This window comes from Pseudomonas sp. TE3552 (genome assembly GCF_056278945.1).
In genome coordinates this window covers 3,041,108-3,153,915 of record NZ_JBWBQJ010000001.1, presented here as the reverse complement: position 1 = coordinate 3,153,915, position 112,808 = coordinate 3,041,108, and the positions used below count along the sequence as shown (strand labels likewise).

The 112,808-nt window shown below is 56.8% G+C and carries 108 protein-coding genes, 1 tRNA gene and 6 pseudogenes (2 of these 115 running past the window's edge); 69 read left to right on the top strand and 46 right to left on the bottom strand.

The window, feature by feature from the left end:
* Window positions 1-349, top strand: the 3' portion of a protein-coding gene (locus ACZ9BB_RS14045) for a hypothetical protein (RefSeq protein WP_476214299.1). Its footprint begins 233 nt before the window's first position; only the last 349 of its 582 coding nucleotides appear in the window; its start codon lies beyond the left edge, outside the window; it ends in the stop codon at window positions 347-349.
* A gap of 135 nt (window positions 350-484) precedes the next feature.
* The gene (locus tag ACZ9BB_RS14040) at window positions 485-940 is read left to right on the top strand and encodes a DUF2214 family protein (RefSeq protein WP_476214298.1); all 456 of its coding nucleotides are present in this window, start codon (window positions 485-487) and stop codon (window positions 938-940) included.
* A 187-nt stretch (window positions 941-1,127) separates the two neighbouring features.
* Here ACZ9BB_RS14040 and csrA read toward each other — a convergent pair whose 3' ends face one another.
* Window positions 1,128-1,322, bottom strand: coding sequence for a carbon storage regulator CsrA (gene csrA / locus ACZ9BB_RS14035; protein WP_007905913.1), 195 nt, complete (start codon window positions 1,320-1,322; stop codon window positions 1,128-1,130).
* 250 nt (window positions 1,323-1,572) lie between these two features.
* Between csrA and ACZ9BB_RS14030 the strand changes: the two genes are divergently transcribed.
* Window positions 1,573-1,938 (top strand): SPOR domain-containing protein, encoded by a 366-nt coding sequence (locus tag ACZ9BB_RS14030; protein ID WP_476214297.1) that lies wholly within the window; start codon window positions 1,573-1,575, stop codon window positions 1,936-1,938.
* Window positions 1,939-2,052: 114 nt separating this feature from the next.
* Here the strand turns inward: ACZ9BB_RS14030 and ACZ9BB_RS14025 are convergent, their stop codons facing one another.
* The 3 genes from ACZ9BB_RS14025 to ACZ9BB_RS14015 all read right to left on the bottom strand — a co-directional run bounded on the left by ACZ9BB_RS14025 (window position 2,053) and on the right by ACZ9BB_RS14015 (window position 4,289).
* Entirely contained in the window at window positions 2,053-2,742 is a 690-nt protein-coding gene (locus ACZ9BB_RS14025; RefSeq protein ID WP_476214296.1) for an endonuclease, read from the bottom strand.
* A gap of 4 nt (window positions 2,743-2,746) precedes the next feature.
* Window positions 2,747-3,037 (bottom strand): DUF1654 domain-containing protein, encoded by a 291-nt coding sequence (locus tag ACZ9BB_RS14020; RefSeq protein ID WP_476214295.1) that lies wholly within the window; start codon window positions 3,035-3,037, stop codon window positions 2,747-2,749.
* Window positions 3,038-3,200: 163 nt separating this feature from the next.
* Window positions 3,201-4,289, bottom strand: a complete 1,089-nt coding sequence (locus tag ACZ9BB_RS14015; RefSeq protein ID WP_476214294.1) for an asparaginase — start codon at window positions 4,287-4,289, stop codon at window positions 3,201-3,203.
* Window positions 4,290-4,625: 336 nt separating this feature from the next.
* Between ACZ9BB_RS14015 and ACZ9BB_RS14010 the strand changes: the two genes are divergently transcribed.
* The 8 genes from ACZ9BB_RS14010 (at window position 4,626) to ACZ9BB_RS13975 (ending at window position 12,248) form a co-directional block, all read left to right on the top strand.
* Window positions 4,626-5,081, top strand: coding sequence for a hypothetical protein (locus ACZ9BB_RS14010; protein ID WP_476214293.1), 456 nt, complete (start codon window positions 4,626-4,628; stop codon window positions 5,079-5,081).
* 180 nt (window positions 5,082-5,261) lie between these two features.
* Window positions 5,262-6,218 (top strand): substrate-binding domain-containing protein, encoded by a 957-nt coding sequence (locus ACZ9BB_RS14005; RefSeq protein WP_476214292.1) that lies wholly within the window; start codon window positions 5,262-5,264, stop codon window positions 6,216-6,218.
* 56 nt (window positions 6,219-6,274) lie between these two features.
* Window positions 6,275-7,828 (top strand): sugar ABC transporter ATP-binding protein, encoded by a 1,554-nt coding sequence (locus tag ACZ9BB_RS14000; RefSeq protein WP_476214291.1) that lies wholly within the window; start codon window positions 6,275-6,277, stop codon window positions 7,826-7,828.
* Window positions 7,825-8,802 carry an ABC transporter permease gene (locus ACZ9BB_RS13995; RefSeq protein ID WP_007905898.1) on the top strand — a complete coding sequence of 326 codons (978 nt, stop codon included), beginning with the start codon at window positions 7,825-7,827 and terminating at the stop codon, window positions 8,800-8,802. The genes ACZ9BB_RS14000 and ACZ9BB_RS13995 overlap by 4 nt, the downstream gene beginning before the upstream one ends.
* Window positions 8,803-8,805: 3 nt before the next feature.
* Window positions 8,806-9,825, top strand: coding sequence for a LacI family DNA-binding transcriptional regulator (locus ACZ9BB_RS13990; RefSeq protein ID WP_476214290.1), 1,020 nt, complete (start codon window positions 8,806-8,808; stop codon window positions 9,823-9,825).
* 42 nt (window positions 9,826-9,867) lie between these two features.
* Window positions 9,868-10,785, top strand: coding sequence for a ribokinase (gene rbsK / locus ACZ9BB_RS13985; protein ID WP_476214289.1), 918 nt, complete (start codon window positions 9,868-9,870; stop codon window positions 10,783-10,785).
* Window positions 10,782-11,186: a D-ribose pyranase gene (gene rbsD / locus ACZ9BB_RS13980; RefSeq protein WP_476214288.1), complete on the top strand. Its 405-nt coding sequence runs from the start codon at window positions 10,782-10,784 to the stop codon at window positions 11,184-11,186. Before rbsK ends, rbsD begins: the two co-directional genes overlap by 4 nt.
* Window positions 11,187-11,219: 33 nt before the next feature.
* Window positions 11,220-12,248 (top strand): nucleoside hydrolase, encoded by a 1,029-nt coding sequence (locus ACZ9BB_RS13975; protein ID WP_476214287.1) that lies wholly within the window; start codon window positions 11,220-11,222, stop codon window positions 12,246-12,248.
* Between the two features lie 38 nt (window positions 12,249-12,286).
* Here the strand turns inward: ACZ9BB_RS13975 and ACZ9BB_RS13970 are convergent, their stop codons facing one another.
* Window positions 12,287-12,499 (bottom strand): hypothetical protein, encoded by a 213-nt coding sequence (locus ACZ9BB_RS13970; protein WP_305409703.1) that lies wholly within the window; start codon window positions 12,497-12,499, stop codon window positions 12,287-12,289.
* Window positions 12,500-12,631: 132 nt separating this feature from the next.
* On the opposite strand from ACZ9BB_RS13970, the gene ACZ9BB_RS13965 reads away from it, so the two are divergent.
* Together ACZ9BB_RS13965 and ACZ9BB_RS13960 are read left to right on the top strand one after the other, a co-directional pair.
* Window positions 12,632-12,937, top strand: coding sequence for a hypothetical protein (locus ACZ9BB_RS13965; protein ID WP_476214286.1), 306 nt, complete (start codon window positions 12,632-12,634; stop codon window positions 12,935-12,937).
* A 166-nt stretch (window positions 12,938-13,103) separates the two neighbouring features.
* Complete coding sequence (locus tag ACZ9BB_RS13960) at window positions 13,104-13,421, top strand: I78 family peptidase inhibitor (RefSeq protein ID WP_476214285.1); 318 nt, start codon at window positions 13,104-13,106, stop codon at window positions 13,419-13,421.
* A 72-nt stretch (window positions 13,422-13,493) separates the two neighbouring features.
* Here ACZ9BB_RS13960 and ACZ9BB_RS13955 read toward each other — a convergent pair whose 3' ends face one another.
* Both ACZ9BB_RS13955 and ACZ9BB_RS13950 read right to left on the bottom strand, forming a co-directional pair.
* The gene (locus ACZ9BB_RS13955) at window positions 13,494-13,706 is read right to left on the bottom strand and encodes a cold-shock protein (RefSeq protein ID WP_003179963.1); all 213 of its coding nucleotides are present in this window, start codon (window positions 13,704-13,706) and stop codon (window positions 13,494-13,496) included.
* A gap of 292 nt (window positions 13,707-13,998) precedes the next feature.
* Window positions 13,999-14,301: a hypothetical protein gene (locus tag ACZ9BB_RS13950; protein WP_476214284.1), complete on the bottom strand. Its 303-nt coding sequence runs from the start codon at window positions 14,299-14,301 to the stop codon at window positions 13,999-14,001.
* 373 nt (window positions 14,302-14,674) lie between these two features.
* Here ACZ9BB_RS13950 and thrS point away from each other — a divergent pair, with 373 nt between their 5' ends.
* The 9 genes from thrS to ACZ9BB_RS13905 all read left to right on the top strand — a co-directional run bounded on the left by thrS (window position 14,675) and on the right by ACZ9BB_RS13905 (window position 22,128).
* Window positions 14,675-16,597 (top strand): threonine--tRNA ligase, encoded by a 1,923-nt coding sequence (gene thrS, locus ACZ9BB_RS13945; RefSeq protein WP_476214283.1) that lies wholly within the window; start codon window positions 14,675-14,677, stop codon window positions 16,595-16,597.
* Entirely contained in the window at window positions 16,597-17,148 is a 552-nt protein-coding gene (infC, locus tag ACZ9BB_RS13940; RefSeq protein ID WP_172435341.1) for a translation initiation factor IF-3, read from the top strand. The genes thrS and infC overlap by 1 nt, the downstream gene beginning before the upstream one ends.
* A gap of 60 nt (window positions 17,149-17,208) precedes the next feature.
* Window positions 17,209-17,403 carry a 50S ribosomal protein L35 gene (gene rpmI / locus ACZ9BB_RS13935; RefSeq protein WP_002553160.1) on the top strand — a complete coding sequence of 65 codons (195 nt, stop codon included), beginning with the start codon at window positions 17,209-17,211 and terminating at the stop codon, window positions 17,401-17,403.
* A gap of 28 nt (window positions 17,404-17,431) precedes the next feature.
* Window positions 17,432-17,788, top strand: coding sequence for a 50S ribosomal protein L20 (rplT, locus tag ACZ9BB_RS13930; RefSeq protein ID WP_007905879.1), 357 nt, complete (start codon window positions 17,432-17,434; stop codon window positions 17,786-17,788).
* Between the two features lie 109 nt (window positions 17,789-17,897).
* A complete protein-coding gene (pheS, locus tag ACZ9BB_RS13925; protein WP_007905876.1) occupies window positions 17,898-18,914 on the top strand; it encodes a phenylalanine--tRNA ligase subunit alpha in 1,017 nt (338 codons plus the stop codon).
* A gap of 26 nt (window positions 18,915-18,940) precedes the next feature.
* Entirely contained in the window at window positions 18,941-21,319 is a 2,379-nt protein-coding gene (gene pheT, locus ACZ9BB_RS13920; protein ID WP_476214282.1) for a phenylalanine--tRNA ligase subunit beta, read from the top strand.
* Window positions 21,320-21,322: 3 nt separating this feature from the next.
* Complete coding sequence (gene ihfA / locus ACZ9BB_RS13915; protein ID WP_002553164.1) at window positions 21,323-21,625, top strand: integration host factor subunit alpha; 303 nt, start codon at window positions 21,323-21,325, stop codon at window positions 21,623-21,625.
* Entirely contained in the window at window positions 21,606-21,962 is a 357-nt protein-coding gene (locus ACZ9BB_RS13910; RefSeq protein WP_003179985.1) for a MerR family transcriptional regulator, read from the top strand. The genes ihfA and ACZ9BB_RS13910 overlap by 20 nt, the downstream gene beginning before the upstream one ends.
* Before the next feature lie 89 nt (window positions 21,963-22,051).
* A tRNA-Pro gene (locus tag ACZ9BB_RS13905) sits at window positions 22,052-22,128 on the top strand.
* 349 nt (window positions 22,129-22,477) lie between these two features.
* Here the strand turns inward: ACZ9BB_RS13905 and ACZ9BB_RS13900 are convergent.
* The gene (locus ACZ9BB_RS13900; RefSeq protein WP_476214281.1) at window positions 22,478-23,014 is read right to left on the bottom strand and encodes a hypothetical protein; all 537 of its coding nucleotides are present in this window, start codon (window positions 23,012-23,014) and stop codon (window positions 22,478-22,480) included.
* Between the two features lie 688 nt (window positions 23,015-23,702).
* Here ACZ9BB_RS13900 and ACZ9BB_RS13895 point away from each other — a divergent pair.
* Entirely contained in the window at window positions 23,703-24,278 is a 576-nt protein-coding gene (locus tag ACZ9BB_RS13895; RefSeq protein WP_476214280.1) for a hypothetical protein, read from the top strand.
* A 96-nt stretch (window positions 24,279-24,374) separates the two neighbouring features.
* On the opposite strand, the gene ACZ9BB_RS13890 is transcribed toward ACZ9BB_RS13895, so the two are convergent.
* The 4 genes from ACZ9BB_RS13890 to pdxR form a co-directional block, all read right to left on the bottom strand.
* Complete coding sequence (locus ACZ9BB_RS13890) at window positions 24,375-24,557, bottom strand: hypothetical protein (protein WP_007897082.1); 183 nt, start codon at window positions 24,555-24,557, stop codon at window positions 24,375-24,377.
* Window positions 24,558-24,672: 115 nt separating this feature from the next.
* Window positions 24,673-25,938 carry an MFS transporter gene (locus tag ACZ9BB_RS13885; RefSeq protein ID WP_476214279.1) on the bottom strand — a complete coding sequence of 422 codons (1,266 nt, stop codon included), beginning with the start codon at window positions 25,936-25,938 and terminating at the stop codon, window positions 24,673-24,675.
* Between the two features lie 38 nt (window positions 25,939-25,976).
* Window positions 25,977-27,047 carry a sugar phosphate isomerase/epimerase family protein gene (locus ACZ9BB_RS13880; protein ID WP_476214278.1) on the bottom strand — a complete coding sequence of 357 codons (1,071 nt, stop codon included), beginning with the start codon at window positions 27,045-27,047 and terminating at the stop codon, window positions 25,977-25,979.
* A 110-nt stretch (window positions 27,048-27,157) separates the two neighbouring features.
* Window positions 27,158-28,663 (bottom strand): MocR-like pyridoxine biosynthesis transcription factor PdxR, encoded by a 1,506-nt coding sequence (gene pdxR / locus ACZ9BB_RS13875; protein ID WP_476214277.1) that lies wholly within the window; start codon window positions 28,661-28,663, stop codon window positions 27,158-27,160.
* A 230-nt stretch (window positions 28,664-28,893) separates the two neighbouring features.
* On the opposite strand from pdxR, the gene ACZ9BB_RS13870 reads away from it, so the two are divergent.
* The 8 genes from ACZ9BB_RS13870 to ACZ9BB_RS13835 all read left to right on the top strand — a co-directional run bounded on the left by ACZ9BB_RS13870 (window position 28,894) and on the right by ACZ9BB_RS13835 (window position 36,223).
* Window positions 28,894-29,874, top strand: coding sequence for a quinone oxidoreductase family protein (locus ACZ9BB_RS13870; protein ID WP_476214276.1), 981 nt, complete (start codon window positions 28,894-28,896; stop codon window positions 29,872-29,874).
* A gap of 14 nt (window positions 29,875-29,888) precedes the next feature.
* Entirely contained in the window at window positions 29,889-30,737 is an 849-nt protein-coding gene (locus ACZ9BB_RS13865) for a TauD/TfdA dioxygenase family protein (RefSeq protein ID WP_476214275.1), read from the top strand.
* Between the two features lie 87 nt (window positions 30,738-30,824).
* A complete protein-coding gene (locus tag ACZ9BB_RS13860; RefSeq protein WP_476214274.1) occupies window positions 30,825-31,877 on the top strand; it encodes a beta-keto acid cleavage family enzyme in 1,053 nt (350 codons plus the stop codon).
* A gap of 91 nt (window positions 31,878-31,968) precedes the next feature.
* Window positions 31,969-33,300, top strand: a complete 1,332-nt coding sequence (locus ACZ9BB_RS13855) for an MFS transporter (protein ID WP_476214273.1) — start codon at window positions 31,969-31,971, stop codon at window positions 33,298-33,300.
* Window positions 33,297-33,959, top strand: coding sequence for a DsbA family oxidoreductase (locus ACZ9BB_RS13850; RefSeq protein WP_476214272.1), 663 nt, complete (start codon window positions 33,297-33,299; stop codon window positions 33,957-33,959). The genes ACZ9BB_RS13855 and ACZ9BB_RS13850 overlap by 4 nt, the downstream gene beginning before the upstream one ends.
* Window positions 33,956-34,282, top strand: a complete 327-nt coding sequence (locus tag ACZ9BB_RS13845; protein ID WP_476214271.1) for a Rieske (2Fe-2S) protein — start codon at window positions 33,956-33,958, stop codon at window positions 34,280-34,282. Before ACZ9BB_RS13850 ends, ACZ9BB_RS13845 begins: the two co-directional genes overlap by 4 nt.
* Window positions 34,279-35,289: a YeiH family protein gene (locus ACZ9BB_RS13840; protein ID WP_476214270.1), complete on the top strand. Its 1,011-nt coding sequence runs from the start codon at window positions 34,279-34,281 to the stop codon at window positions 35,287-35,289. The genes ACZ9BB_RS13845 and ACZ9BB_RS13840 overlap by 4 nt, the downstream gene beginning before the upstream one ends.
* A gap of 370 nt (window positions 35,290-35,659) precedes the next feature.
* Window positions 35,660-36,223: a hypothetical protein gene (locus tag ACZ9BB_RS13835; RefSeq protein WP_476214269.1), complete on the top strand. Its 564-nt coding sequence runs from the start codon at window positions 35,660-35,662 to the stop codon at window positions 36,221-36,223.
* 167 nt (window positions 36,224-36,390) lie between these two features.
* Here ACZ9BB_RS13835 and ACZ9BB_RS13830 read toward each other — a convergent pair whose 3' ends face one another.
* A complete protein-coding gene (locus ACZ9BB_RS13830; protein WP_476214268.1) occupies window positions 36,391-37,410 on the bottom strand; it encodes an AraC family transcriptional regulator in 1,020 nt (339 codons plus the stop codon).
* Between the two features lie 356 nt (window positions 37,411-37,766).
* On the opposite strand from ACZ9BB_RS13830, the gene ACZ9BB_RS13825 reads away from it, so the two are divergent.
* The 6 genes and pseudogenes from ACZ9BB_RS13825 (at window position 37,767) to ACZ9BB_RS13800 (ending at window position 47,433) form a co-directional block, all read left to right on the top strand.
* Entirely contained in the window at window positions 37,767-38,333 is a 567-nt protein-coding gene (locus ACZ9BB_RS13825; protein WP_476214267.1) for an RBBP9/YdeN family alpha/beta hydrolase, read from the top strand.
* A 127-nt stretch (window positions 38,334-38,460) separates the two neighbouring features.
* Window positions 38,461-40,474: pseudogene (locus ACZ9BB_RS13820) on the top strand (DUF1302 domain-containing protein).
* A 42-nt stretch (window positions 40,475-40,516) separates the two neighbouring features.
* Window positions 40,517-41,875, top strand: coding sequence for a DUF1329 domain-containing protein (locus ACZ9BB_RS13815; protein WP_476214266.1), 1,359 nt, complete (start codon window positions 40,517-40,519; stop codon window positions 41,873-41,875).
* Between the two features lie 150 nt (window positions 41,876-42,025).
* On the top strand, window positions 42,026-43,099 hold the full coding sequence (locus ACZ9BB_RS13810; protein WP_476214265.1) for a WD40/YVTN/BNR-like repeat-containing protein: 1,074 nt from the start codon (window positions 42,026-42,028) through the stop codon (window positions 43,097-43,099).
* 31 nt (window positions 43,100-43,130) lie between these two features.
* The gene (locus tag ACZ9BB_RS13805) at window positions 43,131-45,647 is read left to right on the top strand and encodes an efflux RND transporter permease subunit (protein ID WP_476214264.1); all 2,517 of its coding nucleotides are present in this window, start codon (window positions 43,131-43,133) and stop codon (window positions 45,645-45,647) included.
* A 7-nt stretch (window positions 45,648-45,654) separates the two neighbouring features.
* Complete coding sequence (locus ACZ9BB_RS13800; protein WP_476214263.1) at window positions 45,655-47,433, top strand: acyl-CoA dehydrogenase C-terminal domain-containing protein; 1,779 nt, start codon at window positions 45,655-45,657, stop codon at window positions 47,431-47,433.
* A gap of 95 nt (window positions 47,434-47,528) precedes the next feature.
* Here ACZ9BB_RS13800 and ACZ9BB_RS13795 read toward each other — a convergent pair whose 3' ends face one another.
* Genes ACZ9BB_RS13795 through ACZ9BB_RS13780 form a run of 4 tightly spaced genes read right to left on the bottom strand, consistent with a single transcriptional unit; the run spans window position 47,529 to window position 52,676 of the window.
* The gene (locus ACZ9BB_RS13795; RefSeq protein WP_063342580.1) at window positions 47,529-47,750 is read right to left on the bottom strand and encodes a formate dehydrogenase subunit delta; all 222 of its coding nucleotides are present in this window, start codon (window positions 47,748-47,750) and stop codon (window positions 47,529-47,531) included.
* Complete coding sequence (fdhF, locus tag ACZ9BB_RS13790; protein ID WP_476214262.1) at window positions 47,747-50,644, bottom strand: formate dehydrogenase subunit alpha; 2,898 nt, start codon at window positions 50,642-50,644, stop codon at window positions 47,747-47,749. The genes ACZ9BB_RS13795 and fdhF overlap by 4 nt, the downstream gene beginning before the upstream one ends.
* A complete protein-coding gene (locus ACZ9BB_RS13785; protein ID WP_476214261.1) occupies window positions 50,641-52,203 on the bottom strand; it encodes a formate dehydrogenase beta subunit in 1,563 nt (520 codons plus the stop codon). Before ACZ9BB_RS13785 ends, fdhF begins: the two co-directional genes overlap by 4 nt.
* Entirely contained in the window at window positions 52,200-52,676 is a 477-nt protein-coding gene (locus ACZ9BB_RS13780; protein ID WP_419113793.1) for a formate dehydrogenase subunit gamma, read from the bottom strand. The genes ACZ9BB_RS13785 and ACZ9BB_RS13780 overlap by 4 nt, the downstream gene beginning before the upstream one ends.
* Window positions 52,677-53,094: 418 nt before the next feature.
* Here ACZ9BB_RS13780 and ACZ9BB_RS13775 point away from each other — a divergent pair, with 418 nt between their 5' ends.
* Together ACZ9BB_RS13775 and ACZ9BB_RS13770 are read left to right on the top strand one after the other, a co-directional pair.
* Window positions 53,095-53,307, top strand: a complete 213-nt coding sequence (locus tag ACZ9BB_RS13775) for a hypothetical protein (RefSeq protein ID WP_476214260.1) — start codon at window positions 53,095-53,097, stop codon at window positions 53,305-53,307.
* A gap of 165 nt (window positions 53,308-53,472) precedes the next feature.
* The gene (locus ACZ9BB_RS13770; protein WP_476214259.1) at window positions 53,473-54,480 is read left to right on the top strand and encodes an Ldh family oxidoreductase; all 1,008 of its coding nucleotides are present in this window, start codon (window positions 53,473-53,475) and stop codon (window positions 54,478-54,480) included.
* A gap of 201 nt (window positions 54,481-54,681) precedes the next feature.
* On the opposite strand, the gene ACZ9BB_RS13765 is transcribed toward ACZ9BB_RS13770, so the two are convergent.
* From ACZ9BB_RS13765 to ACZ9BB_RS13690, 16 genes are all read right to left on the bottom strand, one after another.
* On the bottom strand, window positions 54,682-56,262 hold the full coding sequence (locus ACZ9BB_RS13765) for an aldehyde dehydrogenase (NADP(+)) (protein ID WP_476214258.1): 1,581 nt from the start codon (window positions 56,260-56,262) through the stop codon (window positions 54,682-54,684).
* Window positions 56,263-56,473: 211 nt separating this feature from the next.
* Window positions 56,474-57,871, bottom strand: coding sequence for a fosfomycin efflux MFS transporter AbaF (gene abaF, locus ACZ9BB_RS13760; RefSeq protein WP_476214257.1), 1,398 nt, complete (start codon window positions 57,869-57,871; stop codon window positions 56,474-56,476).
* 71 nt (window positions 57,872-57,942) lie between these two features.
* Entirely contained in the window at window positions 57,943-58,860 is a 918-nt protein-coding gene (locus tag ACZ9BB_RS13755; protein ID WP_476214256.1) for a dihydrodipicolinate synthase family protein, read from the bottom strand.
* A gap of 332 nt (window positions 58,861-59,192) precedes the next feature.
* Complete coding sequence (locus ACZ9BB_RS13750; protein WP_476214255.1) at window positions 59,193-60,221, bottom strand: trans-3-hydroxy-L-proline dehydratase; 1,029 nt, start codon at window positions 60,219-60,221, stop codon at window positions 59,193-59,195.
* 41 nt (window positions 60,222-60,262) lie between these two features.
* Window positions 60,263-60,985, bottom strand: coding sequence for an amino acid ABC transporter ATP-binding protein (locus tag ACZ9BB_RS13745; protein WP_476214254.1), 723 nt, complete (start codon window positions 60,983-60,985; stop codon window positions 60,263-60,265).
* Window positions 60,978-61,628 carry an amino acid ABC transporter permease gene (locus ACZ9BB_RS13740; protein ID WP_476214253.1) on the bottom strand — a complete coding sequence of 217 codons (651 nt, stop codon included), beginning with the start codon at window positions 61,626-61,628 and terminating at the stop codon, window positions 60,978-60,980. Before ACZ9BB_RS13740 ends, ACZ9BB_RS13745 begins: the two co-directional genes overlap by 8 nt.
* Window positions 61,629-61,638: 10 nt before the next feature.
* A complete protein-coding gene (locus tag ACZ9BB_RS13735) occupies window positions 61,639-62,304 on the bottom strand; it encodes an amino acid ABC transporter permease (protein ID WP_476214252.1) in 666 nt (221 codons plus the stop codon).
* A complete protein-coding gene (lhpI, locus tag ACZ9BB_RS13730) occupies window positions 62,297-64,075 on the bottom strand; it encodes a cis-3-hydroxy-L-proline dehydratase (RefSeq protein ID WP_476214251.1) in 1,779 nt (592 codons plus the stop codon). The genes ACZ9BB_RS13735 and lhpI overlap by 8 nt, the downstream gene beginning before the upstream one ends.
* 10 nt (window positions 64,076-64,085) lie before the next feature.
* On the bottom strand, window positions 64,086-64,904 hold the full coding sequence (locus ACZ9BB_RS13725) for an ABC transporter substrate-binding protein (RefSeq protein ID WP_476214250.1): 819 nt from the start codon (window positions 64,902-64,904) through the stop codon (window positions 64,086-64,088).
* Between the two features lie 1,381 nt (window positions 64,905-66,285).
* Complete coding sequence (locus ACZ9BB_RS13720) at window positions 66,286-66,645, bottom strand: DUF6124 family protein (protein WP_476214249.1); 360 nt, start codon at window positions 66,643-66,645, stop codon at window positions 66,286-66,288.
* A gap of 469 nt (window positions 66,646-67,114) precedes the next feature.
* Window positions 67,115-67,864, bottom strand: a complete 750-nt coding sequence (locus tag ACZ9BB_RS13715; protein ID WP_476214248.1) for an AraC family transcriptional regulator — start codon at window positions 67,862-67,864, stop codon at window positions 67,115-67,117.
* 71 nt (window positions 67,865-67,935) lie between these two features.
* Window positions 67,936-69,192, bottom strand: a complete 1,257-nt coding sequence (locus ACZ9BB_RS13710) for an FAD-dependent oxidoreductase (protein ID WP_476218310.1) — start codon at window positions 69,190-69,192, stop codon at window positions 67,936-67,938.
* Window positions 69,189-69,425 (bottom strand): (2Fe-2S)-binding protein, encoded by a 237-nt coding sequence (locus ACZ9BB_RS13705; RefSeq protein WP_476214247.1) that lies wholly within the window; start codon window positions 69,423-69,425, stop codon window positions 69,189-69,191. Before ACZ9BB_RS13705 ends, ACZ9BB_RS13710 begins: the two co-directional genes overlap by 4 nt.
* A complete protein-coding gene (locus ACZ9BB_RS13700) occupies window positions 69,418-70,533 on the bottom strand; it encodes an NAD(P)/FAD-dependent oxidoreductase (protein ID WP_476214246.1) in 1,116 nt (371 codons plus the stop codon). Before ACZ9BB_RS13700 ends, ACZ9BB_RS13705 begins: the two co-directional genes overlap by 8 nt.
* Window positions 70,530-71,462, bottom strand: a complete 933-nt coding sequence (locus tag ACZ9BB_RS13695; RefSeq protein WP_476214245.1) for a 4-hydroxyproline epimerase — start codon at window positions 71,460-71,462, stop codon at window positions 70,530-70,532. Before ACZ9BB_RS13695 ends, ACZ9BB_RS13700 begins: the two co-directional genes overlap by 4 nt.
* Window positions 71,463-71,567: 105 nt before the next feature.
* Window positions 71,568-72,239 (bottom strand): GntR family transcriptional regulator, encoded by a 672-nt coding sequence (locus ACZ9BB_RS13690; protein ID WP_476214244.1) that lies wholly within the window; start codon window positions 72,237-72,239, stop codon window positions 71,568-71,570.
* A gap of 189 nt (window positions 72,240-72,428) precedes the next feature.
* Between ACZ9BB_RS13690 and ACZ9BB_RS13685 the strand changes: the two genes are divergently transcribed.
* Together ACZ9BB_RS13685 and ACZ9BB_RS13680 are read left to right on the top strand one after the other, a co-directional pair.
* Window positions 72,429-72,872, top strand: a complete 444-nt coding sequence (locus tag ACZ9BB_RS13685) for a CopD family copper resistance protein (RefSeq protein WP_476214243.1) — start codon at window positions 72,429-72,431, stop codon at window positions 72,870-72,872.
* A pseudogene (locus ACZ9BB_RS13680) lies at window positions 72,871-73,026 on the top strand (DUF3079 domain-containing protein); the annotation flags it as partial. The gene ACZ9BB_RS13685 and the pseudogene ACZ9BB_RS13680, both read left to right, overlap by 2 nt.
* Before the next feature lie 262 nt (window positions 73,027-73,288).
* Here the strand turns inward: ACZ9BB_RS13680 and ACZ9BB_RS13675 are convergent.
* Together ACZ9BB_RS13675 and ACZ9BB_RS13670 are read right to left on the bottom strand one after the other, a co-directional pair.
* Window positions 73,289-73,498 carry a hypothetical protein gene (locus ACZ9BB_RS13675; protein ID WP_476214242.1) on the bottom strand — a complete coding sequence of 70 codons (210 nt, stop codon included), beginning with the start codon at window positions 73,496-73,498 and terminating at the stop codon, window positions 73,289-73,291.
* A 132-nt stretch (window positions 73,499-73,630) separates the two neighbouring features.
* The gene (locus ACZ9BB_RS13670) at window positions 73,631-73,867 is read right to left on the bottom strand and encodes a hypothetical protein (protein ID WP_476218454.1); all 237 of its coding nucleotides are present in this window, start codon (window positions 73,865-73,867) and stop codon (window positions 73,631-73,633) included.
* A 26-nt stretch (window positions 73,868-73,893) separates the two neighbouring features.
* Here ACZ9BB_RS13670 and ACZ9BB_RS13665 point away from each other — a divergent pair, with 26 nt between their 5' ends.
* The 5 genes from ACZ9BB_RS13665 to ACZ9BB_RS13645 all read left to right on the top strand — a co-directional run bounded on the left by ACZ9BB_RS13665 (window position 73,894) and on the right by ACZ9BB_RS13645 (window position 78,538).
* The gene (locus ACZ9BB_RS13665; RefSeq protein ID WP_476214241.1) at window positions 73,894-74,259 is read left to right on the top strand and encodes a metalloregulator ArsR/SmtB family transcription factor; all 366 of its coding nucleotides are present in this window, start codon (window positions 73,894-73,896) and stop codon (window positions 74,257-74,259) included.
* A 44-nt stretch (window positions 74,260-74,303) separates the two neighbouring features.
* The gene (locus tag ACZ9BB_RS13660; RefSeq protein ID WP_476214240.1) at window positions 74,304-75,308 is read left to right on the top strand and encodes an ArsJ-associated glyceraldehyde-3-phosphate dehydrogenase; all 1,005 of its coding nucleotides are present in this window, start codon (window positions 74,304-74,306) and stop codon (window positions 75,306-75,308) included.
* Between the two features lie 9 nt (window positions 75,309-75,317).
* Complete coding sequence (arsJ, locus tag ACZ9BB_RS13655; protein ID WP_476214239.1) at window positions 75,318-76,538, top strand: organoarsenical effux MFS transporter ArsJ; 1,221 nt, start codon at window positions 75,318-75,320, stop codon at window positions 76,536-76,538.
* Window positions 76,539-76,873: 335 nt separating this feature from the next.
* Complete coding sequence (locus ACZ9BB_RS13650) at window positions 76,874-77,473, top strand: trypsin-like peptidase domain-containing protein (protein ID WP_476218308.1); 600 nt, start codon at window positions 76,874-76,876, stop codon at window positions 77,471-77,473.
* A 165-nt stretch (window positions 77,474-77,638) separates the two neighbouring features.
* Window positions 77,639-78,538: a universal stress protein gene (locus tag ACZ9BB_RS13645; protein WP_476214238.1), complete on the top strand. Its 900-nt coding sequence runs from the start codon at window positions 77,639-77,641 to the stop codon at window positions 78,536-78,538.
* Here ACZ9BB_RS13645 and ACZ9BB_RS13640 read toward each other — a convergent pair.
* From ACZ9BB_RS13640 to ACZ9BB_RS13630, 3 genes and pseudogenes are all read right to left on the bottom strand, one after another.
* A complete protein-coding gene (locus tag ACZ9BB_RS13640; protein ID WP_476214237.1) occupies window positions 78,532-78,948 on the bottom strand; it encodes a hypothetical protein in 417 nt (138 codons plus the stop codon). The genes ACZ9BB_RS13645 and ACZ9BB_RS13640 overlap by 7 nt on opposite strands.
* 323 nt (window positions 78,949-79,271) lie before the next feature.
* Window positions 79,272-79,470, bottom strand: a pseudogene (locus ACZ9BB_RS13635) (IS30 family transposase); the annotation flags it as partial.
* A gap of 435 nt (window positions 79,471-79,905) precedes the next feature.
* Window positions 79,906-80,940, bottom strand: a complete 1,035-nt coding sequence (locus tag ACZ9BB_RS13630; protein ID WP_476214236.1) for an acyltransferase family protein — start codon at window positions 80,938-80,940, stop codon at window positions 79,906-79,908.
* A gap of 753 nt (window positions 80,941-81,693) precedes the next feature.
* On the opposite strand from ACZ9BB_RS13630, the pseudogene ACZ9BB_RS13625 reads away from it, so the two are divergent.
* The 3 genes and pseudogenes from ACZ9BB_RS13625 to ACZ9BB_RS13615 form a co-directional block, all read left to right on the top strand.
* Window positions 81,694-81,862 (top strand): annotated as a pseudogene (locus ACZ9BB_RS13625) (cell wall hydrolase); the annotation flags it as partial.
* Between the two features lie 42 nt (window positions 81,863-81,904).
* A pseudogene (locus ACZ9BB_RS13620) lies at window positions 81,905-82,300 on the top strand (transposase); the annotation flags it as partial.
* 291 nt (window positions 82,301-82,591) lie between these two features.
* A complete protein-coding gene (locus ACZ9BB_RS13615) occupies window positions 82,592-83,428 on the top strand; it encodes an undecaprenyl-diphosphate phosphatase (RefSeq protein WP_476214235.1) in 837 nt (278 codons plus the stop codon).
* A gap of 158 nt (window positions 83,429-83,586) precedes the next feature.
* Here ACZ9BB_RS13615 and rfaH read toward each other — a convergent pair whose 3' ends face one another.
* From rfaH to galU, 3 genes are all read right to left on the bottom strand, one after another.
* Window positions 83,587-84,093, bottom strand: a complete 507-nt coding sequence (rfaH, locus tag ACZ9BB_RS13610; RefSeq protein ID WP_476214234.1) for a transcription/translation regulatory transformer protein RfaH — start codon at window positions 84,091-84,093, stop codon at window positions 83,587-83,589.
* Window positions 84,090-84,521, bottom strand: coding sequence for a phosphomannomutase (locus ACZ9BB_RS13605; RefSeq protein ID WP_476214233.1), 432 nt, complete (start codon window positions 84,519-84,521; stop codon window positions 84,090-84,092). Before ACZ9BB_RS13605 ends, rfaH begins: the two co-directional genes overlap by 4 nt.
* 76 nt (window positions 84,522-84,597) lie before the next feature.
* Entirely contained in the window at window positions 84,598-85,431 is an 834-nt protein-coding gene (gene galU, locus ACZ9BB_RS13600) for a UTP--glucose-1-phosphate uridylyltransferase GalU (protein ID WP_476214232.1), read from the bottom strand.
* A 604-nt stretch (window positions 85,432-86,035) separates the two neighbouring features.
* On the opposite strand from galU, the gene ACZ9BB_RS13595 reads away from it, so the two are divergent.
* The 19 genes from ACZ9BB_RS13595 (at window position 86,036) to ACZ9BB_RS13505 (ending at window position 106,964) form a co-directional block, all read left to right on the top strand.
* Entirely contained in the window at window positions 86,036-86,530 is a 495-nt protein-coding gene (locus tag ACZ9BB_RS13595; protein ID WP_476214231.1) for a low molecular weight protein-tyrosine-phosphatase, read from the top strand.
* Between the two features lie 45 nt (window positions 86,531-86,575).
* Entirely contained in the window at window positions 86,576-88,801 is a 2,226-nt protein-coding gene (locus ACZ9BB_RS13590; RefSeq protein WP_476214230.1) for a polysaccharide biosynthesis tyrosine autokinase, read from the top strand.
* A 247-nt stretch (window positions 88,802-89,048) separates the two neighbouring features.
* Window positions 89,049-90,257, top strand: a complete 1,209-nt coding sequence (locus ACZ9BB_RS13585) for a lipopolysaccharide biosynthesis protein (RefSeq protein ID WP_476214229.1) — start codon at window positions 89,049-89,051, stop codon at window positions 90,255-90,257.
* Window positions 90,258-90,353: 96 nt separating this feature from the next.
* Window positions 90,354-91,520, top strand: a complete 1,167-nt coding sequence (locus tag ACZ9BB_RS13580; RefSeq protein WP_476214228.1) for a polysaccharide pyruvyl transferase family protein — start codon at window positions 90,354-90,356, stop codon at window positions 91,518-91,520.
* Window positions 91,514-92,734 carry a Coenzyme F420 hydrogenase/dehydrogenase, beta subunit C-terminal domain gene (locus ACZ9BB_RS13575; protein ID WP_476214227.1) on the top strand — a complete coding sequence of 407 codons (1,221 nt, stop codon included), beginning with the start codon at window positions 91,514-91,516 and terminating at the stop codon, window positions 92,732-92,734. Before ACZ9BB_RS13580 ends, ACZ9BB_RS13575 begins: the two co-directional genes overlap by 7 nt.
* 5 nt (window positions 92,735-92,739) lie before the next feature.
* Window positions 92,740-94,092, top strand: coding sequence for an O-antigen ligase family protein (locus ACZ9BB_RS13570; protein ID WP_476214226.1), 1,353 nt, complete (start codon window positions 92,740-92,742; stop codon window positions 94,090-94,092).
* Window positions 94,093-94,094: 2 nt separating this feature from the next.
* Window positions 94,095-95,042 carry a glycosyltransferase family 2 protein gene (locus ACZ9BB_RS13565; RefSeq protein ID WP_476214225.1) on the top strand — a complete coding sequence of 316 codons (948 nt, stop codon included), beginning with the start codon at window positions 94,095-94,097 and terminating at the stop codon, window positions 95,040-95,042.
* A gap of 5 nt (window positions 95,043-95,047) precedes the next feature.
* The gene (locus ACZ9BB_RS13560; RefSeq protein WP_476214224.1) at window positions 95,048-95,806 is read left to right on the top strand and encodes a WecB/TagA/CpsF family glycosyltransferase; all 759 of its coding nucleotides are present in this window, start codon (window positions 95,048-95,050) and stop codon (window positions 95,804-95,806) included.
* Window positions 95,806-97,128 carry a cellulase family glycosylhydrolase gene (locus tag ACZ9BB_RS13555; RefSeq protein WP_476214223.1) on the top strand — a complete coding sequence of 441 codons (1,323 nt, stop codon included), beginning with the start codon at window positions 95,806-95,808 and terminating at the stop codon, window positions 97,126-97,128. The genes ACZ9BB_RS13560 and ACZ9BB_RS13555 overlap by 1 nt, the downstream gene beginning before the upstream one ends.
* 24 nt (window positions 97,129-97,152) lie before the next feature.
* A complete protein-coding gene (locus ACZ9BB_RS13550; protein WP_476214222.1) occupies window positions 97,153-98,562 on the top strand; it encodes a mannose-1-phosphate guanylyltransferase/mannose-6-phosphate isomerase in 1,410 nt (469 codons plus the stop codon).
* 69 nt (window positions 98,563-98,631) lie between these two features.
* The gene (rfbB, locus tag ACZ9BB_RS13545) at window positions 98,632-99,702 is read left to right on the top strand and encodes a dTDP-glucose 4,6-dehydratase (protein ID WP_476214221.1); all 1,071 of its coding nucleotides are present in this window, start codon (window positions 98,632-98,634) and stop codon (window positions 99,700-99,702) included.
* A 45-nt stretch (window positions 99,703-99,747) separates the two neighbouring features.
* Complete coding sequence (gene rfbA, locus ACZ9BB_RS13540; protein ID WP_476214220.1) at window positions 99,748-100,626, top strand: glucose-1-phosphate thymidylyltransferase RfbA; 879 nt, start codon at window positions 99,748-99,750, stop codon at window positions 100,624-100,626.
* A complete protein-coding gene (gene rfbC, locus ACZ9BB_RS13535) occupies window positions 100,623-101,162 on the top strand; it encodes a dTDP-4-dehydrorhamnose 3,5-epimerase (RefSeq protein WP_476214219.1) in 540 nt (179 codons plus the stop codon). The genes rfbA and rfbC overlap by 4 nt, the downstream gene beginning before the upstream one ends.
* 430 nt (window positions 101,163-101,592) lie before the next feature.
* Window positions 101,593-101,871, top strand: coding sequence for a hypothetical protein (locus tag ACZ9BB_RS13530; RefSeq protein WP_476214218.1), 279 nt, complete (start codon window positions 101,593-101,595; stop codon window positions 101,869-101,871).
* A gap of 87 nt (window positions 101,872-101,958) precedes the next feature.
* On the top strand, window positions 101,959-103,071 hold the full coding sequence (locus tag ACZ9BB_RS13525) for a polysaccharide biosynthesis/export family protein (protein WP_476214217.1): 1,113 nt from the start codon (window positions 101,959-101,961) through the stop codon (window positions 103,069-103,071).
* Between the two features lie 14 nt (window positions 103,072-103,085).
* Window positions 103,086-103,745: a YjbF family lipoprotein gene (locus ACZ9BB_RS13520; RefSeq protein ID WP_476214216.1), complete on the top strand. Its 660-nt coding sequence runs from the start codon at window positions 103,086-103,088 to the stop codon at window positions 103,743-103,745.
* Window positions 103,742-104,509, top strand: a complete 768-nt coding sequence (locus tag ACZ9BB_RS13515; RefSeq protein ID WP_476214215.1) for a capsule biosynthesis GfcC family protein — start codon at window positions 103,742-103,744, stop codon at window positions 104,507-104,509. The genes ACZ9BB_RS13520 and ACZ9BB_RS13515 overlap by 4 nt, the downstream gene beginning before the upstream one ends.
* Window positions 104,510-104,517: 8 nt before the next feature.
* Entirely contained in the window at window positions 104,518-106,608 is a 2,091-nt protein-coding gene (locus ACZ9BB_RS13510) for a YjbH domain-containing protein (RefSeq protein ID WP_476218306.1), read from the top strand.
* Window positions 106,605-106,964, top strand: coding sequence for a VanZ family protein (locus tag ACZ9BB_RS13505; RefSeq protein ID WP_476214214.1), 360 nt, complete (start codon window positions 106,605-106,607; stop codon window positions 106,962-106,964). The genes ACZ9BB_RS13510 and ACZ9BB_RS13505 overlap by 4 nt, the downstream gene beginning before the upstream one ends.
* 411 nt (window positions 106,965-107,375) lie before the next feature.
* Here ACZ9BB_RS13505 and ACZ9BB_RS13500 read toward each other — a convergent pair whose 3' ends face one another.
* From ACZ9BB_RS13500 to ACZ9BB_RS13480, 5 genes are all read right to left on the bottom strand, one after another.
* Window positions 107,376-108,770, bottom strand: coding sequence for an undecaprenyl-phosphate glucose phosphotransferase (locus tag ACZ9BB_RS13500; RefSeq protein ID WP_476214213.1), 1,395 nt, complete (start codon window positions 108,768-108,770; stop codon window positions 107,376-107,378).
* Between the two features lie 502 nt (window positions 108,771-109,272).
* Window positions 109,273-109,941: a winged helix-turn-helix domain-containing protein gene (locus ACZ9BB_RS13495; protein WP_476214212.1), complete on the bottom strand. Its 669-nt coding sequence runs from the start codon at window positions 109,939-109,941 to the stop codon at window positions 109,273-109,275.
* Between the two features lie 38 nt (window positions 109,942-109,979).
* Complete coding sequence (locus ACZ9BB_RS13490; RefSeq protein ID WP_476218304.1) at window positions 109,980-110,735, bottom strand: EAL domain-containing protein; 756 nt, start codon at window positions 110,733-110,735, stop codon at window positions 109,980-109,982.
* A gap of 12 nt (window positions 110,736-110,747) precedes the next feature.
* Entirely contained in the window at window positions 110,748-111,476 is a 729-nt protein-coding gene (locus ACZ9BB_RS13485; protein ID WP_476214211.1) for a winged helix-turn-helix domain-containing protein, read from the bottom strand.
* 608 nt (window positions 111,477-112,084) lie between these two features.
* Window positions 112,085-112,498, bottom strand: coding sequence for a VOC family protein (locus tag ACZ9BB_RS13480; RefSeq protein WP_476214210.1), 414 nt, complete (start codon window positions 112,496-112,498; stop codon window positions 112,085-112,087).
* 225 nt (window positions 112,499-112,723) lie between these two features.
* Here ACZ9BB_RS13480 and ACZ9BB_RS13475 point away from each other — a divergent pair.
* Window positions 112,724-112,808, top strand: a pseudogene (locus ACZ9BB_RS13475) (ABC transporter ATP-binding protein); it runs 1,728 nt beyond the window's last position.

Here is a 112,808-nt window from a genome sequence, read left to right as displayed (position 1 = left end):
CTCCGGTCATTCCGGTGGCATCAGCAATGGCCGCGGCGAAGGCTTGAGCAGCGATCATGCAGGCAAAGCCGTTCGAGATCATGGCGTCAGTGGCAACCACTACGGTAGCGAACGCAACAGTGACCGTGGCAACCGCTATGGTAGCGAGCGTAACAGTGATCGTGGCAACCGCTACGGTAGCGAACATACCAGTGATCGTGGCCATGGTTCAGTCACTTCGGGCATTGCGCACTCCCGGGACACGCGCGGGGTGACGAAGGCTTCTGCTATCTCGGCTTCTACACCTGGCGATCACAACACAAAAGGGTTGAGCAACGCTCGCACTTCGATTTCCAAAAGAATAGATTAAGCCCAAGACTGTCAAAGCCGGGTGATCCATCAGGACCCCGGCTTTTTTGTGCCCGCTATTTTTCGATTGAGCAAATCCCGCACGATGGACTACTACTGTAGGGCTGATTCAACTTCGTCTGTAAGGAGTATGTCGATGCTGGCTCAATGGTTTCTGGCGGCGATTCATCTCTTGGCCTTTGCGCTGGGCTTCTGGGCCGTACTGACCCGCGGCACGGCGTTACGTCGTCTGATTGCCGGAGTAGGGAGCGCGCGCAGTGTTTTGGTTGCGGATAACCTGTGGGGGATTTCTGCGGTCATTCTGTTGATTACAGGTGGGATGCGAGCCTTTGGCGGGTACGAAAAAGGCACTGATTACTATCTTCACCAACCGCTGTTTCACTTCAAAATGACACTCTTCGTCTTCATTCTGTTGCTTGAAATTGCGCCGATGGTGGCGCTGATCAAATGGCGAGTCGCGTTGGGGCGTGGGGTAGCTGTCGATACCGGGCGCGCAACGCTGTTTGCTCGCATCAGTCATATCGAAGCACTGCTGCTGTTGCTGATGGTCGTGGCTGCCACAGGCATGGCGCGTGGGGTAACGTTTGGTTAGTCAGGAAGGACGCTCTTCCTCACAGCAAATCCGAAACGTCTGACAGTCATGACATAAGGCGGGGCGGTAGTATCGGCTCCACGTTACGACTGCATCGCAAGAGAGACTGGGCGGGGAAAGGCGCGCTCGAATCTTTAGCCAGCCGTTACTCGAGGCTGAATGGGCTGGCTACTGACTGCTGCAGGATTCAGGGAGTTTGCGGCTTGTCCGGGGCGGTCAGGCCAGCCTGAATGCGTTGATAAATCTCTTCGCGATGCACCGCAACGTCTTTCGGAGCGTTGATGCCAATCCTGACTTGCTGGCCGCTAACGCCCAGAATGGTGATCGTAATGTTGTCACCGATGTTTATGCTTTCACCGACTTTGCGGGTGAGTATCAGCATGGTTTTCTCCTTGATTGCTTGGTAGGGCACCTGGTTCGGACAGTGCAGAGGTCGGTATTAGGTATAGATTAGTGCGAAGTCTCGCAGTTTGGGTGCCTCTTTCTGACGTGCAGATGCTGCATTAATTCCCAAGGCGTAACTATACAGAGGCCGCCCTCATCATTCTCGTTGTTTTCAGCCCATTTTGCGGCACTCGAGAAGGATCCATGAATGTTAAAATCGCCGCTTTCAGCATTCAGAGGGAAACGTTGTGCGCAAAATGGCCTTGGTAATCGCAGTACTGACGTTGGCTGGGTGTGGTGAGGGTAAAGGGGTTGACGCTCAAAAGCCGCAACCGGCAGTCGCTTCTGCACCCGCGGCGATCACCGGCCCGCAATGGGACGTCGAGGTGCGCGGCGAAACACCTCAGGCGGTCAGCGACCTGAGTGGCTGGTTGATTGAGCACAGCTTCGTTGCCAACGTCGTCAAGGAGAACGGAAAGGTTCGTATTCTGCTCGGGCCGTTCAATTCGAAAGCCGAGGCAGAGGCCAGGCAAGCTGAAGTGATGGCGGCGATCACCCGGGCGAAAAAAATGAACATCGAGGCGCTGATCGTCGAACACCCGATAGCTCAGTAACCGATTGGGAATCGCTCAATTTGAGGGGCTACTGGCGCTATAAGAAAAGCGGCGGTTAGAAGCGAACAAAGGCCTCGGGCATTACACCTGAGGCCTTTGTATTTTCAGCGGCAGTCAACCGCAGGTTTTCATGTTTACCGGGCCGACAAACTCGTTGCCGCGGCCCATCACGCACGCCACGCTTTGGTTGCGCTGACGTTCCCAGGCCTGTACCGGATAGGTCTTGTTCCAGGCTTCATACAGTTGCCGATCCTGTTTAGAAAGGCGCAAGCCATACTGCTTGCTCATGTAGAAGTAAGTCCGGGCGATCATGCCGCGAATGGACGGGCGGGGCATGACCTTCTTCGCCTTGAAGTCGACCTGTGTCAGGCACGAGCCATACTGACCCGATTGCACGGGCAGCCAGCCGAAACTGAAGTTGCTGCGATCGCCATTCACCTCACCGATGCTTGGCACCAGATTGTGCAAGTCGGCCTCGGCTTTTTGATAGATCGGGTCATACCGCGTGCAATTCTTGCGACCGCCTTGTTGCCAGCACTCGCGCTGATGGCCGATCTGCCAGGCCGGAACAATGTGTTCCCACTCGATGCGGGATGCGCGCTTGGCATTTTTGCGTGGCACATAACCGCAGGCGGCCAGGTCCACACGGTTGCCGGTGTATTTGCAGCCGCAATAGAACTCGGTGGATTGCGGAGCGTACAACTTCCACGCGACTTTCTTGGCTTCGTTGAAGGTGCGCGGGGCGCCAGCCTGGGCGCCGAGGGTGATGAACAGAAACAGTAAGGCAAGCCAGCGAACACTCATTGACTCAATCTTCCTTCGGCACAACCCAGAAAATCTGCACGCCGCCATCGTCGCGATGGGCGAGGGTGACGTTGTCGTTCTCGTCGATTTCTTCGAGCAAGCGTTCCCACTCATCCACGGGTTCGTCCGGAAGACGGAAGATCAGTGCTGCTTTGGCTTTCTGCGCGGTGGGGGAGTTGATGATTTTCTGAACGCGCATACCCAGGCGTTCATAGGCGTCAGGAGAGACAGAGGTTGTGGCCACGGAATTATCCTTATTAAGCTGTACGTGCATACAGTATTTAACTGTAAGCATTTTCGCAACTGCTTAAAACTCAGGAAAATCCTCTGACAGTGGTTTTTTCCGTTTGATGTAGGACGTGGGGAAGTTTTTTTATCGGAAGAAGTCGTGAACCACTCGCCAAAACTGGCGAGTGGTGACAGCGGTGCCCGATCGGAGCCGGTCGGGCGAGGGCGATTCAATATTCCCAGAACATCCGTTGCAGCTCTTTGCTGTCGTTGGTCTTGGTCAATGCGACCATGGCCAGGATGCGGGCTTTTTGCGGGTTCAGGTCATGAGCCACAACCCAGTCGTACTTGTCGTCAGGCTGTTCGGCGTTGCGCAGTACGAAGCCACCGGCGTTGACGTGGGAAGAACGAATGATTTGTACGCCGTCCTTGCGTAAGGCTTGCAAGGCAGGAACCACGCGGGATGAGACCGAGCCATTGCCGGTGCCGGCATGGATGATGGCTTTGGCGCCCGATTGAGCCAGGGCTTTGTAGGCGGTGTCGCTGACGTTGCCATAGGAATAGGCAATTTCGACGTCTGGCAGGCTCTTGATGGTTTTGATGTCAAATTCCGAGTCCATGGTGTGGCGCTTGGCTGGCAGGCGGAACCAGTAGGATTTGCCTTCGACCACCATGCCTAGCGGGCCCCAGGCACTTTTGAACGCCTCGGTCTTGATGTTGATCATTTTGCTGACGTCGCGACCCGACTGGATCTCATCGTTCATGGTCACCAGTACGCCTTTGCCGCGTGCGTCTTTGCTGCTGGCCACGGCGACGGCGTTGTACAGATTCAGCATGCCGTCCGCGGACATGGCAGTGCCGGGGCGCATGGAGCCAACGACGATGATAGGTTTGTCGGTTTTTTCCACCAGGTTCAGGAAGTAAGCGGTTTCTTCCAGCGTGTCGGTGCCGTGGGTGATGACAATGCCATCGACGTCTTTACTATCGGCCAGTTCAGCCACGCGACGGCCCAGTTGCAGCAGGTTGTCGTTGGTGATGCTTTCGGAGGCGATTTGCATGACCTGTTCGCCACGCACATTAGCCAATTGGCTCAGTTCCGGAACGCCTGCGATCAATTGTTCGATGCCGACTTTCGCCGCTTGATAGGTGGCGCTGTTAGCCGCGCTGGCGCCTGCGCCGGCAATGGTGCCGCCGGTGGCCAGGATCACCACGTTTGCCAGTTTCTGTTGGGTTTCGACTTCTTTCGCCTGGAGGGCGGCAGGCAGAAGCATGAGCAGGGCCAAAGCGCCCGGAATAAAAGTGTTGAACGCAGATTTCATTATTGTTTTCTCTTGTAGTGAGACGGTGCGGATGCAGGTCATCTAGAAGCGCCCCAGGCAGATCTGAACGCCGGGGGTGGAGAAGAAAGAGCAGGATCTGTACCAGTCGGACGCAGGAGGTGGTGATCTTTTAACCTGATGATTTTTATCAATATTGTCGCCGTGGTTGACGATACTTTCGCGCCCGGTCGTCCGGGTTTCCGAATATGTGCCGCTTTTACGTTCGGCTCTCCGACTTCCATCGAGGAGGTCACCTTGCAAAATCGAAAATCGGTGCTAAAGAAACCCGCATGCAGGTCGATGCTCCTTTAAGGATCTTTTTTTTCAGGAGTTCACATGTCGTTTACCGTCGGTTTTCCAAACGCAGGCGCAATCACTATCGCGGGCAAGTCCCCGGCCACCATCAACGCCTTGAGTGAAGCGACGTCAGACGCCTCGGCGCAATCGCTGGGTGAAGAGGAAGGTAGCGACAACCAGGTCAGAACCGGTGGTGGCACGGCGGGTGCGCAGAGCGAAAACCAATCCAAGAAAACCAGCAGTCAAAGTATTGCGGTGCAGATACTGCTCAAGCGCATGCAGGAGTTGCAGCAGCAACTGCGCGAACAGCAGCAGCAACTGGCGGCCGCTCAGGCAGCGGATTATCCGACCCCGGAAGCCAAGGCCACCGCTGTCATGTCGATCCAGGGACAAATCGCCGATACCACGGGTGCGCTTGCGCAAGTGACAGGCAATCTGGTGAAGGAGCTGGCCAAGGATTCCAGCACTGGCGGTTTGGTCAGCACCACGGCGTGATCTAAAAGACCAGCCAAGACACTGAGCGGGTCGTTGACAAATCTCGACAGGGTTCGCATAGTTCGGTCTACGCAAACGTTTGCGCGGTCGCCTTCGATGGCTTGATCCGGTGAGGGTCAGGGTCCAGGCGTGCTCCAGCGCAAGCGTTGCTTAGAATAATCATAAGATCGGAGTGAACCCATGAAGCTGCCATTCGCTGGACGTCTTCTCGCTGTCGCTATGCTGGCTGCCGCATCCGCCGCGTTGCCTGTCTCTTCGGCTTTCGCCGAAACCCCTGAAAAACCTAAAGTCGCATTGGTCATGAAATCCCTGGCCAACGAATTCTTCCTGACCATGGAAGACGGCGCCAAGGCCTACCAGAAAGACCACTCCGGCGACTTCGAACTGATCTCCAACGGCATCAAGGACGAAACGGATACGGCCGGCCAGACGCGCATCGTCGAGCAAATGATTCTGGCCAAGGTCAATGCGCTGGTCATCGCGCCGGCCGACTCAAAGGCCATGGTCCCGGTCATCAAGAAAGCAGTCGATGCCGGCATCACCGTGATCAACATCGATAACCAGCTGGACCCGGCCGTGGTCAAAAGCAAAAACATCACCGTTCCGTTCGTAGGCCCGGATAACCGCAAAGGCGCGCGTCTGGTGGGCGAGTACCTGGCCAAACAACTGAAGGCCGGTGACGAAGTCGGCATCATCGAAGGCGTTTCCACCACCACCAACGCCCAGCAGCGCACTGCGGGCTTCAAGGATGCGATGGAAGCGGCGCAAATCAAGGTCGTATCCTTGCAGTCCGGTGATTGGGAAATCGACAAGGGCGGCAAGGTTGCCTCGTCGATGCTCAGCGAATACCCGAACATCAAGGCCTTGCTGGCTGGCAACGACAGCATGGCGGTCGGCGCGGTATCTGCCGTGCGTGCCGCGGGCAAGGCCGGCAAGGTGCAAGTGGTCGGTTACGACAACATCAACGCCATCAAGCCGATGCTCAAGGATGGCCGCGTCCTGGCCACCGCCGACCAGTTTGCTGCCCGCCAAGCGGTGTTCGGCATCGAGACTGCGCTGAAAATCATCAAGGGCGAGACAGTCGATAGCGGCGCCAACGGCGTCATCGAAACTCCGGTAGAGCTGGTTACCAAGTAGTCTTTCTGGCGACACAACGGTGCTCGCCTCTTGGGGCGAGCACATGGAGAGTTTTTATGTCAGTTTGCGCCCCGAACGCTGTCCTCTCGGTCAGCGGTATCGGTAAAACCTACGCTCAACCCGTCCTCGCCGGCATCGATCTGACGCTGATGCGTGGTGAGGTGTTGGCGCTTACCGGCGAAAACGGTGCCGGTAAAAGTACGCTGTCGAAAATCATTGGTGGACTGGTCGCGCCGACCACCGGCCAGATGCGATTCCAGGGGCGGGATTACCGTCCAGGCAGCCGGAGCCAGGCAGAAGAGCTGGGCATCCGCATGGTCATGCAAGAGCTCAATCTGTTACCGACATTGTCGGTGGCGGAAAACCTGTTTCTCGACAACCTGCCCAGCCACGGTGGCTGGATCAGCCGCAAGCAACTGCGCAGGGCGGCGATCGAGGCCATGGCCCAGGTCGGCCTCGACGCCATCGATCCAGATACCCTGGTCGGCGAACTGGGGATCGGCCATCAACAAATGGTGGAAATCGCCCGCAACCTGATCGGCGATTGCCACGTGCTGATCCTCGACGAGCCGACGGCAATGCTGACGGCCCGTGAAGTCGAAATGCTGTTCGAGCAGATCACTCGCCTGCAAGCGCGTGGCGTGTCGATCATCTACATCTCCCACCGCCTTGAAGAGTTGGCGCGGGTGGCCCAGCGCATCGCGGTATTGCGCGACGGCAACCTGGTCTGCGTCGAGCCGATGGCCAATTACAACAGCGAGCAGTTGGTCACGCTGATGGTCGGACGTGAATTGGGCGAGCACATCGACATGGGCCCGCGCAAGATTGGCGCGCCGGCTTTGACGGTCAAAGGGCTGACCCGTTCCGACAAAGTCCGTGACGTGTCCTTCGAAGTGCGCGCCGGCGAGATTTTCGGGATTTCCGGTTTGATCGGCGCAGGGCGTACCGAGTTGTTGCGCCTGATCTTCGGCGCCGACCCGGCAGACAGCGGCACCGTCGCACTAGGGTCGCCGGCCCGAGTGGTGAGCATTCGTTCGCCAGCCGATGCAGTCGGTCACGGCATCGCCCTGATCACCGAAGATCGCAAGGGTGAAGGCCTGCTGCTGACGCAGTCGATCAGCGCCAACATTGCCTTGGGCAATATGCCGGTGATTTCCAGCGGCGGCTTCGTCAACAACGGTGACGAGAAGGCACTGGCCCAGCGTCAGATCGACGCCATGCGCATTCGCAGTTCCAGTGCGACGCAATTGGTTTCGGAGCTGTCCGGCGGCAATCAGCAGAAAGTCGTGATCGGCCGTTGGCTAGAGCGCGACTGCACAGTGATGCTGTTCGACGAGCCAACCCGTGGCATCGACGTCGGCGCCAAATTTGACATCTATACATTGCTCGGTGAGCTGACCCGTCAGGGCAAAGCGCTGGTGGTGGTGTCCAGCGACCTGCGCGAACTGATGCTGATCTGCGATCGCATTGGTGTGCTGTCGGCAGGGCGTCTGATCGACACCTTCGAGCGTGACAGCTGGACCCAGGATGATTTGCTTGCCGCCGCTTTCGCCGGCTACCAAAAACGTGATGCGTTGCTCAACGAGGCAGCGCCTAGGGATCTTCCATGAATACTGCATCTTTGGCCGGCAAACGTAGTGGCAATTTTTACGGCCTCGGCACTTATCTGGGCCTAGCTGGTGCCTTGCTGGCGATGGTCGCGCTGTTCTCGGTCCTGAGCAGCCATTTCCTGTCCTACGACACTTTCAGCACCCTGGCCAACCAGATCCCCGACTTGATGGTGCTGGCGGTCGGCATGACCTTCGTTTTGATCATCGGCGGTATCGATTTGTCGGTAGGGTCAGTGCTGGCGCTCGCGGCCTCGGCGGTCAGCGTGGCAATTCTCGGTTGGGGCTGGAGCGTTTTGCCCGCGGCCTTGCTCGGCATGGCGGTTGCGGCATTGGCCGGGACCATCACTGGTTCGATCACCGTGGCCTGGCGGATTCCGTCGTTCATCGTGTCCCTCGGGGTGCTGGAAATGGCGCGGGGCCTGGCGTATCAGATGACCGGTTCGCGCACCGCCTACATCGGTGATGCCTTCGCCTGGCTGTCCAATCCGATCGCATTCGGCATCTCGCCGTCGTTCATCATTGCCCTGCTGATTATCTTCATCGCCCAGGCCGTGCTGACGCGTACGGTGTTCGGTCGTTACCTGATCGGCATCGGCACCAACGAAGAGGCGGTGCGTCTGGCGGGGATCAATCCAAAGCCCTACAAGATCCTGGTCTTCAGTCTGATGGGGCTGCTGGCCGGTATCGCTGCGTTGTTTCAGATTTCTCGCCTGGAAGCGGCGGATCCAAATGCCGGCTCCGGTCTGGAGCTGCAGGTGATCGCCGCGGTCGTGATCGGCGGCACCAGCCTGATGGGCGGGCGCGGTTCGGTCATCAGCACGTTCTTTGGCGTCCTGATCATCTCCGTATTGGCAGCCGGTCTGGCGCAGATCGGCGCGACCGAGCCAACCAAACGCATCATCACCGGTGCGGTTATCGTGGTGGCGGTGGTGCTCGATACTTATCGCAGTCAGCGCGCAAGCCGGCGGACCTGAGTCATGGCAACAATCAAGGATGTAGCGGCACTCGCGGGCATTTCCTACACCACGGTTTCCCACGTGGTGAACAAAACGCGGCCGGTCAGTGAAGAAGTGCGGATCAAGGTCGAGGCGGCGATCAAAAGCCTCGACTACGTGCCCAGCGCCGTGGCCCGTTCGTTGAAAGCGAAAACCACCGCGACCATCGGCCTGCTCGTGCCCAACAGCCTCAACCCGTACTTCGCCGAGCTGGCCCGTGGCATCGAGGATTACTGCGAACGCAACGGCTATTGCGTCATTCTCTGCAACTCCGATGACAACCCGGACAAGCAGCGCAGCTACCTTCGCGTGTTGCTGGAAAAGCGCATCGACGGCTTGATCGTTGCGTCTGCCGGGGGTGACAGCGGCCTGGCTGAAGGCCTGACGGGCGTGCGTACGCCGATGGTGATCGTCGACCGTGATCTGGAGGGTGTCGATGCGGACCTGGTGCGTATCGATCACGAATACGGCGCCTATCTGGCGACCCGGCACTTACTGGAGTTGGGGCATCGGGACATCGCCACGATTGGTGGGCCGGCGAGTACCAGCGTGGCGCAGATGCGTCTGGCCGGTTATTGCCGGGCGTTGAAAGAGGCGGGCGTCGAGGTGCCTCGCGAGCGCATGCTGGAAAGTGACTTCACCAGCACCGGCGGTTACAACGCCGCCGCGATCCTGCTGGAAAAGAATCCGCCCAGCGCGATATTCGCCGGCAACGACATGATCGGTATCGGTGTGTTGCGCGCCGCCGCCGAGCGCAATATTCGTGTGCCCACCGAGCTGTCGGTGATCGGCTTCGACGATATCCAGATGAGCCGTTACGTTTATCCGGCGTTGACCACTGTGGGCCAATCGATCCTGCAGCTTGGCGAGATGGCGGCCGAGGTGTTGTTGCGCAGGATTGCCACGCCGGACCTGACGACTGATCAGCGAATCGTGACGCCCAGTATTGTCCTGCGAGAATCGACTGCGCCGCTGGCCGGTGTGTTCTCCCAATACCGCTGAAACCAAAAGCACCGCAGAAACAGAATTGACGAGTAGTGATGTATGCCAGCAAAAGTAGTGGTAATAGGCAGCCTGAACATGGACCTGGTAACCCGGGCGCCGCGGCTGCCCCGTGGTGGTGAAACGCTGATCGGCGAATCGTTTGCCACGGTTTCGGGCGGCAAGGGCGCGAACCAGGCCGTGGCCGCGGCGCGGCTGGGGGCGCCGGTGTCGATGGTTGGATGTGTGGGCAGCGACGCCTATGGCGAAACACTGCGCGGAGCGTTGTTGGCCGAGCAGATCGATTGCCAGGCAGTCAGTACTGTTGAAGGTTCCAGCGGTGTGGCGTTGATCGTGGTCGATGACAACAGTCAGAACGCGATCGTGATTGTTGCCGGCGCCAACGGTGCATTGACGTCCGAGGTGATCGATCGTTTCGACAGCGTATTGCAGGCGGCGGATGTCATCATCTGTCAGCTGGAAGTGCCGGATGCCACGGTCGGCCATGCTCTGAAGCGTGGTCGTGAGCTGGGTAAAACCGTGATCCTCAACCCGGCACCGGCCAGTTGCCCGTTGCCGGCGGATTGGTATGCGGCCATCGATTACCTGATCCCCAACGAAAGCGAAGCCTCGGCGTTGAGCGGTTTGCCGGTGGATTCCCTGAGCAGCGCCGAAACCGCCGCAACCCGTTTGATCGCCATGGGCGCCGGCAAAGTGATCATCACCCTCGGGGCCCAAGGTTCGCTATTGGCCAATGGCGCGCGCTTTGAGCATTTCCCTGCACCGAAAGTGAAGGCGGTCGATACCACTGCGGCCGGTGACACGTTCGTCGGTGGTTTTGCCGCGGCGCTGGCGGCCGGCAAAAGCGAGGTCGATGCAATCCGTTTCGGCCAGGTCGCCGCTGCGCTGTCCGTTACCCGTGCCGGCGCGCAACCTTCGATTCCCACCTTGTCCGACGTACAGGCCTTTAACGCACCATGAAAAAGACACCTTTGCTCAACGTCGCGCTGTCGCGGCTGATCGCGTCCCTGGGCCATGGCGACACGGTCGTGATCGGCGATGCCGGCCTGCCGGTTCCGCCCGGCGTCGAATTGATCGACTTGGCCTTGACCCACGGCATTCCGGATTTCATCAGTACCTTGAAGGTCGTGCTCAGCGAAATGCAGGTCGAAAGCCATGTGCTGGCCCATGAGATTCTGGACAAGAAACCGTCAGCCTTGAGCACGCTGGATGAACTGAATGCCGAAGGTGCTCTGGGCCGGCGTGAACTGCTCAGTCATGACCAATTCAAAGTACTCAGCCGACAGGCGCGGGCGATTGTTCGTACAGGCGAATGTCAACCGTACTGCAACATCGTTTTGGTGGCTGGAGTAACGTTTTAACGTTCCGTTCTTCCCACGCACAAGGAGTGCGCTATGCACCGCTATGCTCAGAAACTGCATCATCTGCTTCGGAGTCTGCTGCTTTTGTCCCTGATTACCGCAACAAGCGCCCAAGCGGCGGAAAAGATCGACTTGATCATCGATACCGATCCGGGTGCCGATGACGTCGTTGCCTTGCTGTTTGCCCTGGCATCGCCGGAAGAACTGAACATTCGCGCGCTGACTACCGTCGCTGGCAACGTGCGCCTGGACAAGACCTCGCGCAATGCACGTCTGGCTCGCGAATGGGCAGGGCGTGAGGAAGTGCCTGTTTACGCGGGTGCACCGAAACCGCTGATGCGCACGCCGATCTATGCCGAGAACATTCATGGCAAGGAAGGCCTGTCGGGTGTCACCGTGCACGAGCCGAAGAAAGGCCTGGCCGAAGGCAATGCGGTCAATTATCTGATCGAAACCCTGAAGGCCGCCAAACCCCACAGCATCACCATCGCCATGCTCGGTCCACAGACTAACCTGGCGCTGGCGCTGATCCAGGAACCTGAAATCGTTCAGGGCATCAAGGAAGTGGTGATCATGGGCGGTGCGCACTTCAACGGCGGCAATATCACCCCGGTGGCCGAATTCAACCTGTACGCTGATCCCCAGGCCGCGGAAGTGGTGCTCAAGAGTGGCGTCAAGCTGACCTACCTGCCACTGGACGTGACCCACAAGATTCTGACCAGTGAAGCGCGCCTGAAGCAGATCGCTGCCTTGAACAACAATGCCAGCAAACTGGTGGGCGATATTCTCAACGAGTACGTCAAAGGCGACATGGAGCACTACGGCATTCCGGGTGGCCCGGTGCATGACGCCACGGTCATCGCTTACCTGCTCAAGCCGGAGTTGTTCACCGGGCGTTCGGTCAATGTGGTGGTTGATAGTCGCGAAGGGCCGACCTTCGGTCAGACCATTGTCGACTGGTATGACGGCCTGAAGGCACCGAAAAACGCCTTCTGGGTTGAAAATGGCGACGCTCAGGGCTTCTTCGATCTGCTGACCCAGCGCCTGGCTCGTTTGAAGTAAGCCATAGACCCGCAGGTGCCAGCCTGCGGGGTTTTCCGCTACTCGGTATCCGTTGCGCTCATGCCCTTATAGTCGACGGAGTACTTCTCGAGAACCTGGGTTATGAAGGTCTGGGCGGCCTGCGTCCCCAATTCCTTGACCAGCAAATCGATACCAATGATTGCCAGCTCTTCCGGACTGCCCGGGCTGTAAGAGCTGTGACCCTGTGGCCACTTGATTGTGATATTGGCGTCGATGCTTACGGTGGTCATGATGGCGCTCGTGAAGTCGGGAAAGTCTGAGTGTCGAGTTAACCATTTTGCAGGACGTTTGGCACTCCGACTTAGGCATCAGGGAAGGGCTATGCGACACTTGGTCTTTGACGAATTTTCAAGGATTGTGCTGTGCAGATCGATTTGAACACTCCCGATGGCTTGACCCTCGAAGCGGTGCGTCAGCTGCTGGCTTCTGCCAGCGACGATGAACACACTCAGTTGCGGGTCACCAAGGGCGGCATCGCCTACATTTCGTCGGGTGTCGTGGGCGGTACTGAGATCGACGGCCTGCTGTTTCGCCTGGAAACGTGGGCCAAGGGTTCCGGTTATGTCGGATTGGTCGCGGCCAGCGACGAGGTCTGGGTGATGCAGATCTTCAATGCGCTGAAAGAGAACTGGCCGAAACCGCCTTTCGACTACATCGACGTTTATTGAGCGCTGTTCATATTCAGTCACGATTGAGTGATGAACGGCAGGGTGATGCTCAGGCACACTCGCTACTGTCAGGGTCGAGGGCAGGGCGTTGGCATTTGTCTTGAAACCAAACGCCAAAATGGCGGTCGCACGATCTCAGCTTAACTATCGTAAAAAAGGAGGCTTCATGCCTTGGAAGCTCGCGTCATTGGGTACTTTGTTGGTCGCCACGCTGCTGGCCGGTTGCAGCAGTACGTCCACCGAGTCGGCAAAGGACCCTGTGGCGACCGACACCGGTCACAGCCGTTGTGAAGCAAAGGCTGCCGAATTCACCATTGGCAAAAAGGCTTCGCCCGAACTGCTCGAGCAGGCACGTACCCGCGCAGGTGCGCAGAATGCCCGGTTCCTCAAGCCCAACGACATGGTGACCCTGGAGTATCGTTCCGATCGCCTGAACCTGAACACCGACAACAATCTGGTGGTCACCCGCGTCAACTGCGGCTGATTGCTTCAGGCTTTTGTTTCGCTCATAAAAAACCCCGTCACATGGACGGGGTTTTTTTAGTGCGCCAGAAAATTACTCTGGGCGGACTTGTGCAGCTTGCATACCCTTTTGGCCTTTCTCAGCCACGAAGGAAACGGTCTGGCCTTCTTTCAGGCTTTTGAAACCGTCGCTTTCGATAGCTTTGAAGTGTACGAACAGGTCGTCACCGCCACCTTGAGGAGTGATGAAGCCGAAGCCTTTTTCATCGTTGAACCATTTAACGGTGCCGGTTTGGCGATTAGACATGGTGTATCTCCAAGAAACATATATTTTCAGTAGTACTGTGCTGCTCAGGCCAACTGGGCACACGGGAGTATCATAGTCGAAATGTTCGCTTTGGGAGCCCCCCGGACGTGCTGTTTGCCCTGCAGTCGCGTTCTCTTTGTTGCTTTGTGTGGCTGAAAGCCCCGTTTTAAAAGGCTTTCAGCCGAAAGTAAAGACAATAAAAAAAGCTGAAAAACCTGAATAATTTGTACGAAAAAGCGGTTTTCAGGCTCCTTTCATCGGCTCTGAAGGCCTTGAAGGCGCTCAGCCGAGCTTATTTTTTTGCCTTGTTATCGACCTTGCAGGCGGCGATCTGGCCCAGTGCCTTCTGCTGCAGTTCCTGGCTGGCCTTGTTATCCATCAGGGCCTGAATGTCGCTGGCAGGGTACGATTTGATCGCGTCGGCCCCACACGCGCAGTGTGACTTGGCTGCCGCGGCGCCGATCTGTGGAGTGGCCGCCTGAGTGCATTGAGCCATGTATTTCTCGCGCTCACCCTTTGGCCAATCTGCATGTGCGGCCAGTGGCAGCAACAGAACGATGGGTGCGACTACAGCGAATAAACGATTCAGACGCATGCTGAGATGCTCCTTTCGGGTCAATGTCTTTTATCTGATGGGTGACACGGGGTTCAAGTTCAGCACTCTGGCACAAAAAAGCCTGATTTGCCCCCGGAGAAAACCTCTGTGCATCGACGACCGTTCATCTGTGCTAGCATGCCTGGCTCGGGCATTTGCAGGCTCCGGATGACCTTTCGTCCCGGCAGCGGCAAATGCGCGAATAACCCTGATTTGAATCCCAGTCACTCTGGTTCGGTTTTCCGGTTGGCCGCAAGGCTCCTGCCGCTGTAAGGCAGGCGTTCGTTATTGAATGGCCTGGACCGGATCTTGTACTGGCTCATCCCAACCCACGTGACCTTTGGTAGGGGTCACCACTAGGAGAGGAGGCGCCATGCCAACTATTACTCTTCCCGACGGCAGTCAACGTTCATTCGATCACCCGGTTTCCGTAGCCGAGGTCGCCGCATCCATCGGTGCCGGTCTGGCCAAGGCCACCGTGGCCGGCAAGGTCAATGGCAAACTGGTCGACGCCAGCGACATCATCGACAGCGATTCCTCGCTGCAAATCATTACGCCAAAGGATGAAGAGGGGCTGGAGATCATTCGCCACTCTTGCGCCCACCTGGTTGGCCACGCGGTCAAGCAGCTGTACCCGACGGCCAAGATGGTCATCGGCCCGGTCATCGATGAAGGTTTCTATTACGACATCGCCTTCGAGCGTCCTTTCACGCCGGACGACCTGGCTGCCATCGAACAGCGCATGCAGCAGCTGATCGAGAAAGATTACGACGTGATCAAGAAAGTCACTCCGCGCGCCGAAGTGATCGAAGTGTTCAAGGCCCGCGGCGAAGACTACAAGCTGCGCCTGGTCGAGGACATGCCGAACGAGCAGGCCATGGGCCTGTACTATCACGAAGAATACGTCGACATGTGCCGCGGTCCGCACGTGCCGAACACGCGCTTCCTGAAATCCTTCAAGCTGACCAAGCTGTCCGGTGCCTACTGGCGTGGCGATGCCAAGAACGAGCAATTGCAGCGCGTCTACGGCACCGCATGGGCGGACAAGAAGCAATTGGCGGCTTACATCCAGCGCATCGAAGAAGCCGAGAAGCGCGATCACCGCAAGATCGGCAAGCGTCTGGGCCTGTTCCACACCCAGGAAGAGTCGCCGGGCATGGTGTTCTGGCACCCGAACGGCTGGACTCTGTACCAGGTGCTCGAGCAGTACATGCGCAAGGTTCAGCGCGACAACGGTTACCTGGAAATCAAGACGCCTCAAGTCGTTGACCGCAGTCTGTGGGAGAAATCCGGGCACTGGGCCAACTACGCCGACAACATGTTTACCACCCAGTCGGAAAATCGCGACTACGCCATCAAGCCGATGAACTGCCCTTGCCACGTGCAGGTGTTCAACCAAGGCCTGAAAAGCTACCGCGAGCTGCCGATGCGTCTGGCCGAGTTCGGTGCCTGCCACCGTAACGAGCCATCGGGTGCGCTGCACGGCATCATGCGCGTTCGTGCCTTCACTCAGGACGATGCTCACATCTTCTGCACCGAAGAGCAGATGCAGGCCGAATCCGCAGCGTTCATCAAGCTGACCATGGACGTCTATGCCGACTTCGGCTTTAAAGACGTCGAGATGAAGCTGTCCACTCGTCCGGAAAAACGCGTTGGTTCTGACGAGTTGTGGGATCGCGCCGAAGCGGCATTGGCTGCAGCCCTTGATAATGCGGGCCTGCCATATGAGTTGCAGCCGGGCGAGGGTGCGTTCTACGGTCCGAAGATCGAGTTCTCGCTGAAAGATTGCCTCGGCCGCGTCTGGCAGTGTGGTACCCTTCAGCTCGATTTTAACCTGCCTGTCCGTCTGGGAGCCGAATACGTCTCCGAAGACAACAGTCGCAAGCACCCGGTGATGTTGCACCGGGCGATCTTGGGCTCCTTCGAACGTTTCGTCGGGATCCTGATCGAGCACTACGAGGGTGCATTCCCCGCGTGGCTGGCTCCGACCCAGGCAGTGATTATGAATATCACTGATAAACAAGCCGATTTTGCCGCCGAGGTTGAAAAAACCCTCAACGAAAGCGGATTTCGTGCCAAGTCTGACTTGAGAAATGAAAAGATCGGCTTTAAAATCCGCGAGCATACTTTGCTCAAGGTTCCCTATCTCTTGGTTATCGGAGATCGGGAAGTCGAGATGCAGACTGTCGCTGTGCGTACTCGTGAAGGTGCTGACCTGGGCTCGATGCCCGTCGCCCAGTTCGCTGAGTTTCTCGCGCAAGCGGTTTCCCGGCGTGGTCGCCCAGATTCGGAGTAATTATTATTAAGCGTGAAATGAGACAAGATAAACGAGCTGCACCGAAAGCCCCGATCAACGAGAATATCTCGGCACGCGAGGTTCGGTTAATTGGGGCTGAAGGCGAGCAGCTTGGGATTGTGTCAATTGAAGACGCGCTTCTTAAGGCTGAAGAAGCCAAGCTCGATTTGGTGGAAATTTCCGCCGATGCAGTACCTCCTGTTTGCAAGCTGATGGACTACGGCAAATCGATCTTCGAGAAGAAGAAGCAGATTGCCGCGGCCAAGAAAAACCAGAAGCAGATTCAGGTTAAAGAAATCAAGTTTCGTCCAGGGACGGAGGAAGGGGATTACCAGGTAAAACTGCGCAACCTGGTACGTTTCCTGAGTGACGGGGACAGGGCCAAGGTATCCTTGCGATTCCGCGGCCGTGAGATGGCCCACCAGGAGCTGGGGATGGAACTCCTCAAGCGAGTTGAAGGTGACTTGCTCGAGTACGGTTCGGTCGAACAGCATCCTAAGATGGAAGGACGCCAGCTGATCATGGTCATCGCCCCGAAAAAGAAGAAGTAATCAACAGGGCACGGCAGGCCTTCTGATTATGTTTATCAACTGAATGCGGAGTATCCGAACATGCCAAAGATGAAAACGAAAAGTGGTGCTGCTAAGCGGTTTTTGAAAACTGCTAACGGTATCAAGCACAAGCACGCTTTCAAGAGCCACATCCTGACTAAAATGTCGACCAAGCGTAAGCGTCAACTGCGCGGTAGCAGCTTGCTGCATCCGTCTGACGTGGCAAAAGTCGAGCGCATGCTGCGCCTTCGTTAATTTTAGTCAAGAATAGAGGAAGTAACTCATGGCTCGTGTAAAGCGTGGCGTCATTGCCCGTAAACGTCACAAAAAAATTCTGAAACTTGCTAAAGGCTACTACGGCGCTCGCTCGCGCGTATTCCGTGTTGCCAAGCAAGCGGTAATCAAGGCAGGCCAATACGCCTACCGTGACCGTCGTCAGAAAAAACGTCAGTTCCGCGCTCTGTGGATCGCTCGTATCAACGCTGGTGCACGTATCAACGGTCTGTCCTACAGCCGTTTCATCGCCGGCCTGAAAAAAGCGTCCATCGAGATCGACCGTAAGGTTCTGGCTGATCTGGCAGTGAACGAAAAAGCGGCGTTTGCTGCGATTGTCGAGAAAGCTAAAGCCACCTTGGCTTAAGTACCCCCGACAGTCACCCGGCCTCACCTCTGTGGGGTCAGGTGTTAAACGTCATAAATAGGGGAAGAGCCTTCAAGCTCTTCCCCTATTTTGTATCTGGAGTCTGTACATGGAAAACCTGGATGCGCTCGTCTCTCAAGCACTAGAGGCTGTGCAAAGCGCTGAAGATATCAATGCCCTGGAGCAAATCCGGGTTCACTACCTTGGCAAAAAGGGCGAATTGACTCAGGTGATGAAGACCCTGGGGAATTTGCCGGCAGAAGAGCGTCCGCAAGTCGGCGCGCTGATCAACGTTGCCAAGGAGCGTGTCACAGAGGTTCTCAATGCGCGCAAGGCACTGTTTGAAGAGGCCGACCTGGCCGCCAAACTGTCCGCCGAGTCCATTGACGTGACCCTGCCTGGCCGTGGCCAGACCTCGGGTGGTCTGCATCCGGTTACTCGCACTCTGGAACGTATCGAGCAGTTCTTCACCCACATCGGCTACGGCATCGCCGAAGGCCCTGAGGTCGAAGACGACTACCACAACTTCGAAGCGCTCAACATCCCAGGCCATCACCCGGCCCGGTCGATGCATGACACCTTCTATTTCAATGCCAACATGTTGCTGCGCACCCATACCTCCCCGGTACAGGTCCGCACCATGGAATCGAAACAGCCGCCGATCCGCATCGTCTGCCCAGGCCGTGTGTACCGCAGCGACTCCGATATCACTCACTCCCCGATGTTCCACCAGGTCGAAGGCCTGCTGGTCGACCGCGATATCAACTTCGCCGACTTGAAAGGGACCATCGAAGAGTTCCTGCGCGTGTTCTTCGAAAAAGAACTGGCGGTGCGTTTCCGCCCTTCGTACTTCCCGTTCACCGAGCCATCCGCCGAAGTCGACATGGAATGCGTGATGTGCAGCGGTAAAGGCTGCCGTGTCTGCAAGCAGACTGGCTGGCTGGAAGTGATGGGCTGCGGCATGGTTCACCCGAACGTGCTGCGCATGTCCGGGATCGACCCGGAAGAGTTTTCGGGCTTTGCCTTCGGCATGGGCGTTGAGCGTCTGGCCATGCTGCGTTACGGCGTGAACGACTTGCGTCTGTTCTTCGACAACGACTTGCGGTTCCTCGCGCAATTTCGCTAGTCGTAACGAATTCTTAGGAGAGCAGGATGAAATTCAGTGAACAATGGCTGCGTGGCTGGGTAAGCCCGCAGGTAAGTCGCGACGAGCTGGTTGCCCGTCTGTCGATGGCCGGTCTTGAGGTCGATAGCGTTACGCCGGCCGCCGGCGTATTCAGTGGCGTGATCGTGGGCGAGGTGCTGAGCACCGAGCAACACCCGGACGCCGACAAGCTGCGTGTTTGCCAGGTCAGCAATGGCTCGGAAACTTTCCAGGTCGTGTGCGGTGCGCCAAACGTGCGCCCGGGCCTGAAGATCCCGTTCGCCATGATCGGTGCCGAACTGCCAGGCGACTTCAAGATCAAGAAGGCCAAGCTACGTGGCGTTGAATCCAACGGCATGCTGTGTTCCCAGGCTGAGCTGCAGATTGGCGAAGGCAACGATGGCCTGATGGAATTGCCGGCCGATGCGCCGGTCGGTCAGGACATTCGTGAGTACCTGAGCCTGGACGACGCCAGCATCGAGGTCGACCTGACCCCGAACCGCGGCGACTGCCTGTCCCTGGCCGGTCTGGCTCGCGAAGTCGGCGCGCTTTACGCTGCCAACGTCGTACGCCCGACGATTGCCAGCGTTCCAGCGGTGCACGATGAAGTGCGTTCGATTGAAGTGCTGGCGCCGGCCGCGTGCCCGCGCTACCTGGGTCGCGTGATCCGTAACGTCGACCTGTCCAAGCCTACACCGCTGTGGATGGTCGAGCGCCTGCGTCGTGCCGACGTGCGCAGCATCGACGCAGCCGTCGACATCACCAACTACGTGATGCTGGAACTGGGTCAGCCGCTGCACGCCTTCGATCTCGCCGAAATCAATGGCGGCATCCGCGTGCGCATGGCCGAAGAAGGCGAGAAGCTGGTGCTGCTCGACGGTCAGGAAGTCAGCCTGCGTAGCGATACGTTGGTGATCGCTGACCACGCTCGCGCGCTGGCCATCGCTGGCGTCATGGGTGGCGAGCACAGCGGTGTGTCCGCGACCACTCGCGATGTATTCCTCGAAAGCGCATTCTTCGACCAGATTGCCGTCGCTGGCAAGGCTCGTTCCTACGGCCTGCACACCGACGCCTCGCACCGCTACGAGCGTGGCGTGGACTGGAAGCTGGCCCGTGAAGCCATGGAGCGCGCCACTGGCCTGCTGCTGGAAATCACCGGTGGCGAAGCCGGCCCGATCGTCGAAACCGTCAGCGAGCAACACCTGCCGTCGATCGCGCCGATCACCCTGCGTGCCCAGCGCATCACCCAGATGCTGGGCATGGAAATGGATTCGGCCGAAGTCGAGCGTCTGCTCAGCGCCTTGGGCCTGACCATTACTGCCGATGGGGCAGGGCAGTGGCGCGTTGAAGTGCCAAGCTTCCGTTTTGATATCAGCCTGGAAGTCGACTTGATCGAAGAACTGGCCCGTCTGTACGGTTACAACCGTCTGCCGGTGCGCTACCCGCAAGCCCGTCTGGCGCCGCAAGCCAAGGCTGAAGCGCGTAGCGATCTGCCTGAGTTGCGTCGTCTGCTGGTGGCCCGTGGTTACCAGGAAGCGATTACTTACAGCTTCATCGATCCGAAACAATTCGAGTTGTTTAATCCTGGTGTCGAGCCGCTGCTGTTGGCCAACCCGATTTCCAACGACATGGCTGCCATGCGTTCGTCCCTGTGGCCCGGTCTGGTCAAGGCGCTTCAGCACAACCTGAATCGCCAACAGGATCGCGTCCGCCTGTTCGAAAGCGGCCTGCGTTTCGTCGGTCAGCTGGAAGGCCTGAAGCAAGAGCCAATGTTGGCCGGTGTGGTATGCGGTAGCCGCCTGCCGGAAGGCTGGGCACAAGGTCGCGATGTCGTGGACTTCTTCGACGTCAAAGCCGATGTGGAAGCGGTACTGGGCTTCGCCGGTGCACTGGATTCGTTCACTTTCGTGCCGGGCAAACACCCAGCATTGCACCCGGGTCAAACCGCGCGCATCGAACGTGAAGGCCGTTTGGTAGGTTTCGTTGGCGCGATCCACCCTGAATTGTCGAAAACTCTCGGTCTCGACCGTCCGGTCTTCGTATTCGAGCTGGTTCTGGCCGAAGTGGCTGCGGGTAAAATGCCGAAATTCCAGGAGTTATCGCGCTTTCCTGAAGTGCGTCGTGACCTTGCGCTGCTGGCGGACAAAGACGTCGCGGCCAGTGCCGTACTGGACGTAATCCGTGAAAATGCAGGCGAATGGCTGACGGACCTCAGGCTATTTGACGTGTATCAGGGTAAAGGCATTGATCCGCATAGAAAAAGCCTTGCAGTTGGCTTGACCTGGCAGCATCCATCGCGCACTCTTAATGACGATGAGGTGAATACCACGACGCAAAACATCCTCACCTCGCTCGAACAAAGGTTGAACGCCACGTTAAGGAAGTGACGTATGGGGGCTTTGACGAAAGCTGAGATGGCGGAACGTCTGTACGAAGAGCTGGGCCTGAACAAGCGGGAGGCCAAGGAATTGGTCGAACTGTTTTTTGAAGAAATCAGGCACGCTCTTGAAGACAACGAACAAGTCAAATTGTCCGGTTTCGGCAATTTCGACCTTCGGGACAAACGCCAGCGGCCTGGCCGCAATCCGAAAACGGGAGAAGAAATCCCGATCACGGCTCGCCGTGTGGTCACCTTTCGTCCAGGGCAGAAGTTGAAGGCCCGAGTTGAGGCTTATGCTGGAACCAAGTCATAACGACGAGCTACCCGTCATCCCGGGCAAACGCTACTTCACCATTGGTGAAGTCAGCGAGCTGTGTGCGGTAAAACCGCACGTGCTGCGCTACTGGGAGCAGGAGTTTCCTCAACTCAACCCCGTCAAACGCCGCGGAAACCGCCGGTATTATCAGCGCCAGGACGTGCTGATGATCCGGCAGATCCGCGCACTTCTTTACGATCAGGGGTTCACCATCGGCGGCGCACGCTTGCGTTTGTCCGGCGATGAAGCCAAAGACGACACCACCCAATACAAACAAATGATCCGCCAGATGATCGCCGAGCTGGAAGATGTTCTGGTGGTTCTCAAGAAATAAATTCCTGCTTTTAAATACTTCCAGTTTTCAAAAGCTTGCGATATATTCTTGAGCGTTCCTCGAGATGAGGGGCAGATTCAACGCCTAGTCGGGGCGTAGCGCAGTCCGGTAGCGCACTAGCATGGGGTGCTAGGGGTCGAGTGTTCGAATCACTCCGTCCCGACCATATAATTCAAGGGGTTGCGAGATTTTATCTCGCGACCCTTTTTTATTTTCAAGCGTTTTTACCCCTACAAAACGACTGGCTCTGGGTGGAATCTTCGGCTGTGATACCAAGGTCGGAAATTGTCCCGTGGGCTTTAGCCTCCGCTTGATAAGTGAGTTGACGACGGTTATTAGGTCCATCCCTGTCACACGTTACCGGCACTCTGCCATGTGGATCTCCTAGTGAAAGGTCCGCCTGGCGTCAGTCGCGAGGCTCTGCAAAGCATCAAAGCTCGCCCGAGGCCCTATGCAAAAAGCCTCATTCTATAACTTATAGAATGAGGCTTTTTTGCATGCTGAGCGTGACGAGTTCAGATAGGTTGCAGCAGCATTGCAACCCGGGAGCCTGATTGCGTCGTGCTTTCGTAACGCTGGCCGGCCTTCACCGTTGCGTTTATATGCTCAGATTTATTTATGCTGCGACTAGGGTCGCGCATGTCATAGAGGATATCGACTTTTGCGGTCCCATCAGCCTTCAGATCTCTGACAACACAACTGATCATATAGCCTGAAACAAGATTGCCGCCGGAATGCCTTCCGTTTGAGTCGAAGACGACGTGACCTTCTGTAGAATTGCAGCCCCAAGAGAACCCATCGATATTGATTTGTAGGGCAATCGTTTTAGAGAAAGGATCGGCCAAGTCAACATCGGCCTCATAGATGACTTTGCCATTATGAGTCATGGTTTCATGGCTCATCACTGGAATGTGTGGAAAGGAGTCGGTAGCAGTTGGCTGCGCAGCGGACGCGCGGTTGTCGTCAGAAAGACCAAGGTGAAGAGTTTGTTTGCAACGCGAGAACGCATACTGAAAATCCTTGTAGTGGAGCTTTTGTATCGTCCCAGGCAAGGTACTCTTTAGTTCATGCGTGATCGCCAGCAGCCCAGCAGTAGCGATACCGATAAGGGAGTGGCGAAGTCACAAAAAAGCCCGAATCCTTATCGAATTCCGGATTTTCCAGCTGATCACGGATTAGTCAACAATCCTTAAGTGACCAGCATTGCGGCCGCCCGCTAGGTTTTTTCGTTTCTGGCGGGCAACAAAAAGCCCGGACTTTGCCGGGCTTCATTGGAAAGTCACTCAACGCGATTAGAGCTTCCTCACTTGCTCCGTGCGCTTGAGAGAGGATCTACTCTTTCGCCTTTGAACCAAACTCCAGAAGGCGTGTACGGGATGGAGAAGGGCCGCAAGCACGCAAAGCAGCATGATGATGAAGAGTGAAATCAGCGGGATGCTTTCGTGCGAGAACATGGTGGGTTACTCCTGTAGTCACTATGTCGGAACCCGCAGACTAGACGCATAGAACAATGTTTTCGATGAACGTATGTTCATCCTCGGGTGCGTCAATTGTGCTATGGCGAGATTCGCCAAACTGGTCGATTTCACATCAGGGTCGAGGCGGCGAGGCCGGCTAAGTAGACGCTGTTAGCCCAGGATGATTGTGTAACTTGTTGATACAAATATGAATCTGTATCATTTAGTTTCATATCAAGGGTGCGAGGGAGTGCATTGCCCACATAAAAATAAGGTCAAGGTAATGCTCAAAATGCTACTCGTGTATGGTCATCTGATTGCCACCTGTATTGCTCTGGGGAGGGTGTTACAGGCGGATCAAAAGCTATGGAGCTGGCGCAAGGATGTGTTGAGTGAGATGCAACGTGAGTATCTCGACGAGACCCAAAAAATCGTCACGCTCGCGCTATTGGCTCTTTGGGGAAGTGGCTTGCTGTTGGTGTTACAGGGTTACCTCTATGAGGGGAGCGCGTATCTGCTCAATCAAAAGCTCTGGGCCAAGGTGAGTATTGTCGCGCTGCTTAGCCTCAATGGCGCTTTGCTGCATCGGATCGGGTTCCCGCTGCTGCAGAAGGCCCCCTTTGTCTTGTTACGCAACTCCGGCCGCACTCGCCTCGCTCTCTTGGGGGCTCTCTCTATGAGCGGCTGGTTATTTGCCGCTTTCCTGGGGGTAGCTCGAGCGTGGAATCACGTACTGCCTTACTTGCATGTGATGGGGGCTTTTGCCGTGTTCTCGTTGGTTGCCTGTGTAGTGGCGCTGATAGTCGCCAATGCAGCGGGCGCCAGGGGAGATGAGTGGTCACGTACAGGCAGCAAGTGAAGCCTGGTGCTGCCCTTGCGGTCTTGCGAGGTGATGCGAGTTCAAACTGCTCTGAATAAGTGAACAATGTGCCGCCGCTAAGGCGGCACAGGTGGATCAAGAGGTTGAATACTCGATATACAGCCTTTCGAGCGCCTCTTGGTACTTATCTCCCTTTAACGTTTTTTTCAGCACTGCCAGGGCTTCGAGCGCTGAAGCCGCAGCCAGCGCCTCGTTTTCTCCCCGGTAGGCGGCGCGCAGCCTGGCTGCTGCAATTATCGATTCTTCAGTCGTTGGCATGTTATTGCCCTCGAAGGATTGAACCTCACTGATAGTCGCAACCCTCAACGATTTCAAGTCCAGGGTGAGAGCTTCACCGAAAGGCCTTGGCCTGTTCAATGAAGGCGACTCTCGATCAGCTTTGCACCGCACCCACCCCACCCATTGCCACCGATTTATTCCGCACGCTCTTATACAACACGCTGGACACCATGAATCCAAGAATGGCCAACAGGCTCATCAAGCTGAAGACATAGTTGTAGCCTTGCTGACCAGGGACATGGTCGAGGATTGCGCCGTAGATGACGTAAGCGAACATGCCCGGTGCGTAGCCGATCAGGCAGCCGATACCGAAGGCTGAACCGGTGATGTGTTGAGGGATGCCGACTTCGCCCATGGGCGCCCAGAATACGCCGCGCATGGAAAACACGATCAACGCGAAGGACAGCGTGGCGGCCATGCCTGCGTAGATAAAGCTCGGGCTTTTCGGGATCAGCAGGATGACGCCCATCAGCGGCAGCAAGGCCAGGAATGCCCATTTCAAATAGCGGCTGGTGCTCTTGAACTGCTTGTCGGCAATGAAGCCACCGGCGGGGCCACCGAGGATTTTGAGGAAGTACTGATTGATGATGCCGTAGGCGCCCACCAGTGCCACGGGCAGCCCGTACATTTCCTTGAGATAGGGAATGAAATAGGTCAGGCCGCAGTAGACGATGTAGACCATGAACACGTTGAGGCTGACCAGCCAGATACCCGGTACCTTGATGGCTTCGAGCAGGTTCGCCAAACCGTTCTTCGGCTTGGCAATCGACTGTGCGCTGCCGCCCTTGAGCAGGAACCAGGTCAGGGTTCCGGCCAGAATGTCGATGACCGAGTAGAAGAGGATGGCCGATTTCAGACCGGTTTCACCGGAGCCCATGGCGACGAAAACGCCCAGTGCCGAAAAAGCCACAAGCGTGTCAATGACGCCACGTCCACCTTCCAGCAGTCCGAACAACCGACCCTGTTCCTGATCGTCACCCAGGTTGCGGATGGCTTTGAGCAGCGAGGGCCAGAAGATGCAATCGGCGCAGACAGCCAGCAGGCTGAACACGATCAGCAGATTGCTGAAGGGCGGAAAGGTCGCCAGATACAACCCCAGGCCACCGGTACCGATCAGGCCGATGGGGATCAGTTTGCGCGTGTCGTACCGATCGGCGAGCAAGCCGCCGACGACAAACAGTGCGGTGGCGATGATGGCGTTGGCGCTCAGCAGCAGGCCGATTTCAGTGTGGCTCAAACCCATGAATTCTTGCATGGGCACATAGAAGGCGTCCTTGAGGTTCGCCAGTTTGTAGATGGTTCCGCCACCGAGGATGAGAATCAGGAATCTGAGCCATTTGGCCTTGTCACGAGTTGTCATTATTGTTCTCCAGGCGTAATCGAGTAGTAACGTCAGGTTCAGGCGTTTTCGCGGTTGTCGAGGGTCAACTCGGCCAGGGTTCGGAACTCGGCCAGCAGGCTTCGTACATAGGCGACCTGGTTGTTTGCCCAACGGTGTTCGTCGGCGAGCATTCGTTCGAGCGAGTAGCCGTCCGGGAGTGGTGTGTCACTCATTTCCCGGTACGCAATGAATGGATCGGCAGCTTCAAAGGTCTGGCGGAACGCCGGGGCGACGTAGTGATTTTCCTGCTCAAGAATGAACGCGATCACTTGCGGGGTTGAGTCGCCGAGCATCAACAGTTCGAACAGCATGCGGGCGCTTGGCAGGTCGTCATCGTCGCTACCCTGCAGCACGCCGTAATGGCCGAAGCCGTTTTGTTCGGGGACGATGCGCACACCCTTGAGGTGGGTCTGGCGTATGTGCGGCGCCAGGGTGCGCAGCGCGGGTAACGGCTGCTCGCAGGCATTGATCATGTTGCCGAAGTCGAACAAGGCATGTAGCCGTGGGTGGTTCAGCCGGTTCAGGAGTTGCGCGATCTCGGCGCTCTTGAGTTCCTCATGCTGCTCGAAGTCGAAGAACAGATCGTGTTCATCTGCCTGCTGCGCGAGGTAATGCAGGTCTGACTCGATCACGTCCATGACTCGGGACAGCGTCCCCTCGTAGCGTGAGTAAACGCGGATGTTGCGAACCCCAAGCGCCTTGGCGATAGCGATCACCTGATCGACGTCTTTTTTCAGCGTGCTGCTGATTTCCAGATGCACATCCAGCCCGAGCGCATTGGCCTTGTCGGCAAACGCTTGCAACTGCGCGGGCGTCATTTGGCTCAGGCTGTTTTCCTCGCCGTCGAGCAAGTGCAGGCTCAAGCCCTGCAGCTCGTGGCGATAGGCGAAATCCAGCAGATCAGCAGGCGTGACACGGCCATGGGTGAGGTTGGTCAGCAAGGGATAGGCGTGGGCAAACAAGCGCATCTGCCCAAGCCGGTCGAGCAGTCGGCGGGCCAGCGCTTCAGTCAGTAGGGGAGGTGTTCCGTCCTGGGCAGCCTTGTGGCTGAGCAAGGCATTGAATCGCTCTTGGATCTTATTGTTCATTCGAGTCGTTCCTGGTCAGACGCCGGGTCTACCGGCGCAGCCTTTATCGCGCCAGTCAGGAACTCTCGATAGATCCATTATCAGTTAAATCATAAGACCACTTGCCTTGCTCAAGTGGCCTGCAGGTACCCCATTTTGCTCAAGGCCCGGGCCAGTGCTTCGACGCGCTCCTGCGCCTGGCTCTCAGGTGTACCGGCGAAACCGATGAGCAGCGCAGGTGGCAGGACGTGCTCGAGGCAGTAATCGCTCAGGGCATAGGTGTGGATGTTGTGCCGGGCCAGTTCCCTGGCGATGGCATCGTCATCAAGCGTGGGTGGCAGCCAGGCGATCAGGTGCATGCCGGCTTCCACCGGGGTGATGTTGAAGAAGCCGCCCAGCTGTTGCTGAAGCTGCTCGACCAATGCTTGCTGGCGAGCCTGGTACAGCACCCGCATGCGGCGAATATGGCCGAGGAAGTGGCCTTCGCGCATGAAGTCCGCCGTCGTCGCCTGGAGCAGCGTGGGCGGGCTGCGATCCATGACCGCGCGCAGGGTGCAGAAGGGTTCGACCAGGGCTTGCGGCAGTATTGCGTAGCCCAGTCTTAGCGAAGGGAAGAGGACTTTGCTGAAAGTGCCGACGTAGATCACTCGAGCCATCCGGTCCATGGCGTAGAGCGCGGGGAGGAGGCGGCCGCTGTAGCGAAATTCACTGTCGCAATCGTCCTCGATGATCCAGCTCTGTTGGCGCGCAGCCCAGTCGATGAGGGCCTGGCGCCGCGCATAACTCATGGTGACGCCCAAGGGATGCTGGCGAGAAGGGGTGGTAAACACCAGGCGGGCGTCAGGGCACTCGGCCAGGCCCTGCAGAATATCGATCCCTTGTTCATCGATCCGCAACGGCACCACTTTGGCCCCCTGTGCCTGCAACGCGATACGCGCCGCGATGTGTCCCGGGTCTTCCATCCATGCGCTGTCCTGCGGATTGAGCAGCAACATACCCAGCAGGTTAAAGGCTTGCTGCGCCCCTGAAACGATGACCACCTGCTCGGCACTGCAATCGATGCCACGGGCATCAAACACATAGTCGGCAATCGCCGTGCGCAAGGCCTGTAACCCTTGCAGTTCGCCATAGCCAAGCATGGCCTTGGTCGGCTTGAGCAGGTGGCGGTTCATCAAGCGCCGCCATACCGCCAGCGGGAACGCGTCGTAGGTACTGTGGCTGGGCAGGAATGAGGTGGGGGTCGCAGGGTCCCAATCGGTATAGGAAACCCCGCGAAAGTGACTGCTGCGCAACGACAGCATGGACTGGCTCAGGTCGGACAGGCGAGGCGGCTGGCGCTGCTGCTCTTCGTCGGCAATCCCGCGACTCTCCCACTCATCGCCGACATAGGTGCCCGCACCGGTGCGCGAGGCCAGGAAGCCTTCGGCAATCAGCTGATCGAATGCATTGAGAATGGTGATCCGCGACAGCGCCAGTTCTTTGCTCAGGGTTCGCGTCGACGGCAGGCGCACGCCTCCTTGCATTTTTCCGCTGAGAATCTGTTTGCGAATCTGCAAATAGAGTTGGCGGTACAGGGGGATGGCGCTGGCGCGGTCCAGCTCGATAGCCGACAGCAGCAAACCTGCAGGGGATTTCATTACATGCTCGTCTGGAGGGAGGTGGTTTGACCTGGAACACCATCAGGTACCGGCAGGGTATCGAGAGGTACTGGATAAGTCATCCACCGCAGGCGTTGATGCAGCGCACTCTGTCATGAAATGAAAAGCCATTGTCGTCTGATGAGAAGCGACTCGCCAGACGGCGTCCTACAGTCCAATCAGCGCAATTCGACGCAGCACGCCCAACTGAGACTGGAGAATAAGAAAAAATGGCCAAAGCCGTACGCTTCTACGAAACCGGTGGTCCCGAAGTCCTTCGTTATGAAGAGGTCGAAGTCGGCGATCCCGGTCCAGGCCAGGTTCGTCTTCGTCATGTGGCGGTGGGCCTTAACTATGCCGACACCTACTTTCGCAATGGCACTTACCCGATCCCGATGCCCAACGGCATGGGGGTTGAAGCGTCCGGTGTGGTCCAGGCCATCGGCGAAGGGGTGACCAACGTACAAGTCGGCGATCGCGTCACCTACACCGGTTTTCTCAATACCCTGGGTGCCTACAGCACCGAGCGTCTGATCCCGGCCGCGCCGCTGATCAAGCTGCCGGAGACCATCAGTTTCGAGACCGCCGCGGCCATGACCATGCGCGGCCTGACATCGTCTTACCTGATGCGACGCATTTATGATTTCAAGGCCGGCGACAGCATTCTGTTGCACGCCGCTGCCGGTGGCGTAGGCCTGATCGTTTCGCAGTGGGCCAAGCTGCTTGGCCTGACCGTCATTGGCACCGTGTCCACCGAGGTCAAGGGCGAAATCGCTCGTGCCCATGGCTGCGACCATGTCATCAACTACAGCCATGAGGATGTTGCCCTGCGTGTTCGCGAGCTGACGGATGGCGTGGGGGTCAACGTGGTGTTCGACAGTGTCGGCAAGAACACTTTCATGGGCTCTCTGGATTCGCTCAAGCGCCGCGGCCTGATGGTGTGTGTCGGCACGGCCTCCGGTCCGATCCCGGCTTTCGATCCGGTACTGCTGGCGATGAAAGGCTCACTGTTCTTGACCCGTCCGGCCCTGGCCGATTACATCGCCGACCCGGCGGAAAAGGCCGCGTTGGCCGGCGAATTGTTCGACCATGTCGGCAGCGGTCGGATCAAGATCGAGATCAACCAGCACTATGCATTGCAGGATGCCGTCCAGGCCCATCGCGACCTGGAATCACGCAAAACCACAGGCTCATCGATTTTCGTCATTTAAGGGAGTCGTCTGCCATGAAAGTCGAACAATTGACTTGCAGCATTGGCGCGGAGCTGGTGGGCGTCAACCTCGCCGACGCCGTCCATGACGACGGTCTTTTTGCCGAGATTCGTGCTCAGTTGCTCAAGCATCGGGTGGTGTTCCTGCGTGATCAGGACATCACACGCGACGAGCATGTGGCATTCGCCCGACGGTTTGGCGAACTGGAGGATCATCCGGTGGCCGGCAGTGATCCGGATCATCCAGGGCTGGTGCGCATCTACAAGAATCCGGACCAGCCGATGGACCGCTACGAAAACGCCTGGCACACCGACGCGACCTGGCGCGAGGCGCCGCCGATGGGCTGCGTGCTGCGCTGCGTGGAGTGCCCACCGGTAGGCGGCGATACCATGTGGGCCAACATGGTCGAGGCCTATACGCGCTTGCCCGAAGACGTGAAGGTGAAGGTCGCCGACCTGCGGGCCCGCCACAGCATCGAAGCGAGTTTCGGTGCCGCCATGCCGATCGAAAAGCGTCTGGCGCTCAAGGCGATGTACCCGGATGCCGAGCACCCGGTGGTGCGCACCCACCCGGAAACCGGAGAGAAGGTGCTGTTCGTCAACGCCTTCACGACGCACTTGAGCAACTACCACACCCCCGAGCGGGTGCGCTTCGGCCAGGACGCCAACCCGGGCGCAGGTGAGCTGCTGCGTTACCTGATCAGCCAGGCCTACATCCCCGAGTATCAGGTGCGCTGGCGCTGGAAACCCAACAGCATCGCCATCTGGGACAACCGCAGTACCCAGCACTATGCCGTCATGGATTACCCGCCGTGCCATCGCAAGATGGAGCGTGCCGGGATCATCGGCGACAAGACTTACTGATCGACCGCAACTGCATTCGCACTCGTAAACACGCCGGCCCGGCACGATCCCGGGTGGGCGGAACAATCATAAGAACAGGAGTAACTCATGCAATTCTTCGACGATTCCCTGCACCCGGAAAACATGGAAAAAGTGGTGATCACCGTGGCCCCGTATGGCCCCGAGTGGATGCCGGAAGACTTCCCCGAAGACATCCCGCTGACCATGGACGAGCAGGTGCAGAAAGCGGTTGATTGTTATGAGGCGGGTGCAACGGTATTGCACCTGCACGTGCGTGAATTGGACGGCAAGGGTTCCAAGCGTCTGTCCAAGTTCAATGAGTTGATCGCCGGTGTGCGTGAAGCCGTGCCGGACATGATCATCCAGGTCGGTGGTTCGATTTCTTTTGCACCGGAAAGCGATGGCGAAGCCGCCAAGTGGCTGTCTGACGATACCCGGCACATGTTGGCCGAGCTGACACCAAAACCGGATCAGGTCACGGTGGCGATCAACACCACCCAGATGAACATCATGGAGCTGCTGTATCCGCAATACCTGGAAGGCACGTCCCTGGCCAATCCTGCCTATCAGGCGGCCTACAGCGAGATGACCGTACCGGCCGGCCCGGCCTGGGTCGCCGAGCACCTCAAGCGTCTGATGGACAACGGCATCCAGCCGCACTTCCAGCTGACTGGCATGCATGCCATGGAAACCCTTGAGCGCCTGGTGCGCAAGGGTGTCTACAAGGGCCCGTTGAACCTGACCTGGATCGGTATCGGCGGCGGTTTTGATGGCCCCAATCCGTTCAACTTCTTCAACTTCGTCCACCGCGCGCCAGACGGTTGCACCCTGACCTCCGAGTCGCTGCTCAAGAACGTCATGCCGTTCAACACCATGTCGATGGCCATGGGTATGCACCCGCGTGTGGGCAATGAAGACACTATCATTGATCACAAGGGCGATCGTTTCGGCTCAGTTGCGCAGATCAAGCAAACCGTGCGCATCGCCCATGAGCTGGGTCGCGAAATCGCCACGGGTAAAGAAGCCCGCGAGATCTACCGCATCGGCGTGCAGTACCAAAGTATCGAAGAAACCCTGTTGGCCAATGGCATGGCCCCCAACCGCAAGGCTGGGCAAAAAGGTGTGCCACAACGCGGCTGATCGGCAGACGAAGCGGGGGGCAATGGCCTCCCGCTCGCTGCACTGCAACACGCTTGATAACAACAATAAAACGAAGCTTTGAGGAGGCTGCATGGCCTTTCACCCAATCGCCGCAGACGATGATGACTGCAGTGGCGTCGGCGTTGCGCGCAAGTATGCCTGGATCGTCTTTGCACTGACGTTCGGCCTGTTGATTTCCGATTACATGTCGCGTCAGGTGCTGAACGCGGTGTTCCCGATGCTCAAGGGCGAATGGGCCTTGAGCGACGGTCAGCTCGGCCTGCTCAGTGGCATTGTCGCCTTGATGGTGGGGTTGCTGACATTTCCCCTGTCATTGCTGGCGGATCGCTTCGGCCGGGTCAAGAGCCTGGCGCTGATGGCTTTGCTGTGGAGCCTGGCGACGTTGGGCTGCGCATTGGCGCAGGACTACCAGCAGATGTTCATTGCACGGTTCATGGTCGGCGTCGGCGAAGCGGCGTACGGCAGCGTCGGCATCGCGGTGGTGATTTCGGTGTTTCCCAAACACCTGCGTGCAACCCTGGCCAGTGCCTTCATGGCGGGCGGCATGTTCGGTTCGGTATTGGGGATGGCGCTGGGCGGTGCAATCGCCGCCAAGCTTGGCTGGCGCTGGTCGTTTGCCGGCATGGCGTTGTTTGGCCTGTTGCTGGCAGTGCTTTACCCGATCATCGTCAAGGAAGCGCGCATCGCGCCGCAACGTGCCTCCCTGGCGGCAAACAAGGCGGCTGCTGCGGTCAAGCGTCCGTTGCGTACGCTGTTTTCCAGCCGCTCGGTGATCGCTGCCTACATCGGCAGTGGCTTGCAACTGTTCGTTGGCGGCACCGTGATTGTGTGGATGCCCAGTTACCTCAATCGTTATTACCACATGGCCACGGACAAGGCGGGCGGCGTCGCGGCGATCATCGTGCTGTGCAGCGGTGCGGGGATGATCCTGTGCGGCATGCTCAGCGATCGACTGTGTCGCCATTCGCCGGAGCGCAAAGTCGCTTTGGCCATCGCTTATTGCCTGGGCAGTTGTCTGCTGTTGTCGGCGGCGTTCGCTTTACCGGCAGGGCCTGTGCAATTGGTGCTGATTTGCCTGGGGATGTTGATTGCCGCCGGCACGACCGGCCCTTGCGGCGCCATGGTTGCCAACCTGACCCATTACTCGGTCCATGGCACGGCCTTCGCCACGCTGACCCTGGCCAACAACATGCTGGGGTTGGCGCCTGGGCCGTTCATCACCGGCCGGGTGTCCGACCTCATCGGCTTGCAGGCGGCTTTTCAAATGGTGCCACTGGTCAGCATCGCGGCAGCGGCCGTGTTCTTTTATGCCAAGTGTCATTACCACAAGGACATCGCCCGGCTTCGAGGCGAGCACGTCCACGATTCGATTAGCAAAGCGGTGTTAGAGGTGAAGGTGTGAGTGGTCGTTTACGTATTGATGTGTTTTTCGATTTCATCTGCCCGTGGTGCCTGATTGGCAAGCGTCAACTGGAGCGCGCGCAAGACCTGCTGCGTGTCCAGCAACCCGGCGTGGAAATCACCACGGTGTGGCACGGGGTGCAATTGCTGCCGCAGCTGCCGGCACAGGGTGAACCCTTCGCCGAGTTTTATCGCAAGCGTCTGGGCAGCCCTGAAGTCGTGGCGATGCGTCAGGCCCAGGTGCAGCAGGCTGCGATGGACGTCGGGCTGGCCATCGACTTGAGCCGCATCACGACGATGCCCAACACCGCGGACGCCCATCGTCTGTTGGAGCGTGTCAGCGTGTTGGGCGATGTTGCGCTGCGTGATGACTTGCTTGAGCGTTTGTTCGCGGCGTATTTCCAGAACGGCGAGGACCTGGGTTGTCGTGAGACCTTGGTCGCCATTGCCCGGTTGTGCGGCGTTGAAGCGGACACCGTGTCTGACTGCTTGCTGGGCGACGCCAGTCCCTATGATGGATTCCCCGGGGCCACCAACGGCGTGCCCAGTTTTCGGTTCGACAATCGCCTGACGGTGGTAGGCGCGCAGCCTGCCGAAGCGCTGCTTGACGCCATGTGCGAAGCCTTGCTCAAAAGTACTCATGAGCGGCAACCAGCATGAGTCTTCGTATTCCCGTGCCTGCCGGAAAACTCCCGCAGGCGGATGCTCGTGCGCTGTTCGAATTCGATGGCAAAAGCCTGGCGTTATTCAACGTTGAAGGTGACCTGTTCGCCATCGACGATAGTTGCCCGCACCAGGGCGCCTCGCTGTGTGGCGGGCGCCTTGAGGGGCGGGTGATTCAGTGCTGCGCCCATGGCCTGCGCTTCGATCTGCGCAGCGGTTACTTGCTCAATTCAACCCGGCTCAAAGTCGCCAACTATCCGGTCGAGATCATCGACGGCCAGGCATTTATCGTCATCGTTCCCGAGGAGTCCGCGCCATGAGCGCCATCGCTCTTACCCGTATCCATAGCCGAACGCGAGAATTGGCGCCAGGTTTTGTCGTCAGTCTGATCGTGGCGGCGGCCGCGTCCTTTTTGTCCGAGCATTACGGTGCACCGGTGATGCTGTTTGCCTTGCTGTTGGGCATGGCGCTGAACTTCCTGGCCGGTGACGGCGCCTGCAAGGCTGGCATCGAGTTCACCGCACGCACGGTGTTGCGCATTGGCGTGGCGTTGCTGGGCATGCGCATCACGCTCGAACAGATTGCCGCGCTGGGCTGGAAGCCTGTGGCGCTGGTGGTGATTCTGGTGGTGGTGACGATCGGCGTCTCGGTGATCGCGGCCAAGGCGCTGGGATTCCAGCGTTTGTTCGGCATGCTCACCGGCGGGGCCACCGCGATTTGTGGTGCGTCGGCGGCGTTGGCGCTGGCGGCGGCATTGCCGAACCATCCCCAGAAAGAACGCGCGACGTTATTCACGGTGATCGGGGTGTCGGCGCTGTCGACCCTGGCGATGATCGTGTACCCGATGATTGCCAACTGGCTGTCGTTGTCGCCGCAAGTGGCGGGCGTGTTCCTCGGCGCCACCATCCACGATGTGGCCCAGGTGGTCGGCGCCGGTTACAGCATGTCGACCGAGACTGGCGATACAGCCACGGTGATCAAGCTGATGCGGGTTGCCATGCTGCTGCCAGTGATCGTCTGCGCCGCGATGATTACCCGCATGCAGGGCGCCGACCCGGCCGGCAAACGGCCGCCGCTGCTGCCATGGTTTGCCGTCGGGTTTCTGATGCTGGCCTGTATCAACAGCACCGGCTGGGTAACCCCGGTGGTGCAGGGATCGGTCAATGAATTGTCGCGCTGGTGCCTGGTGGTTTCCATCAGCGCCCTGGGCATGAAAACCCAACTCAAGGAGCTGGCGGCGGTGGGCATCAAGCCGATCCTGCTGATGGTGGGGGAGACGGTATTCCTTGTCGTGCTGGTGCTGCTGTTGCTGCGCTGGGGAATGTAGGCACACAAAACAGTGGCGAGGGAGCTTGCTCCCTCGCCACAGGACTCCTCGGCCGGTGTCCATAAACACCGGTTCTTTTGCGGCGACTGTACCAGCAGTCGCCGCTTTTTTTTGGTTCATCACGGATTGCCGGGAAAGTCGTTCTTAATCGTCAAGCACACACCGGCCCGCGAGCCTTGTACCGACATAGAACTTGGCATGTTTTCCAGGGTATCTGTGCCGCCATGAAAGTAGTTGCGAGCCTTTTCAGATTGTGCTTTAAAAGATGGCCGCGAGCCGAAGGGTTCGTGGTGTGCTCCTGGACGGTGCGCTGGTCGAGTGAGGCGCAATGTCTCCAGGTCTTTTTGCAAAAACTAAAAGGATTTTAGATATGACGTCTCTTCAAGACATAAAACCTGAGCAGATCGATGCCCTCAACCAGCAATCACAGGCTGCCTTTGATGCACAAATCAAACGCCTACGAGAGCTTTCCAATGCGAAGCCGGCGCTAGAAGAGGTCCTCCATCAGAACGTGGGCCCGCAATCATTGTGTGGATGCGGGGAGCCGCAGAACATTTGCGGCTACTTCAACTTCGAAGGTAGCGGCGACGGTAGTTACTCTCATACCGAAACCATCCAGATTAGTGCGTCACCCGCCAAGATCGGCCCAAATGCTCCTCAGCAAGGAGCCGCAGTGCGCTTTATCGGCCAGGCGACAGGTACGGGGACCGATATCAATCTTTCCGGTATCTACCTACAAGGCAAGGTGCCTAATGCTGGGAATCTCATCGGCATCTCGTTGTTGCTGCAATTGTCGATTAGTCCAGGTTCGCTCACCCTGCAGCTTTATGAAGGGCAGCGCCTGCTGGCCGTACTGGTCCATCCATCGCAATATGGCGGGAGCATTGGCGGTGAGTTCTCCGGTAGTGGGACCGGCTATTTCCAGCTGGCGTGATGTAGTCGACCAGGAGTAATCAGCCCGACGCCGGGTAAGAAAGCCCTAGCCTCAAACGCTAGGGTTTTTTTTGGGGTTCTTTCCCGATAGTCCGTGAAGAGCCTTTTTTTTGCATGCCCTGCGTCTGTTGCGTTCGATTTAGGGTTCGCTGGAGCCGGGCAGGGTGGTCAGGCCCGGGGGGCTTTGACGGTGTGTTTTTGTGCGCGCCACGCGGCGGGCGGCATGCCGAACTGGGTGATGAACCAGCGGGTGAAAGAACTCGCCATGGAGTAGCCGAGCATGTCGGCGATTCGGCCCAACGAGTAATTCGGGTTTTCCAGGTAGCGCAGCACCAGATCGCGGCGCACGTCATTGATCAAGTCATTGAAGGCGCAACCGTCGTCTTTCAGGCGACGCTGCAGGGTTCGAACGTTCATGCCCTGGGTCTGGGCGATCTGCTCGATGGTGGCGCGTCCCATCGGCAGCAGCAGGTAAATGGCTTTGCGCACCTCGAACAGCATCGAGGGACCTTCGTGGCTGAGCAGTGAGTCGAGGTAACTCTGGGCGTAGCGCGCCATGGCCGGGTCGGCATGGGGGTTGGTCAAGTCGAGGCTGGCATCGGAACAGACAATGCCATTGAACTCGCTGCCGAATTCCAGCGTGCAGCCGAACAGGCGGCGATGCAGTTGCAGGTTGTCGGGAGGCTGGTGCGTGAAGTTCACACTGTAGGGATGCCAGTGTGAGCCAAGCAGGGCGGCGCACAAGCGGAACATCACCCCGATGGCCAGTTCGGTGGCTTGCCGGCTGGGCATGGGCGATTCAGTGACCACCTCTTCGCGAATGATCACCATCTTGCCGGCCTCTTCAATGAAGATGGCCAACGAATCGTTCATCAGATGACGGTAATGCACCACGACCTGCAAGGCATCTCGCAGCGTTCGCTGATGGCTGAGCAGCAGACTGACCACACCGAAGTCCGAGAGCTGACGCGATTCGGCCATGCTCAGGCCGAAGCTCTGGCAGCCACTGGCGGCGGCCGAATCTTCCAGCAGGCGCACGGCGGCATCAATGGGGATGCGGTGTTCGGGCGCTTGCAGCAGCGCTTTGCTCAGGCCGACGCCGGCCAGTGCATCACGCGGGTTGAACCCCAGGTACTGGGTGACCTCCAGGTAGTTGGTCAAGACGGCGGCGCGAACAAGCTTGGGCATGCGAAGGTCTTTCCTGGGCCGGTTGCGATTCGAATGAGCGTGGCGACTATATCCAGCACATCAGCAATTGAACAGTTGTGACGTTGTCGAGGGCGCTCGCCCAATGCTGTCCACAAGCACCTGCGTTGTCGTCGAGCAATCGACGCTCACCCATTGATTACAGTGACCCACAGGGCAGCTGCGGGGTTTTTCGACCAATGGTCGGGGCACGTCAACACCTGGAAATCTGTCATGAAAAGAAAAGTGCCTGACGTCCAATGAAAAGCGCCTCGGGTGGGCGCTCTTTAATGTCAGTCCTACAAAAAGCCCCTGGCGAATAGAGCCAGTCGAGTCATCGAGAAAGCGAAGGTGTTGAAGTGGACAAACTGCAAACTGCCGCAACCGTTCTGATCGTACCGGGCCTGCGCGAGCACGTTGCCGAGCATTGGCAAACGCTGCTTGAGGCAAGGCTCTGCAAGGTGCGCAGTGTGCCGCCGCTGGAAACCGACAAGCTCGATTGCGCCAAGCGGGTCGAAGCGATCCAGCACGCGCTGGAACAGATCGACGGGCCGGTGATTCTGGTCGCGCACAGCGCCGGCGTGTTGATGGTCGCGCACTGGGCTGCGCAACACCGTCGGCCGATCAAGGGTGCGCTGCTGGCCACGCCTCCAGATCTCGATGCTCATTGGCCACAAGGCTACCCATCTACTGAAACCCTGCGTACCCAGGGTTGGAGTCCGCTACCAAAAGCGCCACTGCCGTTCCGCAGTCTGGTGGCCGCCAGTACCAATGACCACCTCGCCAGCCTGGACGCCGTCACTCGCCTGGCTGAAGGCTGGGGCAGCGAACTGCGCAACATGGGCGAGGTGGGTCATCTCAATCCGGCTGCAGGTTTTGGCCACTGGCCTCAAGCCGAAGCATTGATCCTGGAGCTGGATCGCTAGTTCAGGCGCCGGTTGGCTTCAGCCATCCGGCATTTGCCCTCACTCCTGAAAAACGCAAATCCCTGGAACAAGGGCTGCGCGAGGGCGGCTGCGCTTAAAACAAATACAAAAAGGCGGAGACAACGTAATGCACAACAATAAGAGTCACGGGTTCGCATCCTCGCGATACACCTTGCTGGCCTCGGCCATTCTGGCCGCAGCCGTGCCGGTCGCGCAGGCGGTCGAACTCGACACAGGTAACCCGGACTGGACCGTGCGTTTTGATAACACCGTGAAGTACAACTACGGCGTACGCACCGAAAGCGCCGACAAGCGCATGTTGGCGACCCCGAACAACAACGATGGCGACTACAACTTCCGCAAGGCCGGAACCAACATCACCAACCGCATCGACCTGTTGACCGAAATGGATGTGGTCCACCAGAACCACATGGGCTTTCGCGTCAGTGCCGCCAGTTGGTACGACAAGGCCTACGAGAACACCGGTTCCAATTCCAACCCGTTCGTCAACGGCAATGATGCAAGGTCGGGTCTGGTCGCCAACGATCCGCGCCTGGCCGGGGTCACCGGCGACAATGTCGGCAATGGCAGCCCCCACCTGAGCCACTACGCCCAGCGTTACTACACCGGTCCATCCGGCGAAATTCTCGATGCCTTCGTGTTCTACAGCACCGAAGTGGGCGAGGAGTCGCTGCTGAGCGTCAAGGCCGGACAGCACAACGTGTTCTGGGGCGAGACCATTCTCAACCCGGTGCACTCGATCAGTTACGGCCAATCGGGCCTGGACCTGGCCAAACTGGCTGCCTCGCCCGGTACCGAAGCCAAGGAACTGTTCGTTCCGCGTAACCAGTTGTCGATGTCGTTCACCGTCAATCCTGAGTTGACCGTGGGCGCTCAGTATTTCCTGGATTGGGATGCCGCCCGCCTGCCTGAAGCCGGTACTTACTATGGCGGTTCCGATCTGGTCGGCTTCGGTGCGCAATCGTTCCTGCTGGGCAACACCAACGGCGTGGTGCCGGGCAGTCCACTAGGTTGTGGTCTGGCGCCCTGCAACGGGCTGACCAATGTGCGTCGCGGCCACGACCTGACGCCGGACAAGCGCGGAGACTGGGGCGTGATGGCCAAGTGGTCGCCCGCCTGGCTGGATGGCACCCTCGGCGTTTATTACCGCGAAACCTCGGAAATCCTGCCGCAAGCCTGGCTGGATGCCAGAGGCCTGAGTTCGGCCAACCCCAACGGCACCCGGCCGGCAGGGCAAGTGCCTGCGGTGATCAACACGCTCAACTCGCTGAGCACCGCCACCTATCAAATGGCCTATGCCGACAACATCAAGATCGTTGGCCTGAGCCTGTCCAAGGATGTGGGCGGTATCAGTGTCGGGTCGGACCTGAACATTCGTCACAACATGCCGTTGGCCAGTATTCCGGCGGTTGTCAGCACTAACAGTCCGCTAGGCCTGGGCGCGGGTCTTGGTCTGTTGCCGCCGCGTACGGCTGCCACCGGTGTGGTTTATGACACCCCGCAGAAGGGCGACAGCATGGCCGCCACCGGCGACACCTTACACTGGACGCTCAACGGTCTGATGGACCTTCCCGAAAACACCGGTGTTCGATTCGGCCAGCCTGCTCGCCGAGTTGTACTACAGCAACTTGCTCAAGCTCGATAGCAAGAACGAAGCGCTCTACAAGGGCAAGGACACCTATCACGGCATCGACCAGCCGACCCGGGACAACTGGGGTATTGCGGTCAACTTCACACCGACCTGGTACCAGGTATTCCCGGGGGTCGATCTCAACGCACCGATGTCCATCAACGTCGGTCTTGACGGCGTGTCACCGGTGTCCGGTGGCGGTGCCAAAGACACCGGCAACTATGCCGTGGGCGTGGGTGCCGTTGTGTACAACAAATACTTCGTCGACCTGAAGTACGTGGACTCCTTCGGCAAGACCGACAAGTGCGACGTCAGTGGTTTGAGCACCGGTGCGGCCAATGCCGGCAGCGGCGACGGCTCCACACCCAATGCCTTTAGCGGCAATGAAAACTACGCGTGCTACGGCGGTGGCTACTCGGCCTTCTCCGGTGGTGGGGCCACGACCGAGGACCGTGGCGCCGTTTACCTGACGATGAAAACCACTTTTTGATTTCACCACTGGCTTATTCAAAGTAAGCAGGAGAATAACAAGATGAAATGTGTGCAAACCGTGTTAGCCGCCTCGCTGGCGATGGTCATCGCTACCCAGGCACAAGCCGTTGTATCGGCTCAGGAAGCCACCAGGCTCGGCACCAGCCTGACCCTGGTCGGCGCTGAAAAGGCCGGTAATGCCGACGGCTCCATCCCCGCCTATGACGGTGGCCTGACCACGCCGCCGGCCAGTTTCAAATCCGGTGACAGCATGCGTCCGGACCCCTTCGTCAACGAAAAACCGTTGCTGGTGATCGACGGCAAGAACGTTGATCAGTACAAGGGCTTACTCAGTGCAACCACGGCGGAACTGGCCAAGCGTTTCCCAAGCTTCCACGTCAATGTCTACCCGACCCACCGTACCGTCTCCTTGCCCAAGGCCGTGCTGGACAACGGCGTGAAAAACGCCACTGGCGCCAAGTCCCTCGAAGGCGGCCTGGCCATCGACAACGTACTGCCCGGCGTGCCGTTCCCGATTCCGCAGACGGGTAACGAGGCCATGTGGAACTTCCTGTTGCGTTTTCAGGGCGTCAACATTAACTCCAAGTACGACTCCTGGAACGTTGACTCCGCTGGCGTGCCGAGTCTGGCGACGACCGGGCAAGCCTTCATTTCCTATCCGATCTACGAGAACCTGGCGCAGCCGATCAGCAGCGCCGACGTGTACTACCAGATGAAGCTGTCTTACACCGGCCCTGCGCGCCGGGCCGGTGAAGCGGTGATGCTCAAGGACGCCGCCAACCCGCTGCAACAGCCGCGCCGCGCCTGGCAATACCTGCCGGGCCAGCGTCGGGTCAAACTGGCACCGAACCTGGCCTATGACACGCCTAATCCCGGTACCGCCGGCGCGGGCACCTACGACGATGTTTTCGTGTTCAACGGTGCCCTGGATCGCTACGACTGGAAGCTGGTGGGCAAGCAGGAAATGATCGTGCCGTACAACACCTACAAGCTGACCTACGCCCAGGATCCCAAGTCGCTGACCACCGCCAATCACCTGGCTCCCGATTACGTGCGCTGGGAAAAACACCGGGTCTGGGTGGTGGAGGGCAACCTCAAGGCCGGCGCTCGACACATCTATCAGAAGCGCCGCTTCTACCTCGATGAAGACAGCTGGACCGCTCTGGCCTCTGACCAGTACGACGCCCGTGGTCAGCTGTACCGTGGCTCCTTCGCATTCCTCAGCCAGAGCTACGACAAGCAGATCCCGGACTCCACGCCCTTCATGATTTATGACCTGGTCGGTGGCTCCTACAACATCAACGGTGTGGTGGGCCCTTACGGCGGCATCAAGTACATCGATCCGCTCTCCAAGGCGCAGTGGTCGCCGGAGTCGCTGGCCGGTAGCGGGATTCGCTAGGCAAACCGTGACAAAGCGTCCGTTCGGTCCAGTGCCAGTCAGGCAGAGGACCGCACGACGGTCGGCGCATGCCGATCGTTTCGGGCGCAAGGTTTGAACGTCAGGCACACGGATGTGTGTCCCGGTGCGGTTATCCGAAGAGGACGCGGTATGTGTTCGTACAAGAATTATCTGCAGTTGGCGCTCGGCGCCATGCTTGCAATGTTGCAAGGCCTCAGCCAGGCGTCCGGCTATGTCGACGTGCTGGACCTGCCGGCCAGGGTCAGTGCCTTGGCCGTCGACAGCCCGTTATCCGGCGTGGCCCACGCGGGCGAGCGTCTGGTCGCGGTCGGGCAGCGTGGCCACATTCTGTATTCCGATGATGCCGGCAAACACTGGCAGCAGGCCGCGGTGCCAGTCAGTGCCGACCTCAATGCCGTGAGTTTTCCTTCCGCCACCCAAGGCTGGGCGGTGGGCGGCGACGGCGTGGTGTTGCACAGCGGTGACGCGGGAGCGACCTGGCGCAAGCAACTGGACGGCCGCGAGATCGGGGCCTTGCTGGTCAAGCATTACCAGGCATTGGCCGCTGCACAACCTGGCGACGAACAATGGCCACGGCTGGTCGCCGAAGGTGAGCGCCTGATGGCGCAGGGCGCCGATAAACCCTTGCTCGATGTCTGGTTCGCCAACGACCGCCTCGGCTATGTGGTCGGGGTGTTCAACCTGATCCTGCGCACCGAGGATGGCGGCCAGAGCTGGACACCGTATCAGGACCGCATCGACAACCCGCAGGGCTTTCACCTCAACGCCATCGCCTCCACCGGGGATGCGCTGTACATCGCTGCAGAGCAAGGCTTGTTGCTCAAGTGGGATGACACCCAACAGCGGTTCGCCGCCGTGCAGACACCCTATCAGGGCAGTTTTTTCGGTGTTCTCGGCAAGCCCGGGGAAGCGCTCGTCTACGGTTTGCGCGGCAATGTGCTGCGCAGCACCGATGGCGGTCACAGCTGGACCCCGCTGGACAGTGGCCTGCACGTCAGCATCACCGCCGGCATCGTCGATGGCCGTGGCGATTACCGTTTGTTCACCCAGGGCGGGCGGATGCTCGTCAGCCAGGGCAGCGGTGCGCAAATGCACTGGGTGCAGCAGGCCGAGCCGGTCCCGGTGACTGGCGTCGCGCGCGCCGCCGATGGTGCGCTGGTGGTGGTTGGCGGCCGTGGTGCCCGCACGCTGTCCGTTGAATAAGCCCTCGAACCCTCAGAGCGAGAACCCAGACATGGGCCATACCAAACAAGAAACCATGCCGGTGATCCGCGATTTGCGCGACTTCGATCGCCATTCCGGCAATCGGCTGGAGCGGCTGGTGTTCAACTACCGTCCGCTGTTCATGCTGCTGATGGCGCTGGCCACCGTAGTGTTGGGTTACATGGCCGCAACTCGCCTGGAGTTGCGGCCAAGCTTCGAAAAGATGATTCCGCAGAGCCAGCCGTACATCCAGAACTTCCTGGAAAACCGCCAGTCGCTACGGGGTTTGGGTAACTCGGTACGGGTGGTGGTGGAGAACACCCAGGGCGATATTTTCGACCCCGCTTATCTTGACGTGCTCAAACAGGTCAACGATCAGCTGTTCGTCACCGAAGGCGTCGACCGCGCCTGGATGAAGTCGTTGTGGAGCCCGGCGGTGCGCTGGACCGAAGTCACCGAGGAGGGTTTCCAGGGTGGCCCGGTGATGCCCGATACCTACCAGGGCAAGCCGGAAGAAATAGAACAGCTGCGCCAGAACATCTCCCGCGCTGGCATTGTGGGCAGTCTGGTGGCCAGCGACTACAAATCGAGCATGCTCATTGTTCCGCTGCTGGACAAAGCCACGGCCAGCGGTCAGCGCATCGACTATCACGCCTTTTCGCAGATACTCGAGGAGCAGTTGCGCGACAAGATCGAATTCACAGGTGACAGCGCCGCGCGCAAGGCCGGGGAGGAGGGCAAGGGCCAGTACAAAGTCCGGGTGATCGGTTTCGCCAAACTGATGGGCGACCTGATCGACGGGCTGATTCAGGTGATGATGTTCTTCGGCCTGGCCGTCGTCACTTCGCTGATCATCATCTACGCCTACACCCGATGCGTTCGCAGCACCTTACTGGTGGTCGGCTGCTCGCTGATCGCGGTGGTCTGGCAACTCGGCATCGTCGCCTGGCTCGGCTATGCCATCGACCCGTACTCGGTGCTGGTGCCATTCCTGATCTTCGCCATCGGCGTGTCCCACGCGGCGCAGAAGATGAACGGGATCATGCAAGACATCGCCCGTGGCACCCACAAACTGATCGCCGCACGCTACACCTTCCGCCGTCTGTTCATTGCCGGCGTCACCGCGCTGCTGGCCGATGCCGTCGGGTTCGCGGTGCTGATGCTGATCGACATTCCAGTGATCCGCGACCTGGCGATCACCGCCAGTATCGGCGTGGCGGTGCTGATTTTCACCTCGCTATTACTGATGCCGGTGGCGTTGTCTTATGTCGGCGTCGGCACCCGGGCTGCCGAGCGTGCGCTGAAAATCGACACGCGCGCAGAAGGGCACAAAGGCTTCGGCAAACTGTGGGACTTGCTCGACCGCTTCACCACGGCCAAATGGGCCACGGGGGCGGTATTGGTGGCGGTGCTGATGGGCATCGGCGGCTTCATGGTCAGCCTGCAGTTGAAGATCGGCGACCTGGAAAGTGGCGCACCGGAGCTGCGTGCCGACTCTCGCTACAACCGTGACAACGCCTACATCACCAGCCACTACGCGCTGTCCAGCGACCTGTTCGCGGTGATGATCAGGACCGCACCGGAAGGCTGCCTGAACTACAAGACGCTGATCCTCGCCGACCGTCTGGCCTGGGAACTGCAGCAGTATCCGGGCGTGCAGGCCACGGCGTCGTTGGTCAACGCGGTGCGCCAGATCACTGCCGGCACCTATGAAGGCAACCCCAAGCTCAACAGCATCCAGCGCAATCAGGACGTGCTGAACTACGCCGCGCAGCAAGCCTCGGTTAACTCCCCGGAGTTGTTCAACACCGATTGTTCGCTGATGCCGGTGATCACCTTCCTCAAGGACCACAAGGCCGAGACCCTGGATGCCGTGGTGGGCATCGCCGAAAAGTTCGCCCGGGAGAACAACAGCGATGATCGCCAGTTCCTGCTGGCGGCCGGGTCGGCCGGGATTGAAGCGGCGACCAACATTGTGGTGCGCGAGGCCAATCGCACCATGCTGCTGTACGTCTATGCGGCGGTGACGCTGTTCTGCCTGATTACCTTCCGCAGCTGGCGCGCCACGTTGGTTGCGTTGTTGCCGCTGGTGCTGACCTCGATCCTTTGCGAGGCGTTGATGGTGGCCATGGGCATTGGCGTGAAGGTCGCGACCTTGCCGGTGATCGCATTGGGTGTGGGCATCGGCGTGGACTACGCGTTGTACCTGCTCAGCGTGCAGTTGCATTACCAGCGCCAGGGCCTGCCGCTGAGTCAGGCTTACCGCAATGCCGTGTCGTTCACCGGCCGGGTGGTGGGCCTGGTGGGCATCACCCTGGCGGCGGGCGTGGTGTGCTGGGTCTGGTCACCGATCAAGTTCCAGGCCGACATGGGCATCCTGCTGACCTTCATGTTCCTGTGGAACATGCTCGGCGCACTGATCCTGATTCCAGCCCTGTCGTACTTCTTGTTGCGTCACCCCGTTCCACAAGCCCATGTGGCACAAACCGGTGAAACCGGTACATCCCAACGTCAGGACATGCCGCGTGCCCTGACCACTTCCGAGTAAGCCAACAATGTCTGATTACAAAGCTCCTTTGCGCGACATGCGCTTCGTACTCAACGAGGTCTTCGAGGTGTCCAGGCTATGGGCCGGATTACCAGGCCTGGCCGAGGTGATCGATGAAGAAACGGCCGCCGCCATCCTTGAAGAGGCCGGCAAGATCAGTGCCGAGGTGGTCGCGCCGCTGAACCGCAGCAGCGATGAGCAGGGTTGCACCTGGAGCAATGGCGCGGTCCAGGCGCCGGATGGTTTTGTCGCGGCTTACCAGGCGTTCGCCGAAGGCGGTTGGGTGGGTGTTGGCGGCGATCCGCAGTTCGGTGGCATGGGCATGCCCAAGGCGATTTCGGCTCAGGTCGAGGAGATGGTCAACTCGGCGAGCCTGTCGTTCGGCCTGTATCCGATGCTGACTGCCGGTGCGTGTCTGTCGATCAATGCCCACGCCAGTGAAGAGCTCAAGGAACGCTATCTGCCGAACATGTATGCCGGCACCTGGACCGGTTCAATGTGCCTGACCGAGGCGCATGCTGGCACGGACCTGGGCCTGATTCGCACCCGGGCCGAACCTCAGGCCGACGGCAGTTTCAAGATCAGCGGCAGCAAGATTTTCATCACTGGCGGCGAGCACGACCTGACCGAAAACATCATTCATTTGGTGCTCGCCCGGTTGCCGGATGCACCCGCCGGCCCCAAGGGGATTTCCCTGTTCCTGGTGCCCAAGGTGCTGGTCAATGCCGATGGCTCGCTGGGTGAGCGCAACTCGCTGTCCTGCGGTTCCATCGAGCACAAGATGGGCATCAAGGCCTCCGCTACGTGCGTGATGAACTTTGACGAGGCGACTGGCTGGATTGTCGATGCGCCGAACAAAGGCTTGGCTGCGATGTTCACCATGATGAATTACGAACGCCTTGGCGTGGGCATCCAGGGCCTGGCGTTGGGTGAGCGCTCGTACCAGAACGCCGTCGAATACGCCCGCGAACGCATCCAGAGCCGCGCGCCGACCGGTCCACAGGCTACTGACAAGGCCGCGGACCCGATCATTGTGCATCCGGATGTACGGCGCATGTTGTTGACCATGAAAGCCTTGAACGAAGGCGGGCGGGCGTTCTCCAGTTACGTGGCCCTGCAACTGGATACCGCCAAGTACAGCGATGACGCGGCGACCCGCACCCGCGCCCAGGCGCTGGTGTCGTTGCTGACCCCGGTGGCCAAGGCGTTTCTCACCGACATGGGGCTGGAAACCACCGTGCACGGCCAGCAGATCTTCGGCGGCCACGGTTACATCCGCGAATGGGGCCAGGAACAACTGGTTCGCGATGTGCGCATCACACAGATCTACGAAGGCACCAACGGTATCCAGTCACTGGATTTGGCCGGGCGCAAAATCGTTGGCAGCGGCGGGGCGCTGTACCGGCTGTTCGCTTCGGAAATCCGCAACTTTACCGCCAATGCCTGCGCTGACCTCGGTGAGTTCACCAAACCGTTGAACGCCGCCGTCGACACCCTCGACGAACTGACCGCATGGCTGTTGGACCGAGCCCAGAGCAATCCGAATGAAATTGGCGCGGCTTCGGTCGAGTACCTGCACGTGTTTGGCTACACCGCGTACGCCTACATGTGGACGCGAATGGCCAAAACCGCCATGAGTACGCACTCCAAGGACGCTTTCTATGCCAGCAAACTGGCCACCGCGCGCTTCTACTTCACCCGCCTGTTGCCACGCATCCACTCGTTGAGCGCTTCGGTCAGGGCCGGCAGCGAATCCCTCTACAAGCTGGACGCTGCGCACTTCTGATCGAAAGGAAGCGGGTTGTCCACGCCTTCGAAGTCGACGTCAAAACCTCTGGAACGACCCTTGGCCTGCCTCGACAGGCCTAGGGTCGTGCGAACCTAAGCCTCCCAGCCCGCCCCACTGACTGCCGCCTGCGCCAATGGGTGCAAGTCCGCCCCCTGGTGCGCTGTCTGCCAGGCCAGCAACTCCTTGCGCATGCCGGGCGTCCAGTACATCTGCAGGTGATTGCGCACGCCGAGCACCGCCTGTTGCTGGTCCGGTTCGGTGGCGAAGTACTGGGCGATCTGGTTGACCATTTTGATCAGGTTGTCGGTACTCATCGGCGTACCTCCGCTTTAGCGCCACGCGCCTGACGGCGTTCGTCGAGCAGGCGTTGCTGCTCGTCGCTGAATGCCTGATAGCGTTTTTGCCACTCGGATGGGTGGTAGACGCGGCTGACTTCCACTGCCGTGACCTTGTACTCCGGACAGTTGGTGGCCCAGTCGGAGTTGTCGGTGGTGATCACGTTGGCCCCCGATTCAGGGAAGTGGAAAGTGGTGTACACCACGCCCGGAGCTACCCGTTCGCTGACCCGCGCACGCAGGACGGTCTGCCCGGCGCGGCTGCCGATACCGACCCAATCACCTTCGTTGATGCCTCGGCTCTCGGCGTCAGTCGGGTGGATTTCCAGGCGGTCTTCGTCGTGCCAGGCGACGTTGTCGGTACGCCGGGTCTGGGCGCCAACGTTGTATTGGCTGAGGATGCGCCCGGTGGTCAGCAGCAGCGGATAGCGACTGTTGACCTTCTCCTCGGTGGGCACGTAGCCGGTGAGCATGAAGCGTCCCTTGCCGCGCACGAATTCCTCGATGTGCATGGTCGGTGTGCCGTCCGGTGCCGCGGCGTTGCACGGCCATTGCAGGCTGCCGTGGCGCTCCAGCGAGTCGTAGCTGACGTTGGTGAAGGTTGGCGTCAGGCTGGCGATTTCATCCATGATTTGCGACGGATGCTTGTAGTTCATCGGATAGCCCAGGGCGTTGGCCAGAGCCACGGTACCTTCCCAGTCAGCCTTTCCGCCCAGCGGTTCCATGACTTTGCGCACCCGGGAGATACGCCGCTCGGCGTTGGTGAAGGTGCCGTCTTTTTCCAGGAACGAGGCGCCCGGCAGGAACACATGGGCGAACTTGGCGGTTTCGTTGAGGAAAATGTCCTGAACCACCACGCATTCCATGGCCGACAGTGCCGCGGTGACGTGTTGGGTATTGGGGTCGCTCTGGGCGATGTCTTCGCCTTGGCAGTACAGGCCCTTGAAGCTACCGGCCAGTGCCGACTCGAACATGTTGGGGATGCGCAGGCCCGGGTCGGGTTGCAGGGTGACGTTCCAGGCCTGTTCGAACTGCGTCCGTACCACCTCGTTGGAGACGTGTCGGTAACCGGGCAGTTCGTGGGGGAAGGAGCCCATGTCGCAGGAGCCCTGAACGTTGTTCTGCCCCCGCAGCGGGTTCACGCCCACGCCTTCGCGCCCGATGTTGCCGGTGGCCATGGCCAGGTTGGCGATGCCCATGACCGCGGTACTGCCCTGGCTGTGCTCGGTGACGCCCAGGCCGTAGTAGATCGCCGCGTTGCCGCCGGTGGCATACAGCCGGGCGGCGGCACGGATGTCGGCAGCCGCTACGCCGCAGATGTCGCCCAGGACTTCCGGCGAGTTTTCCGCGCGGCTGACGAACTCGCTCCAGTGGGCGAAATCGCTGCCCTCGCAACGGGCGTCGATAAAGGCCTGGTTGAGCAGGCCTTCGGTGACGATGACGTGGGCCAGGGCGTTGAGCATGGCGACGTTGGTGCCCGGGCGCAGGGCCAGGTGCAATTCGGCGCGGGCATGCACCGAGTCCACAAGGTCAATACGACGTGGGTCGATGACGATCAGACGCGCGCCTTCACGCAGGCGGCGCTTGAGCTGGGAGGCGAACACCGGGTGGGCGTCGCTGGGGTTGGCGCCCATCACCAGGATCACGTCGGCCTGCATCACCGAGTCGAAGCTCTGGGTGCCGGCGGACTCGCCCAGGGTTTGTTTCAAGCCATAGCCGGTCGGTGAGTGGCAGACCCGCGCACAGGTGTCGACGTTGTTGTTGCCGAAGGCGGCGCGCACCAGCTTCTGCACCAGGTAGGTTTCTTCGTTGGTGCAGCGGCTGGAGGTAATGCCCCCAATGGAGTCGCGGCCGTATTTTTGCTGCAACCGACGGAATTCGCCGGCGGCGTAGGTCACCGCTTCATCCCAGCTGACTTCCTGCCAAGAGTCGTGAATGGACTTGCGGATCATCGGCTTGGTGATGCGATCCGGGTGGGTGGCGTAGCCCCAGGCAAAGCGCCCTTTGACGCAGGAGTGGCCGTGGTTGGCCTGACCGTTCTTGTCCGGAACCATGCGCACCAGTTGCTCGCCTTTCATTTCTGCACGGAACGAACAGCCCACGCCGCAATAGGCGCAGGTGGTGATCACACTACGTTCGGGCTGGCCCAGTTCGACCACGCTTTTTTCCATCAGGGTTGCGGTCGGGCAAGCTTGCACACAGGCGCCGCAGGACACGCATTCCGACTCCAGGAAGTTGTCGCCACCGGCGGCCGCGACCCGGGATTCAAAACCGCGCCCGGTAATGGTCAGGGCAAACGTGCCCTGGGTTTCTTCGCAGGCGCGCACGCAGCGGTTGCAGACGATGCACTTGCTCGGGTCATAGTCGAAGTAGGGGTTGGAGGTGTCCTTCTGGTCGGCCAGATGGTTCTCGCCTTCATAGCCATAACGCACTTCCCGCAGGCCGACCTGGCCGGCCACGGTTTGCAGCTCGCAGTTGCCGTTGGCCGAGCAGGTCAGGCAGTCCAGCGGGTGATCGGAGATGTACAGCTCCATGACGTTGCGGCGCAGGGTCGCGAGCTTAGGCGTTTGGGTGTGCACGCTCATGCCTTCGCTGACCGGCGTGGTGCAGGACGCCGGGTAGCCGCGCATGCCGTCGATCTCCACCAGGCACATGCGGCAGGAGCCGAAGGCCTCCAGGCTGTCGGTGGCGCACAGTTTGGGAATGGTGGTGCCCAGCAGCGCGGCGGCACGCATCACCGAGGTACCTTCGGGCACGCTGATGCTGCGGCCGTCGATGTTCAGGGTGACTTGCACCTGGCTGTCGCGGGCCGGCGTCCCCAGATCAAGAGAGCCAAGATCGATATCGGTTTTCGGGTCGAAGAGAGTGATCATTGGTCGGCCTCCGAGGCTTGCAGACCGAAGTCGGCGGGGAAGTGCTTGAGGGCGCTGACGACCGGATAGGAGGTCATGCCGCCCAACGCGCACAGCGAACCGTATTGCATGGTGTCGCACAGGTCCTTGAGGATGATTGCCTGCTCATCGCGACCGTTCTGGTCAGGCGCGGCCAGCAGGCGGTCGATCACCTCAACGCCCCGGGTCGAGCCGATGCGGCATGGGGTGCATTTGCCACAGGATTCCTCGGCGCAGAACTGCATGGCGAAGCGTGCCATGCGGGCCATGTCCAGGCTGTCGTCAGCCACCACCACACCACCGTGACCGAGCATCGCGCCAATGGCAGCGAAGGCTTCGTAATCCAGCGGCGTGTCGAATTGCGAGGGCGGCACCCAGGCGCCGAGAGGGCCGCCAACCTGCGCGGCCTTCAGTGGCCGGCCACTGGCGGTACCGCCGCCGTAGTCTTCCACCAGTTCGCGCAGGGTCAGGCCAAAGGCCCGTTCCACCAGGCCGCCGTGGCGAATATTGCCCGCCAGCTGGAAGGGCATGGTGCCCAGCGAGCGGCCCATGCCGTAATCGCGATAGAACTGCGCGCCCTTGGCCAGAATCAGCGGCACCGAGGCCAGGGTCAGCACGTTGTGCACCAGGGTCGGCAAGCCGAACAGCCCCTGCAAGGCGGGGATCGGCGGCTTGGCGCGGACGATCCCGCGTTTGCCTTCGAGGGAGTCCAGCAGTGCGGTTTCCTCACCGCAGATATAAGCGCCGGCCCCGACGCGCACTTCCATATCGAAGGCCTGGCCGCTGCCGCCGACGTTGGTGCCCAGGTAACCGGCGGACCGGGCGATGTCCAGCGCTTCGCGCAGCGTGGCCACCGCCTGTGGGTATTCCGAGCGCACATAGATGTAGCCGTAGCTGGCGCCGACGGTGATGCCGGCAATGGCCATGCCTTCGATCAGCAGGAAGGGGTCGCCTTCCATCAGCATGCGGTCGGCGAAGGTGCCGGAGTCACCTTCGTCGGCGTTGCACACGATGTATTTTTGCGTCGCCTGGGTTGCGCGCACCGTGCGCCATTTGATCCCCGCCGGGAACGCCGCGCCGCCACGGCCACGCAGGCCCGAATCAAACACGGCAGTCGCGGTCTGCTCGCCGCCCAGGGCGATGGCCTGGGCCAAGCCTTCGAAGCCGCCGTGGGCCCGGTAATCTTCCAGGGACAGCGGCCGGGTAATGCCGGCGCGGGCGAACAGCAGGCGTTGTTGAGTCTTTAGATAAGGCAACTGCTCCACCGGGCCCAAGGCCAGTGGATGGGTGGACGGATCGCCTTGCAGCGCATCGAGCACGGAGGGCACATCAGCGGCGGTCAGCGGGCCGAAGCCGACACGGCCTTGCGGGCTGTCCATTTCCAGCAGCGGTTCCAGCCAATAAAGGCCGCGAGAGCTGGTGCGTTGCAGGTCCAGCGGCAGGTTACATTCCCGGGCGTGAGTGGCCAGGGCGACTGCCACCTCATCCGCGCCGACGGCACGGGCAAGAGAATCACAGGGCAGATAAAGCGTCGGCATCATGCGTCCTCCTGGCAAGCGTCGAGCAGGGCATCCAGGCGCTCGGCGCTGAGTCGCGCATGCACCTGGCCATCCAGCTCCAGGGCGGGCGAGCAGGCGCAGGCACCGAGGCAATACACCGGGCGCAGACTGATGTTGCCGTCGGCACTGCTGCCGTGATCGTCCAGTTGCAGGCGTTCGCGCAATTGCGCCGCAAGCTGCTCAGCGCCGCGGCTCTGGCAGGACTCGGCCCGGCACAGGCGCAAGATATGCCGGGCCGGTGGCGCGGTGCGAAAATCATGGTAAAAGCTGATCACCCCGCGAACCTCGGCCTGACTCAGGTTTAGCGCGTGGGCAATCTCGGGGATGGCGGCATCGGGGATGTAGCCGATGCCCTCCTGAATCTCATGGAGGATCGGCAACAGTGCGCCGGGAGAACCCTTGTGGCGCTCCAGCAGGCTGTTGACCATTGGCAGGTGCAACATCTCATCAGGCATACAGCATTCCTCACGGTCACGGACAAACCAGGTGGTTGTCGTTTGTCCGAAAGTGTCGGCTGCGGCACTCACGCCACGTCACGATATCGTGGCATTTTCAGGCCGTTGGCCAGGCACCCTGAGCGGGCATCTTGTTGGGCCCGGTACGGTCTTTGCCGCACCTCTTCAGGGCATAACAGGCAGCTTGCCACGCTGCCTTTGATTCATCTGCACCAAAGCGACGTGTTCGATTCTGTCTGCGACTATCTGTTAAGTCTAGAAGAACGCAGCCCGAGTGAACGGTCGGTGACCGGCTTTCATCACTGGGGCGCGCGCTGCAGTCAGGCGCTGTCCTGCGTGACAGAAGGCTGTGGCGTGATTGGGGTTTGTGGGCTATTTGTGAATGATTCGGCATACCGCCGAACCAAGGAGGCTGCGGATGAAAAGCAAGCCTACGATCAAGGAAATCGCTGAGGCCACTGGGCTTACCGAAAATGAAGTAGGGGCCTACTTTGCCGACTCGGAGCTAAGGGCAGATGGCGCGTGGCTCATCTACTTTGACCCTGGCATATTTGATGACCCTCTTGTCTCAGAGCGCCTGCGCGATGACCTGAAAGGATTTTTCACCTACGTGATGCCATTCAAGAAATAGCTGAGGGTGGCACAGGCCCTGGCCGCCGAATCGGGACGTAAGTCCAGAGAGCAGGCTGCGCCTCTCATCAACCCTGTGCCAATTTCGTCACCCCCCGCGCCCAAACCCATCAAGCCACATCTCTGCAAACAGATCACCCTGAGCGGTCTGTCCAAGGAGATGACCATGATCCGACTGACCCTGATCGAAGCCCGTGAGTTGGCCGAATCGATCCTGTTGCACAACGGTTTTAATCTGGCCCATGCGCAAGCGGTGGCGGCGACGGTGATTGCCGGCGAGCGCGATGGCTGTGCCTCCCACGGTTTGTACCGGATTCTGGGCTGCGTGAATTCCCTGCGGGCCGGCAAGGTGTCGGCCGACGCCGAGCCGCAGGTGATCGACCAGGCGCCGTCGATCGTGCGGGTGGACGCTGGTGGTGGTTTCTCGCAGTTGGCGTTTCAGGCCGGGCTTGCATTGCTGGCGGCGAAGACCCGCGCCAACGGGATTGCGGCGTTGGCGATCAATCGCTGTGTGCATTTCTCGGCGTTGTGGGTAGAGATCGAGCAGTTGACCGCCGCCGGGCTGGTGGCGCTGGCGTGTAATCCGAGTCATGCCTGGGTGGCACCGGCCGGGGGGCGTGTGCCGGTATTCGGCACCAATCCCATTGCCTTTGGCTGGCCGCGTGCGGGGCGGGATCCATTTGTGTTCGACTTCGCCACCAGTGCGATTGCCCGTGGTGATATCGAGTTGCATCGGCGTGCCGGCAAGGCGATTCCCGAGGGGTGGGGCGTTGATGCCGAGGGGCGGCCGAGTACCGATGCCAATGTTGTGCTCGACAGCGGTGCGATGCTGACGTTCGGTGGGCACAAAGGGTCGGCACTGGCGGCAATGGTGGAGTTGATTGCCGGGCCTTTGATCGGTGACCTGACCAGTGCCGAGTCGCTGGCCTATGACGCGGGCAGCAAGTCGTCACCGTACCATGGCGAGTTGATCATCGCGCTGGACCCGCGACGTTTTCTGGGGGAGGCCACGGAGGAACATTTGGCCCGGGCCGAAGTGTTGTTTCAGGGCATTGAAGGGCAGGGTGCACGCTTGCCGTCGCAACGGCGCTATGCAGCGCGGGCACGCAGTGTGGTGGAGGGGGTGCAGATTCCTGAGGCGCTGTACAACGACCTGAAAGCACTGCTGACTTGAATGAAACGGGTGCCCACTCTCCTGCGGGAGCGCGCCTGTGTGGCGAGGGGGCTTGCCCCCGTTCGGCTGCGTAGCAGTCGTAAAACCATTGCATGCGGTGTACCTGATACAGCGCGATTGCAGGTTTTGGGGCCGCTTCGCAACCCAACGGGGCGATGCGGCGTTCCGACAAGCCCCCTCGCCACACAGGAGGTTGTGTTTTTACAGCGGTTCGCGATGGCTGTTGCCGTCGACCAGCCGTGCAATGCCTAGCGGGTTGGCGTTTTTCAGGGCCGCGGGCAACAAGGCGTCCGGGCAGTTCTGGTAGCACACCGGGCGCAGGAAACGCTCGATGGCCAGGCTGCCGACCGACGTGCCACGGGCGTCGGAGGTCGCCGGGTAGGGGCCGCCATGCACCATCGCGTCGCACACTTCAACGCCGGTGGGGTAACCATTGAACAGCACCCGGCCGGCTTTTTGTTCCAGCAGTACCAGCAGGTCTGCGTGTTCCTGCAGGTCCTGCGCTTCGCCAATCAGGGTGGTGGTGAGTTGCCCATGCAGGCTGTGCAGTGCCTGTTGCAGCTGAGCCTTGTCGGCCACTTCGACGACGACAGTGGTGGGGCCAAACACTTCTTCCTGCAACAGTGGATCACCCTTGAACAGCAGACTGACGTCGGCCTTGAACAGTTGCGGCCGCGCTTGATTGCCATGCTGGTCCTGGCCCGCCAGGTGAGAGATGCCTGGATGGTCGAGCAAGGCCTGCACACCTTTTTTGTAGCTGCCGAGGGTGCCGGCGTTGAGCATGGTTTGCGCCGGTTGTTCGGCCATCAAGGCACTGAGCCGCGCGGTGAACGCGCTGAACTGCGGTGAGCGGATACCGATCACCAACCCCGGATTGGTACAGAACTGACCGCAACCCTGGACCACCGACGCCACCAGTTCCCCGGCGATTTTCTCGCCACGCGCGAGCAGGGCTTCAGGCAATACCAGCACCGGGTTGATGCTGCTCATTTCGGCGAACACCGGAATCGGTTGAGGCCGTGCAGCGGCCATGTCACAGAGGGCGCGACCGCCTTTCAGCGAACCGGTGAAACCGACCGCCTGGATCGCCGGATGCTTGACCAGCGTTTCACCGACGCCTGCGCCGTAGATCATATTGAACACGCCTTGGGGCATGTCGGTTTGCTCGGCGGCGCGGATGATTGCATCGGCCACGTGTTCGGCGGTCGCCATGTGCCCGCTGTGGGCCTTGAACACCACCGGGCAACCGGCGGCCAGGGCAGCCGCGGTGTCACCGCCGGCGGTGGAAAAGGCCAGCGGGAAATTACTGGCACCGAACACGGCCACCGGACCGACACCGATCCGGTATTGGCGCAGGTCGACCCGTGGTAGCGGCTGGCGTTCAGGCAAGGCGCGGTCGATGCGCGCTCCATAGAAATCGCCCCGACGCAGCACTTGAGCGAACAAACGCATTTGGCCGCTGGTACGGCTGCGTTCGCCTTGGATGCGTGCAGTAGGCAAGGCGGTTTCACGGGTGACCAGAGCGACGAATTCATCATCTAGCGCATCCAGTTGCGCGGCGATGGCCTCAAGAAATTCTGCACGGCGCGTCGCCGGCAAATTGCGAAAGGCCGGGTACGCGGCAGCTGCGGCTTGGGCGGCTGCGTCCACTTCCTCAGCGGTGGCCTGCACGAAAGAGAAGGGCAGCGCTTCGCCGGTGCTGGCGTCATGGCTTTGCATCGCGATGTTGCCAGCGGCGCTGCGCGCACCGCCGATGTAGTTGTGGCCGATGATCTCGGGCATGGAAAAACTCCTGTCGGGAAAGGTGAGGCAGGACCGTTGCAGGTCAATCAAGGTGCTGCGCCGTGCGCTGTTCTGTGGCGAGCGAGCTTGCTCGCGTTGGGCTGCGTAGCGGCCCCAAAATAGCGGCAACAATTGCCTATTTTGCGAGTGCTGCGCACTCGAGCGGGAGCAAGCTCCCTCGCCACAGGGTGGGGTGTGCCAGGTACAAGGTTCAGGCCAGCGAATCACCCCGGCGTGTAGTAGCCGGCGCGGCGTTATCCAGGGCTGCAATGCGCGCAGCGGACTCGGCATCCACCTGGTGCAACGACTTGCCGCGGGTTTCGCGCGTCAGGCCGACGGCCACGATGGAGATCAGCGCGGCACCGACCAGGTACCAGGCGATCGGTGTCGAGCTGTGGTACTTGTTGAGCAGGGTGATGGCGATTAGCGGTGCCAGGGAACCGGCGAAGATCGGCGCCACTTGATAGCACAGTGAAAGTGCGGTGTAGCGCACGTGGGTCGGGAACATTTCGGCCATCAGCGCCGAGTAGGGCGCGTAGGTCATCGACTCGATGGCCAGGCCCAGGGTGATTGCCCCGATGATCAGCCAGTTGTTGCCGGTGTCCATCATCGGGAAGCCGATAAAACCCCAGAACGCGGTGAGTACCGCGCCGATCAGGTAGATCGGTTTGCGCCCCACGATATCCGACAGATAGCCCATCAGCGGGATCAGGAAGAAGTGCAGCAAGTGCGCGCCGAACATCAGAAACAGAATCTCTGAGGTGTCCTTGTGCACCACCAGTTTCAGGTAGGTGATCGAAAAGGTGACCACGGTGTAATAGAGGATGTTCTCGGCAAAGCGTGCGCCAATGCCCACCAACACTGCGCGCCAATGGTGTTGCAGCACTTCCACCACGCCCAGCTGTTGCTGCTTGGTCTGCGCCTGGCGGGCCTGGGCCTCCTTGAAGATCGGTGCGTCATCGACGCTGGTGCGAATCCAGTAGCCGATCAGCACCACCACCGCCGAGAACCAGAACGCCACGCGCCAGCCCCAGGCGAGGAATTGCTCCTGCGACAGGTTCGATGACAACAGCAACAGGGCGACGGTCGCCACCAGATTGCCGGCCGGCACTCCGGCTTGCGGCCAACTGGCCCAGAAGCCCCGGCGATTGTCCGGGCAGTGTTCGGACACCAGCAAAATGGCGCCACCCCATTCGCCACCGAAGGCAAAGCCCTGGATCAGCCGTAGCAGCACCAACAACACCGGCGCGGCATAGCCGATCTGGTCGAAACCGGGCAGGCAACCCATCAGGAAGGTGGTAATGCCGACCACCACCAGGCTCAGTTGCAGCAGGCGTTTGCGGCCGAACTTGTCGCCATAGTGACCGAACACCAGGCCGCCCAATGGACGGGCGAGAAAACCGACTGCATACAGGGCGAAGGCGGCGATGATGCCGTCGATCGGGTTGTCGGTCTGGCGAAAGAACAGTTGGCCGAAGACCAGTGCCGAGGCGGTGCCGTAGAGGAAGAATTCATACCATTCGGCGACGGTGCCGGCCATGGCGGCGGCCACGACTCGTTTGAGTCCCGAGGGGGTGGTTGCGCTTTGCGTGTGTAGAGGATTGGACATGCTGGCGTTTCCTGTAGAGGCGCAAAAACAGGCAGCCGGGCCGGGTCCGCAAAGACCCGCCCGGCAATCACTCAGAGACCGACGTCTGGCAACTCCGGACGGTTAGCCATGGCCTTGGCCATGATCTGTTCGACGAACACCCGATCGGCTTCCGGCAGCGCCAGGCGTGGCGGACGGGTCAGCGCACTGCCGCGACCGGCGATGGCTTCGCAGAGCTTGATGCACTGCACCAGGTCGGCACGGGCATCGAGGTGCAGGATCGGCATCAGCCATTCGTAGATCGGCATGGCTTCGGCAAAGCGACCGGCCTTGGCCAGGCGGAAGATGGTTTCGCCTTCTTTCGGGAACACGTTGGACATGCCCGAGACCCAGCCCTCGGCACCCACGGCGATGCTTTCCAGCACCACGTCATCCAGACCTGCGAACAGCACGAAACGATCACCCACTTCATTGCGCACGTCGATGAAACGCCGGGTGTCGCCGGAGGAGTCCTTGAAGCACACCACGTTGTCGCAGTCGGCCAGGGAAATCAGGATGTCCGGGGTGACATCGTTTTTGTAGATCGGCGGGTTGTTGTAGACCATCAGCGGTACGTCGGCATTCTTGGCCACGTAGCGGTAGTGCTCGGCGGTCTCGAACGGTTTGGAACCGTAGACCAGCGCCGGCATCAGCATCACGCCATCGACACCGACCCGGCGCACCGCGTTAGCCACCTTGGCCGCTTGCACGCTGGTGAACTCGGCCACACCGCAGATCACTGGCACCCGGCCGCGGGAGGCGTCGACCGCGACTTCGGTCACGGCGATTTTTTCTTCGGCGGTCAACGAGGTGTTTTCCCCCACCGAACCACACACCACCAGGCCTGACACGCCATCACGGATCACGTTGGAAATCACCTGGTGGGTTTTTTCCAGGTTGATCGAGAAGTCATCGTTGAATTGAGTGGTCACCGCGGGGAAGACGCCACTCCAGTTAATGCGTTTGCTCATTGTTGCCTCCGGTTCGTTTTTTGTATTTCGTATACGATATTTCAAGTGACAATATTCGGCTAGTGCTTTTTTCAATCAATCAGGGTTTTTTGGGTGAAATCACTCTGGCTAGGGAGCTTGTGTGGTGAGGCAGCCCTTGTGGTAAGGGGGCTTTTGTGGCGAGGGAGCTTGCTCCCGTTCGGCTGCGCAGCAGTCGTGAAACCAGAGTACCGATTGTTTCAGACAAACCGCGATTACAGCATTGGGGCTGCTGCGCAACCCAGCGGGAGCAAGCTCCCTCGCCACAAAAGCTACCTCACCACACCTCTCACCACAGAAGCTCCGACTCGGCCTCAGGCACCCGGCCAGGTGTCTGACAGGCGATAGCCCTGTGGCCACGGATCGCTCGGGTCGAGCAGCAATTGGTGGGTGCCGGTGATCCAGGCGCGGCCGGAAATGCACGGGTAGATCGCCGCCCGGCCGGCCACTTCGGTTAGTGAATCGATGCGGCAATGGAATTCGGAACCAATGATCGAACGGCCAATAAAGCGCTCGCCCACTTGCATCAATCCCTTGGCCTGCAGCACCGCCATGCGCGCTGAACAGCCGGTGCCGGTGGGCGAGCGGTCGATTTTGCCGGGTTGAATCACCACCGCGTTGGCACCGGTGGCAATACCGTTCTCCATGACGATGGGCGCGGCGATCTGGCAGAAGGAAATGTGCGACCACTCAGGGTTTAGCGGATGGACGAAGCCCAGTTGTTCATTGGCCGCACGAGTGATTTTCAACCCGACCGCCACCAGGTCTGCAGCCTCATCAGGACGAATGGAAAAGCCCAGGCGTTGGGCATCGGCGATGACAAAACTGTCGCCGCCGTACGCGGTATCGACCTGCAATGAACCGAGGCCTTCAACTTCGATCCAGGCGTCGAGGCGGTCAGCGAAGGAGGGCACGTTCTTGATTTCCACCCGTTCGACCTTGCCGTCGCGACAGTCGGCCACGGCCTCGATCAGCCCGCCGGGCGCTTCGAGCACCAGCCGGGTTTGCGGTTCGGTCATCGGCAGAATGCCGCTGTCGAGCAGCACCGTGGCCACGCACAGCGAGTTGGAGCCGGACATCGGTGGCGTGTCCGCCGGTTCCATGATGATCCAGGCCATCTGCGCCCTTGGGTCCTTGGCCGGCACCAACAGGTTGACGTGACGGAACACACCGCCGCGAGGTTCGTTGAGCACGAAGTTGCGCAAGGTTTGATCCTTGGCGATCCAGCGCGATTGTTCCCAAACGGTGGCCCCGGGCGGCGGGGCGACGCCGCCGACGATCACATCGCCGACTTCACCTTCGGCGTGGCAACTGACTACATGAATGACTTTCGATGAGCGCATGGTTTGCTCCTTCTATTGCCTGCCCGCGATGAGGCCAGTTGTTATTTCACTGATTTCAGAAACGCCGCCGTCTCCGCCTGCACCGGATTACCAATCACTTGATCCGGCGAGCCGATCTCGTGCACCAGGCCATTGCGAAAGAACGCCACGCGGTCGGAGACGTCGCGGGCAAAGCGGATTTCGTGGGTCACCAGCACCATGGTCATGCCGTCTTCGGCGAGCATGCGCATGGTGTCCAGCACCTCGCCCACCAGTTGCGGGTCGAGGGCCGAGGTGGCTTCGTCGAACAGCATGTAGTCCGGCGACATGGCCAGGGCGCGGGCAATCGCCATGCGCTGTTGCTGGCCGCCGGACAACTTGCCGGGAAAGGTCTTGAGCTTGTCGCCAAGGCCCACGTGGGTCAGTTGCTGCACCGCCAGTGCCTCGGCTTCGGCCTTGCTTTTACCCAAGACCTTGCGCGGCGCCAGCATCACGTTTTCCAGCACCGTCAGGTGCGGGAAGGCATTCCATTGCTGGAACACAATGCCGATCTTCTGCCGCAGGCGATTGAGGTCGGTGGCGCTGTGATGGACCTCTACGCCGTCGACGCGGATGTTGCCTTTCTGGATCGGCTCCAGGCCGTTGATGCACATCAGCAGGGTCGATTTGCCGGAGCCCGAGCCGCCGATGATCGACACCACCTCGCCCTTGTTCACCGTCAGGCTGACACCCTTGACCACTTCGAGGTCGCCGAAGGATTTATGTACGTTGTCGATCTCAATCATTTTCTTGCCACCTTCTTTCCAGACGAGCGCCCAGGCGAGCGACCACCAGGCTCATGACGTAGTAGATGAGGCCCGCGATGCACAGCACCAGCAACGGTTCCTGGATGCGGGTCACGATGGTTTGCGAGGCGCGCAGCAGTTCGACGATGCCGATCCACATCACCAGCGCGGTGTCTTTCATCACACCGAGCACCAGGTTCAGCCAGCCAGGGAAGGCCACCCGTGTGGCCATCGGCAGGACAATCCAACGCAGGTCCTGCAGGAAGCTCAGGCCCAGCGAGCGACTGGCCCGGCGCAGGGTGAATGGCACCGATAGCACGCCGCTGCGCACGATCTCGGTGAAGTACGCGGCGGCATAAACCCCCAGCACAATGCAGCCGACGCTGAAGGCGCTGATGTTCAGGCCGACGATGCTCTTGAGCGAGTTGAACAGCACGAACTGGATCAGCAGCGGCACGCTGCGAAACACATCCAGCACCCAGGCCAGGGGCAGACTGGCCCGAGGCAGCAAGGCCCGCAGCAGGCCGAAGAGCAAACCGGCCAGGGAGCCGAGAATGATCGACCAGAATGTCAGTTGCAGCGTGACCCAGGCGCCATTGAGCAGGAACAACAGGTCATTGGAGGAAAAACCGGTGTCAAACATGGACAGCTCCTCAGTAACGGAACAACCGCCAGGCCATCAGCCGGGCTGCCGCGACGATCGTCTTGGCAATCAGGTAATACAGCACCGCTGCAATGGCGAAATACTCGAAGGTGCGGAACGTCTTGACGTTGTAGTCCTGGGTCACCCCGGTCAGGTCATTGTTCAGCCCGACGATCACCCCCAGCGACGTCATCAGCACCGCCCAGACCATCTGATTGGTCAGCGGGTAGAAGACGATCCGCAATAGCTGCGGAACGATGATCATGCGGTAGGCCTGGAAGGCACTCATGCCCAGCGAACGTGCGGCGCGCACTTGGGTGTCGGGTACGGCCTTGAGGCCGCCGCGAAAGTTCTCCGCCAGATACCCGGCATTGTTGAACGTGATCCCGGCCAGCAGGGCGAACCACGAGCTGACGTGCATGCCCAGCGAACCGAGGCCGAAGTACAGGACGTAGATCTGGAACAGCGACGGGGTGTTGCGCGCGATTGACACCCAGCCGTTGCCGATACCACGCAGCAGCGGGTTTTTGCTTTCGCGCATCACGGTCAGGGCCAGGGCGATCAGCACGCCGAAGATCATCGACAGCGCGGCGGTCTCGAAGGTGACCACGGCACCGGCGAGCATGTCCGGCAGGGCGCGCAGGGTCGCGCGCCATTGGAAGGTGTAATCAAACATACGCGGGGCTCTCCATCGGCAAGGCAGGTTGCAGCCAGTTCGGCAGGCGACCGCTGGCGGTAGCGCTGCAGGCGGCGTCGACGCATTCTTTGATGCTGGCGAAGTGCACCTTGCGCCCCACCAGACCGGGTGCGTAATGGGCGTATTTGCCGGAATTGGTCATCAAGGTTTTTGCGCCCGGCGGGATCACCGGTTCGCCGAGCATGCACCAACAGGTATCGGTGACCAGGGTGGCGCCGAAAGCTTCGATCACGGCGATGTGCCCGGCGTCGCGAGCCTGCTCCAGCACGGCGCGGCCGCAAGTAATGGCGAGGACCACGTCCGGGTGTTTGTGCCGACGGAGGCACAGCCGCGCAAGGTGAGCGAACTCGCTGAGGGAGAAATGCGGGTTGCCCAGCGAGACCACATCCACCCGGTTGTCGCGGGCACTGTTGAGTTCGCGCCAACTGACCAATAGATCCTTCAGGCGGATTGTTTCCATGGGTATGGACACACCCGTCTCCAGCACCTGTTCCGGGTCGATGGCCTCCGGGGTGATCCCGGCGATATGGAACAAGGGGGCGGCGGACGTGGTGGCAAACGCTGCGCCGAATGCCTTGAGGTCGTCCAGGCTCGGCTTGCGGTTTTCCAACCCGTACACCAGTGGAATCCGGCTGCCCGCTAGCGCGCCGATGTGATAACCGAGCAGCGGGTAGAAGGCATCGTCCAGTTCACCCAGGACGGGCAGCTCGACCTGCAGTCGGGCCTTGCGTTGTGCGTCCAGGTGACAGCCGATCAATGGGGCGCGGCCGGTCAGGGCGATGCAGATGTCCAGGTAGTCCGGGTATTTGAGGGTGCGTGCGCCGAGTACGCTGTTGGCGTAAACCACTGCATTGGATTCGGCCCAGACGATCTGCTCGCCAGCTTTCGGTGCGCTGTCGAGCAGGTAGGGCGCGCAGGTGAAACTCAGCTGTGCGCCCATCGCCATATAGGCATCGCCCAAGGCACTGGCTGGTTCGCCGAGCGCCGGGTCGATACCCAGCTCGCGCCAGCGGCGCTGGTCCACGGAAATCGAATTGAGGGTGGTGGGCACCCGCACGTTGGCGCCCCATTGCACCAGTTGTTCGGCAAAACGCAGGCTCGCCGGCCCGGTGTAGATGCAGCCGTCGATGTGCGCCTGGGTGACATCCACCAGACGGCGGGCACCTTGCAGTTCGGCCATGCGCAGGACGATCTGCATGGCCATCTGCGCGGCCTTGCCATGTTCGCCGTCGAGCAGCGTCCGGTCGTGTTCGGTGAGTTCAATCGAGGCGCTGGTTTCTGCAGGTTGCGATGGGCTGTCGAGTGCCTGCCAGGCATCGCCCGGCAAGTGTTCGAACACGGTTACCGAGGCGCCGTCGACCCGAGCGAAAGCCTTGCCGCGCAACATGGCGAAGGCCTCCTGGCCGATGCACAGCACCGGCAGGGAAAGCTCGAAAATGGTCTGTGCCACCAGCACGCCCAGGGTCAGGATTTCATCCGCTTCGGCCAGCACCAATGCGGCCGGTGCGTGACCGTTGCTGATCAGTTCCATCAACACGCTACTGCCGGTGCACGAACCGCGACCGCTGGGAATGGCCAGCACGCGGCCGGCCAGGTATTCGCCGCTGAGCGGGTGGTGACGGTCAATGATCTCGCCGCTATACGGATCGACCCCGCCCCAGAAACTCAACCCGATATCGGCGAACAGCAGGGCACCCTCGGCGGCGCCCGCGACCAGGCTGCGACCGGTCAGAAAAATGGGCCTAGGCATGCCGGACACCTCAGTAGTAGACCTGTGGCACGGTCAGGTTGGTCGGCGAAATTTCGGTGCCGACCCATTTGACGAACAGCTCCTTGTAACGACCGGTGCGCACCTGCTGGTTGACGAACAGGTTGAGGTAGTTGAGCAGGCCATACTCGTTGCGCTTGGCACCGAGAGAGACGTAGTCGATCACGTACGGCGCGTTACCGGCGACTTTCAGGTTTTTGTATTTGCCCGACTTGAGGGTGGCGGCAGCCACGGTATTGGTGACCACGGTGGCGTCGATATGGCCTTGGGCGACGGCCAGCAACGTGTCGTTCTGCGACTGATAGGCGCGGAAACTGCCGGTGCCCCAGCTCTTCACGTCTTTCTCCAGGGCAATGGCTTCATAGGTGCCGCTGGTGTTGCCCACGGGTTTGCCCTTGAGGTCATCGAAGCTGTTGATGCCGGTGTTGTCGCGGGTCAGCACCACCATCTGGAAGGCAAAGTAGGGCACCGTCAGGCCGACGGTCTTGGCTCGTTCGAGGGTGTCGGAGGTGGAGGCGACAATCACGTCGGCCCGCCCGGAAACCAACGCCGGGATGCGGTCCGGGAATGGTGTCTCTACCACTTCGGCATCGACCCCGAGGATTTTCGCCAGGTCGTGGCAGTAGTCCACGTCGAAACCGGCCGGGTTGTTACCGGCATCGCGAAAACCCATGGGCGGGAAGTCCAGGGTCACGGCGCAGCGCAGCTTGCCCGACCCGATGATGTCGTCGAGCTTGTCGGCCTGTGCGGTGGCGATGAAGGAGGTACTGAGAACAGCGCTGAGGGCTACGGCAAATGCGGGGTTTTTCATAGAGGCCTCGTTGATGTGAAGTGCTGTTGGATATCGTATTGGGGATTTCGTATACGATATTAAATATAGCAATCAACGTGCCCATTTCCAGGCCGAGGCGTGAATTAATCGTCAGGCCTTGAAGTAGAGGTGTTGTAGTGCGTCGCAGTGGTGCCGTGAGGGTCGAGGTCCGCAATGGCGGGTGTTACAGATGGGAGCAAGGGATGTGCGGGGCGCCCCTTTAAGGAACACCCACAGGCATGGGAGCGGGCAAAACCTGCGATCTTTTGATTCGGCTAACCCTTTGCGGGAATACCCCTAATGTGGCGAGGGAACTTGCTCCCGCTGGGCTGCGAAGCGGCCCCAAACCCGGCAGTCACGGTTTTTCGGATGCACCGCATGCTCAGGTTTTGCGACTGCTGCGCAGCCGAGCGGGAGCAAGCTCCCTCGCCACAGATGCCCTATAGGCTCAGATCAATATCAGGCCGGCGGATCGAGGTTATCGATGAGGCCCGAAAAAACACCGCAGAACTTTGTGCAGACAGCCATGCTGTTGTGGCGAGGGAGCTTGCTCCCGCTGGGCTGCGAAGCGGCCCCAAACCCGGCAGTCACGGTTTTTCAGGTACACCGCATGCTCAGGTTTTGCGACTGCTGCGCAGCCGAGCGGGAGCAAGCTCCCTCGCCACAGATGCCCTATAGGCTCAGATCAATATCAGGCCGGCGGATCGAGGTTATCGATGAGGCCCGAAAAAGCACCGCAGAACGTTGCAGACAGCCATGCTGTTGTGGCGAGGGAGCTTGCTCCCGCTGGGCTGCGAAGCGGCCCCAAACCCGGCAGTCACGGTTTTTCAGGTACACCGCATGCTCAGGTTTTGCGACTGCTGCGCAGCCGAGCGGGAGCAAGCTCCCTCGCCACAGATGCCCTATAGGCTCAGATCAATATCAGGCCGGCGGATCGAGGTTATCGATGAGGCCCGAAAAAACACCGCAGAACTTTGCAGACAGCCATGCTGTTGTGGCGAGGGAGCTTGCTCCCGCTGGGCTGCGAAGCGGCCCCAAACCCGGCAGTCACGGTTTTTCAGGTACACCGCATGCTCAGGTTTTGCGACTGCTGCGCAGCCGAGCGGGAGCAAGCTCCCTCGCCACAGATACCCTATAGGCTCAGATCAATATCAGGCCGGCGGATCGAGGTTATCGATGAGGCCCGAAAAAGCACCGCAGAACGTTGCAGACAGCCATGCTGTTGTGGCGAGGGAGCTTGCTCCCGCTGGGCTGCGAAGCGGCCCCAAACCCGGCAGTCACGGTTTTTCAGGTACACCGCATGCTCAGGTTTTGCGACTGCTGCGCAGCCGAGCGGGAGCAAGCCCCCTCGCCACAAAAGCCCTATAGCCTCAGATCAATATCAGGCCGGGGGGTCGAGGTTATCCAGCACCCGGTTCACCGCCAGCTCCCCGAGCATCACCACCGATTGAATCCCCAACATCATGTTGCGATGTGGCATGTCCACCAACCCGGCGAACTCACTGAGCATCACGCTGGCCGAGGCCAGGGTTTCGCAGGCGTTGACCAGCAGGGTTTCGTTATCGACCTTCGTACCCACATGGTAAATGGTGCTGGGTTTGCGCTTGGTGTCTTTGGGGATGGGCGGTTTGAGGTAGTGGTCGAGGGCGCGGTCGGCGGCTTCGTTGAGTTTTTTCGAATCGAGGGATTCGTACGGGGATGTTGGATCGGTTGCCGGTGGGTTGGGTGTAGGTTTGATCATGATGAAGCTCCTTGATGACTGGAGCTGCCGCCGTTCGCGGTCAAACGAACAAGGTGGCAGCTGTACGCGGGTTGACCGACCGGACATCAAGGAATCCGGCACACCCGAAGGTGTCCCACGCACAGCCACCGCGACACGATTTTTCAGGCAATGCCTGAATTTGGTCTTGGACGCTGGCGCGCCTTGATTTGTTCGGACGGTCAAATCCGATCGCTGATTCGTCAGCGACCCGGAAACGATAGAGCCCGGCCTCAAGGCGCACAAGCCGGCGGATTCTGGCGTAGTCGTAGGCAACGGCGCAAGGATGTGTAGGCTGAGTGAGTGTCTGGAAGTGTCGTTTAAACATCGCCTGTTGATCGTTCCCACGCTCTGCGTGGGAATGCCTCAACGGACGCTCTGTGTTCGGCTTTAGAGAGTGGGACGCAGAGCGTCCCGGGCTGCATTCCTTTGCTGCGCGTGGGAACGATCCTTAGCGCTGATTATCCCGATACTGACTCGGTGACAAACTGGTCAAGGCGCGGAACTGTCGGCTGAAGGCACTGTGGTCGGTGTAACCGCAGCGCAGGGCGATTTCGGTGATGGGCAGGTCGGTGTGCAGTAACAGCCGCGAACCTTCTTCCAGGCGGGCCTTGTTTATCATCTGCCGCGGGGTGAGCTGGAAAACCCGTTTGCAGTGACGCTCCAGTTGCGCCACGGAATAGCCGGCGATGGCGGTCAGTTCGGCGAGGCTGATGGGGCGGGCGAAATGGCTGCGGATATGCGCGTCCACGGCGGCGAGTTTCTGGAACGCGGGATGGTTGGACTGTGGTGATTGCAGGTCGCGGGAGATCCCGGCCAGGCCAACGATCTGACCCTGCTCATCGTGCAAGGCGAGTTTGTGGGTCAGGCACCAGACCGGTTGGTTGCCGTAATACAGATGCAGCTCCAGTTGATCGGCCAGTTCGCGGCCGCTGGACAGGACCCGCCGATCCTGTTCGGTGTACAGCGGGCCGAAGCGTTCGGGGAAGACCATTTCGGCGGTGCGCCCCAGCAGCTCCTCACAATGTTTGAAACCGCAACGCCGGGCCAGGGTCTGGTTGACGAAGGCGTAGCGGGCTTGGCTGTCCTTGATGAAAAACACCACGTCCGACAGGGTATCGAGCAGCGGCGCAATCGGCTGCAGGCTGTTGAGCAGCGTTGGCAAGTCGCAGGGTTTGAAGGTGCTGAGCGAGGGATACATGGCGCTGGGGTCTGAGGGTGACCCCGGGATCATAGAGGCTCGGCAGTATGGCTGAAACCCCCAAGGGGGGTTCAGGTTGGCGGGGTGTCGTTCAGGCACATCAAGGTCTCGATTCGCGCCGGGCTGAAGGGCGGGCGGGGCGCCGAAGGTTGCCAGCCAAACAGGTGCTGCACCGCGCCGCCACACACCCGGCCCTGACAGGCGCCCATGCCGCAGCGGCTGGCCAGCTTGGCTTCGCGCCAGTCAGTGTGCCCGGCCAATGCGGCATAAGGCACGTCTTCGCAGCGGCAGACCAGGGTGTCGGGCTGGGCCAGGGACTTGAGTGACGGGGCGAGGGCGAATGCCTGATTCAGTGCCTTGGCGAAACCCTGCCAGCGTGCCCGGCGAGGCCACAATTGGCGGGCAGCCTCAAGGTTACCGACCGCTGCGTGGCCGGCAATTGCACCTTCGACCAACGCCAGTTCACTGCCACCAAACCCGGTGCATTCACCCGCCGCATAATGATCGGCGCGGCTGCTGGCCTGCCAGGCATCCACCGCCAAGGCCTGCCCCTCGATGGCATAACCCAGTGCCTGGCCCAACTGAATGTTCGGGATCAAGCCAAAACCACAGGCCAGCCGATCACATTCCAGTTCGACGATTTTGCCTTGCTGTTGCAGGCGTACGCCTTCCAGTCGGTCAGTGCCAAGGGCGGCCAGTACATGAGTCGCGGTGCGGTAATGGCGGTCGAACAAGCTGAACGATTGCATCAATTTGTTGGGCCAGCGTGGCAGTTGTGCGGCGAAACCGGCGACGGCGGTGCGGCTGGCTTGTTCGGCGATCCGGTGTACCTGCGCGCCGTGTTTTTTCGCAGTGGCGGCACTTGCCAGTAATAGCGGGCCGCTGCCGGCGATCACCACGCGTTCACCCTGCACCGATAAACCGGCCTTGATCAGCGCCTGCAAGCCACCGGCCCCGGTCACGCCGGGCAATGTCCAGCCGGGGAAGGGCAGCAGCAATTCGCGGGCGCCGGTGCACAGAATCAGCTTGTCATAACTGATCAGCCAGCCTTTATCGTCATCTTCGACCAACAGCTGTTTCGGACCGGGATTGGCGATCACTCGGGTGCCAGCGTGACGGCGGATGTTACTGCGGGACTGCAAACGCTCACGCAGGCGCAGGGCCTGGTCGGGCACGTTGGCTTGAGGCCCGTCACGCCAGATTTGCCCGCCCGGCAGCGGATTGTCGTCGAGCAGGACGATGCGTGCGCCGCTCGGCGCGGCAGCAAGGGCGGCAGCCATGCCCGCCGGGCCGGCACCGATGATTAGCAGATCGGCGTATTCATTCATGGCCATGTCTGCACCTGCATGCCGTCTCGGCACAGGGTCTGGCAGGCCAGGCTCCGACGACCGTCGATGGTTACCCGGCATTCCTGGCAGATGCCCATGCCGCACAGCGGTGCGCGGCGCTGGCCACTGACCGATGTGCGCGTGCATCCATCACTGCTTGCCGCCAAGGCAGCGGCGACGTTGGTGCCCTCGGCCACCTTCAAGGCGCGGCCGTCCAGCAGTAATTCAGGCATAGGCAGGTTCTCCGAGGAAGCGCTGGGGCAAATAGGGGTGAGCGGGCAGTGGCGGGGTTTCGTGGAACAGTTGCGCCACCAGCAAGTCGGCCGTGGCGGGGGCCGTGGTGACCCCCAACCCTTCATGACCGACCGCCAGCCACAAGCCCTGGCGCTGTGGATGCTGGCCCACCAGCGGCAGGCCATCGGGGCTGGCGGCGCGAAAGCCGGTCCAGGCGCGGATGCCGTTGAGCCGGGCCAGAGCCGGCATGTACTCGGTGGCGCGCTTGAGCATTTTCGCCAGCATCCAGCCTTCGACCTGCGGGTCGGTGGTACCGAATTGCCGCGAAGCACCAATGAACAATTGCCCGGTGGGGCGCGGCTGAATATTGCAGGCGGTCGACGGTCCCGTGGCGTTGTGGGCGCTGGTGACGTAACCCAGTTCGACCAAGGTATGGGTGACGGTGCGGGGATAGCGATCGGTAATCAACAGATGACCTTTCTTCGGCTCGATGGGTAACTCCGGGCACAGTTCGTTGGCCTGAATACCGTTGGCCAACACCACCGCTTCGGCGCTCAACCAGTGGCCGTCATCGAGGCATACGCGGTTGCCATCGACCGCGCTGACCCGCGCCCGGCGCTGACGAATATTCGGCGTGTCGAGCATCCAACTGGCTGTCGCCGGCGCATAAAGAATGCCGTCGCCATTGATCAACAAACCGCCTTCCAGACCCTCGCGCAGTTCCGGTTCACGCTGGCGCAAGGCACTGGCGCTGATCAATTCGCATGCCACGCCCTGGGTTTGCAGGTTCAGGTATTTGCCATGGGCGACCGCCATTTCCTCGGCGTTGGCCGCCAGCCACAGTGTGCCGTTGTTGCGGTAGGCGCAGCCGTCTGGCAGGTCCGGTGCCAGTTCGCGCCAGCGTTGCAAGGAATGTTGACTCAGGGCCAGCTCGGCCGGATTGTCATCGAGTACCAGCAGGTGCCCCATGCCCGCCGCCGTCGCGCCGTGCAGGCCGGCGTCCAGCACCAGCACTTGCAAGCCTCGACGGGCCAGCGCCTGGGCACAGGCGGCGCCGATGATGCCGGCGCCGATCACGATCACATCGGCCACAAGGCCCTCGTTCATGGGCGAATGCCCCAGGCGAACGGGTCATCCTGTTCGATGATCAGGCTGGCTTCGGCGCTGATAAAGGCCCGGCCGCGAATGGTCGGCACGATGCGTTCGCCCTGCAGTTCGTAAGAGCCTTCGAACTCGCTGCCGATGACACTGGCCTGGCGCCAGATCTGCCCCGGTTGCAACTTGTCGTCTGCCGCCAGGCACGCCAGTTTGGCGCTGGTGCCGGTGCCACACGGTGAGCGGTCATAGGCCTTGCCGGGGCAGAGTACGAAGTTGCGGCTGTCGGCGTGATCGTCATCGGCGAACAGTTCGATATGGTCGATCAATCCGCCGTCCTCACTACGAATGCCCTGAACGTCCAGTGCCTGCTGCACGGCGTAGGTATAGGCGGTCAGCGCGTCGAGGTTGTCGCCGGCGATGCGCAGGCCATGCTCGGCGATCAGGAAAAACCAGTTACCGCCCCAGGCGATATCGCCGACCACCTGACCGATTCCCGGCACTTGCAACACCAGCGCCTTGCGGTAACGGTAGGCCGGCACATTGCGCACGCTCACCGAATGGTCGTCGTGCAGGGTTGCCTGCACCGTCCCCACTGGCGTCTCGATGCGGTGCACGCCGGGGCTGATCTTGCCCAGATGCGCCAACGACGCCACCAGGCCGATGGTGCCGTGGCCGCACATGCCCAGGTAACCGCTGTTGTTGAAGAAGATCACCCCGGCACAGGCGCTCGGGTCCACGGGTTCGCAGAGCAAGGCACCCACCAGCACGTCGCTGCCACGGGGTTCCAGCACACAGGCGGCGCGCCAGTGATCGTGATGTTCGGCGAGCAGCTGCCGCCGTTCGGCCATGCTGCCGCTGCCCAGGTCAGGAAAACCGGCGGTCACCAGGCGGGTCGGTTCGCCGCCGGTGTGGGAGTCGATCACGGTGATGCGTTTCATGGGAGGGCCACGTCCGTTCAGATGAGTGAACGAAAGAGTGGCCCGTGCGGCGGGGTGTCGGCTTGATGGATTTATCCTGTGCCGATGACGAAATCAGCACAGCACCTAGTGGGCGTGGGGCAGGTGTTCGAACAGGGTCTTGCAGACGCCGGCAATGTGCTCGTCCAACAGTTTCACTGCCAGATCCACATCCTTGGCACGACAGGCTTTGATGATCTCACGGTGTTCGTGGTCAGCCCGCTCCTTGCCGGCCGACAGGCTCATCTGCATGCGCAGGTAGCGTTCCAGTTTGTCGTTGACCGAACGAATCAGGCTGACCAGGAACGGCCGTTGCGCCGGCTCATAGAGGCAGGCATGCAACTCCCAATTGAGCTCGGCCCAGCGGCCCACATCATCCTCGCCGATGAACTCCTGACAGATACGCTCGGCACGGGCGAAGGTTTCTTCGGTCATGTTGGGAATGGCCAGGCGCAGTATTTTGTCCTCCAGCAACATCCGCACTTCGAACATCTGCGCCAGCTCCGCATCGGAAACCCGCGTGACCATCGCCCCGCGATTGCGCTGGAACATCACCAGCCCCTCGGCCTCCAGGCGCTTGAGGGCTTCGCGTACCGGGATTTTGCTGACATTGAACTGGCGGGCAATGTCGTCCTGGCGAATCGGCTCGTCCTCGGCGAAATGCCCGGCGACGATCGCGTCCCGCAGATGACGGGTGATGATTTCCGAAGTCGAAGGCGTATTGCCAAGGTCGGGAGCGTTGAATTTGGGTAGGTTCACGGCGGCGGTCGTTTGGAGTGAGATAGCAATAGGGTATACGAAATTCTTTCGCTGATCTTCCTTGGTCCGTGTACTCCAGACCAGGCCGAATCCGGGATCTGCGGGTTTCTTGATTGATGTCAACCGCCTGAACCGGCCTGCCCGGTATGCTGCGCAGAATCCGACAGCTGAACCGAGGGCGAGAATCCCATGCTCTATCCGCTGTTTCTGACCCTTCATCTGTTTGCCGCCCTGATCTTTATCGGCACGGTGTTCTTCGAAGTGCTGTTCCTGGAAAGCATCCGCAATCAGTTGCCCGCCAAAGTGATGTTGCTGGTCGAGCAGGGTATCGGCCGACGAGCCCGTACGCTGATGCCGTGGGTGCTGCTGGTATTGTTCGGCGCGGGACTGGGCATGGTCTGGCTGCGCTATTTGCCCGTCCTTGCAACGCCATTGGCGTCATCGTTCAGCACGTTGTTACTGTTGAAGATTGTGGTCGCCGTGAGCGTGCTGCTGCATTTCCTGGCCGCCATGTTTTTGTTCAAAAGCAACCGAATGAACGCTCGATACCTGCATTTCATCCATGGCAGCCTGTTCTGCCATATGGTCGTCATCGTCCTGCTGGCCAAGGGCATGTTTTACCTGACGTGGTGACCGGTATTGTCCGGCCAAGTCTTTGGCTTGCGGCAATGGCTCCGACCGTACGATGCATCCGGTCGAGCTGTTTGGAGAGGATTGGCATGTGCCTGGCGATTGGGGAATCGAGACGCTCGTGGCGACAGACAAGGCGCCGGACGAGGGTGTGTAGAGGGCGCAGCGACAGGTTGACGTGTCGCCGCCAGGCTCAATGTTAGTTTTCTTCAGCTTTGTGTTCGGGACACTTGGCGCGACGCTGGGTAAAGTCAGCACCGCTTGCCCGGCCAAGTGTATTTCAGATGGATTACTGGATGGCCAGCAGTTGGTCAGGGTGGGCACCAATTCTATAAAGCGCGACACGATTGGCGAATGAGCAAATGGTGTCGCGACAGTGAAAAGAGAGCATTGCTCCCGGCATGCTTGATCAGATTCAGTCAGAGCGAATAGCCAGTTGCCTGTCCTAGGTGGTTGTCCTGCTGAACGCCAGCGATGAGGTGCAGTGGAATGTGCTGTTGCTCATCAACCAATGAGACTTCGAACCCTCCCACTATTTGGGGTTGTCGCTCACACATTTCGGTCGACTCTCCTGTCAGTGCTTTTGCCATTCTCGCGTGGTTCGCTGCGATTTCATTGAGAGTTGACACGTTACATCTCCGGTGACTGACCAAGCGCGTTAGTTTGAGTGCCGCCGCGTCAGAATTACGTCGTTCTGGGGCTGCTACGACCGGCGCGTGCAATCCCTAAGCCAGACGTGGCGCAGATTTCGCGTCGCGCTTTCACAGGCGACGAATGGTGGCGAGGTGGCGCGTTTGACTGACCGTCACGTTTGATTTCACCGCGTCCACGGTGGTGTAGGCGGGCATGACCACTTGGTTATCCAGGGCGGTGTAACGCTCATCGACATAATTAGCCTCCACGTCGAAGTAAATAAAGATCATCCCCATACGAGGTCGATACATTTGCCCCGACGCTTTACCGTACATGCGGATAAACGTATATTCGAAAAAGCGCATATCTCCTGAGGCAGAAAAAAAATCAAATGGCTGACCTTCTGACGCCGACCACTGTTTTCAAATGCCTGGCTGACGACAACCGGGTCCGCATGATGCTGCTCATCGCCCATGAGGGTGAGCTGTGTGTCTGTGAATTGACCTGTGCGTTGAACGAGAGCCAGCCCAAAGTCTCCAGACACCTGGCGCAGTTGCGCACGTGCGGATTGCTGTCGGACCGTCGGCAAGGCCAATGGGTTTACTACCGGCTGCACCCGAATCTTCCGGACTGGGTGCGTCGGTTGCTGAGCATCGTGCTCGAAGCCAACCAGCACTGGTTGAGCCCTGATGCCAGGCGCCTTGAAGAAATGGGCGACCGTCCGGAGCGGGCAGCTGTCTGCTGTCCGGTTCGATGATTCCAGGAACGCCATCCCTGACAACAAAGACAGAGCACTGCAACATGACTATCAAAGTGGGCATCAATGGTTTTGGCCGCATCGGTCGTCTCGCCCTGCGCGCCGCCTGGAGCTGGCCGGAATTCGAGTTCGTGCAGATCAATGACCCGGCGGGCGACGCGGCGACCCATGCGCACCTGCTGAACTTCGACTCGGTGCATGGCCGTTGGAATTATCAGGCGGACGCCGAGGGTGATTGCATTGTCATCGACGGCAAACGAATCAAGGTAACGGCCAGCCAGGCGATCGCCGATACCGATTGGTCGGGCTGCGATCTGGTGATCGAAGCCAGCGGCAAGATGAAGACCGTCGCGGTGCTGCAGGCTTACCTCGACCAGGGCGTCAAGCGCGTGGTGGTCAGCGCTCCGGTGAAGGAGCAGGGTGCGTTGAACATCGTCATGGGCGTCAACCATCAGCTGTTCAACCCGGCGGAACATCGCATCGTCACCGCCGCGTCGTGCACCACCAATTGTCTGGCGCCGGTGGTGAAGGTGATCCACGAGAAACTGGGCATTCGCCACGGCTCGATCACCACCATCCACGACCTGACCAACACCCAAAGCATCCTCGACCAACCGCACAAGGATCTGCGCCGGGCACGGGCTTCGGGCATGAGCCTGATCCCGACCAGCACCGGCTCCGCCACCGCCATTGCCGAAATCTTCCCTGAGTTGCGCGGGCGTCTGAATGGCCACGCCGTGCGCGTACCGCTGGCCAACGCTTCGCTGACCGATTGTGTGTTTGAAGTCGAGCGCGTCACCACGGTCGAAGAAGTGAATCAGTTCCTCAAGGACGCGTCCGAGAACGAACTGAAAGACATCCTTGGGTTCGAGACGCGTCCGCTGGTGTCCATCGACTACCGCACCGACCCGCGCTCATCGATCATCGATGCGCTGTCGACCATGGTCATCAACGGTACCCAGGTCAAACTTTATGCCTGGTATGACAATGAATGGGGTTACGCGAATCGCACCGTCGAACTGGCCAGAATGGTCGGCCTGGCCGTTTAAGGCGCGGTGATGAAAGCGTTGTCAGCCCTCACGCCTCAAGTGCGGCAGTACCTGCTCGTGACGGGCAATTACTGGGCCTTCACCCTCACCGACGGTGCCTTGCGCATGTTGGTGGTGCTGCATTTTCATGCGTTGGGCTACAGCCCGCTGCAAATCGCGGCGTTGTTTCTGTTCTACGAACTCTTTGGTGTGATCACCAACCTGGTGGGCGGTTATCTCGGCGCCCGACTGGGCCTGAACCGGACCATGAACATCGGGCTGGGGATGCAGGTTGTAGCGCTGTTGATGCTGACGGTGCCAGTGGCCTGGTTGACGATTCCTTGGGTGATGGGGGCTCAGGCGCTGTCGGGGATCGCCAAGGACCTGAACAAGATGAGTGCCAAAAGCGCTATCAAACTGTTAGTGCCCGATGGGCAGCAGGGCACGCTTTATCATTGGATAGCCATTCTCACCGGTTCGAAGAATGCACTTAAGGGCGTCGGTTTCTTTCTCGGCGGGGCATTGCTCGCGCTAATCGGGTTCAAAGGGGCAATGCTCGCCATGGCGGGTGTGTTGGCGCTGATCTGGATCAGCAGCTTGATCCTGTTAAAAAAGGATCTGGGCAAAGCGAAAGCCAAGCCCAGGTTCCGCGACATCCTCTCCAAGAGCCGTGCCATCAACATTTTGTCGGCAGCACGGATGTTCCTGTTCGGTGCTCGCGATGTCTGGTTTGTGGTGGCCTTGCCCGTTTACCTGAGCAGCGTCTTTGGCTGGGATTTCTGGGCGGTCGGTGGATTCCTCGCGGCCTGGGTGATCGGCTACGGCATCGTGCAATCGTTCGCGCCGCGAATCACCGGTAAGCAACGAGGGCATGTTCCCGATGGCCGCGCTGCGTTTGTCTGGGCGCTTGCTCTGGCAGGCCTGCCCGCGGCAATCGCTCTGGGGCTGAACACCGGGTTGTCGCAACAGTGGGTGCTGTTGGGTGGATTGATGGTCTTTGGTGCGCTGTTCGCGATGAATTCCTCGCTGCACAGCTACCTGATCGTGTCCTATGCCAAGGAAGACGGTGTGTCGCTGGACGTGGGTTTTTACTACATGTCCAACGCCATGGGACGATTGATCGGCACTGTGCTCTCTGGCTGGGTTTATCAGCTCTTCGGGCTGCAAGCGTGTTTATGGATTTCCAGCGCATTTGTTATATTCGCCGCGGTAATTTCAATCGCGTTGCCGAGGCATGCCGAAGAGATCTAAACAGCTCTAAAGGCAGCTATTTCCCACGTTTTAGTTGCAATATCACAACTTCAATTTTTATCTTTATTTGGTGTTCTGTCATTTTTCAGGCGTCAAATATTTGCAATTTGTTATATGGATCGAAAAGCGATTGGACTTAGCACAATTTATTCATACGCACTATTACAACCTCGGCCTACATTACCAACCAAGCGAACCCACGAGGAAGCTACAACAGCCAGACAACTAAGCTTCGCCACAACAAAAATGACATCCTCCTTATAAGTCGGTGATTAATCATGATTAAAGTCATGGCCTACTTTTTAATAGGAGCTTCTCTTGCAGGATGCAACGGTATGGTTAAACCCGACTTGTCGGGGCCTGCCAATGATTCATACTTTTCTGTCTTCTCAGGCTTTCCCTTGCCCTATCTGTACACAGCCTCGGCCGTGCAATGGAACGAGGACTACGCCGTCACCACCCGCCACACCCCACTCATCCGCAACGTGGAATACAGCTGCAGCACCGGTTGCGACCTGGTCTTCATCAAGCACAAGGCCGACGGCCATTATCCGTCATGGCGCGCACCGCGCGTGGGTGAGCACATCACTGCCGTGGGGACGAGTCCGTACATGACCACGGTCACCGGGCAAGGCAAGGTGTATCCGGCGCCTTTCATCAATAGCGATGAAGGCAGTGGCGAGCGCTATGCCATCCATGATGCGCCGATGATCAAGGGAATGTCGGGTGGGCCAGTCATCGCCAACGACGGCAGCATTGTCGGGATCAATGTCGGTTTTTTCTCCACCACACTTAACGATATAAGTTTCCATCCCGGGGTTAAGGGCGCCGAGAGGATCAGCATTTTTATTCCGTACTCGATAATTCAGCGTGAGTGGGGGTTGATGCAGGCCAAGCTTAATGATCCGCACGGCGCGAAGTACGCGCAGAAGTAGTTTTGGATCATCGCCCGAATCCGGATCGTCGGATTCGGTGCGGTGTCTTTAACTCGCTTATTGAATCCAGGCGTATATTGATAGTGTCGATCCAGCTAGTTGAGGCAATAGCAAGACAGGCGAGAGAGCTGGGGCTAGATATCCCGGAACGTTTGGAGGTGTTACATGAGCCAATATCAACGACTCTTTCTGGTAGCCGGTCCAGCCATGCGTCATACGCCGGCGTTGCAGCGGGCTGTCGCCATTGCCGAAGCCACTGGCGCAGCGCTGCATATCACGGTGTTTATCGAAGACAATGGCATTCTGGGTTTGACTACCGGTGTGCGGCTTCGTGAGGCCTGTCAGCAAGAGAACGAAAAATGGCTGAAGGATGAGGCCGAGCTGATCCGTGATCGCGGCATCAGGCTGAGTACCGAAGTGCTGATAACGCGCAACGCGCTGCAAGAGATCCTTCGGCACGTGGCAGAAATGCAGGCAGACCTGGTGATCAAGGACGTGCAGCACGAATCTGCGCTCAAGCGCGTGTTCATCACGCCTCTGGACTGGCATCTGTTGCGTGAATGCCCGGTGGCTGTCCATCTGGTCAGCGACGTCAGTTGCCCGCTTCCACGAGTGATCGTGGCGGCAGTCGATCCGTCGCAACCCGAGACCCAGATCAGCGGCATCAACGACCGCATCATCCAGGCGGCGAATGGATTGGCGATGCAATGCAATGCGCAGCTGCATCTGCTGCATGCCTACGATCTCTCACAGCCCCACATGTCCGATGCAGGCGCTGGCGCAGTAACAATGCCTGGCTTCAACAGCGATGTGCGCAAGTCTCTGCATAAGTCATTTACCGCATTGGCCGACCACTATGGCGTGCCCATTGAGCGACAACACTTCGTTGCAGGGCCAGTGACCAAAGCGCTGACCGACTTCGCAGCGCATCACCGGGCCGACGTGATCGTCATGGGAAACGCGCATCGCAAGGGGCTGGGCAAGTGGGTGGGCAGTACGACAGAGCATGTGCTGTATCACGTGCCCTGCAACATCTTCGCGGTCGCGGGGCAAGCGGATCAGTGAGTGGATTCGTTGTTGAATGACTCGGAAGGGGCGTCTCGGCGGCTGGGGCGGGACTTTTTGAGGGCACGTGCCGAGATATCCCTGTAGGTATCGCTATCGGTTGCCGCCAGGAGCTTGCCGCCGTCCTTCAGGGTGGCCATGAAGGTCACCTCGGTGCTCTTGCCGGCTAGCAAATAGCCGGCGATGGCCCCGACTGGCCCCAGCAACATAGCGCCCGCAATGCCAAAGCCGATGGCGCTCGTTAAATTTTTACTGGAGTCCGTGCTCTGGACCGTTAGATCTTTAAGTTCCGAGACGGAGAAACTCTTCCCCTGTCGTGGTTTAAGGGCTGTCTTGAGTGTGATGGTTCCCGAGTGATACTCCCCATCGCCCTGCGGGAAATCACCGGCGAGTACTATGATCTTTGCCATGTGGAGTGTTCTCTGGGCGATCATTTTTTGGGGTAGACATTGCGCGCGCCGAAACTCCAAACGTCAACGATCGGACGATGAGTGGCCGCGATGGGGGGTTAGGATCGTCCGGCATGGTTATTTCCTCCAGTCATGAACGCAAAGCGTAGCAGGCGGGTGGGGCCGTAGAGGTGGTCATAGCCCTGGTCATGGACGTTTTATAACGTTTGGCTCAAGCAGGCGGATAATGCGTTTTAATTCTCCGTTGACCCGATAGATACTCGGAATCATCAACAGACCTTTCAGCCGAGAGGGGGCGGTTGCAGGGGATGAGTGCAACACGGTTATTGAATTGAAGCAGGAGCCTCATGTTGCAAGCCCATCAGCTGAGTGGATACCTCGATGTTAAATCGCTTGCGTAGTCGGATCTTCAGTAAATACGCAAACTTTTCCAACTCCTTTTGGGTGTAATGGGACAGGGCAGTTTCCCTTGGGCAAAAACTGGCGGACAAGGCCATGGGTGTTCTCGCTGGCTCCACGTTTGGCGAAACACCTCGATCCCGAGTCATGCGTTGCGCACCGTGAGGTGTACGGTGAAGCGTTGGCAGGGGAAACCAGCAGGCCAGCCATTGAGCTGCGAAATCATGAGTCCAGGGCGCCGACGCTGTTAAGCGAAGCGGAAGGCCACAGTGCCCAAAGGCAGATGGTAGTGAGCGCCCGCTGGGCGTAACCGCATCGGAAGACTGCACGAGGTCAGATGATTGCTGTGAGATATGCAGACGACAGTTTGCTTGGGTTTGAAAAGCATGAAGATGCATGGAGTTTTCGCCAGGCGTTGGAGGCTCGCAGGAGCCGTATGCGGTAATTCCGCACGTACGGATCTTTGCGGAGGGGACAGGTGACTGCCATTCCTACCTCGACCAGAGTGCCGAAGAAGGGCGGCGGAGCAGGCGAAGGCTTAGCCCTCGCCCAGCCCTATCAGGCGACCTGTTTTTGCCGGAGGCGCAGGAAAAAAGCTTCTGCAGAGGCTGATTTAGGTGCGGTCAGGAGCGCGCTGAGACGGTAGCGCTGGATGATGGCTTGGGCTACTAACGGCCCGGCAAGGCCGATCAGGGTACCTATGAACAAGTGAGCGCCTGGAGACTGAATGCCCAAGAGCTTACTCAGCGCCACGCGTGCTCCGCTGCCGGCAATAATGTGCATCAAATAAATAGTCATCGAGGACGCACCGATATACATCAAACCCTTGATGCTCAATCGGCTCAGGCACATAGACAGCGCAATCACGAAGCATATGGATACCGTGGCCAGGACTAGCGATGCCAAACCGCGATCCTGGTACATCATCCCCATGGGCCCGTGAAAAACATACTGGCCAATTATAAATAGTGCGCCCAAAGCTACAGCAAGGCTGGCGTAATTCTTATCGAATACTGACTTGATGTTGTCGAACCAAATGCCGAGGATGAAAAAGAAGGCATTACCTAGGATAAGGTTAATTATTAGGTTCTGAGATAGATCGCCATTGATGGAGTACAGGACGCCAAAGGCCACCAGTAGTAATACACTTCGCGACTTGTCGAATAGCACAAATAAGAAGGAGCTGATCACGAACACCAGGAACAGCGTGTACAGGAACCAGAACTGAGCCCGCGGTTGCGAGGCGAGCGAAAGCACCTCGGAAAATGTAACGCTGCCGTTTGTGTACTTCGACAAAACGGTCTCGATAGAGCCTTGAAGCAGTGACCATAAAATATATGGGTAAAGTATTGTATCGACTTTATTGGCGATTAGGCGGCTGGTACCGCGGCTTTTAAAAGAGTTATAGAAGAAAAGTCCCGACAGGAAGAAGAACAGCGGCATGTGGAAACTGTAGATGATGCTGTCCACCAACTGAAATAGACTTTCATCCATCTGTATGCCGGCCTTGTGTACACCTCTCGCAACGTGCCCATACACGACAAGTATAATTCCTATCGCCTTTGCGTAATCAACCCAGGGATTTCTTTCCATTGTAGTGGTCTCGCTTAAGAAGGGGGAAAGAGCGCTAATCTATCGTTAATTGTGAGTGGCCAGAAATCTGACAAAACCATCCCGCTCCGAATTACGATATTCGCACATTGCAGCTCAATATTTTCCAATGATCAGAAAGTAAGACGACACCACATCAGCATCAATCTGGATACAAGTCTATCCACGCGCTGGGATCGTGTACCTGATTTAATCAGACGGTTTTTAACATTCCGATTGTTTTGGCCAGCCACATGGAGCCTGTTGCTGCAGATCCTCCCGAACGCGAGCGCAGAAGCCGACTTTTTTGTGCCTGGAGAAAAATATCGCTATGTGCGTGCCTGCACATTGTGGGTAGGGGCTAACGCCGGATTCGGAATGTTTGCCAACTGCGCTTGCTGGAGAACACTCCCGAGTCGCCTCGAAGTACATACAGGGTTGCTCTGTGGACGGCTGTCCTTCGAGGGCATCCATAACCCCTGATTTTTTTATAGGCCCATACCCATCCACGAGACTTGGCTTTTTCAGCACGTGTCAATTTCACTTGGGAGTCTCTGGCAATGGTGTTTACGGTGGATCATAGCAATCAGCCTCAATTAGAAATGCGTCAAATAATAACCATTCGGGTATCATGGTTATTACAAAGCCCAGCGTTTGAGCGTCAGAATAAAAACGTGCCGATTATCCCGCAGCATTTGCTGCAGATCCTCCCGAACGCCCGCCCAGTTGCGGGCTTTTTTACGCCTGGAGAAAACTATGACTGTCACAGATAGAGATCGAGACATTCTTGCCCGAACACTGGGGGTGAGGCCCGAGGGGAAGGGTTGGGGGCCAGATTGCCGTTGGCTGGACGATTCGCAGCCGCGTGAACGACGGCAAGGCCAAGTCGTGGTGGGGGGAGGGCTATGACGGCGCGTACCTGAAGCTGTCACCGGCGAGTACTATGATTTTTGCCATATGGAGTGTTCTCTTGGGCGCCCTGAAACCGATCTGTCAAGCACTTAACGCTGAAGTTGCCGAACAGGTCTAGAGGCCTTCGAATCTGGACCTTGGGGTAAACAATATCCTACGGTGGGCTGCAACCTGGAAACGTGCCTGGGACCGAGTCATCCCGTTTTCGTCTCCCGCCAGCCATCCGGAAAGTGATCTACACCACCAATGCCATCGAGAACATCAATGCTCAGGTGCGCAAAATCATCAAGACAAGAGGTCACTTTCCAACCGACGATGTAGCGACGAAGCTGATCTGGCTGGCGTTGCAAAATATCACCGCCAATTGGGGCAGTGCCGCCCATGACTGAAAAACGCCATGAATCAATTTGCGGTCTTGTATGGCGATCGATTCATCAGGCCGACCTGGTGAAATGAAGGCCTGCCTGACGGCACCATTACCGGCCCGCACACAAAAAATCTGACACTCTCTCCGAAATGAGTGGCATCCCTGAATGCGCGATGCACAAGTGCCGTCCTATAAAACAATGTCATTCTAAGGTCGACCCTGGTGCTCCGACATAGACGTTTTATAACGTTTAGCTAAAGCGGGCAGAGAGTGCGCTTTAATCCTCCGCTGGTCCGACAGGTTTAATCGCGATCAGGATCAAATGTTCGGCATCATTAGCAGACCTTTCAGCCGAGAGGGTTTAACGGGGGATTAATGGACTTCTGGACCACTGCGCAGGTATCGATTCTAGGCTTGGTTGAAGGGCTCACAGAGTTTTTGCCCATCTCCAGTACAGGGCACCAGATTATTGCCGCCGACTTGCTCGACTTTGGCGGTGAGCGAGCCATGGCGTTCAATATCATTATTCAGTTGGGGGCTATCCTGGCGGTCGTCTGGGAGTTCCGTCGCAAGATTCTGGAGATCACCACCGGCTTGCCGACCCAGCGTAATGCACAACGTTTCAGTCTGAATCTGTTGATCGGTTTTTTGCCGGCCGTTGTGCTGGGAGTGATGTTCGCCGACAAGATCCATGAGTATCTTTTCAACCCGATTACCGTGGCCGTGGCGCTGGTGATCGGTGGAATCATCATGTTGTGGGCCGAGCAACGCGAGCATGTAGTCGTTATCGATCACGTCGACGAGATGCGTTGGACCGATGCCTTGAAAGTCGGGTTCGCACAGTGCCTGGCGATGATTCCCGGCACTTCGCGCTCGGGCTCGACGATTATCGGCGGGTTGCTGTTTGGCCTGTCACGCAAGACGGCCACCGAGTTCTCATTCTTCCTGGCGATGCCGACGATGGTGGGGGCCGCGGTGTACTCGGGTTACAAGTACCGCGACTTGTTCCAGGCTGCAGATTTGCCGGTATTCGCCTTGGGGTTTGTCGCCGCGTTTCTCTTCGCGATGATTGCGGTGCGCGGGTTGCTCAAGTTCATCGCCAACCATAGCTACGCGGTGTTTGCCTGGTACCGGATTGCGTTCGGTTTGCTGATCCTGGCGACGTGGTTTTTGGGGTGGGTCGACTGGAATCACCTCTCGGAGGCGGCGTAGGTTTCCCTGCGCTTTGTGGCGAGCGAGCTTGCTCGCGTTGGGCTGCGTAGCGGCCCCAAAAATCTGACAACCATTGCCGATTTTTGTGAGTGTTACGCACTCAAGCGGGAGCAAGCTGCCTCGCCACAGGTTTCTTTGACTCAAGACTCCGAGCAAATCTAAAGCTTGTTGACCCGCGCCAGTGGCAGGCTGATTTTCTGTTCACGCTGCAGGAAATTCATCATCAACAGCACCCGTTCCTCGCCATCCATGGCCAGGAACACCGCTTCGAGATCGGAGAACGGGCCTTCAGTGATGCGCACCGTATCTCCGTGCCTCAACAGCGTTTTCACGATCGCCTGGCTATCCCGTTCCTGGAGTTCGTCGATCAGCGTATCGCGGATCGGCAGTGGCTGACCGCCAAACCCGACAACTCGCGACACACCGCGGGTCGAACGCAGCGGGCCCCAACTGTCCTGAAGGCTCAACTGAATAAACAGATAGCCCGGAAACAGCGACTCGCTGATCACCCGGCGTTGGCCCCGTAAAATTCGTTCACGCCTGTAGGTGGAACGAAAACAGGCATAGCCCTGGCGCTGCAAATGTTCTTCGGCGCGCTCATCTTGTTTGGGCTTGCACTGCACCAGATACCAGGCTTTGTCGGCGTGTGCTGCAATCGCGTTCATTCAAAGGCCCCCCCTGCATCGATCTGCTCCAGCAATTCGACGGTTTTGCGCTGCAGGAGCGAGCTGTCGCCGCGGCTTTCCACGGTCAGGCAAGTCATGTGGCCCTTATCCGAGAGGCACAAGCTGAAGCGCCAGTCGGCGAAGACCAGGCTCAGTCCTTCGCTCTCGTTGATGTCGAGGGCGTCGGCAGCGTAGCGCTGCTTGATGCTCGCCAGCAGCGCGGGGCCATCCTTGACTCGACGACGGATTTCCCCGGAGGAGGGGAAGGCGCCAATGCGCTCCACCAACAACACCGGTGGTTTTTGCACCCGGGGAAAGATCAGCTCCGACGCATAGGCGCGCACGATGAGGTATGCGAGGTTGTTCTTAAGGTCAGCGCCATACGGGCGGCGACTGTCACCTGCCTTGAAACCGCTCAATGTCTTCATAGAGGCTTCGTCCATAGGGAAATAACGACCAAAAAATCGATTCGATGAAACGCACGCTTGTCTGGGTTCAGCGCCGTCACAGGGCGTTCTGATGCAGGTTCTCGAAACAGAAGTTGGTGGCTTCGATGTAACCTTCGGCACCGCCGCAATCAAAACGTCGGCCCTCGAACTTGTAAGCCAGCACGCAGCCGTTTTGAGCCTGCTTCATCAATGCATCGGTGATCTGGATTTCACCGCCTTTGCCTGGCTCGGTGTCAGCGATCAGGTCGAAGATATCGGGGGTCAGAATGTACCGACCGATGATGGCCAGGTTGGACGGGGCGTCTTCCGGGCGGGGCTTCTCGACCATGCTGTTGACCCGGTAAATACCCTCGCGAATCAGCTCGCCGGCAATCACGCCGTACTTCTGGGTCTGCTCACGGGGCACTTCCTGGATCGCCACGATCGAGCAGCGGAACTGTTCGTAAAGCTTGAGCATTTGCGCCAGCACGCCATCACCCTCAAGGTTCAGGCACAGGTCATCGGCCAGCACCACGGCGAATGGCTCATCACCGATCAACGAACGACCGCTGAGAATGGCGTGACCCAGGCCCTTCATCTCCACTTGGCGGGTATAGGAAAAAGTACAGGTATCGATCAGCTCACGCGTGCCTTCCAGGAATCGCTCCTTATCGGTGCCGCGAATCTGGTGTTCGAGCTCGAAGCTGACATCGAAATGATCCTCCAGCGCTCGCTTGCCCCGGCCGGTGACGATGGCCATATGTTGCAGGCCGGCGTCGCGTGCTTCCTCCACGGCGTACTGGATCAGCGGCTTGCTGACGATCGGCAGCATTTCCTTCGGCATGGCTTTGGTGGCGGGTAGAAAGCGAGTGCCATAGCCGGCAGCGGGGAATAGGCATTTACGAATCATGGAAGCGTCCTTGAAAGTAGACAGATGGAATGGCTAATGGCAGTAGGAAAGGTTCGACTCAGTTGTCGGAGCCGGTAACGCTGGAGAGTGCGGGCTCTAAATGGCTCGATCACTCGAAAAAAATGTTGGCAACGCTGCATAGGCAGCGAAAGGCCTGTACGCCATGTTTCGCTCAAGGCACAGGCAGAGAGAAAAATCGGGCGGTCGGTTGGCCGGCGAGCATGTCTGGTGGTTCCTTGGCATGCTCCTGACGCAACCCGCTGTAAACAAAGTGATTGCCCAAGGCATCTCTTACCCAACTTCTAACCGAATGTCCGACGCCCTGGCAATGCGCTAGCGGAACGGCTATATATCAGTCGTTCGTTATTTCGGTGTAATTTAGATTGAACGATCGCGGGAAAATCGTAATTGTTATAAATCGTCTGGATAAATTCGCAGGTTGTTATTTTCAATGCTCGAAGAACGAAATGTTATTTTTTGTCTGGATAAAAAGTTGGGGGCTGTTCAAACGTCATGGTAATAAATACGCACTGATGATTTTAAAGTTTCAGCTGCAGTTACCGGGGTTGTAAATACCCGGACTCATTCGTAGTTTAAAGCTCTTATGTTCGGCAAGTGCTATGTCACCGCCAATGTTGACAAGACGGGGAATGTTATCTTGCTTAAAAGGGTTTTGATTGTCTGCGTCGGCAATATTTGCCGCAGTCCCACCGCGGAGCATCTGCTGCGCGGGGCACTCGTTCATTCTGAAATTGAGGTCAGCTCGGCTGGCCTCGCTGCTTTGACGGGCAAACCCTTCGAGCCGACGGCACACGCAGTACTCACGGAGCACGGTCATCTGCCCCACGAGCACCAGGCCGTTCAGCTCACGTCTCAAGCCGTTAGTGATGCGGACTTGATTCTGGTGATGGAACGACGGCATGTCAGCGGGGTACTCAACATTGCCCCTGAAGCGCGAGGCAAAGTGTTGCTGCTGGGCAAGTGGCAAGACGATCGCGAAATCAGCGACCCCTACCGTCAAGGCAAACCTGCTTTTGTGCACGCTTATGCGTTGATCGAAGAAGCCGTACTCGCATGGGCACAGCGCCTGACGCGCTGATGGCCACTCCTTTTTGAATCGTAATACAGGCAAAGAATCCGACTTATGCAGCAAGCACCGGTAGTCAACGTACGGGACGACGACAATGACGAGATTGATCTTCTCGGCTTGTTTGGAACACTTATCGACCATAGATGGCTGATTGCCGCGGTTACCGGTGCCTTTATGGCGGCTGGTGTAGCGTTCGCGGTGCTGGCGACGCCGGTATACCAGGCGAATGCATTGTTGCAGGTTGAAGCGAAGAAGAACGATTTGTTGGGCTTCTCCGATGTCGGCAGCATGTTGGGAAAAGAGTCGCCTTCGGCGACCGAGATCGAGTTGATCAAGTCTCGTGCGGTGATTGGCAAGACGGTCGATAACCTGAAACTTGATATCGTCATACAACCGATGTACTTCCCGGTTGTCGGTGAGTTCCTAGCGCGTCGATTCCAGAATAGTAATCCCGGTGAAATAGCCGACCCCTTGTTGGGGTTGAACAGTTACGCTTGGGGAGGGGAGTCGCTGAAGATATTCAAACTGGATCTTCCCGACTCGCAACTGGGCAAGAAGTTGACCCTGACCACGGGTGAAAATGGTCATTACACCCTGGTGGACGAAGATGACAACGTATTGGCGGCCAACCAGGCTGGACAACTTTTCGAACAAAATGGCATTGCATTTCAGATAGAGGAAATGCACGCCAACCCTGGAACCCGCTTCAGAATCATCCGCAATTCTCGCCTGACCAGCATCCTCGACTACCAAGAGGATTTGGATGTATCCGAGCGAGGAAAAGAGTCGGGCATTATCGGGCTGGCGCTGGAAAGTACAGATCCGAATCAGGCCATTAAAACACTCAATGAAATCGCCGCTATTTATGTTCGGCAAAACGTAGAGCGCACTTCCGCTGAGGCAGCGCAGAGCCTGGCGTTTCTCAAAGAGCAACTTCCGGTAGTCAAGAAGGACCTGGAGAAAGCCGGGAATGCCTTGAATGAATACCAGACCCGCAGCAAGTCCGTGGACATCACGCTCGAAACCAAAGCCATTCTCGATCAGATTGTCGGGCTCGATACCAGCATCTCCGAGTTGAAGTTACAACAAGCCGAAATGGACCGTAAGTTCACCCGGCAACATCCCGCCTATCGCGCACTATTGACCCAGATCGGCGAGTTGAGCAGCAAGCAGAAAAGTTTGGCGAGCAAGGTGGAGGGCCTTCCCTCCACCCAGCAAGAGCTGCTGAACCTTACCCGGGATGTAGAAGTCGGGACGGCCATTTATACCCAATTGCTGAACAAGTCTCAGGAGCTGGATGTGATGCGAGCGGGGACCGTCGGTAACGTGCGTCTGATCGACACCGCGGATGTCAATTTCCTCAAACCGGTCAAACCGAAAAAAGCCTTGATTGTACTGATCGCCACAATTCTTGGCGGCTTGCTGGCGGTGGTCCTGGTGCTGGTACGCAAGGCGCTGAACCGGGGATTGGAAAGCCCGGAAGCCATCGAACAACTGGGGTTGCCAGTCTACGCGTCGATTCCTTACAGCATTTTGCAGAAAACCGAAGATGACAAATTCTCTCGCGGACGAGGGCGTTCCGCAGGTTCTACTTTGCTGGCCATCAGTCATCCTACCGATCTAGCAATTGAGGCGTTGCGCAGTTTGCGTACCAGTCTGCACTTCGCCATGCATGAGGCCGGCAACAACCGCCTGATGATTTCCGGGCCTAGCCCCCAAGTGGGTAAAACGTTCGTATCGGTCAACCTCGCGGTGGTGATAGCACAAACCGGGTTGCGTGTATTATTGATCGACGTCGACATGCGCAAGGGCTATCTGCACAAAGTGTTAGGTGTTTCCCAAGATAATGGGCTCTCCGACATCCTGACCCGGCGCTGCGATATGGCCACCGCCATCCATAAGACCCAAATCGACAACTTCGATTTTGTTAGTCGAGGCCAGATCCCGCCCAACCCTTCCGAGTTACTGATGCATGCCAATTTCAGTGCGCTATTGGAACAGGCGAGTGAACTCTACGATCTGGTGATTCTCGATACGCCGCCGCTACTGGCGGTGACAGATGCGGCGATCGTCGGGCGCCTGTCCGGGACCAACCTGATCGTGACGCGCTATGGCTTGAACCCGGCGAAAGAAATCGAATTGACGGTCCGCCGGTTCTCCCAGAATGGCGTTGTCATTAAAGGAGCCATTTTCAACGGTGTAGAAAGAAAAGCGTCCCAGAGCTATGGTTATGGCGGGTATCACTATTATAGCTATGAATATAATAGTGATAAAGCATGATGACTCCGCAGTCCTTCAATAATAAAAGGCAATAATTGTTTATGGTCGATGAGGCCCAAAGTTCCTGACTGATGAAGTGAAGATCGATAATACGGTCTTCACATTTAAGATGAAGAGTTAGTTGATAGTTAAAATTTACTTAGTGATGTAGCAATTAACAGAAAAATCAAAATGTGTTGTTCTCAGGAAAATGACAAAAAATCCTGGGGCGGTAGCGTGAAAAAACCAAAATCCATGAAGATATAAAATGAAAAAGCTTTTCATGTCCCTGTTTTCAACTGCCCTACGAATTGCGACAGGGTTAGGGATGATAGCAATATATACAAATGCTTTGAGTTTTGAAAAGTTCACCCATCTAGCCATTGGGCTATTATGTGCACAAATCACATGTATTTTTGTGGATGGAGGAGTTAATAACGAGATACTGCGCTCTGCTCGACTTGAAAGTACTGCCCAGAATACTAAGCGCCTCTATGAGTCAATGGCTGCAAGACTTGCAGTTTCGACTGCTATTGCGATTTGTTTAGTGATGTACAATCTTGTAACTACTACACTAGATAATACAGTTATCTTGCTAGCTTCCTTCTTTTCTGGAATCCTTTCATCCATTAACGAGACAAATCTGGTAAATTTAAAAGCTACGAATAGATTTAAAGATGAGTTAATAAAGTCAACTACGCAGTCAGTTCTAATTATCAGTATTTCTTGTATTGTGTTCATTAGTCCTACTCTGGCAGCATTATCAATACTATCTCCTCGCATATTTACTACGGGAATATTGCTGCGGGGGGTAGGTAAGAATAATTTAAAAAAAATTAGAAACAGAATATCAAGCAAGAGTGTTTTTGGGTACTACACAAGATTGAAGCATTACACGCTCGACTCCATCTTTTCCAATCTCGGAGCGCAGTTAGATGCTATTTTAATATCTGTACTTATAGGGAAAGAGGCATTCGCGATTTACCAGCCAACTTCCAAGGTGTTAAGTTCCTCGCTAAATCTAGGTGGTGTGATAGGAGCTTTGGTAATACCTAAAGCAACAACACTACATTCTGACAAAAATATAAAATATTACTTGTTGGGCTCTTTTTTTGTTTTTGGGTTAGTTGTGGCTGCTTTGTTTTTTGTGTTTTGTAACTACTTTTTATCAATTCTATTTGGTTCCATGTATAGCCCAGATCTAGATATAGAGATTATTCTTACATTCATGATCATTGTTCGATTTCTGGCCGCGGGCGCGGGCTCCTACTTAACTATTAAGGGGCAGCAGAAGAAAAGAGCAATTATAAACGCGATATGTGCGGTGAGTTCGGTGATATTTACAGTGATGTATAGTTTTCTTTACGATATCAATATCGAAGTGATATTAAGCATTTTGCTCATATCTCAAATTATTATGATGATTTTTTATGTTTTATCAGTTGTAAAATATGCCGAGCCGGTACTTATAGATTAGCAATTGAGTTGGTGTCTCTGCCAGCTTATGTAGGATTGAAGTGGTTACATTTCATTCTCAAAATATTTGATAGAGCTTATTTTATTGGAGTAGGAAATGAATATAGGCCTTTTGTGGCATTCATTCAGTTCAGGCAATCTAGGAGTGGGCGCTCTTAGTCTGGCGAATCTAGAACTTATCGATAGCGTTGTTAAGGCTAGGGGGCTAAAAGCACATTATATAGTTATTGGTTCATCAGGGCCATGTGATTACTCTCCTAGAAATGACAAGTACTCATATGAATTTGTTGAGTTTTCGGAAAAAACATTATTAAAACGACCGCAAGCTATCCTGAGCAGTATTAGAAAGTGTGACGTGGTTTTCGATATTGGAGAAGGCGATAGCTTTGCTGATATCTATGGGTACAAAAGAATAGCAAAACTGCTATTGAGTAAAGCATTAGTTGTTTTGAGTAAAAAGACATTGGTGCTTTCGCCTCAAACAATTGGCCCATTCCACAGAGCAAGCAGTATATTTTTTGCAAAAAAAATATTACGTCGCTGTAAAGAAACAATTGCGAGAGATCAGCAATCGTTCGCTGTGCTTAAAGATATGGGTGTTGAAAATATAGCAGAAACAATTGATGTAGCTTTCAGCCTGCCGTATCAAAAAATGAAGGTAAAAACAGTAGCTGATAAAATAGCTGTTGGTATCAATATATCTGCTTTACTACATGCGGGTGGATACAATGGTGGAAATCAATTTAGCCTGAAAACGGACTATGTAGAGCTGACTAAAAGACTTATTGAGCATTTGTTGGCGCGGCCAGAGTTTGAAATTCATTTAGTTCCTCACGTAATACCCACTGAATTTAGTAGCGAAGATGATTATGCGGTGTCAGAGGTTTACGCAAAAAAATATGATCGCATAATACTTGCCCCCCGTTTTAAAGGGCCTGAAGAAGCGAAGTCTTATATAAGCGGGTTAGATTATTTTACTGGAGCTCGAATGCACGCGACGATTGGAGCATTTTCTTCCTCGGTACCTGTTACCCCACTCGCATATAGTCGGAAATTCGCGGGGCTTTTTAATTCGATTAATTACACAAGAGTACTCGATTTGCGTGAGCAGACAACTGAGGATGTGCTCAAAAAAATACTGTCCGATATAGATGAAAGAGCGAAACTCAAGAATGAAATTCATAATGCCAAAGCCAGTATTGATAGCCGTCTCGAGAAATATAAGTCGATTATAAATCGCGTAATTGGAGATGTCACATGCTAAAAAGCTGTGAGACACTCAAAAGCGTTTTGGAAAATAACCTGTGTGTTGGTTGCGGAGCATGTTCAGTAACTACACCTGAAAAGATAAAGTTGAATCTAAACTCAGATGGATATTTAAGACCATTCATAAAGGAAGGGTTGACGAAGCAAGAAGAGAATAACATTCTAAAGATTTGCCCAGGTGTGTCTGTCGACTCTGCTTTTTACCAGCAAAGTAAAGACAGATTGTGGGGGCCTATTCTTAACAGCTTTGTTGGTTGGTCTTCCAATGATGAGCTACGCCACAAAGCATCTTCGGGAGGCGCAATCACTTCAATTGCGTCAAGCTTACTATTTCAAGGCGAAGTGGATGCCGTGCTTCATACCGGTGTAGATACTTCAGATCCGTTGAAGAATAGGTACCAAATAAGTACTAATCCTGAAGATGTTATGAAGCATGCCGGATCAAGATATGCTCCCGCTGCGCCATTAGAAGGCCTGTTCGAAGCAATAAAGAACTATAAGCGAATAGCCTTCATAGGTAAACCTTGCGATGTTGTTGCTGTCCGCAAAATTTGTGAAATAGATAAAGAGGTAAGAGAGAAAATATATTGCTGCATATCGTTCATGTGTGCAGGAGTTCCTAGTCTAAAGGGGACACATGCGGTTCTAAAAGCACTAGACGTAGATGTCGAGGATGTAAAGGGGTTTCAGTACAGGGGTGATGGATGGCCAGGACAAGCAAAAGTTACTACTCATGAAGATATTACTAGAGGTATGAGTTACGACGATTCATGGGGGAAAATATTGAATCGACACCTCCAGTTCAGATGCAAGATTTGCATCGACGGAACGGGGGAGTCCGCAGATATTACGTGTGCTGACGCATGGCATGGTGATACGAATGGTTATCCTAGCTTCGACGAACAGCAGGGACGTAGCCTTATATTAATTAGAACTGAGCATGGGCGAAATATTCTGAATCGAGTGATTAATAAGGATTCACTAATTGTGGAGCCTATTGATGTTACAGAGCTTCAAAAAATGCAGCCATATCAGGCTTCTAGGAAAAGTCTTGCTCTTTCAAGGTTGTTGGCCTTAGCAACTGTCAACATGAGCATCCCAAAGTATAACTTAAAGATGTTACTTTCTCTAAGTAAAAAAAGTACGCTAAAGGACAATGTAAAAAGTTATCTGGGGACTCTTACTCGGGCGTTAAAGTTAAGAAAGTTATGAACTATATGTCTAGCGATCGCACTGCGGTCCCAAAGCGCTATACGAGCAGATGGAATCTGCTGTTAACTCTATTAGCTATTTTCCTATTTGCATTTGGAGTTATTCCGTTCTATCTCGATATACGACTACACGAAAATGTCGGGTTGAATCCTCAACGGCTGTTGGTTGCGGGGATGTTTGGGCTTGCTGCTCTATGTATGCTAGGATCCAAAGGAGCACAAAAGAGAATAAGTTTATCAGTCCATACTAATAAAAAAATTTATCTGGTAATCGCTGTTTATCTCTTACTTAGAGTTGCTTCTTTTGCTGCAAATCCATCGCAATACTCATTTTTCATTTTGTTGAATGAGGTGTTGATGAATTTCTTTATTTTGTTTTATTCGGCAGTATTTGTTGATAGTGTCAAAAAAATAAAGATTCTGCTCTTTATTCTGATAGTTAGCGCGTTGTATGTTTCTATGTTTGGGGTTGTTGAAGGAATAATAAGTGACAATATATTTAGGGCACTTGCTAACACTGCTACCCAAACAGGAGAGATTGCAGCTCAAATCAAAATTCGAGATGGAAATTATAGGATTCAATCAACTTTTGAACATCCTTTGGCTTTGTCGCAGTATTTGATAATAATAATACCGCTGCTAGTTGCGATGATGAGTGCCAAACTATGGCGGGGGATGGCGCTTATCATGTTTCTACCGCTATTCCTGGTGGCGGCTTATCTGACTTATGCTCGGTCAGTGTTTGTATGTCTTTTTATAGCTGTTATTATTATTGCTCTATCTACAGTTAAGCTTAAGTATTTGAGTAGTATTTCGCCATCAACTAGGCAGGTATACTACACGATGCACAAGTTTACTGTTTTTATGGGTTTTATAGCTCTGCTAGGCGCGGTTTTATTTCTTTCAAGTGGCGGGTCCGCTACACAGCAGTCCAGTACGGCAACGAGACTAGTCCAACTTAATAACGGGATTATGGGTGTTAAAGAAAAGCCCATCCTAGGTCATGGAATTGGTAATGCGAAAAAAGTAATAATCGGCATTGGCGATACAGTGTCCGGGAGTGAAGCGGTTTGGAATGAAACGATTGATAGTTATTATTTGGCTGAGGCTCTGGATTCTGGCCTGCCTGCATTATTCGCTTTTGTATCAATATTCGTTATTGCCAGTCGGGTGATGTATAGGATATCAATCGATAAAACCATAAATAAGAGTATAAGGGGGCTTGCATTGGCTATTTCTGCAAGCATTGCCGCTGGAGCGGCCTCAATGTCTGTCTTGTCTATATTTACAATACTACCAATTTTGTTCGCGCTGATTGGGTTTTCTATATCACTTAACATGCTTTCCAAAAGGAATTAACTATGCATACCGAAAAAGTCTGCGCCATAATTCTTAACTGGAATGGCGCCGACCAAACAATAGCGTGCTTAAAATCGATAGCTGAGAATTATAGTATCCCAGTAATTGTGGTTGATAATTGCTCGGAGTTAGCTGACTTTAATATGTTGGCTGAGGCTGTTGCAAATGGCGACTCTACGGATGTTTTAATAACTTCAGAGCTCGAAATTAAAAACCATGAGCAACAATATTATAGATGTGTAATCAGAAACAATGATAATCATGGTTATGCAGGTGGAAATAACATAGGGATAGATTATGCCTATCGTGCCGGATTCGATTTTTTTTGGATATTAAATAATGACATCATGGTGGAATCGGGCTCTCTAGAAGCATTGCTTAATACTATGAATGCCGATATTGATTGTGGCTTTAGCGCGTCAGTTTTGGTTTATTCAGATAACCCTGGTGTTGTTCAGTGTATAGGTGGAGGTAAACTTTATCCGTGGCTGGGCAAGGCGAAGTTGATTGGTAAAAATCTTAAGCGTGTCGAATTAGATAAAATGCTTCCAATATTGCCGGAGCCAGATTATTTGATGGGAGCTTCCCTTCTTGTAAAGAAAGATATCGTGCGGAAAGTTGGTCTCATGGATGAGCGATATTTTATGTACTCAGAGGAAGCAGATTGGCAACGCCGCTCGATCGATTATGGTTTTCATTTTCGTGTATCAAATCATAGTTTCGCTCAACATGGCGACAGCGCTAGTACAAAAAATAAGAGTCATATGTTCCACTTTTACCGTAACCGTGCAGCAATAATGTACAATAAAAAATTTCACTCTGCGCCGTGCTATATTTTTTCTGCAATAGCGCTGGCGGCAATAACTGTGATCCAAAATCTCGGAAGTTTGAAAAACATTAGATATGGTGTCATGGGGGTAGTGGCGGGTTTGAATTTTTCCTGGAGATAAGTCGCATGAAAACTCAAGAGTTATTTGGGGTGCCTATAGCAAAAGCTACATTCAAAGAGGCTGTTCAGCATCTTATTTTGGATGCCCATTCTAAAGAAAAAAAGGCTAAGGTAGTAGTTACTCCTAATGTCGATCATGTAGTTATGTTGGATAGGAGTCCAGAAATCAAGTCGATATACTTGAAGGCGGATTATTTTTTTGCCGACGGATGGCCTATAGTATTTGCTTCAAATATATTAAATAAACGCATCCCCGAAAGAGTGACTGGCGCTGACTTGATGCCGGAGTTATTGCTGTTGGCAAATAATAGTAAAATGAAAGTTTTTATAGTGGGTGGCTTTCCCGGAGAAGAAAGTAATATCTATAGTAAACTGAAACAGCTTTATCCAGACGTTCATTTGACTATTTATTCGCCGGATAAAGGTTTTAAAAATGGGAATCAGGACTCGGATAAGATTGTTGAGCAGATAAAGCTCAGTCGTCCGGATATAGTATTTGTTTGTATTGGTTATCCTCGCCAGGAAATTTGGGCTATTCAAAACAAAGATTTATTGCAGACGAATCTGGTTTTGTGCGTGGGTGCTGCTTTAGACTTTATAGTTGGTAAAGTTAAACGTGCTCCTATAGCAGTCAGAAAGCTAAAGATGGAATGGCTTTGGCGATTACTATCGGATCCCAAGCGGTTGTGGCGTAGATACATTTTAGAGGATACGAAATTTGTAGGTATTCTTGCTAAAGAGTATTTTCAACGCGTAAAAAATTAATGTTTGCGTTTCTTGTCGGGCGTGTGAAGTTTGGGATCACTCTCTTGGTCGTTTCCTTTTTAAATTTTGGAAGCGTTGCAATAGCGAATGAATCCACGCAAGTGTCTCTTTTGGGGGGCAGTAACGTAAAAATCTACGGGGTTAATTATTATAGGCCCAACACCGGGTGGGCCCCTCAATTATGGGTCCGATACGATAAGTCTTCAGTAGAAAGTGACTTTAAAAAGATACATTCATTAGGATTAAATACAGTTAGAGTTTTTTTAACTTACAAAAGTTTTTTTTGGGGCGGAAGTAAACTGGATTTATCAGGTTTAAAGAAACTCGATCATATGATAGATACGGCAAAAAAAAATGATATTCGATTAATTTTGGTGGGGTTGGAGGCATGGGAGGGAGTCCCTGCTTGGGCAAAAGGCGATAGATTTCGAGATGATGCAATAATATACAAAACGAAACTTTATTGGGCTCAATTGTCTGCACGTTACAAGGGCGAGCAGACAATCCTAAGTTTTGAACTGGCTAATGAGCCAAATATACCTTGGCCGAATATAGATGTACTTGATGATTGGAAGTCGGCATATGACGACTTAATGAAGGTTCAACAGTCTCGTGAGGACATTGCCACTTTTTGGGTGGATGCTCTAAGTAAGTCAATTAAGAATATTGATCCTGATAGGCTTGTTACAATTGGTCTAATTCAAACATCAATTCCAGTAGGGTTGGGAAGGCCCAGCCATTATTCCGCTTTTAATCCGAAAAGAATTGGGCAAGCATTGGATTTTTATCAAATACATCTCTATCCGAACGAGGGTGGTTGGTATAACTATGAAAGTCGTAATGGAAAACTACGTAATTTAGCCTACCTACGTGGGATTGTTGAAAAAATATCGGGGCTTGGAAAGCCCGTGGTTGTTGGTGAGTTTGGATGGTATGGAGGTGGCAAGGTAAGGATAAAGACAGGAGCGTATTTACCATATGCCAAGGAAAATGCACAAGCGAACTGGAATAGATCTTTAATATGTGTAACTGAAGGTTTGGTGAGCGGATGGCTTAACTGGGGGATGTATGACGCTCCCGAAGCAAACGATATATCTACTCATACCGGCCTATATGATGCACAAGGAAAATTAAAGGTTTGGGGTGCGAAATTTTCTCTTATAAGCCAATACCATATTTCATCATCATATATACGCTACAACCATCGTGATGAAAATGATTGGGAGAGTGCGAGCGGTAGCCAGAGGGAGAGTCTTGCGCTAAAAGAGGCAATGATAAAAAAGAATCTACTCGAAATATCTGCACTCCCCTGTAAGCTTTAATCCAACCACTACAGGTGTAAAACAATGATACCAGTTATTTTATCCGGCGGTTCAGGAACAAGGCTTTGGCCTCTTTCACGCCAGCTTAATCCGAAACAGTTTTTACACTTGGCCGACCCAGATTTATCTATGTTACAGGCGACCATTAAGAGGCTCGAGGGGTTAGATGTCAAACCGCCTTTAGTTATTTGTAATGAACAACATCGCTTCCTAGCTGCAGAACAATTACGTAAAATGGGCAATGATACGGCCAAGATACTACTAGAGCCTGTTGGTCGTAATACTGCACCGGCGATAGCGCTTGCCGCCCTACAAGCAGTAATGGACTCCAGCGATCCAATTCTTCTAGTGTTGGCTGCAGATCATTTTATTCAAGATATAGCCGCATTCCAAAGTAGTATTCTTTCGGCGCTTACATTAGCGGAGAAAGGTAAGCTTGTTACCTTTGGTATTCCTCCAACCCGAGCTGAAACAGGCTATGGCTATTTGGAAATAGGTGATGTTGAAGGAGGACTTGGTTATATAGTTAAGCATTTTGTTGAAAAACCAGACTCCGTCACCGCGGAAAAATATTTGACGAGTAAGCGCCATTATTGGAATAGCGGCATGTTCATGTTCCGGGCAAGTCGTTATTTAGAAGAGCTTCAGCGTTTTCGCCCGGATATTTTAGCTGCCTGCACAAATGCCATATCTCTTGGTTTCAATGATCTAAACTTTACCCGAGTAGACAGCGCTGCCTTCGCTGCTTGCCCTGATGGGTCTATTGATTATGCCGTCATGGAGAAAACCACAGACGCAGTTATGGTTCCACTTAATGCAGGGTGGAGCGATATCGGTTCATGGTCTGCTCTCTGGGATGTTTGTCAGAAAGATGAAGCGGGAAATGTTTTTAAGGGCGACATTATCAGTGAGTGCACAACTAACACTTATGTAAATTCTAATAATCGCTTGGTTGCAACTTTGGGGGTCGAAGATCTAGTGATCATTGAGACCAAAGACGCAGTTTTAGTGGCGCACAAAGACAGGGTGCAAGAAGTCAAAAAAATAGTTGAACGTCTTAAGTCGGATGCTCGTAGCGAACATTCTGCGCATCGTGAGGTGTACAGGCCTTGGGGGATGTATGATTCCATTGATAATGGACATCGCTATCAAGTAAAACGAATTACGGTAGAGCCGGGTGCTAAGTTGTCAGTGCAAATGCATCACCATCGTGCTGAGCATTGGATTGTCGTAAGTGGCACCGCGAAGGTGACAAATGGAGATAAGAGTTATCTGGTTGCTGAGAACCAATCTACTTATATTCCCATTGGTCAGATTCATGCCTTGGAGAATCCCGGTATCATACCGCTTGAGTTGATAGAAGTGCAGTCTGGTTCATATTTGGGTGAGGACGATATTGTTCGCTTTGAAGATAAGTACGGCAGGGTTTGTTAAATAAAAAAATTTGATTGTGTAATGCGAGAAGTTTGTTGGTTTTTTACTTTAGCGTCAGGGCTTAAATATATGCTGAAAAAAATCCTTGTTACTGGTGGAGCCGGTTTCATAGGGTCGGCAGTGGTTCGTCACCTGATTGAAGAAACTGAGTGTGAAGTCGCTAACCTCGATAAGCTAACGTATGCTGGTAATTTGGCATCGTTGTTCGAGGTTTCTGATTCGGGACGTTATCATTTTTATCATGCTGATATTTGCGATGCGTTCGCGTTGGATCAAATATTCGCGGCGTTTCAACCAGATGCAGTTATGCACTTGGCCGCAGAGTCCCATGTCGACCGTTCCATCGACGGCCCCGCGGACTTTATCCAGACCAATATTGTCGGCACCTATACCTTGCTCGAGGCGGCCCGACGTTATTGGAGCGGATTATCGGAAGAGCTCAAACAGGCTTTTCGCTTTCACCATATCTCCACCGATGAGGTATATGGCGACCTGGAGGGCACCGATAGCCTGTTCAGTGAAACCACGCCTTATGCGCCGAGCTCACCTTATTCGGCGTCCAAGGCCAGTTCGGACCATCTGGTTCGAGCCTGGCAACGTACGTATGGTTTACCGGTACTGGTGACCAATTGCTCGAACAACTATGGCCCTTATCACTTTCCCGAGAAGTTGATTCCCCATGTGATTCTGAATGCCATCCATGGCCGGCCTCTGCCGGTTTATGGCGATGGCCTGCAGATTCGAGACTGGTTGTTTGTAGAAGATCATGCGCGCGCATTATGTGAGGTCGTGCGTCGGGGTAAGGTCGGCGAAACCTACAACATCGGTGGCCATAACGAGAAAACCAATCTCGAGGTTGTGCAAACTCTGTGCGATCTACTCGAAGAGTTGGCACCTGACAAGCCCGCGGGCGTCGAGAGTTATCGCGAGCTGATTACTTTCGTCAAGGATCGGCCCGGGCATGATCTTCGTTACGCCATCGATGCGGGCAAGATCGAGCGTGAACTCGGTTGGCAACCACAGGAAACCTTTGAGACCGGTATACGCAAAACGGTTCAGTGGTATCTGGACCATCAAGGATGGTGCCAACGGGTCCTTAATGGTGAGTACCGCCCGGAGCGTCTTGGCCATATCGGTTGAACCATTCAAACCCTGCCTCTATTCAACTCTGAAGGGAATCCTCATATGAAAGGCATCATTTTGGCGGGAGGCTCCGGCACCCGCTTGCATCCTATTACCCGTGGCATATCCAAACAGCTGCTGCCGGTCTACGACAAGCCGATGATTTATTATCCGCTGTCGGTATTAATGTTGGCGGGCATTCGCGAGATATTGATTATTTCCACGCCGCAGGACTTGCCCAACTTCCGGAATCTGTTGGGTGACGGTTCTTCTTTCGGCATTGAACTGAGCTATGCCGAACAACCTTCACCCGATGGTCTGGCTCAGGCCTTTCTGATTGGCGAGGACTTTATCGGCGACAGCAATGTAGCGCTGATTCTGGGCGACAACATTTTCTACGGTTATGGCTTCAGCGCCTTGTTGCGCGAAGCGTCGCAACGACAGACCGGTGCCACCGTATTCGGTTATCGAGTCAGCGATCCTGAGCGTTTCGGCGTTGTCGAGTTTGACGATAACGGCAAGGCGATCTCGATCGAAGAGAAGCCAAAACATCCGAAGTCCGACCATGCTGTCACCGGCTTGTATTTTTACGATAAAGACGTGGTGAGCATTGCAAAGCAAGTCAAACCTTCGATCCGCGGCGAGCTCGAAATCACGGACGTGAACAACGCCTACCTGGAGCGCGGAGATCTGCATGTCAGCGTGCTGGGGCGTGGTTTTGCCTGGCTGGACACCGGGACCCATGATTCGTTGATGGAGGCCGGGCATTTCGTCCAGACCATCGAAGCACGGCAGGGTTTGAAAGTGGCCTGCCTTGAAGAAGTGGCCTATCACCAGGGTTGGCTGTCGGCCGCGCAACTGGATCAACAAGCTACCGCGTTACACAAAACCGGTTACGGTCAATACCTGGCACGAGTTCTGACCATGGAGCCTGCGAAATGAATGTCATCAACACCCGGTTGCCTGGTGTACTGATCATCGAGCCTAAAATCTTCGGCGATGCCCGCGGGTTCTTTCTCGAGAGCTACCACCAGCAGCGTTATCGCGACGCCGGTATCGAATTGCCTTTCGTCCAGGATAATCACTCGCGCTCGCAGTATGGCGTGTTGCGTGGTTTGCACTTCCAAAAGACCCGGCCCCAAGGGAAGTTGGTGCGGGTCACCCAAGGCGCGGTGTACGACGTGGTGGTGGACATCAATCCAGAATCCCCCACGTGTGGTGAACATGTGGGCGTCAAGTTGACGGCTGACAACCATCTTCAGCTATGGGTGCCGCCGGGCTATGCCCACGGCTTTTGCGTACTCAGCGATACCGCCGACTTTCAATACAAATGCACCGATCTGTATTTTCCCGAGGATGAGGGTGGTTTGCTCTGGAATGACCCGGAGCTGGACATCGCCTGGCCTTTGGAATCGCCTCAGCTGTCGGAAAAAGACTTGCGCAATCCGCGTTTGCGCGAGCTGTTGAGTGGCAAATGACTGATCAATATTGTTCTATAGTTAACATTAACTATTTATGACCTGATGTTATTTAGCCTTGCATGTTCAATCACAATAGAACTTTGCGCGACAGGTAGCGGGAAAATCCTGACTAATAATAACAATTGGCGCCCATGGCGAGGTAGTCGCTCTCGGAAGTTTGTACTGAAATTGCCGGGTTTTTCGGTGAATTTCCTGGAAAATTGCCATTTACGTCAATTTTCCCGCAGAGCGTCCAAAGGTATTTGTCCATGACGTGACAACGCTTGGCGTATGGCGTGTAATACCTATAAATGACATCCTCCAAAGGAGGCACTGTGCATGAACTGGCTCTTCAGTTGACGAGTCTCATTTCTATGCATCTGCTGTCCCATTCCCGGTCCCGTAGTATTAAATCCAATGCAGAGTTGATGTCGAGAAGGAGTCTGATATGAAGAAACTACTTACGGCCGGCTTGCTGGCTATCATGAGTACCGCGGCGTTGGCGGCGGATGAACCAGCAAGTGAAACGGCAAGCGACGCAGTGAGCGAACCACTGTCCCTGAACACTCCGCTGGTCGGGGGCGTGACGGTCGCCGAAACCATGGTGATCGGCGCGGCCATTATCGGCGCTGCGGCGGCGGCTTCAAACTCCGGTGGCAGTTCCAATGGCGGTACCTCCGGAACGGGCGGTACAACCGGCACTGGTGGTACTACCGGTACCAACTAATACCCCGCGAAGTATGTTGTCCAAGATCACTCAGAACTTTCTGGGTGATCTTGTTTTAGATTTGCCCTCGACTAGCGTAGTGCCATTATGATCCGTAGATTATCTGTTGTTATGCTGGCAAGTATCAGCTTGCACGGCTGTATGTTTTCGCCTGGTCAACACATGGACACCAGTCAAATGGTCAGTGACGGCTCTGCGGAAAGTAGCCGGGTGGAGCTGATTCCGATCACACCCAAATTGATTGCCATGGATGCCGCCACGCATGTTCGCGAATCGGTGCCCTCGCAATTGTTGTCCTATGTTCCGGGCGGTTATCGCGTGGGCGCCAATGACCTGTTGTTTATCACGGTCTGGGATCACCCCGAGTTGACCGCGCCTTCCGGTCCGCAACAGCAAATCGATGCCAACGGTCGTCTGGTGCGCCCGGACGGCACGCTGTTTTATCCCTATATCGGCAATATTCCGGCCGCCGGTAAAACCATCGAAGAGTTGCGAGCCTTTATCGCCGAGCGGTTATCGCAATTTGTCGAAAGTCCACAAGTCGACGTCAGCGTATTACGCTTCGCCAGCCAGACCGTGGTGATTTCCGGTGCGGTACTCAAAGCCGGCCAGCAGCCGATCACCACCACCCCGCTGAGCGTAGTGGAGGCCATTGGCGCGGCCGGTGTAGACCCGTCGAATGCGGACCTGTCAGGCCTGACGCTGACCCGCGACGGGCGCGAGTACAAGCTTGATCTGGATACCCTCAATCGTCAGGACTCGCAACTGCAGGGTGTCTACCTCAAGGGTGGCGATCGGCTGTACTTGCCCTATAACGACCTCAAGCGGATCTACGTCATGGGTGAGGTCAACGTGCCTCGTGCGCTGAGCTTCAAGAGTAAATCGATCAACCTGACCGATGCCTTGGGCACGGTGGGTGGCTTGAACCAGACCACCTCCAATGGCAATGCCGTTTATGTAATTCGCGGAGCGGACAATCTGGAAACCGAACCGGCCAAGGTGTTTCAGCTTGATGCCGAATCCCCTTCGGCGCTGGTACTGGCCACTCGTTTCGATTTGCAGCCGCAAGATATCGTCTATGTCGGCCCAGCCGGCGTGACGCGCTGGAACCGTCTTATCAGTCAGCTTCTGCCTACGGCTACCGTCCTCGGGACTGGTGCCAGCTCCCTCAATGATCTCAGCGAAGCCAACAGCAGATAAGGCTCTATCCCTCCGTGAAAATTTTGCCTACCTGCGCCGGTCTGACGATGGCGCTCTTGCTGTGTGGGTGTAACCCGTTGATGAGGGCTTCCTGGGACACCCTGGAAACGTCCATCGCGGGGCCTGCCTCCATCCACTTGACCCGTGCTCAGGTCGACGCCGTGCCATATCCGCAGATTCTGGTCAGCACCATCTCCAGCGAGGGGGTGATGGCCATGGCTCGCCGGCGGGGCGATCTGCAGTTCTGGGTCGCTTCCGGCAAGCAAGTGCTGATGATGCGCGACGGTTTGGTGGTGCGCACCGTCGGGCTGGGTGTCTCCCTGGATGGCACTCACTTCAATGAAGAGTCGCCCTTCAAGCGCGGCCTTCAGCATTTACCCGACGGTTACACCAGCGCGCGCTGGATCGACATCTACGACGGCAACCGCATCGGTATCGCAGTCAACAGCCGTTTCAGCCGCCACGGCATCGAGACCATCAGCATTCTGGACAAGGATTACGCCTTGCTGCGCATCGACGAGCAGGTGGATGCACCCACCCTGAATTTCCGCGCCACCAACCGCTACTGGGTCGACCCCCAGGACGGTTTCATCCTGCGCAGCGAGCAGCATCTGACGCCGCAGCTGTTGCTGAAAATCGTGCAGTTGCGCCCTGATCGGGGAGCTGCCCGGTGAAGTGTTCGAAGCTATTCTTGCTTGGCCTGCTGCTGATCGGCCCAAGCGTTAGCCAGGCGGCTGTCACGGTCAGCGGCGATGTGCGCAGCCCCGGACAGTTCGACGTCAAACCCGGTGCACGCTTGCTGGATGTCATTCTCAAGGCCCAACCCAACGCCGAAAGTTATTGGCTGGGCGCGGCGTGGCTACACCGTTCATTGGAGGATAAGCAGGCGCGTTTGAAGGCTGGCGTCCTGTTCGATCTGAAACTGGTACAACGGGGCGCCTTGCTCGATGGCAGGAGCATGCGGGCGGACTTGAGTGCGCGCCTGTATGAGCAGATCGAGCGGCTGCCGGTCACCGGGCGCCAGGTCGCGGTGCTCGACCCGATCGCCGTGGAAGTGGGGTTCGCCCGCAACGCGCAGCTGGATGATGGCGACCATCTGATTTATCCCGCACGGCCGTCCACGGTAGAAGTCCTCGGGGCGGTCGCGCAGCCCTGTCATGTGCCTTACCGCGCGATGCAGCAAGTCCGTGGTTATGCCCGGGACTGCACCATTCTCGACGACGCCGAGCGCGATTATCTATGGCTGATCCAGCCCGACGGCCAGGTGCGGCGTGTGGGCGTGGCGGCCTGGAATCGTGAGGAGGGCGTCGTGGTTGCCCCCGGCAGCAGGATTCTGGTACCGATCAGGAGCGACGACCTGGAGATGCCGACTCCTGAGCTCAATCAACAATTGGCCGAGTTTCTCGCCACTCAACCGCTGGCTGAGGTGGCCCCTTGAAGTACCCGTTGAAGTTACATTTTGCTGCTGCATTGCTCCTGCCCTGCGGATTGGTTCACAGTGAACCGCGCTACACCCAGAGCGATTTCGGTGGCGTCGGTCTGCTACAGACCCCCACCGCACGCATGGCCCCCGCAGGGGAGTTGAGCGCTACGGCCAGTCGTACCGATCCTTACACGCGCTACGGTTTTTCCTTGCAACCGCTCGATTGGCTGGAGGGTTCGTTTCGTTATACGGCGATCACCAACCGCAGGTATGGCTCCGAGGAGTTGAGCGGCGACCAGAGTTTCAAAGACAAAGCCATCGACTTCAAGGCGCGGCTTTGGGAAGAAAGTCACTGGGCCCCGCAGGTCGCCGTTGGTGCCCGGGACATCGGCGGTACCGGGCTGTTTTCCAGCGAATATTTCGTCGCCAACAAGCGTTACGGCGACCTGGATTTCAGCCTCGGCATTGCCTGGGGTTATTTGGGTAACCGAGGAGATTTCAGTAACCCGCTGGCGGTCTTTGGCAGCAGCTTCAACGACCGGCCGCAGAGCACGGCTGCGGTGGCCAGAGCAGGGGATGTGAACACCAACGCTTACTTCAGGGGCCACCCTTCGTTGTTTGGCGGGATTAACTACCAAACGCCGTGGGAACCGCTGAGCCTGAAGCTCGAGTACGAAGGCAACGATTACAAGAACGAACCACTGGACAACCCGATCAAGCAAGACCTGCCGATCAATATCGGCGTGGTCTACAAACTGGCCGATAGCGTCGATCTGAGCGCTGGCTGGGAGCGCGGCAACACTGCGATGTTCGGCATCACCTTGCACACCAACTTTGTCAGCCGCAAGGCGCCGGCCAAGACCTATGACCCGCCTGCCGAGCCGCTGCCAGCACAGGCACCGTCGACCCCGGCCGATCAGGTCAACTGGGCTGATGTCTCCGATCGGCTGCAGCAGAATGCCGGCTATAAGGTGAAACGCATCACCCAGCGCGGCTCGGAACTGATGGTGTATGGCGAGCAGTCCCGTTATTTTTATTCGGCGAAGGCCGTCGGGCGAGCGAGCCGGATTCTTGATAACAGCGTCAATCAGGACATCGACTGGTTTACCCTGGTGAACCAGCGTTATGACATGTCCATCGAAGAAACCAGCGTGCCGCGCGAAACGTTCCGCGCAGTGGTGAGCAACGACCAGCCGCTGAAGGATCTGCACCGTACGACTGAGGTCAACCCGGCGATGGCGCACCGTGAAACCACGCTCTACACCCAGGCGCTGGAGCCGTTCAGCTATGGCTTGGGCCTGGGCTACAAACAGAACATCGGCGGCCCCGACGGACTGCTCTATCAGTTCACCGCCGATGCCGACGCGGAGTACCGTTTCACCCGCAACACCTGGTGGAGTGGCTTGCTCAGCGCCAATCTGCTGAACAACTACGACAACTTCACCTACGACGCGCCGAGTGGGCTGCCGCGAGTACGCACCGATTTGCGCCAATACATGACCACCTCCGATGTGACGATGCCGACGTTCCAGTTCAACCATGCGAAACAGCTGGATCAAGACTTGTATGGCATGGTCTATGGCGGCTACCTGGAGTCCATGTTCGCCGGCGTTGGCAGCGAAGTGCTGTATCGGCCCACGGGGAAACGCTGGTCGGTGGGTGCTGATCTGAACTTCGTGCGTCAACGGGATTTTGATCAGGGTTTTGGCCTGCGTGATTACAAGACCGTGACGGGCCATGTCACCAGCTATACTGAATTGCCCGATGACATGCTTGCAGCAGTCAGTGTCGGGCGTTATCTGGCGCGGGACTGGGGCACCACCGTCGACTTGTCGCGGGTGTTCAAAAACGGCGTGAAGTTTGGCGGTTGGGTCACTCTGACCACCGCGTCGAAGGAGGAGTATGGTGAGGGTAGCTTCGACAAAGGGATCTATATTTCCATTCCATTCGACGAGTTGTTGAGTACCTCGACCATGCGCCGGGCCAATATCGTCTGGGCACCATTGACCCGCGATGGCGGTGCACGCCTGAGCCGCGCTTACTCGCTGCAAACCATGACCGACGGGCGTGACAGCAGCCTGTTCTACAACAACTTCGAGAAAATTACCGAATGATTACGTGGCTCAAGGGCTTGATCGAGTTGCCGTTCTGGCTCCGGGGCCTGGCCTTTGCTGCGGTGACCGGGATTCTGCTGTTCGCGGGTTTGCGCTCTCAGCCGATCCCGGAGCTGTTCGTCGAAGAGGACAAGCTCCATCACTGGATCGGCTTTCTGGTATTTGCGTGCAGCTGCCGCTTGGCCTTTCCCAATGTGAAGTTCCGCTGGATCGCCTTGGGGTGTTTGCTCACTGGCGTGCTCATCGAGCTTGCGCAAGGTTTGATGCCGCTGCGCACGGCTTCTCCCTACGACATGTTGGCAAATACTATCGGCGTGTTGATGGGGTTATTGATTTCAAGGTACTGGGTGCGCTGAAAACGCGTGAAGTACTTGGCCGTCTACTGGCAGGCTGTCACTGTTGATCCTCGCTGTACTCCCTCCTGCAACACCTCTCTTGCCATCCGGCACATGTCAGTCAATTAATCCGTAATGCGATCAGTAGCAGCTGTCGAGCTTGCGAGGCTGCGTTCGGCTGCGCAGCAGCCGTGAATCCGGCTGACGCGGTTTGCCTGATGCACCGCAAGTTCTGGCTTGACGACGGCTTCGCTGCCGAACGCAGCCTCGCAGGCTCGGCAGCTGCAGGCGAGCGCAGCTGTCGGAGTTGCTGCAAAACAGAGGGTGAATGGGGTAAGGCGGGGAGAGGGTGGGCAGTCAGAGATCTGACTGCCCGGATTGTGGCTTTGTTAGCCATAAGCTGAAGAACAGGCGGGGGGCGAATCGCGGCAGTTAATAGATATCCTTGGAAAAAAGCGTGAAGGGCGTCTTGATCAGGATTTTGATATCGAGCCACAACGACCAGTTGTTGATGTAGTTGAGGTCGATCTCCACACGTTTTTGCATCTTGTCCAGGGTCTCGGTTTCGCCACGGCAGCCACTGATCTGGGCGAGCCCGGTGATGCCCGGTTTGATTCGATGGCGAGCCATGTAAGCCTGGATCTTGCCTGTGTAGTAGTCGTTATGGGCAATCGCATGTGGCCGCGGCCCGACCAGCGCCATATGGCCTTGCAGCACATTGAAGAACTGCGGCAGTTCATCGATGGACGTGCGTCGAATGAAACGGCCGACCGGGGTGATGCGCGGATCTTCACGGCCGGCCTGGCGGACTTGGTGGTCGTCGTGCAGGCGCATCGAGCGGAACTTCCAGACCTTGATGATCTTGCCGTTCCAGCCGTGGCGCTCCTGCTTGAAGATGATCGGGCCGGGGGAAGAAATCTTCACCGCGACAGCAATCACCAGCAGCAGCGGACTGAAGCCGATCAGCGCCAGGGCGGCCAGACTTCTGTCCAGCAAAGTCTTGCTCAACGCCGCAGTCGGGTAACTGGTCAGCGGGCTTTCGTTGAGGTGGATTGCGGGCAGGCCATCCAGCTCGCTGATGGAGTGATTGAGCAGCGTCATGCTGCCCAGGTCGGGAACCCAGACCACGTCGACATTCGAGTCGAGAAGATCGATGTACAGCGCTTCGACCTGTTTGGCTTCGCTCAGGGGCAGCGCGATGTACAGCCGGCGGACATCGTGCACCCGGATCAGCTCGCGCAGCTCCTGCAATTGGCCGACGATCCTGTGGGCACTGACATTGGTAGATAGCTCGTTGGGTTTTGAGCTGATCAGGCCCACCAGCGGCGGATACTCGGTTTTGGCCAGTTTGTCAGCCAGATTCACCGCCAGTTGGTCGGTACCGATAATCAAGGTGTTGTTTTGGCTGTGCAATTGCCGATGGTAGTGCCTGGAAAAACTGTGCAAGGGCAAATACAACAAGGCCTGCACGCAATAGCCGGCCACCGCCCAGACCAGGATGATCTCTCGGGAGAACAATTCACTGGTTTTACTTAAAAATCCGATACTGGTCAGCCCGGTGAGCGTCAGCAGCCAACCCAGCAGCAGGCGACCCAGGCCGGTGAGATAGCCATGTTGCTTGTGATAGACCAGCAACAGGGAGTAGGAGGGGACCGAACCGAGGAAAGTAAGTACTGCAAGCACACGATAATGGGCTTCAATTTCTCCTGTTTGATACAGCGCCAGAGCAAATAACAACGCATTGACCGACGTAATGGCAATTATCCATTGCCCCCAGAAGGTCAGTCCTTTGGTTATGCTATTTCGATTAATACGATTATGTACCATCGCGGTGTCCCTCGGGCGTGCGCCACGTTGTGTATCAGTCGACGGTTAATAAATGGCAGCCACGCGCAAAGGCTTAGCGAGCGCGGTTCAATCAGAGGTTTTTATTATTAGAAGGGAATAACGCGGGCTTATGACTGGCCATCCGGATGTTGTTTTAAAGTCAGCTGATACGGTTGTCTCAGTGTCCAGGTTTTTATACTAGTACCTTAATCGAGGTGTGTGTCTGACGAATTATAACGGCCATGCGGTCAGGGGCTTTGTTATAAAAGGTCGTACTGTTTCGTTAGGTGGGAGTCGCTGAATCGTCTATATAATTGCAGCATTCCGATAAACGTATGCCGGGTTGCATCACGAACGAGGAAGGCGGGCGGGAACTATAGCGAGGAGATGGACGAGAGAGGAGGCAGGAATTGCAAATGCCAGGAGGCCAGGCAGTTAAACAGTGGGTGTATCGAATGAAGCGGGAGTCGCATTTGTTGTTATTGTTTTTGCGATCTCACGCTTAGTACGCGACTCTTATCCTTTGTGCCAGGCAATAACCACGGTTTCTGACCGAGCGAATCAGTCGTTCTCCGTTGGCTGCAGTCTTGAACTTCTTCTGCAGCCGGCTCAAGCACATTTCAAGACCGCTATAATTCTCCGGGTCTTTATCGATACGCAGAATAAGGTCGTGCTTGCTGAGTACGCGGCGATCACTGAGGATCAGTTGAGTGAGCATTAATGATTCGGTACCGGTTAATGGTATCGAGGTGTCTTCCTTGACTAATGTTCGATCGTCAGCGTTAAACCACCAGATATCGGGATTGCTCTGTGATTCTTTAACCCGACTGACTGCCGAAATGAACTCGTCGTCAGCCACCGGCTTCTTGAGAAAGCCGTCCACTCCGAAGTGCGAGAAGTGATGGAGTTCTGAGGCTTCAGAATTGGGCGTTATGAGTATGATTTCCGCATCTTTTTGATTTTTGCGGATAAAGCTTACATCACTCAGTGAGATATCTGCCTGGTCGAGCAGGATGTGCGTGAATCGACTCTTCCTGATGCGTTCGCTGCTGAGTTTTCCAGACTCGATTTCGAAAGATGAATACAGGCGCTGTGCGAGAAGCGATTCTATTGTTTGTCGGGCCAGTTGATCTTTGGTGAAAATAAGAAAGCTATTATTTGGTGTGTTCACAATAAGGTTCCTTCCTAGTTTGGTGAAATTTTCAAAGCCTAGATAAGCTCAGTTGGAGAGTAGTATCTCCCCTGAAAAAAATCGAAAGGCATGCTGCGAGCCAGTGTGTGCAATGCCTTGTGCTCCACCCGGTCCGCCACGAACTTGATTTTGCTGTCGTGGATCATGCCGCTCAGGCGGTCATAGGATCTGTTGAAAAAATCCTGGCTGTTTTCGACCATGATGTCGAAATTGGATTTGGTCAGGTCCACTTTTATGTAGTCGAACAGTGTCGGGCTGATCAGTTTTTCAGTGCTGTCATCACTCAAGTCATAACCATCGAAAGCGATTTCGATCCCATTGTCCTTTAATAGGTGGATGTGATTAATAATGGTTCTTTTTTCTTTCAGGTTGAATGACTGGAACGAACTGTTGTTAATGCTGGGGATCAGTTGTTGTTCATGCTTTTTGAGTACCGCCTGAGCATCGTTCATTTCCTTGATGAGCGCTTTATCCAATAAAGCAGATTGATTCATGGTCACGAACAGTTTGTTGGGTGCCTGTGCGGATGGGGAAGGCATGGCCTCAATTTGCGAGAGGGCATTCAATTGTATCCGAGTCAGGACTTCGCGATAAGTCGCCAGCGGATGATCGGGATGCAGTTGTTGATACCCCTTGTTCAGCGGCGTCTCCTGTTTGGTCGCTTTGGCATATATTTCGCTGCCGAACAGCTCATCGTTTCGTTTGAGAATCGATTGCCTGAAGAAAACCAATGCGAAGTTCTCTTGCACCATAGCTTGCCTGCTGGGCTCCATCATGTAATCCCTTTAAGAATGGAAGTTTGCCTGATTGACTGATACGACACCTCGAAGCAGTCGATAGCCATAACCGCGTACACTGTGAATGATGTTAATGCCAAAGTGCTTTTTGATTTTATTTCGAAGCCGGCTGATGGATTTCTCCAGAACACGTGAGTCGTAGAGTTTTATATTCAAACCCATGGACTCGGCCATAGAATCATGGTGCAGGATATTGCCTTCTGCATTGATAAGTGCATCCAGGGCTTTCATTTCCTGATAAGCCAGATCCAGTTTGTAGTCATTGTCGTACAAGTGCAGGCAGGTTTGGTCCAGGGTCAACTTGACGGTGGGCTGCCATTCAGGTGTTTCTAATAACTCTGCAATTAACCGGGTTTTTTCATCCTGATCATTAGGTACATTGATGCAGTGATCGGCTCCGGCCAGGTAACATTCAATTTTAGCGTGCGGAGAGCGATAATTGATGGCTACGATAATGGCCAGTTCTGTCTGGGTTATACGTAACTTCTTAATCAGTGCCAGGCTATCATTAAGCGTCGAGGAGCTTTCAATATCGATCAATACGGTATCGAGTTTTTTAGTTTCAATGTCAGGGCTTAGCAGGTTCGGGTAATCTAATGTATAAACATTTGTAAGTTTGGATGCAAACAGCTGTTCAAGTTTCTCTGTCGAGCGCCAAGTGCGCCCAATAGCGAGAATACCCCTCTGGCTATTTTCGATTTTGCTCTCAGTGCTCATCGTGCAAATTACTCATATGTGCTGGCGTTGCAATCTTAATACACAAAATACTGAAATTATCTGACGTTTTATAACATTTCCGGTCGTGAGCACGCGTCATTCCATGGTCGGTAGTTTTAGCTGATTCAATGACATAAGCAACTGTCGAGGCTTACGCCCATTTGTGTTCGTGATATCAGGCTTAGTTGGTGGTGCCCCTTTCACTCGGACTAGACGCTTTAGGTTGACTTTTCTATGAACAATACAGACGCAATGGCTGATTGCCACTTTGGCTGCAGAACAAGGCACAACAGAGAAGTCTTGCGTATGAACTGTGCAGGCGTCCGCATTTTTGAAAACTGGAGTTGATTTATAAGGATATTCCACGGTGTTCTATGGTGAGGTGGATGCGCGTTCGGGAGGCGATCAGTTCTGCGATCGCCTCTTTTTAGGGCAAGCGGGGCTTGGGAGGTATATTAATTGAGTCCATTTGCATTGTATTCGTAATATTTTGTGTCAAAGGCAGAATTTGTGAACGTGTAGTTATTCTGTTTGGTTATTGAATAAAAATCACCAAAGTTGATGGTAAAGCGCCAGAAAATCTGTGTGCTAACCGGGGGGGAGACCGGTCACTGATCCTTTTCGCAATTAATCATCCAGGCCACGCCAAAACGATCGACCAGCATCCCGAAACGTGCCGCCCAGAACGTCGCGGCTAATGGCATTTCAATTTTGCCGCCCTCCGCCAACGCAGCAAAAACCCGCTCTGCCTCGGCCACACTGTCGACATTCAACGAAACCGAACAACCGCTCATTGTAGCGGTGGGGCGATCCGGTGTGGTATCCGACCCCATGATCGCCTGGTCCCCGACCAGCAGGCGCGTATGAATGATCAGGTTGTAGCAGTTCGCCGGCACCTGCTCGCGAGCCGGGGTTTCGCCGAAGGTCATCATGACTTCGATCTTGCCAGGCAGGCTTTGGGCGTAGAACTTGAAAGCGGCCTGGCAGTCGCCGTTGAAGATCAGGTAGGGATTGATTTTCATGATTGGCTCCCAGTAATAAAGAGGGGCATATCGGTTGGACGTTCAGCTTCGTTCTTGAATCCTGGGCTAGTTCCTCATAGCAAAGCGCTAAAACCTGGTCAGCGGTGAGTTTTTTTTAGATGTTTTTTCTATGGGCGCGGCGAGGTTTATCGCCTCATACCTTTATTACACGTACCGTAGAACCTGCCGCGTTTCTCTGACATCCGTCTCCGAGTCCATCGCCTTATGCCTGTCCTTACCCGTTTCGCCTCTTTGTTCGACCAAGCGAGACGTGCCTTGTTACTCGTCTGGGAAACGTCCCGCGGGCTGT

Excerpts from the sequence above, each read along its gene's own strand:
- ACZ9BB_RS14040 (WP_476214298.1), top strand. The coding sequence starts at position 485 with ATGCTGGCTCAATGGTTTCTGGCGGCGATTCATCTCTTGGCCTTTGCG.
- csrA (WP_007905913.1), bottom strand. The coding sequence starts at position 1,322 with ATGCTGATACTCACCCGCAAAGTCGGTGAAAGCATAAACATCGGTGAC.
- ACZ9BB_RS14025 (WP_476214296.1), bottom strand. The coding sequence starts at position 2,742 with ATGAGTGTTCGCTGGCTTGCCTTACTGTTTCTGTTCATCACCCTCGGC.
- ACZ9BB_RS14020 (WP_476214295.1), bottom strand. The coding sequence starts at position 3,037 with ATGCTTACAGTTAAATACTGTATGCACGTACAGCTTAATAAGGATAAT.
- ACZ9BB_RS14015 (WP_476214294.1), bottom strand. The coding sequence starts at position 4,289 with ATGAAATCTGCGTTCAACACTTTTATTCCGGGCGCTTTGGCCCTGCTC.
- ACZ9BB_RS14010 (WP_476214293.1), top strand. The coding sequence starts at position 4,626 with ATGTCGTTTACCGTCGGTTTTCCAAACGCAGGCGCAATCACTATCGCG.
- ACZ9BB_RS14005 (WP_476214292.1), top strand. The coding sequence starts at position 5,262 with ATGAAGCTGCCATTCGCTGGACGTCTTCTCGCTGTCGCTATGCTGGCT.
- ACZ9BB_RS14000 (WP_476214291.1), top strand. The coding sequence starts at position 6,275 with ATGTCAGTTTGCGCCCCGAACGCTGTCCTCTCGGTCAGCGGTATCGGT.
- ACZ9BB_RS13995 (WP_007905898.1), top strand. The coding sequence starts at position 7,825 with ATGAATACTGCATCTTTGGCCGGCAAACGTAGTGGCAATTTTTACGGC.
- ACZ9BB_RS13990 (WP_476214290.1), top strand. The coding sequence starts at position 8,806 with ATGGCAACAATCAAGGATGTAGCGGCACTCGCGGGCATTTCCTACACC.
- rbsK (WP_476214289.1), top strand. The coding sequence starts at position 9,868 with ATGCCAGCAAAAGTAGTGGTAATAGGCAGCCTGAACATGGACCTGGTA.
- rbsD (WP_476214288.1), top strand. The coding sequence starts at position 10,782 with ATGAAAAAGACACCTTTGCTCAACGTCGCGCTGTCGCGGCTGATCGCG.
- ACZ9BB_RS13975 (WP_476214287.1), top strand. The coding sequence starts at position 11,220 with ATGCACCGCTATGCTCAGAAACTGCATCATCTGCTTCGGAGTCTGCTG.
- ACZ9BB_RS13970 (WP_305409703.1), bottom strand. The coding sequence starts at position 12,499 with ATGACCACCGTAAGCATCGACGCCAATATCACAATCAAGTGGCCACAG.
- ACZ9BB_RS13960 (WP_476214285.1), top strand. The coding sequence starts at position 13,104 with ATGCCTTGGAAGCTCGCGTCATTGGGTACTTTGTTGGTCGCCACGCTG.
- ACZ9BB_RS13955 (WP_003179963.1), bottom strand. The coding sequence starts at position 13,706 with ATGTCTAATCGCCAAACCGGCACCGTTAAATGGTTCAACGATGAAAAA.
- ACZ9BB_RS13950 (WP_476214284.1), bottom strand. The coding sequence starts at position 14,301 with ATGCGTCTGAATCGTTTATTCGCTGTAGTCGCACCCATCGTTCTGTTG.
- thrS (WP_476214283.1), top strand. The coding sequence starts at position 14,675 with ATGCCAACTATTACTCTTCCCGACGGCAGTCAACGTTCATTCGATCAC.
- rpmI (WP_002553160.1), top strand. The coding sequence starts at position 17,209 with ATGCCAAAGATGAAAACGAAAAGTGGTGCTGCTAAGCGGTTTTTGAAA.
- rplT (WP_007905879.1), top strand. The coding sequence starts at position 17,432 with ATGGCTCGTGTAAAGCGTGGCGTCATTGCCCGTAAACGTCACAAAAAA.
- pheS (WP_007905876.1), top strand. The coding sequence starts at position 17,898 with ATGGAAAACCTGGATGCGCTCGTCTCTCAAGCACTAGAGGCTGTGCAA.
- pheT (WP_476214282.1), top strand. The coding sequence starts at position 18,941 with ATGAAATTCAGTGAACAATGGCTGCGTGGCTGGGTAAGCCCGCAGGTA.
- ihfA (WP_002553164.1), top strand. The coding sequence starts at position 21,323 with ATGGGGGCTTTGACGAAAGCTGAGATGGCGGAACGTCTGTACGAAGAG.
- ACZ9BB_RS13910 (WP_003179985.1), top strand. The coding sequence starts at position 21,606 with ATGCTGGAACCAAGTCATAACGACGAGCTACCCGTCATCCCGGGCAAA.
- ACZ9BB_RS13895 (WP_476214280.1), top strand. The coding sequence starts at position 23,703 with ATGCTCAAAATGCTACTCGTGTATGGTCATCTGATTGCCACCTGTATT.
- ACZ9BB_RS13890 (WP_007897082.1), bottom strand. The coding sequence starts at position 24,557 with ATGCCAACGACTGAAGAATCGATAATTGCAGCAGCCAGGCTGCGCGCC.
- ACZ9BB_RS13885 (WP_476214279.1), bottom strand. The coding sequence starts at position 25,938 with ATGACAACTCGTGACAAGGCCAAATGGCTCAGATTCCTGATTCTCATC.
- ACZ9BB_RS13880 (WP_476214278.1), bottom strand. The coding sequence starts at position 27,047 with ATGAACAATAAGATCCAAGAGCGATTCAATGCCTTGCTCAGCCACAAG.
- pdxR (WP_476214277.1), bottom strand. The coding sequence starts at position 28,663 with ATGAAATCCCCTGCAGGTTTGCTGCTGTCGGCTATCGAGCTGGACCGC.
- ACZ9BB_RS13870 (WP_476214276.1), top strand. The coding sequence starts at position 28,894 with ATGGCCAAAGCCGTACGCTTCTACGAAACCGGTGGTCCCGAAGTCCTT.
- ACZ9BB_RS13865 (WP_476214275.1), top strand. The coding sequence starts at position 29,889 with ATGAAAGTCGAACAATTGACTTGCAGCATTGGCGCGGAGCTGGTGGGC.
- ACZ9BB_RS13860 (WP_476214274.1), top strand. The coding sequence starts at position 30,825 with ATGCAATTCTTCGACGATTCCCTGCACCCGGAAAACATGGAAAAAGTG.
- ACZ9BB_RS13855 (WP_476214273.1), top strand. The coding sequence starts at position 31,969 with ATGGCCTTTCACCCAATCGCCGCAGACGATGATGACTGCAGTGGCGTC.
- ACZ9BB_RS13845 (WP_476214271.1), top strand. The coding sequence starts at position 33,956 with ATGAGTCTTCGTATTCCCGTGCCTGCCGGAAAACTCCCGCAGGCGGAT.
- ACZ9BB_RS13840 (WP_476214270.1), top strand. The coding sequence starts at position 34,279 with ATGAGCGCCATCGCTCTTACCCGTATCCATAGCCGAACGCGAGAATTG.
- ACZ9BB_RS13835 (WP_476214269.1), top strand. The coding sequence starts at position 35,660 with ATGACGTCTCTTCAAGACATAAAACCTGAGCAGATCGATGCCCTCAAC.
- ACZ9BB_RS13830 (WP_476214268.1), bottom strand. The coding sequence starts at position 37,410 with ATGCCCAAGCTTGTTCGCGCCGCCGTCTTGACCAACTACCTGGAGGTC.
- ACZ9BB_RS13815 (WP_476214266.1), top strand. The coding sequence starts at position 40,517 with ATGAAATGTGTGCAAACCGTGTTAGCCGCCTCGCTGGCGATGGTCATC.
- ACZ9BB_RS13810 (WP_476214265.1), top strand. The coding sequence starts at position 42,026 with ATGTGTTCGTACAAGAATTATCTGCAGTTGGCGCTCGGCGCCATGCTT.
- ACZ9BB_RS13805 (WP_476214264.1), top strand. The coding sequence starts at position 43,131 with ATGGGCCATACCAAACAAGAAACCATGCCGGTGATCCGCGATTTGCGC.
- ACZ9BB_RS13800 (WP_476214263.1), top strand. The coding sequence starts at position 45,655 with ATGTCTGATTACAAAGCTCCTTTGCGCGACATGCGCTTCGTACTCAAC.
- ACZ9BB_RS13795 (WP_063342580.1), bottom strand. The coding sequence starts at position 47,750 with ATGAGTACCGACAACCTGATCAAAATGGTCAACCAGATCGCCCAGTAC.
- fdhF (WP_476214262.1), bottom strand. The coding sequence starts at position 50,644 with ATGATCACTCTCTTCGACCCGAAAACCGATATCGATCTTGGCTCTCTT.
- ACZ9BB_RS13785 (WP_476214261.1), bottom strand. The coding sequence starts at position 52,203 with ATGATGCCGACGCTTTATCTGCCCTGTGATTCTCTTGCCCGTGCCGTC.
- ACZ9BB_RS13780 (WP_419113793.1), bottom strand. The coding sequence starts at position 52,676 with ATGCCTGATGAGATGTTGCACCTGCCAATGGTCAACAGCCTGCTGGAG.
- ACZ9BB_RS13775 (WP_476214260.1), top strand. The coding sequence starts at position 53,095 with ATGAAAAGCAAGCCTACGATCAAGGAAATCGCTGAGGCCACTGGGCTT.
- ACZ9BB_RS13770 (WP_476214259.1), top strand. The coding sequence starts at position 53,473 with ATGATCCGACTGACCCTGATCGAAGCCCGTGAGTTGGCCGAATCGATC.
- ACZ9BB_RS13765 (WP_476214258.1), bottom strand. The coding sequence starts at position 56,262 with ATGCCCGAGATCATCGGCCACAACTACATCGGCGGTGCGCGCAGCGCC.
- abaF (WP_476214257.1), bottom strand. The coding sequence starts at position 57,871 with ATGTCCAATCCTCTACACACGCAAAGCGCAACCACCCCCTCGGGACTC.
- ACZ9BB_RS13755 (WP_476214256.1), bottom strand. The coding sequence starts at position 58,860 with ATGAGCAAACGCATTAACTGGAGTGGCGTCTTCCCCGCGGTGACCACT.
- ACZ9BB_RS13750 (WP_476214255.1), bottom strand. The coding sequence starts at position 60,221 with ATGCGCTCATCGAAAGTCATTCATGTAGTCAGTTGCCACGCCGAAGGT.
- ACZ9BB_RS13745 (WP_476214254.1), bottom strand. The coding sequence starts at position 60,985 with ATGATTGAGATCGACAACGTACATAAATCCTTCGGCGACCTCGAAGTG.
- ACZ9BB_RS13740 (WP_476214253.1), bottom strand. The coding sequence starts at position 61,628 with ATGTTTGACACCGGTTTTTCCTCCAATGACCTGTTGTTCCTGCTCAAT.
- ACZ9BB_RS13735 (WP_476214252.1), bottom strand. The coding sequence starts at position 62,304 with ATGTTTGATTACACCTTCCAATGGCGCGCGACCCTGCGCGCCCTGCCG.
- lhpI (WP_476214251.1), bottom strand. The coding sequence starts at position 64,075 with ATGCCTAGGCCCATTTTTCTGACCGGTCGCAGCCTGGTCGCGGGCGCC.
- ACZ9BB_RS13725 (WP_476214250.1), bottom strand. The coding sequence starts at position 64,904 with ATGAAAAACCCCGCATTTGCCGTAGCCCTCAGCGCTGTTCTCAGTACC.
- ACZ9BB_RS13720 (WP_476214249.1), bottom strand. The coding sequence starts at position 66,645 with ATGATCAAACCTACACCCAACCCACCGGCAACCGATCCAACATCCCCG.
- ACZ9BB_RS13715 (WP_476214248.1), bottom strand. The coding sequence starts at position 67,864 with ATGTATCCCTCGCTCAGCACCTTCAAACCCTGCGACTTGCCAACGCTG.
- ACZ9BB_RS13710 (WP_476218310.1), bottom strand. The coding sequence starts at position 69,192 with ATGAATGAATACGCCGATCTGCTAATCATCGGTGCCGGCCCGGCGGGC.
- ACZ9BB_RS13705 (WP_476214247.1), bottom strand. The coding sequence starts at position 69,425 with ATGCCTGAATTACTGCTGGACGGCCGCGCCTTGAAGGTGGCCGAGGGC.
- ACZ9BB_RS13700 (WP_476214246.1), bottom strand. The coding sequence starts at position 70,533 with ATGAACGAGGGCCTTGTGGCCGATGTGATCGTGATCGGCGCCGGCATC.
- ACZ9BB_RS13695 (WP_476214245.1), bottom strand. The coding sequence starts at position 71,462 with ATGAAACGCATCACCGTGATCGACTCCCACACCGGCGGCGAACCGACC.
- ACZ9BB_RS13685 (WP_476214243.1), top strand. The coding sequence starts at position 72,429 with ATGCTCTATCCGCTGTTTCTGACCCTTCATCTGTTTGCCGCCCTGATC.
- ACZ9BB_RS13670 (WP_476218454.1), bottom strand. The coding sequence starts at position 73,867 with ATGCGCTTTTTCGAATATACGTTTATCCGCATGTACGGTAAAGCGTCG.
- ACZ9BB_RS13665 (WP_476214241.1), top strand. The coding sequence starts at position 73,894 with ATGGCTGACCTTCTGACGCCGACCACTGTTTTCAAATGCCTGGCTGAC.
- ACZ9BB_RS13660 (WP_476214240.1), top strand. The coding sequence starts at position 74,304 with ATGACTATCAAAGTGGGCATCAATGGTTTTGGCCGCATCGGTCGTCTC.
- arsJ (WP_476214239.1), top strand. The coding sequence starts at position 75,318 with ATGAAAGCGTTGTCAGCCCTCACGCCTCAAGTGCGGCAGTACCTGCTC.
- ACZ9BB_RS13650 (WP_476218308.1), top strand. The coding sequence starts at position 76,874 with ATGGTTAAACCCGACTTGTCGGGGCCTGCCAATGATTCATACTTTTCT.
- ACZ9BB_RS13645 (WP_476214238.1), top strand. The coding sequence starts at position 77,639 with ATGAGCCAATATCAACGACTCTTTCTGGTAGCCGGTCCAGCCATGCGT.
- ACZ9BB_RS13640 (WP_476214237.1), bottom strand. The coding sequence starts at position 78,948 with ATGGCAAAGATCATAGTACTCGCCGGTGATTTCCCGCAGGGCGATGGG.
- ACZ9BB_RS13630 (WP_476214236.1), bottom strand. The coding sequence starts at position 80,940 with ATGGAAAGAAATCCCTGGGTTGATTACGCAAAGGCGATAGGAATTATA.
- ACZ9BB_RS13615 (WP_476214235.1), top strand. The coding sequence starts at position 82,592 with ATGGACTTCTGGACCACTGCGCAGGTATCGATTCTAGGCTTGGTTGAA.
- rfaH (WP_476214234.1), bottom strand. The coding sequence starts at position 84,093 with ATGAACGCGATTGCAGCACACGCCGACAAAGCCTGGTATCTGGTGCAG.
- ACZ9BB_RS13605 (WP_476214233.1), bottom strand. The coding sequence starts at position 84,521 with ATGAAGACATTGAGCGGTTTCAAGGCAGGTGACAGTCGCCGCCCGTAT.
- galU (WP_476214232.1), bottom strand. The coding sequence starts at position 85,431 with ATGATTCGTAAATGCCTATTCCCCGCTGCCGGCTATGGCACTCGCTTT.
- ACZ9BB_RS13595 (WP_476214231.1), top strand. The coding sequence starts at position 86,036 with ATGTTCGGCAAGTGCTATGTCACCGCCAATGTTGACAAGACGGGGAAT.
- ACZ9BB_RS13590 (WP_476214230.1), top strand. The coding sequence starts at position 86,576 with ATGCAGCAAGCACCGGTAGTCAACGTACGGGACGACGACAATGACGAG.
- ACZ9BB_RS13585 (WP_476214229.1), top strand. The coding sequence starts at position 89,049 with ATGAAAAAGCTTTTCATGTCCCTGTTTTCAACTGCCCTACGAATTGCG.
- ACZ9BB_RS13580 (WP_476214228.1), top strand. The coding sequence starts at position 90,354 with ATGAATATAGGCCTTTTGTGGCATTCATTCAGTTCAGGCAATCTAGGA.
- ACZ9BB_RS13575 (WP_476214227.1), top strand. The coding sequence starts at position 91,514 with ATGCTAAAAAGCTGTGAGACACTCAAAAGCGTTTTGGAAAATAACCTG.
- ACZ9BB_RS13570 (WP_476214226.1), top strand. The coding sequence starts at position 92,740 with ATGTCTAGCGATCGCACTGCGGTCCCAAAGCGCTATACGAGCAGATGG.
- ACZ9BB_RS13565 (WP_476214225.1), top strand. The coding sequence starts at position 94,095 with ATGCATACCGAAAAAGTCTGCGCCATAATTCTTAACTGGAATGGCGCC.
- ACZ9BB_RS13560 (WP_476214224.1), top strand. The coding sequence starts at position 95,048 with ATGAAAACTCAAGAGTTATTTGGGGTGCCTATAGCAAAAGCTACATTC.
- ACZ9BB_RS13555 (WP_476214223.1), top strand. The coding sequence starts at position 95,806 with ATGTTTGCGTTTCTTGTCGGGCGTGTGAAGTTTGGGATCACTCTCTTG.
- ACZ9BB_RS13550 (WP_476214222.1), top strand. The coding sequence starts at position 97,153 with ATGATACCAGTTATTTTATCCGGCGGTTCAGGAACAAGGCTTTGGCCT.
- rfbB (WP_476214221.1), top strand. The coding sequence starts at position 98,632 with ATGCTGAAAAAAATCCTTGTTACTGGTGGAGCCGGTTTCATAGGGTCG.
- rfbA (WP_476214220.1), top strand. The coding sequence starts at position 99,748 with ATGAAAGGCATCATTTTGGCGGGAGGCTCCGGCACCCGCTTGCATCCT.
- rfbC (WP_476214219.1), top strand. The coding sequence starts at position 100,623 with ATGAATGTCATCAACACCCGGTTGCCTGGTGTACTGATCATCGAGCCT.
- ACZ9BB_RS13530 (WP_476214218.1), top strand. The coding sequence starts at position 101,593 with ATGAAGAAACTACTTACGGCCGGCTTGCTGGCTATCATGAGTACCGCG.
- ACZ9BB_RS13525 (WP_476214217.1), top strand. The coding sequence starts at position 101,959 with ATGATCCGTAGATTATCTGTTGTTATGCTGGCAAGTATCAGCTTGCAC.
- ACZ9BB_RS13505 (WP_476214214.1), top strand. The coding sequence starts at position 106,605 with ATGATTACGTGGCTCAAGGGCTTGATCGAGTTGCCGTTCTGGCTCCGG.
- ACZ9BB_RS13500 (WP_476214213.1), bottom strand. The coding sequence starts at position 108,770 with ATGGTACATAATCGTATTAATCGAAATAGCATAACCAAAGGACTGACC.
- ACZ9BB_RS13490 (WP_476218304.1), bottom strand. The coding sequence starts at position 110,735 with ATGGAGCCCAGCAGGCAAGCTATGGTGCAAGAGAACTTCGCATTGGTT.
- ACZ9BB_RS13485 (WP_476214211.1), bottom strand. The coding sequence starts at position 111,476 with ATGAGCACTGAGAGCAAAATCGAAAATAGCCAGAGGGGTATTCTCGCT.
- ACZ9BB_RS13480 (WP_476214210.1), bottom strand. The coding sequence starts at position 112,498 with ATGAAAATCAATCCCTACCTGATCTTCAACGGCGACTGCCAGGCCGCT.